A 114081-nucleotide genomic window follows, 5' to 3' on the forward strand; every position below is an offset into this window, starting at 1 on the left:
CGATGTCGGCCTCGGAGAGCCGACCCTTGGATCGAAGGGAGGAGAAGACCGATGTCAGCCGGTCGGAAAGCGTCTCGAACACGTGATTGGCCAGCCTCTGCGCTACAGGTCTGCGACTCGACCTCCCAGCCTATCCGCTGGGAGGTGCGACTGACGCCCTCCCGGGGTCAGCGGCCCCAGCCGGGAACGGCCATTCGCATGGTGAGCGCGTGCTCCACAAGCGTGATGAGCGTGGCCTTCACCGCGTCGCGCGAGCGGGCGTCGGTCCTGGAGATGGGGATGTGAGGCGCCAGCGTCAGCGCCTCGCGTACCTCCTCCTCGCCGTGCAGGTAGTTGCCGTCCCACCCGTTGACCGCGACGACGAAGGGGAGCTTCGCCTCCTCGAAGTAGTCGATCGCCGGGAAGCTGTCGGCCAGCCGCCGGGTGTCGACGAGCACGATCGCACCGATCGCGCCCTTCACGAGGTCGTCCCACATGAACCAGAACCGGTGCTGACCCGGCGTACCGAACAGGTACAGGATCAGGTCGCGGTCCAGCGAGACCCGGCCGAAGTCCATCGCGACCGTGGTGGTGGTCTTGTTCGGGGTGAGGCCGAGATCGTCGATCCCGGCGCTGGCGTCGGTCATCACCGCCTCCGTGGTCAGCGGCAGGATTTCCGACACCGCCCCCACGAACGTGGTCTTACCGACACCGAATCCCCCGGCGACGACGATTTTCGTCGATGACAGGCCGCCGCCGCGGCTAGAGCCTGCGAAGTCCACTGAGCACCCTTTCCAGCAGGTTGAGATCCGGCTTGCCCGCGTCCAGCTGAGGCTGATGCAGCTGGATCAGACCCTCGGCGGCCATGTCGGCGACCAGGATCCGGGTCACGCCGAGCGGGATGCGGAGCATCGCGGAGATCTCAGCGACCGAACGCACTTGCCGGCACAGGGCACTGATCGCCTGATACTCCGGAGTGCGGGTGGATAAATCGTGATGTATGGAGGTCGCCGAGGAGACCAGGGCCTCCAGGGCGAGTTGGGTCCGGGGGGCGGTACGCCCCCCGGTCACGGCATACGGACGGACGAGGGAGCTCTGCTCCGACGGCGCCGGCTGCATGAGATGCGAGGGCCCCACCTGTTGCCGGTGGGGGTCGTCCATCGAATGGTAGGGAAACCCGCCGTGCGGGTCGCCCTCACCGGTCCAGCCGCGGCCTGCCACGACAGCCTCCTAGCGTCATCGCCGTCACCGTGAGTGGGAAGACTGCAGTTCCGCGCGGACGGCCGGGGTCAGCACCTGGCCTGCCCGCTCGACGAGCATCGTCATCTGGTAGGCCACCAGTCCCATGTCACAGTCGGCGGCGGCCAGCACCGCCAGACAGGAACCGTCACTGATGGACATGATGAGGAGCAGCCCTCGTTGCATCTCCACCACGGTCTGGGTGACCGCACCGCCTTCGAAAACCCGCGAGGCGCCCTGGGTCAGGCTGATCAGGCCGGCCGCGACCGCGGCCAGCTGGTCCGCCCTGTCCCTGGGAAACCCGTCGGAATACGCCAACGGCAGACCGTCCGCCGACACGACGACTGTGTGCGCCACACCTGGGACGTTGTTCACAAAGTCAGTGATCAGCCAATTGACCCCCCGGGCGGCCTGGCTCATTTCGCGCACGTGTCATCCTCCTTGGCGACCATGATGAGCTCGCTCACCGGTCCTCCTTGTTTCCTTCAACGTCCCGTCCGAAGTCGGGATACGGCCGTCCGTCCGCGGCTCCGCCCCTGGCGGCCGCGCGGCCCTGCCGTACGCCCTGCTGGAAGCTGGCCAGCCTGTTGCGCACCGCCTCCGGGGAGACCGTCGGCCGGAGCGCGGGAGTTTGGGGAGCCGCGCCCAGGTCGGGCGCGGCCGTGCCGGGCACCAGGTTCGCCTTGGGCACCCGCTTGGGCAGCCCGGAACCGGTGATCCCGCCGAGTGAGGGCTCGCTGGCGGCCTTGGCCGCCTGCCAGCCCACGTCGGCGGGTGACGACCAACCGTTCCCCTGCGGGGGGGCGGCGGCCTGCTGTGAGAGCTGGACGGTCTCCTGAACGGCCTGGGACGGCTGGGCCGCCTCGACCTCCTCGCCCCGTTCCTCGGCGGCCTGGACCGGCTCGACCTTCTTGAACCAGTCGGACTCGACGGCCGCGAAGATCGGCAGGAACTCCTCCTTCGCCTCTTCCATGGGCGAGGAGGCGGGGATCACCGGCAGCGGGCCGGTGTTGTCCGCCGCGTCGAACGGGCGTCGCCCGAACGGGCCGGAGTTGCCGCTGGACGGCCAGCCTCCGGAGTCGCCGCCGCGGAACGAGGAGCTCGACCAGACGTCGGAGCCGCCGTCCCTGTTCTGTCCGCCGGGCCAGACGGGGGCGTCACCGCGCGCGGGCGCGCCCGATCCCCCCGACCACGTTCCGGCGTCGTTCCTGGACGGGGTGCCCTGACCCTGGTGCCACGCGACGGGGTCGGGCTGGGAGGCGTCCGGCCAGCCGTGACCGGGGGTGGCGCCGGGCGGCGGAAGCTGTCCCGGCCATGGGGTGTCGACGGGTGCCTGCCCGAACTGGCCACCGCCGAAGGGAGGCTGCGAGGCCTCGAAGGAGTTGAACTGCTGCCCCAGGTCGAAGGAGGCGAACGAGTTCTGGTGGGCGGCCTCGAACGAGGCGAAGGACGGCATCTGGGGAGCCGCGGGGCTGGCCAGCACGGGCGGGCGGTCCATGGAGGCCATGGACCCGGCCCAGTCTCCGCTCTGCGGCATGGCACCGGGACCGCCTCCCGGGCGGGCGGTGACGGCGAGCAGGTTCTCCGGGAGCAGGACCATGGCGGTCAGGCCGCCGCTGTCCTGCTGCCTGAGCTGGACTCGGATGCCGTGCCGCAGGGCAAGGCGGCCGACCACGAACAGGCCCATCCGGCGGGAGACCGAGACGTCCACCACCGGCGGGTTGGCCAGTCGCCAGTTGGCCTGGGCGAGTTCCTCGGCGGTCATGCCGATGCCGATGTCGGTCACCGAGACCATCACGCCGCCGCCGTCGATGCGGTTGCTGGAGACGATGACCTTGGTCTCCCTGGGGGAGAAGGAGATCGCGTTCTCCACCAGCTCCGCGATCAGGTGGACGACGTCGTTGACGGAGGTTCCGGCCACGGCCACGCCCGCGGACAGCTGCAGGTCGACCCGCTCGTAGTTCTCGACCTCCGACAGCGAGGCGCGGACCACGTCGATGAGCGGGACCGGCTGGCTCCACCGGCGGGCGGGCTCCTGACCGGCGAGGACCAGGAGGTTCTCCGAGTTGCGGCGCATGCGGGTGGCGAGGTGGTCGAGGCGGAAGAGGCTGCCGAGCCGGCCCTCGTCCTGCTCGCCCTGCTCCAGGCTCTCGATGAGGGAGAGCTGGCGCTCCACCAGGGTCTGGCTGCGCCGGGAGAGGTTGACGAACATCGAGTTGACGTTGCTCCGCAGCGTGGCCTCCTGGCCCGCCAGTCGCACGGCCTCGCGGTGGACCTCGTCGAAGGCCCGGGCCACCTCACCGATCTCGTCGTCGGAGGCGACACCGATCGGGGTGATGTCCGTGGTCGAGACCTCGCCGCTCTCACGCATACTCTGGACGGTCTCGGGGAGACGCTGACCGGCGATGGACAGCGCCTCGGTACGGAGCCTGCGCAGCGGCCTGACCAGCGACCGCGCCATGACCGCGGTGACGATCAGGACGAAGATGAGCAGCAGCACGCTCAACCCGGCGGCGATCAGCGCCCCGCGCTGCTCCGACTCCTGCAGGACCCGGCTCTGCGTGATGAGGGTGTCGGCGACCTGCTCCTCAACCGTGCGCATGCGCTCGATGATGTCGCTGGAGGCGTCGAACCACGTCGTCTGGTCACCGAGTCCGGTCCTGGAGACGTCGACGTTCCTCAGTGGCTGGCCGTTGAGGGCCAGGAAGATGGCGCGGGCGCGCAGGGCCGCCGCGCGGTCCTTCTTCTGGCTGCTGACCGTGTCGTCGTAGAGCTGGCGCTGGGCGACCGAGGCCTCGGAGCGGAAGGTCGCGAGCTCGCTGTCGAACTGCGCCCGGGCGGCCAGCATGGCGTTCAGGCCTTCCGCGCTGAACCCCCTGACGGCGAGGGCGATGGCGAGGTTCGCCCGCTCCCTGGAGGCCTGCTCCTTGGCCCTGGCCAGCGCGGCGAACGCGACCGCACTGGCGGTGATCTCCTGGTCCGCGACGCCCTGAATGATCTCGTCGTGCAGGGCGAGCAGGTCCGTGATGGTACGGGAGTACGCGGCGATCGTGGGCTGGGCCGGTAGCTGGGTGGCCGTCGCCGCGTCACGCAGGCTCTTGAGCTCGTCGATGCGGCTGCGGATCTGCGTGAGCTCATTCCTGCTCCGAGCCCCGAACGACTCGATGACGCCGCTGTCGTTGATGATGCCGTTGATGCGGGTGCGCACCTCGCCGGCGACGCCATCGACGCTTTCGTACTGCTTGCGCAGATTCGACTTGCCGGTGCTCAGCCGGCCCTGTGCCACGTACCGGGCCGACAGGTCACGCTCGATCTGCAGCTCGTCGACCAGGCGGCTCAGGCCCGCGGTGAGTTCGGCGGTGGTACGCACGCGCTCGTACTCGGCGGCGCTGCTGATCGAGGTGGTGACCCGCAGGCCGCCCAGCACGATCGCGGCGGCCGTGGGGATGACGATGAGCGCGATCAGTCGCGATCTCACCCGCCAGTTCTTGAGCGCGAGCTTGCCGCCGTTCCTCGCAGACCTCTCGGAGCCGGAATCGTCCCGGTCCTGGCCCGGGCCGCTCTGCGGCTGCCCCCCCTGGTTGTCGAATCCCAGGGCAGGTGCCAGCCCGGATTCGCGTTCGCTGGGGATTGACGCTGTCCTCACTGGCCTCCGCTGCCTCTCCTCGGATCGTCTGCTTGGAGGGGATCGCGTCACGCAATGATGTGCGAGTGACGCCGACGCATCCATGGGGTAGGGGTTATTGGAGCACAGCCGGATGAGTTCGGCCAACAGCACATAACTCACATTTCCCACCGAACGGGCACACCACGTCCGTAATCGGGCGATGACTCTCCGCCCCGTAACCACAAACTTCCACAAAGTTGCGAAACAGATTTATTGACATCTTTGCTTATGCCCGCTATGCGGATCTATCTGTTGATTGTTACGGGTGTGGCAACTGGGTGGCGTATGCCTGCTTTGTAGCTTCGGGGCGATAGGGGCGAAAGGGGTGATATTTGTAATTTGACTGATCTACTCCGCTACTCTGATCCGCGGTCGGCAAACCCCCCCTTGACCAACATGCCTCCCGGGACCCCCTTCATGTCGCCCGATGAGTCACCGCGAGTTCCGGCAGGGGCGGTCAAATGCAGCTAATGCAGCTAAGGAGACCCATGAGGTTCACACTTGCGAGCCGGGCCGTCATCGCAGGAGTCACCGCCGCCCTGGTGCTGAGCGCCTGCGGAGGTTCCGACAAGTCCACTGACACCACCGCCGCGAACGCGGATGGTCTGGAGAAGACTCAGATCAAGATCGGCGCGCTGCCGATCCCCGACTCGGCCGCGCTCTACATCGCCAAGGACAAGGGCTACTTCAAGGACGAGGGACTCACCGTCACCATCGAACCGGTGGTCGGCGGAGCCCAGGCCCAGCAGTCCCTCATCGGCGGGTCTCTGGACGCCACCCAGACCAACTACGTCTCGGCCTTCCTCGCCGTCGCGGCCGGCAACAAGATGAAGATCATCTCAGACCTCTACCAGGCCGCGCCGAACTCGTTCAACCTCATGGTGCCCAAGGACTCCTCGATCAAGACGCCCGCCGACCTCAAGGGCAAGAAGATCGCGGTCAACAGCAAGAAGAACATCGGCACCCTGGCGGTGACCTCGGTGCTCAAGACGCACGGCCTCACCGAGGCCGACGTGCAGTTCCTGGAGTTCCCCTTCCCCGAGATGGGCGCCCAGCTGGCCAACAAGGTCGTCGACGCGGCCTGGATGACCGAGCCGGCCCTGACCGCGGTGCAGAAGAACCTCGGCGCCCAGAAGCTCGCCGACACGATGGTCGACTCCACGGCGGACTTCCCCATCGCCGGTGTGGTCGTCATGGAGAGCTTCGCCACCGAGAACCCCAAGACCGTCGCCGCCTTCCAGCGGGCGATCGCCAAGGCCCAGCAGATCTCCGCCACCGACCGCAAGGCCGTCGAGCAGATCCTGCCGACCTACACCAAGATCGACGCTGCGACCGCCGCCGTGATCACCCTCGGATCCTTCCCGACCAGCCTTGACGAGACCCGCCTGCAGCGGGTCGCCGATCTGATGGTCGAGCAGGGTTACCTGAAGAGCCCGATCCAGGCCAAGACCCTCCTTCCCGGCAACCTCGGGTGACACGGCACAACCCGCTCGACAACAGACTGCTCTGTGGCGCCCTCGGCGTCGCAGGGCTGTTCTGCGTCATGGAGGTCGCGGGCCGGACCGGGTTGATCGATCCGCTCGTTTTCCCGCTGGCCTCCACAGTGCTGGGTCGAGCAACCGCACTCGTGACCGACGGCGAGTTCCTCTCCGACGTCGCCTCGACCCTCGGGGCCTGGGCTCTTGGACTGCTGCTCACGGTCGCGCTCGCCGTACCCGCCGGATTCCTGCTCGGCAGCCTGCCCCGGGTGGAGAGCGCGCTCCGGCCGATCCTCGAGTTCCTGCGCCCGATTCCGTCGATCGCGTTGATCCCGCTGGCGCTCGCCGTGTTCTCCGACAGGTTCGACATGAAGGTCACCCTGATCGTCTACGCGGCGACCTGGCCCGTGCTGATCAACACGATGTACGGCCTCAAGGACGTCGACCCGCTCGCCAAGGAGACGCTCCGCAGCTTCGGGTTCGGGAAGTCGGCCGTGCTGTGGCGCGTCTCCCTGCCGAGCACGGCGCCCTTCATCGCCACCGGTGTCCGGCTGGCGTCGGCGATCGCGCTCATCGTGGCGATCAGCGCGGAACTGCTCGGCGGCGGCGCCCAGGGCATCGGCAGTTACGTCCTGGAGAGCGGCGGCAGCGCGGACGCGGTGGAGTACATCATCGCCGCCGCCATCTGGGCCGGGATCATCGGCGTGATCACCAACGGCCTGTTCGTGCTCGCGGAACGGCGGATCTTCCGCTGGCACACCGCCCGTACGGAGGTGGTCTGATGAACGGCCTGCTGCGCGGCGTGGTCCGGCTGTGGCCGGTGCCCGTCGTGCTGTTGCTGTGGGAGCTGATCACCCGCGGCATCGAGATGCTGAGCTTCCCGCCGCCGTCGCAGATCGCGACCAGCATGTACACGATGTGGCTGACCGGCCCCGCGGAGCGGCTCTGGCTGACCGACGCGGCGCTGACGAACATCCCGGTGAGCATCGGCCGGCTGCTGGCCGGATGGGTGCTGGCCGGGGTCGTCGGGATCGTCCTCGGGGTCGCCCTGGGCCGCTCCCCGCTGCTCTTCCGTTTCATCGACCCCCTGGTGCAGTTCGCCCGCGCCATCCCGCCGCCCATGCTGCTCACCTTCTTCATGGCGCTGCTGGCCATCGGCCCCCGGATGCAGATCAGCTTCATCGCGTTCGGCATCGTCTGGCCGATCCTGATCAACGCCTCCGAGGGGGCGCGGCAGGTCGACCGCCAGCACCTGGACACCGCCAGGGTCTTCGGGCTGTCGAGCGGTGAGCGGCTGTTCCGGATCATCCTGCCCTCGGCCATGCCGAAGATCTTCGCCGGGCTCCGGGTCAGCCTGTCACTGGCGCTGATCCTCATGGTGCTCTCCGAACTGGTCGGCAGCACCGACGGGATCGGCTTCCAGCTTCTGGACGCCCAGAGGTCATACGACTTCTCCGGCGTGTGGGGAACCATCGTGGTGCTCGGCATCCTGGGATACGTGTTCAACTCGGCGTTCCTGGCGGCCGAGCGACGTGTCCTGTCCTGGCACCGCTCCGCCAAGCAGACGACCTGAGGACCTGCTGTGCTTGAGATCACGAATCTGTCCCACACCTACGGCAGCGGGCCGAGCGCCCACAACGCGCTGGGCGGCATCAACCTGAAGGTCGCCCAGGGTGAACTGGTGTGCATCGTCGGCCCCTCCGGATGCGGCAAGTCCACACTGCTGCGCTCCATCGCGGGACTGCTACGGCCCAGCGGCGGCCAGGTCACGCTCAACGGCGCCCAGGTCGAGCAGACCCCCGACAACCTGGCCGTGGTCTTCCAGGACTACAGCCGCTCCCTGTTCCCCTGGATGTCGGTGGTCGACAACGTCTCGCTCCCACTGCGCCGTAAGGGAATGGACAAGCGGCAACGCGGACAGGCGGCGATGGAGGCCCTGGAGGAGGTCGGCCTGGACGGCGCCGCGGCCAAGTACCCGTGGCAACTTTCCGGGGGCATGCAGCAGAGGGTGTCCATCGCCCGCGCCCTGGCCTACCGCCCGGCCCTGCTGCTGATGGACGAACCCTTCGGCTCCGTGGACGCCCAGACCCGTGAGGACCTAGAGGACCTGACCCTGCGGGTCCGCAACCTGCACAACATGACCATCGTGCTGATCACCCACGACATCGACGAGAGCGTCTACGTCGGTGACCGCGTCGTGGTCCTGTCCAAGGCCCCCGCCGGGATCGTCGGTGACCTGCGCGTGGACCTGCCGGGACCGCGCGACCAGATCACCACCCGCGAGCACCCCGACTTCGTGCACCTGCGCGCCGAGGTCGGCCGCCTGGTGCGCGGCATGCGGAGCCCGTCGCCCTCGACCTCCTGAAGCCCTCTTCAAAACGTCCGCCGAAGCGTGGTGGTCCTCCCTCGGGACCGCACATCGCAGAGAGGATTTCCATGAGCCACCCACAGGCACCGGTCTGGGATGCGATCGGTGGCGTCTCCCGTTTCGCCGCCCTGGCCACGATGGCCGAACTGGGCTGCGCCGACCACCTGCGAGACGGCGCCCTGAGCGTTGACGAGCTCGCACTGCGCTGCGGCGCCGACGCCTCCGCGCTCGGCAGGGTGCTCCGCCAGCTCGCCGCCATGGGCATGGTCGCGACCACGGCGCCCGGCACCTACGAGCTGACCGAGGCGGGTGCCACCCTCCGCGCCGACCTGCCCGGCTCGCTCCGCCCCGCCATACGGATGATCTCCGAGGAGGGCTTCTGGTACGGCATGGGCATGGTCCCGCAGACCGTGCGCACCGGCAGGTCGGGCTTCGTCGAACGGCACGGGCACCTCTACGGCTATCTGAGGGCCAACCCCGGGGCCGGCGCGCTGTTCAACGACTACATGACGGTCAGGGCCCAGCCGTTCGCGGACGCCGTGGCCTCCCGCTACGACTTCTCCGGGGTGCGGATCCTGGTGGACGTGGCCGGCGGCAAGGGGCACATCCTGGCCGCCGTCCTGAAGGCACACTCAGATCTGGACGGCGTGCTGTTCGACCAGGAACAGGTGGTCAGCACGGCCAGGGACTTCTTCGCCGAGGCCGGTCTTGAAGGCCGGTGCAAATTCGTGGACGGCGACTTCTTCGTCTCGGTGCCCGGCGGGGCGGACGCCTACCTGCTGAGCAGTGTGATCCACAACTGGTCCGACGAGGACTCGGTGCGGATTCTGGGCAATGTCAGGGAGGCCGTCTCCGACGACGGCCGAGTGCTCCTGGTCGAGGCCGTGGTGCCGGACGGCGACAGGCCGCACATCAGTAAGGACATCGACATGCGAATGCTCGCCCTTTTCGGCGAGGGCATGGAACGCAGCACCTCCGAGTACGCCGAACTCCTGGGCAAGTCCGGTTTCCGGCTCAGTCGGCAGGTGGAACTGCCCGGTGGCGCCTCGATTGTCGAGGCCCTGCCTATCTAGAGTTCTATTCAGGAGCCTATTCAGAGCCGGCGTAAAGGCCGGCATCGGGCTCGCGAAACAGCGGCGGCCGGCGACGTGAGGCTCACGTCACCGGCCGCCGCTGTTTCATCCGCTTTCCGCACAGAAAAGAAACGACCATCGTGAAATCGATGGTCGCGGGAAAAAAGACGCGGGTCTCGCCCCTTCGAAGGGGCGAGACCCGCGTCAGGAGATCAGACCCTGAGGGTGAGGACGTGCTCGACCAGGGTGATCAAGGTCGATTTCACCGCGTCCCTGGACCGGGCGTCGGTCCGGACGACGGGGATGTGCGGGGAGATCGTCAGAGCCTCCCGCACCTCCTCCTCTCCGTGGATGTGCGATCCGCCGAACCCGTTGAGGGCCACGACGAACGGTAGTCCGGCCTCCTCGAAGTAGTCGATCGCCGGGAAGCTGTCGGCCAGCCGCCGGGTGTCGACGAGCACGATCGCACCGATCGCGCCCTTCACGAGGTCGTCCCACATGAACCAGAACCGGTGCTGACCCGGCGTACCGAACAGGTACAGGATCAGGTCGCGGTCCAGCGAGACCCGGCCGAAGTCCATGGCGACCGTGGTGGTTCGCTTTGTCGGGATGTGCGAGAGGTCGTCGACGTCCGCGCTGGCCTCTGTCATCACCGCCTCCGTGGTCAGCGGCATGATCTCGGAGACCGCGCCGACAAAGGTCGTCTTGCCGACACCGAACCCGCCGGCGACGACGATCTTCGTCGACGTCATCCCGGCGTCAGAGCCTGCGAAGCCCACTGAGCACCCTTTCAAGCAAATTGAGATCCGGCTTACCCGCATCCAGCGACGGCTGATGGATCTGCACCAGGCCCTCGGCTGCCATGTCCGCGATCAGTACCCGGGTCACGCCGAGTGGCATGCGCAACAGGGCAGAGAGCTCGGCGACCGAGCGCACCTGCCGGGACAGCGAAATGATCGCCTGATATTCCGTGGAGAGCGTGGCGGGATCCACTCCCGCCAACGTCGCCGAGGAGACCAGTGCCTCAAGAGCTAGCTGCATCCGGGGGGCGGTCCTGCCCCCGGTCACAGCGTACGGGCGAATCAACCGGTCTCGCCCGCTCTTGGCCTGAGACGTGTTCTGGGGTTCCTCCCCCGGCCCACGCCAACCTGGTGCGTCCATATCACCCCCCTATCGCTGAACCGACTGCAGTTCGGCCCGTAGCGCAGGCGTAAGCGCCTGCCCGGCACGCTCTGCGAGCAGTGTCATCTGGTAGGCCACCAGGCCCATGTCACAGTCCGGCGAGGCCAGTACGGCCAGCGCGGAACCATCGCTGATCGACATGGTCAGCAGGAGGCCCCGCTGCATCTCGATCACTGTCTGTGCCACAGGACCGCCTTCGAAGACCCGTGAGGCACCCTGGGTGAGGCTGATCAGACCGGCCGTGATCGCGGCGAGCTGGTCCGCCCGGTCCTTGGGAAATCCCTGGGAGTAGGCCAGCGGGAGCCCATCCGCGGAGACGATCACCGCGTGCGCCACTCCGGGCATCTCTTTGACGAACTCGGTGATCAGCCAGTTGAAGCCGCGGGCGGCCTGGCTGAGTTGGTTGTTCACTGCTGGTTCTCTCCCTCGACGGCCTTGGCACGCTCGCTCATCTCAGCGCGTCCCTGCCGTACGCCTTGCTGGAAACTGGACAGGCGGCTGCGCACCCGATCCGCCGACATCGGCGGCATCGGGGGGGCCGGCGCAGCCGGTGCCGCCGAGGCGGCTCCGGGAACGAGGTTCGCCTTGGGCACCCGCTTGGGAAGGCCCGATCCGGTCACGCCGCCCTCCACCGGCTTCTTGGCGACCTCCGCGGCCGCCCAGCCCTGGTCCGAGGGGGTGCTCCACGGTTGCCTGTCGGCCGCGGGCGCAGCCGGTCTGGGCGGCTGTGCCTGCTGCTGCGGCGGCTGCCCCTGCTGCTGGGGTTGCGGCGTGGGGTGCGAGATCTGCGGGAAGTTCTGGGTCTCCAGTCCCTGCGGGCCCCGCCTGACCCGCTGCTCCAGCAGCCGGGGCCTGGCCTCGGCGACAGGCTCGGGATCGGGCTCCGCCTCCTGCTCCGGCTCGGGTGCGACGGACGTGCTGCTGCGGAACCAGTCGGACCCCACCGCCGCGAAGATCGGCAGGAACTCCTCCGGCTCCGGTTCCGTCGGCGAGACCTCGACCACGGGAAGGGCCTGGGTGTTCTCCACCGGCTCCAGCCGCTGCGGTGTCCACAGATCGGACGAGGGGGTCTCGGGCCAGGCCGAGGGGAACGACGGCGCCGGGGTCGACGCCAGCGGCGACGACCACAGGTCCTCCACCGCGGAGGCGGGCACCACCGGCCCCGACCAGAGATCTCCGGACATCGGTGCCGGCACCTGGGGAGGCGTCTGGGCGGGCTGCCCGAGGCCGACCGGCGATCGGCCACCGCGCCCGGCGCCGGTCCCGAACGGGTCCGCGTTCGGAGTGGAGCCGAACGGGTCGGGGTTCACCGAGGAGAACGAGTTCGCGGGACCGCCGAAGGAACCGGACGGCATGCCGCCCTGTCCGGCCATCGCCATCTCGGGCACCCCCGCGCCCTGGGCCACCACCTGCACCGGCAGGAGTACGACGGCGCTCAGGCCACCGGTCTCCGGGCGCCTGAGCTGGACCCTGATCCCGTGGCGCATGGCCAGGCGGCCGACCACGAACAGGCCCATCCGGCGGGAGACCGACAGGTCCACCGCGGGTGGCTCGGCCAGCCGGCGGTTGGCCTCGGCCAGTTCCTCGTCGCTCATGCCGATGCCCGCGTCGGTGACCGCCAGGATGACGGCGCCCATCTCGTTGCCGTTGCTGGTCACCGTGATCTTGGTGTCCTGCGGCGAGAAGAAGATCGCGTTCTCGACGAGCTCCGCGACCAGGTGGACGATGTCGTTGACGGCCTGGCCGATGATCGAGATGCCCGACTCGACCCGGAGGTTCACCCGCTCGTAGTTCTCCACCTCCGACAGCGAGGCGCGGACGACGTCGCTGAGCGGAACCGGCTCACTCCACCGGCGGCTCTGCTCCTGACCGGCGAGGACCAGGAGGTTCTCGGAGTTCCGGCGCATGCGGGTGGCCAGGTGGTCCAGCTTGAAGAGGCTGCCGAGGCGGCCCTCGTCCTGCTCACCCTGCTCCAGGTCGTCGATGAGGTCGATCTGGCGTTCCACCAGCGACTGGGTGCGCCGGGAGAGGTTGACGAACATCGCGTTGATGTTGCTTCGCAGGCGGGCCTCGTCACCCGCCAGCCGGATGGCCTCGCGGTGGACCTCGTCGAAGGCCCTGGCCACTTCCCCGATCTCGTCTCGGGAGGCCACCCCGATGGAGGGCACCTCGATGTTCGGAGCGTGGTCTCCGGACTCCCGCAGCACCCGGACGGTCTCGGGCAGCCGGGTGTCGGCCACCTCAAGCGCCTCGCTGCGCAGCTTGCGCAGCGGCCGGACCAGCGTGCCGGCCACCCAGGCGGTGATGAGCAGGATCAGGACCAGCAGGACCAGGATTGAGACACCGGAGATCGCGGCGCTGCGCTGCTCGGCGCTCTCCATCTCCTGGCTGCGGGCGACCACCGCGGCCGACAGGCCGCGCTCGACGGTCCGCATGTTGTCCACGATCGCGGAGGAGGCGGCGTACCAGGTGTCGGCGCTCCTGAGCCAGCCGCCGCCGATCCGCTCCAGCGGCTTGTTCTCCCGCATGAGGGACATGACGAGAGCCCGCATGGAGTCGGCCTGGTCGATCTTGGGGCCGTTGACCACGTCGCGGAAGCGCTTGATGTCGGCGGCCGAGGCGGTCGCCCGGAAGGCGTTCTCCTCGCTCTGCTGGCTCCGGTACGCGCCCAGCAGGTCGGCGGGGTCGTCGAAGTCGAACTTGCCGTCCAGGAAGCTGACCAGGAGGGTGCCCCGCTGCCTGGCGACCTGCTCCTTGGCCCGGGTCAGCGCGCCCAGCGCGAGCGCGTCACCGATGAGGCGCTCGTCGCCGCCGCTGCGGCCCAGGTCGTCGTGGAGGGTGATGAAGTCGGAGATCATCCGCGAGTACATGCCGAGGGCCGCCCGGGGCAGCACGCTGCCGTCGGTCATCAGCCTGCGCAGGCCGGGGAGACCGTCGAGCCAGCGGCGGATCTGGGCGACCTCGGTACGGACGCGGGCCGCCTGCGACTCGTCGAGGGCCTCCATGGCGGTCAGCGTTTGCTTGCTGCTCCGGTCGACCACCCCGCGCTGTTCCCTGACCTTGGTGAGCCGGGAACGCGTGGCGCCGGCGGCGTACCAGGCGGTGAGGTCGCGCTCCTCGGCCATCTCGTGGGCGAGCGTGCCGAGCGACTCGACCAGTGAGGCGACCTCGGTCATCCGGCGGTACTCGCCGGCCGTGGCGAGGGCGGTGGTCAGCTGAAGTCCGGTGAGCAGGACGGCCGCGGCGGTCGGGAGCAGGATCAGCGCGACCAGACGGGGACGCACGCGCCAGTTCGCCGGCAGGAGTCGACTGCCCACCCCTGACGCGCGGTGGCTCCGGCGGTCTTGTGTCATCACTGGCCTACGTAACCCCTCGCCGGATTTGGAAGCGGCGAAAGCAATTTGAGCACATCCTTTATGTCACTTCGAATGGAGTAAATGCCGACAAATCCCCGCAAAAAGGACATACGGCTACAAAGTTTTCAGGCCGGCCGGAAGGAATCCTTCACCTCCGGAGCCTGGTGCTTGATCATCAGGTGGCGGGTCACAGAGTATTCCCCAACCGCCTCCTGACTCATGTCCTTGCCGAAGCCGCTCCCCTTGACCCCGCCGTGCGGCGCCTCAGAGGCGATGGGCAGATGGTCGTTCACCCAGGTCACGCCCACGTCGAGCCGATGCGACACGCGCAGTGCCCTGGCCACGTCCCTGGACCAGACCGATGAGGCCAGCCCGTAGACGGTGTCGTTGGCCAGCCGGACCGCCTCGTCCTCTCCGTCGAAGGGCAGGGCGATCAGTACCGGACCGAAAAGTTCACCCTGAACGATCTCACTGTCCTGGGTCGCGCCGGAAACCAGGGTGGGCGGGTAGTAGAACCCGGGCCCTTCGAGCGGGGCACCGCCGCAGAGCACGGAGGCGCCCGCGGCGACGGAACGCTCCACGAAGCCGTGCACGCGGTCGCGGTGCCCCTCGGAGATCAGCGGGCCGATGTCGGTGGCCGGATCCCAGGGGTCGCCCACACTGATCCGCGCCAGCGTCGCGTGCAGCGCCTCGACCGCCTCGTCGTACACCTCCCGGGAGATGTAGACGCGAGTCGCGGCCGTGCAGTCCTGGCCGGTGTTGTAGGTGGCGCCCATCGCGACGCCCCTGGCCATCTCGGACAGGTCCGCGTCACCGAAGACCAGCGCCGGAGCCTTGCCGCCGAGCTCCAGGTGGACCCGCTTCAGGGAGCCCGTGGCGCCGCGCATGACCGCGCGGCCGGTCGCGGTGGAGCCCGTGACGCTCACCATGTCGACGCCGGGGTCGGTGACGAGGGCCTCGCCCACCTCGGCACCGCCCAGCACCACCTGGAGCAGCCCTTCGGGCGCGCCGGCACGGGCGAACAGCTCGGCCATCCGCAACGTGGTGCCCGGCGTCTGCGGTGCGGGCTTGATGACCACCGCGTTCCCCGCGGCGAGCGCGGGACCGATCTTCCACACCGCCATGACCAGGGGGAAGTTCCACGGGGCGATCGATCCGACGACACCGACCGGACGACGCACCAGCAGCGAGGTGTAGCCGGAGCTGAGCACCCCCGCACCGGTGCCGTCCAGCGAGCGGGCCGCCCCGGCGAAGAAGCGGAGGTTGTCCGCCGCGAACGGCAGCTCGCCGTCGCGGAAGACCGCCGCGGGCTTGCCCGTCTCGATGACCTCCAGCCGGGTGAGCTCCTCGGCGTCGGCCTCGACGAGATCGGCGAAGCGCAGCAGCACCCTGGCCCGCTCGGCCGGCGTCGCGGCGCTCCACTCCCGGAACGCCACGCGGGCCCGCCGCACGGCGGCGGCCACCTCCTCGACCGGGGTGTCGGCGACCTCCCCCAGGATCTCGCCGGTCGCCGGATTGATCAACTTGCCCATGGAACTTCCCTCATCGTGGTGGTGCGGAGAGCCGTCAGGCCCCGGCCTGCTCGATCAGGTCGGCCGCCCTGCGCAGGCCGTCCCGCCCGCGGATCTCCTCGCCCGCGGCTGCCAGGCGCTCACGGAGCGCGCCGTCGCCCAGAAGCCTGTCCAGCGCGCCGGTCAGCTCCTCGTCGGAGAAGGTGTAGGTGGACAGGCGCACACCGTAGCCGAGTTCGTGGACGCGCTGCGCGTTGTCGTACTGGTCCCAGAACAGGGGCAGCAGGATCATCGGCTTGCCGAAGTGCAGCGCCTCGGTGGTGGTGTTGTTGCCGCCGTGCGTGATGACCAGGTCGACCATAGGAATGATCTTGGTCTGCGGGACGAACTCGGCGCCCCACATGTTGTCGGCCAGCTTGATCTCCTCGTGCAGCGGACCCATCGAGACGATGAAGCGGTACGGGGTGGTGGCCAGCACGTCGATGGTCCGCTGCATGAGCGCGACGTCCGCCGAGCCGAGCGAGCCCAGCGAGAAGTAGACCAGCGAGCCGTCCCGGTCGGCCAGCGACGCGGGGAGCTCGAAGCCGCCGTCCGTCTCGCGCACCGAGGAGTCCAGGCGGTGCCAGGAGTCGCCCAGTGGCCGGGCGTCGACGTAGTCGGCGATCTCGGGGAAGACGTAGAGGTTGAGGTCACCCTCGTGGATGAAGTCCAGGTCCGGCAGCGGGTCGGCGCCCTGCTCGACGACCCACTCGTTGAAGGCGGTCCAGATCTCGCGGTGGGTGCGGTCGTACTCGGCGTTGAAGGCACCCCACTGCGACCGGTCGTCGGCGGGCAGCCCGGAGAAGACCGGGGCGACGCCCTCGCCGCGCACCTCCAGCGGGTTGCAGGAGACGATCCGGACGAACGGCTTGCCCGCCGTCAGCAGCGCCGGGAAGGTGATGACGTTGTCCTCGACGATGACGTCCGGCCGGACGCGCTCGATAATCTCCTTCAACTGCGGCTCGCAGTACTTGGCGCCGTCGATAAGCGCCTCCCAGATCGGCTTGGTGACCGTCTCCAGCTGCTCCAGAGTCGACTTCCGGTATTCCGGCGCGGTGTCCCTGATGAAGTCCTTCCAGAACTGCCCGGGGTCCTGTTCCTCTTCGGTCGGCGGCGCGAGATCGACCAGGTCCTCCTCGAATCCGAGGGCCTCCAATTTCCCCTTCCAGGAGGCCTCAGCTGCGAAAACGACTCTATGCCCACGCTTACGAAGAATGTCACCGATGCCGATGCAGTTGTTCGTCGGCCCGTAGGCGCTCTCCGGCATGAACAGGATCGTGAGGGACATCACGCCTCCTTACGTCTAGAGGTTGCGGCTTTTGAAGAATGGTGAAATTCTCGGCTAGCAAAAAACCTGGAAAACGGTCACTATGGACCCCGGCACAGAGCGTGGTTTTCAATGAGCGGGGGAATATGACGCGCAAGGGACGGGCGGACCGGCGCCTGGATCTCATCGCGGCCGCACATCGGGCGATCATCCGGCACGGCACCGAGGGAGTGCACCTCAACCATGTCGCGGAGGAGGCCGGGCTCACCTCCGGGGCCGTCCTGTATCACTACCCGCGTCTCAGCGAACTGCTGGTCGACGCCCACCACGCCGGGATGGAGCGCTTCTACGAGCAGCGGCTCAAGCGGATCAAAGGCATGCGTGACCCCGCGGAGAAGCTTGTCGTGACCGTCCGCTCGGGGCTGCCGCACGGTCCGGACGACCCGGACGTCCGGCTGCTCAACGAGCTCGGCGGAGCCGCGCCCCGCAACAGGATGTACGCCCTGCTGCTGACCACCCTCTACGATCGCCAGGTCTCGCTCTACCAGAGCATCCTGGACACCGGGGCCGCGTTGGAGACCTTCACGCTGTCGGGCGACTCCCTGCTCATCGCCCGCAACCTGGTCGCGCTCGAGGATGCGTACGGCTATCGCATAACGGCCCGCCACCCGGTGATCGGCCCGCAGGAGGCGGCGGAACTCATCCTCGACTACGCCAGGACCGCGACGAACCACCCGCTCAACTCGTCTCATTGAGGGATCAGCACTCCGTCCCCCTCCGCCCAGCCGAGCGCCACCTCAGACCCCGTCTGGACCTGGGTGGCCCCCTGGGTGGCCACCAGCACGGGCTGCCGGCGCCCGCTCACCTGTACCGACACGTGCGAGATGCCGCCGTAGAAGCTCACGTCGACCACCTCGCCGCTCAGCACGCCCTTGCCCTGGTCGTCCAGCCTGATCCGCTCCGGCCGTACGGCGAGCAACGCGGACGTGCCATCGGGCAGGCCCGAGTTCCCGGGAAGGATGCCGAGCTCCTCGGCGGCCAGGCCGACCGAGCAGGCCCTGCCCTCGAAGATGTTGTTGGCCCCCACGAAGCCGGCGACGAACGGCGTGCGCGGGTGCTCGTACAGCTCCACCGGGGCGTCCACCTGCTCGACCCCGCCGGCGTTGAAGACCGCGATCCTGTCGGCCAGCGACATGGCCTCCTCCTGGTCGTGGGTGACCACGACGAAGGTGATGCCGACCTCGTTCTGGAGTCGCTTGAGCTCCAGCTGCATCTCCGCGCGTACCTTCTTGTCCAGCGCGGACAGCGGCTCGTCCAGCAGCAGCAGGCGCGGCCGCTTGACGATCGCGCGGGCCAGCGCGACCCGCTGGCGCTGACCGCCGGAGAGCTGCTGCGGTTTGCGCCCGGCCATGGCCGCCAGCCCGACCTTCTCCAGGACCTCGTCGACCCGGCGGCGGATCTCCGCCCTGCCCAGCTTCTCCCGCTCCAGGCCGTACGCGACGTTCTTGGCCACGGTCATGTGCGGGAAGAGCGCGTACGACTGGAACATCAGGTTGACCGGGCGGCGGTGGGCCGCCCGGCCGAGCAGGTCGTCGCCGTCGAGCGTGACGGTGCCCTCGTCGGGCGACTCGAAGCCCGCCAGGATCCGCAGCAGTGTCGTCTTACCGCAGCCGCTGGGACCGAGCAACGCGAAGAACTCGCCCTGCCGGATCTCCAGGGAGACGTCCGACAGCGCCGTGACGTCACCGAACCGACGGCTGACACCGGTGATCTTCAGCATTAGGACAGCGACTCCGTCAGTCGGGTCATCCGCTGGGTCACGATCACCGCGGTGAAGCTCACGAGCAGCAGCAGCGTGGCCAGGGCGTTGATCTCGGGGGTGACCCCGAAGCGGACCATTGAGTAGATGACGATGGGCAGGGTCGGCGTGGTGGGCGCCGCCGTGAAGAACGCGATGACGAACTCGTCGATCGAGAGGGTGAACGCGAGCAGCGCGCCGGCCAGGATGCCCGGCGCCAGCTGCGGCAGGGTGATCCGGACGAACGTGGTGAACGGCGTCGCGCCCAGGTCCCTGGACGCCTCCTCCAGGGAGGTGTCGGCGTGGGTGAGCCGGGTGCGGACCACCGCGGTCACGAACGCCATGCCGAACACCGTGTGCGCCAGCAGCACCGAGTGCAGCCCGAGCGTCGACTTGATCATGGCGTAGAACACCAGCAGGCCGATGCCCAGCACCAGGTCGGGCAGCACGGCCGGCAGCACGCCGAGCGCGTCGAGCGCCCGCGATCTGGTGTGGCGGGCCAGGCCCACGGCCAGCAGGGTGCCGAGCACCGTGGCCAGCACCGTGGAGCCCACCGCGACGATCAGAGTGTTGACCAGGCCCTCACGGATCGCGGCGTTCTCGGCGAGCGCGCCGTACCACTTCAGGCCGAAGCCCTCGTAGACGTAGGGGGACTCACCGGAGTTGAAGGACATCACGACGAGCACGACGATCGGCGCGTAGAGGAAGACGTAGGTCGCCCAGAAGGGGACGTACAGCAGTCGGGGTCTACGCACGTCGGGCACTCCATGCCTGCGCCAGCAGCAGGACGATCAGCACGGCGATCAGCGCCAGTGCGAGGGTGGACCCGAACGGCCAGTCGCGTGCCTTGAGGAACTGGTCCCTGATCAGGTTGCCGACCATGATGGAACGGCCACCGCCGAGCAGCTCGGGGATGATGAAGTTGCCGAAGCTCGGTACGAACACGAACAGGCAACCGGTGAGCACGCCCGGCAGGGTCAGCGGCAGCGTCACCGAGGCGAACGTGCGGACGGGTCCGGCGCCGAGGTTGGCCGACGCCTCGCGGAGCTGCGGGTCCAGCTTCTCGATCGCCGCGTACAACGGCAGGACCATCAGCGGCAGGTAGGAGTACACCAGGCCGGTGACGATCGTGCCCTGGTTGTAGAGCAGTTCCAGCGGCTTGTCGATCAGTCCCAGGTCCATCAGGGTGGTGTTGACCAGCCCGGGACCGCTCAGCAGGACGATCCAGGCGTAGATGCGCACCAGGAAGTTGGTCCAGAACGGCAGCACGACCGCGACCAGCGCGATCGTCTTCCACTTCCGCGGCAGCTGGGCGATCAGGTAGGCCGTCGGGTAGCCGACCAGCAGGGCGATCAGCGTGGCGATCGCGGCCAGCTTCAGCGAGCCGACCAGCACGTCGAGATAGAGGGGGTCGAGCAGGCGGGTGAAGTTCTCGCCCGTCGGCTCGTAGACCACGCCGCCGAAGCGGCCCCTGCGGAACACCGTGAAGCTGATGAGCAACGCCAGCGGGATCAGCAGCAGGACGATCAGGTATGTCAGTCCGGGCCCCAGGAAGACGAGCCTTCCCAGGGCACGCGATCGGCGCGCCCGTGATCGCACGGACGCGCCGGAAGCGGTGGAGCGTGTCACTGCTGGGCCGCGACCTCGGTCGCGAGCCTGGTGAACTTCAGCGAGTCCTCACCCAGGTCGATGATCGACTCACCCTTGAGCAGGTCGGACGGGCTCATCTGCAGCGGCGCGTTGGCGGCCTTGAGCTCGGCGTTCATCGCGTCCATCGCGGCCTTGTTCGGGACCTTGTAGAGGATGTTCTCCGCGGCCCAGCCGTGCACCTTCGGGTCCAGGATGTAGTTGATGAAGGCGTGTGCCGCCTCCTTGTTCTTGGAGGACTTCAACACGACCATGGTGTCCACCCACAGATCGCTGCCCTCCTTGGGCACCACGAACTTGATGTTCTTCTCGGTGGTCGGGCACCAGCCGTCCCACGCCTCGACCATCACGGCCTCGCCGGTCTTGAGCCTCTCGCCGAAGGTGGTGTCGTCGTAGGCGAGCAGCTTCGGCTTGGCCTTCAGCAGCGCCTCCTTGACCTTGGCGATCTCCTCGTCGCTTTTGGTGTTGACCGAGTAGCCGAGCGCCTTGATGGCGGGCAGGGCCAGCCAGCGCTCGGTGGTCATCATGGTGACCTTCTTGACCGCTTCCTCCGGCGGGTTGAGGAGATCGTTCCAACTCGTCGGGGCGGTCTTCACCAGGTCGGTCCGGTAGCAGATACCGGTGGTGCCCCAGGTGTAGGGGACCGAGAAGACGTTGCCCTTGTCGTAGGAGAGTTCCTTGGCCTCGGGGTAGAGGTTCGCCAGGTTCGGGATGAGCTCGGGGTGGAGCGGCTCGAGCAGGCCGGCCTCGTTGAGGGCCTGGGCGTACTGACCGGAGACGAAGGCCACGTCGAGACCGGTGTCGGCGCCGCCGGTGAGCTTCGCCATGATCACTTCGTTGGTGTCGTGCAGGGTGACCTTGAGCTCGGTCTTGAGCTTCTCCTTGACCTCGGTGGCCAGTTCCTTGGGCGTGTAGCCGTCCCAGACGGAGATGGTGATGCTCTGCTTGGAGAGGTCGGCGTTCGGGTTGAGCTGCGCCGACGAGGCGCTGGCGGCGGGCGCGGCGGTGTCCGCGGCCTCCCCGCCACATGCCGAGACTGCGAGCGCGAGGCCGGCGGCCAGGGCGACAGCCGGAAGATTACGGGGGTACCGAGTGCGGGACACGGCCGCTACTCCTTCAGAATTCAGTGTAAGTGGGGTAGACCGGCCGTTGGGGACACGGCAGACCAAAGCAGGAGTGTTGCAGTCAACATTATCTTGAGCAAGACTTCCCACGACATCACCCCCGGAAAGTTGGGTCCGTTTGTTAAATCCAGCTTCAATCTGGAACCGGCTCGACACGGTTCCCCGAGCCGGCGACGGACGGAGCAGCGCGCTCCTCGATGCTCTGACCAGCGTGGATCCATCCCCCTTCAGGGTGCGCCGGTTCCATCCGCTTCCCTCCCCGGCCGCCACATTTATCTCAACCGACACTCAATTGTCATGGATCGACGGAGCCGTCGGGACGGGTGAGCGCGGCTTCGACGTCGACCAGACCAACCACTCCGTGGTCGTCGGCGAACGGGTCGTCGTCAAGTGGCTCACCCCGCCCGTACCACTCCCGGCGCCCGCGCCCGACATGTTCGCGCACCTGACCTCGGTCGGCTTCACCGCGACCGCCACGCCCTACGCGGCCCTCTCCCGGCGCGCGGACGACGGCTCCGAGACGCTGCTCGCCCTCGTCACCGCCTACCTTCCCGAGGCGAGGGACGGCTGGGAGTGGTGCGTGGACGAGGCCGTCTCCTTCGGCACCTCCTTCGCCGCCGACCTGGGCGCCCTCTCGGCCGACCTGCACGCGGCGATGGCGACCCCGTCGGCGACCTTCCCCGACCCGGTACGCACGGCGGAGGGCCCGTGGTCGCCGCGGGCCGGCGAGGCGCTGGAGGAGGCGCTGGCGCTGACCGACGGCGAGGACGGCGAGTGGCTCGCGGCCCACGCCGGCGCGCTCCGCGCCGACCTGGCTCCGCTGGCCGCCGCGGGCGCCACCCCGCTGATCCGCATCCACGGCGACCTGCACGTCGGCCAGCTGCTCCGCTGGCGGGACGGGTACGCCGTGATCGACTTCGACGGCAACCCGACCGTCGCGGACGCCGCCCCCCTCCAGCCCGCCGCCCGCGACCTCGCCCAGCTCACCACGAGCCTCGAACACGTCGGCCAGGTCGCGATCAGGCGCCGCGACGCCGATCCGGCGATGATCGCCGAGTGGGCCCTCGCGGCCCGCGCCACCCTGGAGTCGGCCTACTCGGACCGCCTGGCCGAACTGGGCCACGCCGAGCTTTTGGACCGTTCCCTGCTGCGCCCGTTCGAGATCGAACAGGAGTGCCGCGAGCTCGTCTACGCCGCCCGGCATCTCCCCCGCTGGCGCTACGCCCCGATGGGCGTACTGCGGTCCCGTTACCGGTGACCGGTGAACCCGATGAAGGAGAGCACGTGATTCCCGAGCTGTACCTCGCCGATCTGGAGGCCAAGCCCGCCGCGCTGACCGGCCTGGCGAGCGCCCTGGAGGCCGACGACCCGTTTTCCGGAATCCCCTCCCGGATCCGGCGGGTGGTCTTCCTCGGTATGGGCAGCTCCCGGTACGCCGCCCGGGTGGCCGCGCTGCGCCTGCGGGCCGCCGGAGTGGACGCGGTGGCCGAGTACGCCTCCGCCGCCCTGAGCTACCCGCCGAGCCCGGACACCCTGGTGGTCGCCATCTCCGCCACCGGCGGCAGCAGGGAGACCCTCGACGCGGTCGCCCGCGTACGCGGTCGCTCCTTCGTCCTCGCACTGACCAACGCGCCGGGCTCGCCGGTCACCGAGGGCGCCGACCTGGTGGTCCCGATGCTGGCCGGCGAGGAGCGCGGCGGCGTGGCCTGCCGGACCTTCCAGCACACCCTCGCCCTGCTCCTGGCGCTCGGAAACCGCCTCACCGCCTCCGGCGGGGACTCACCCGCGCTGCTCCGCCGTACGGCCGAGGCCACCGCCGACCTGCTGGAGCGCCGCGACGAGTGGCTGGAGCCGGCGGCGGCACTGCTCGACGGCCCGCACGGCGTCTACACGATCGCCCCCGCCGAACACCTGTCCTCCGCCGAGCAGTCGGCCCTGATGTTCCGGGAGGGACCGCGCAGGGCGGCCGACGCGTGCGAGACCGGCGACTGGGCCCACGTGGACGTCTACCTCACCAAGACCCTGGACTACCGCGCCATCCTGTTCCCCGGCTCTCGCTACGACGAGCAGGCCATGGACTGGATCCGGCAGCGCGGCTCCACGGTCCTGGCCGTCGGCGGCGACCTTCCCGGCGCCAAGGCCGCCGTCCGCTACCGCCACGACGACGACCCCGACGTGGCACTCCTGACCGAGACCCTGGTGGCCGAGCTGGTCGCCGCCAGGTGGTGGCTCGCCCAGAGCTGACCCCCGGCCGACCCCCGGCGGGCCTCAGATCTGGTCGAGGCCGCTGAGGACGCGTTCGAGGAGGTCGGGACCGGGACCCGCAGCGTCGACCTTGGGACGGTGGATCCGCACCAGGCCCTCGGACTCCATGTCGGAGACCAGGACGCGGGTCACCCCGAGAGGGACGCCGAGCAGGGCGGAGATCTCCGCGACCGAGCGGATCCGGCGGCACAGATCGCTGATGAGGCGGTACTCCCGGATGTAGGACAGGCCGAGCCGAGCCGGGGTCGAGGTCGAGACCATCGCCTCCATGGCGAGCTTGGCGCTCGGCACGATCCGCCCTCCGGTCACGGCGTACATCCGGACCAGCGAGCTCTCCTCCTCGACCGGTTCGCCGTACTCCGGCTCGTACCCGAAGCGCCCGTCCCGCCCACCGTCGGAGTCGTCGGCCCGCACGGCTATCGGTCCCGGTTCGGGAGCTCGTTGCGCGCCCTGAGCACGCCCTGCTGGAAGCTCGACATCCGGTCACGGAGCCGCTCGGCCGCGCCCGGTCCCGGGCGCGGCCCCGGCCCCGGCCCCGGTTCCGGGTTCGGCCGAGACCGGGCGGGCGGCGCCACCGAGCCGGGCACCAGGTTCGCCCTGGGGGTGCGTTTGGGCAGGCCGGCGTCGGTCGTGCCGCCGTGTGCGGGCGCGCTCGCCGCCTGGGCGGCCTGCCAGCCCCCGTCACCGGGAGAGGACCACGGCTCGGGCTCGTTGCGAGGGCTCTCCGGGACGGGGTCGCCCGTGGCCTCGCCGGGATCCCGGGAGGCGGCGATCCTGAACCAGGCGGACTCGACCGAGGCGAAGATCGGCAGGAAGTCGTCCTGCTTCGCCGGCGGCCCTGTCTCGTCCGCCCGGGCCGGACGGAGGAGGGGGCCGAGCGGGTCGGGGTGCGGCTCCGGGAACTCCCCACGCGGGCGGGACCGTTCCGGGGGCGGGCTCCACACGCTCGGCGCGCCCTCGTCCGCCCGCCCGTCCCACGCGGGTGCGGGCCACGTCTGCGCGGTGGGCGCCGCGAGCAGGGGAACCCTCGGGGGCAGGCCCTCGGCACCGGGAGCCTGCGGGAACGACGGGCCGGCGAGGGGCACGACGCCCTTGGGGAAGGCGGCGGGGAGCCGCGGGTAACCGGCCTGCTGGGGCGCCGGGGGCGGTGTGACGAGGAGTGTCTCCGGGAGGAGGACCATCGCGGTCAGGCCGGCCCCCTGGGGGCGGAGCTGGACGCGGATGCCGTGCTTGAGCGCGAGGCGGCCGACCACGAACAGACCCATGTGGCGGGCGACCGAGGCGTCGGCGGCCTGCGGGTTGGCCAGCCGCCAGTTGGCCTGGGAGAGCTCGTCGAGCGTCATGCCGATGCCCTGGTCGGTCACCGAGACCATCACGCCTCCCCCCTCGATCCGGCTGCTGGACACCGTGACCCTGGTGTTCGTCTGCGAGAACGAGACGGCGTTCTCCACCAACTCGGCCAGCAGGTGGACCACGTCGCTCACCGCGGGGCCCGCGACGGCGACCTCCGCCCGGACCCGGTTCGTCACCCGCTCGTAGTTCTCCACCTCCGACAGCGACGCCCTGACCACGTCCATCAGCTCGACAGGCTGCCTCCAGCGCCGCGCCACCTCCTGCCCGGCGAGGACGAGCAGGTTCTCGCTGTTGCGGCGCATGCGGGTGGCGAGGTGGTCGAGCTTGAACAGATCCGCCAGCCGCTGGTCGTCGCGCTCGCCGCGCTCCAGCCGCTCGACCAGGCTGAGCTGGCGTTCCACCAGGCTCTGACTCCGCCGGGAGAGGTTGACGAACATCGCGTTCACCGTGTTGCGCAGCTTGGCCTCGTCGCCGGCCAGCCGCACCGCCTCCCTGAGCACCTCGTCGAACGCCCTGGCGACCTCGCCGATCTCGTCCCGGGAGAGCACCCCGATCGGCGGCACGTCCGCGACGACCTCCCCCTCACGCGACTCGCGGACCCGCTGGACATAGGCGGGCAGCCGCTCCCCGGCGACCTCCAGTGCCTCCCCGCGCAACCGCCGCAGCGGGCTGACCAGCGAGCGCGCCACCCAGATGGTGATCACCAGCACGAGCGCCAGCAGGGTGACGACGGCCATGGCGACCATCAGGGCGTGGCTCTGCTCGGCGTCACCGAGCTGCTGGCTGCGTACCACGATGTCCCGGGCGTGCCGTTCCTCGACCCCGCGCATGTGGTCGACGACGACGGTGGCCGCGTCGTACCACTCCTTGGCGTCGTCCTTCTCCGCCAGGTCCAGCCCCTTCAGCGAGGTGCCGGAGGCCGCACGGAGCAGGACCAGCTCGCGGAGGAACTCCGCGCGGTCGGCGGTGCGGCCGTTGACCGTCTCGTCGAAGAGGCGGCGGTCCCGGCTTCCGGCCTCGGCGGCGAAGGTCCTCCTCTCGTTGCGCTCCGTGGAGAGCGCGCCGAGGAACCACTCCATCTGCTCCTGCTCGAACCGCCCCGCCACCAGCACCACGGTCAGCAGCGCCCGCTGGAACGAGACCGCCTCCTTGGCGCGGGCGAGCGCGTCCAGGGTCAGGGCCTGGCCGAACAGGACGTCGTCGGCGGTGCCCTTGCCGAGCTCGTCGTGGAGGGAGATCAGATCGGCGATGACCAGGCTGTAGGCGGCGATGACCGCGTCGGGCAGCAGCGTCGGCCCCAGGGCCTGGGTACGCAGCGGGGGGAGGTCGTCCAGGCGGGTGATCGCGGTCTCGACCTCGTCCCGGGTACGGCCGCTCACCTCCCCGCCGAGCAGGGCGCCGCTCTCGCGAACGCGTGTCACGGCACCGTCGACCAGGTCCATCTGGGCCCGCACGTTCTCCACCCCGCTCGCGGGGCGGCCGAGGGCGATGAACCAGGCGGTGTGGTCACGTTCCTCGGCCAGTTCGTGGGTGAGCGCGCCGACGTGGCCGGAGAGCCGGGCGAGGTCGTTGATCCGCCGGTAGTCGTCCGAGGCGCTCATCGAGGCGAACACCTGGACCCCGCCGAGCAGCACCGCGGCGATCGTGGGCACCAGGATGAGCGCGACAAGGCGCCGTCGCACCCGCCAGTTCCGCGGGCGTAGGCCGCTGCCCGCGTCTTGGATCCGCTGTGTGCTCACCGAACGCTGCCTCTCGGTGGATGAACCCCTGGTCGAATTTCCCGCGGTTCCCGGCAATTCGAGCACATCTCGACCTATGGGGCCAAGCGAACACAGCTCAATAAATGCGTATTCCTGGTGAAGCGGTGACCAGAACCTGGAGCTCCAGATATGACTGGAACATCGGTTTCAGTGGTCCGAATACCCCTGTCGCACATTTACCGGCCCGCACGGTCGTTTGCATCGTTCCATTCGGCGGCTCAGCAGCGCCGGACGGAATCACGCCGTCCCTGGAAGATCACAACATTGTGGGTCATCACAGTCACCCCATATCGTGACCTCCTACGTCCGCAGTCCACCACGTCCTCGGTTCACCGGATCCGAGCGACGGGCCCTGGAGGAGAACGTGGCCACACCCGGCGACGCCGCGAGCCAGGTTCGCGGGCCGCGCCCACCCACCCGCCCTCCGGCACTCGGCCGCCTCTCGGCGCTCACCCGCGTCGCGGTGCTCGGTGCGGTCACCGCGCTGGTCCTGCCGCTCACCTCGTGCACGGGCGAGCAGCCGTCCGCGCCGGCCGCCGACAACGGGCCGGTGCGGATCGCCGTCAACGGCTGGGCGGGCTACGAGGCCGGCGCCGCGGTCCTCGGGCGGCTGCTGACCACGGAGCTCGGCTACCCGGTGCAGACGGTCAAGCTCAACGAGGCCCAGTCCTGGGAGGGCCTCGAAAAGGGCACGGTGGACGTGATCGTGGAGAACTGGGGACGGGAGGCGGAGAAGCAGATCTACATCGAGGAGAAAAAGGTCGCGGTCTCCGCGGGAAGAAACGGCAGCAGGGGTGTCATCGGCTGGTACGTCCCGCAGTGGATGGTGGACGAGTATCCGGACATCACCGACTGGCGACAGCTCAACAAGTACGCCCATCTCTTCAAAACTGACAAGTCGGGCAATTTAGGCCAACTGCTCGACGGGGACGCCTCATATGTCACGCACGACGAGGCCCTGGTGCGCAATCTCGACCTCGACTACAAGGTCGTCTACGCGGGCAGCGAGAAGGCACTGATCGAGGCCGCCAGACGGGCGACCCGCGACCGCACCCCGCTGCTGATGTACTTCTACCAGCCGCAGTGGCTCTTCACCCAGGTCAAGCTGGCGAAGGTCAACCTTCCGCCGTACGCGATCGGCTGCGACGCCGACCCCGCCAAGGTGAGGTGCGACTACCCGCCCTACCTGCTCGACAAGATCGTGAGCAGGCGGTTCGCCGACACCGGCGGCGGGGCCTACGAGTTGGTGAGGAACTTCACCTGGACCAACGACCAGCAGAACGCGGTGGCGAACGACATGACGGAGAACGGCCTGGACGCCGACCGGGCGGCCCAGAAGTGGATCGACGCGAACAGGATCATCTGGAAGGAGTGGCTCCCCGACTGACGCCTCCATCCGGGTGGTCACCGGCCCACCCGGATGCGACGAGGGCTAAACGGAGGTGCCGTAGGCCGCGCGGACCCGCAGAACGTGCTCGACCAGAGTGATCAGCGTGCCCTTGACGGAGTCCCGGGAACGGGCGTCGGTCCGCACGACCGGAATGTGCGGGGCCAGGGTCAGGGCCTCGCGCACCTCGTCCTCGTTGTGCGGGAACTCTCCGTTCCAGCCGTTGATGCCGACCAGGAAGGGGAGCTTGGCCTCCTCGAAGTAGTCGATCGCCGGAAAGCCGTCGGCCAGCCGCCGGGTGTCGATCAGGACCACCGCGCCGATCGCGCCGCGGACCAGGTCGTCCCACATGAACCAGAACCGGTGCTGGCCCGGCGTGCCGAACAGGTACAGGATCAGGTCACGGTCCAGCGAAAGACGGCCGAAGTCCATCGCGACCGTGGTGGTGGTCTTGTTCGGAGTCAACCCCAGGTCGTCGATCCCGGCGCTGGCGTCGGTCATCACCGCCTCCGTGGTCAGCGGCAGGATTTCCGACACCGCCCCCACGAACGTGGTCTTGCCGACACCGAACCCGCCCGCGACAACGATTTTCGTTGACGTCAGGCCACCCTGGCTAGAGCCTGCGAAGTCCACTGAGAACCCTTTCGAGCATGTTGAGATCCGGTTGTCCCTCGTTAAGACGCGGCTGATGGATGCGGACGAAGCCCTCGTCGACCATATCCGCCACCAGAACGCGGGCCACGCCGAGCGGGACCTTCAGCAGAGCCGAGATCTCAGCCACAGAGCGGTACGAGCGACAGAGCCTGATGATCGCATCCTGCTCGGGGGTGAGCAGAGCCAGGTCCTCCTCCATGATGAAGGAAGAGGAGACCAACGTCTCCATGGCCAGCTGGAAACGGGGCTCCGACCTGCCACCGGTGACGGTGTACGGGCGGAACAGCGGCTCGTCGTCCTCGCTCCTGTCAATCCCCCGCACTGGCCCCTCCCCTGGAAAAACCCGACACGGCCCCGGTCACTACCGGCCCCGGAGGGACTGTAGCTCGGCGCGGAGCGCGGGGGTGAGCACCTGACCGGCCCGCTCGACGAGCATCGTCATCTGGTAGGCCACCAGGCCCATGTCGCAGTCGGAAGAGGCCAGCACGGCGAGCGCGGAACCGTCGCTGATCGCCATGACCAGCAACAGGCCGCGCTCCATCTCGACCACGGTCTGGGTGACCGGGCCTCCGTCGAACACCCGGGAGGCCCCCACGGTCAGGCTGAGCAGGCCCGCGGCGACCGCGGCGAGCTGGTCGGCCCTGTCGACCGGAAATCCCTCCGAACCGGCGATCCTCAGTCCGTCGGCGGAGACGCACACCGCATGTGCGACACCGGGCGTGCCGCGGACGAACTCGGTGATCAGCCAGTCGAACCTGCGCGCCTCATGACTCAGGGTCGTCACGAGCCATCCTCCTCCTTGTCGGTAAGGCTCCTGGTAGTGGCTTCGGCTACTTCGGCGCGACCTCGTCGCACCCCCTGCTGGAAACTCGTCAGACGGTTGCGCACCCTGTCCGGGGACACGGACGGCGTCGGACTGGACGGCATCGGGCTGGACGGCGTGGAAGCGGCCGTGCCCGGTACGAGATTCGCCCGGGGAGTGCGCTTGGGCAGACCCGCGGCGGTGATCCCGCCAAGACTGGGGTCGCTCACCGCCTGGGCGGCCCGCCAGCCGGCGTCGGACGGGGTGTTCCAGCCGTCCGGGTCGCCCGCCGTCGCGGATCGCTCCGCCTCCGCTTCCACCGACGGCTCGTGGGCCGCCTGGTGGACCGGTACGCCCCCCGGTGGGGGGGCCTGCTCGTCGGACGTGCTCTCCGGTGCGAAGGACGCGGGCCCCCCTCCTTCCGCCGGGCCGTCCACCCGGCGGAACCAGGCCGACTCGACCGAGGCGAAGATGGGCAGGTACTCCTCCTGCTCGGCTTCGAGCGGGGAGACGCCCACCGTGGGCATCGCCCCCGCCGCCGGGTTCCCGTACCCGTACTCGTACGAGGACTCACCCCATGAGGAGAGTCCCTGGGCGGGAACACCCCCGCCGCCTTTCAGCCCGCCGACCTGGCGCTTGGGCAGCGGCGCGCCACCTGCCGGAGCACCGGACGAATCCGTCTGACCGGTGGAGGCCCGCTGTTCCGCGGCGAGATGGTCACCGTGCGACGAGGCGGAGCCGAACGAGGACGCGTCCGGGATGGACACCTGCCCGAACGAGTCATGACCGAAAGAACTCTGCCCGAACGACCCTTGCCCGAACGAGGAATGCTCGAACGAGGACTGGCCCTGCCCGTACGAGGGTTGCCGGACGGGTGGGCGGCCGGTGGACGTCTGGGCGGAGAAGTCCCCCGAGGCGGCCTGCTCCGCTCCCCAGGAGGGAGTCCGCGCCGGCTGGTCCTCCTGAGTGACGAGCTCCGGCGGGAACAGCACCATGGCGACGAGGCCGCCGCCCTCCTGCGGGCGCAGCTGCACCCGGATGCCGTGGCGCAGGGCCAGGCGGCCGACCACGAACAGGCCCATGCGCCGCGACACCGAGACATCGACGACGGGCGGCTCCGCCAGCCTGCGGTTCGCCTCGACCAGCTCCTCGTGGGTCATGCCGATACCCGGGTCGCTGACCGCGAGCAGCGCGCCGCCGCCCTCGATCGCGCTGCTGGAGACCACGACCCGGCTGGCCCGGGGGGAGAACTGGATGGCGTTCTCCACCAGCTCGGCGACCAGGTGCACGACGTCGTTGGCGGCACTGCCCGCGACCGAGATCGTACGGTGCACCCTGACCTGGACCCGCTCGTAGTCCTCGACCTCCGACAGGGAGGCACGCACGACGTCGACGAGCTTGGCCGGCCTGCTGCGCCTGCGGGGCGGCTCGTGACCGGCGAGGACCAGGAGGTTCTCGGAGTTGCGCCGCATCCGGGTGGCCAGGTGGTCGAGCCTGAACAGGTCGGCCAGGCGGCCGCCGTCCTCCTCGCCCTTCTCCAGCCCGTCGATCAGCGAGATCTGCCGCTCGACCAGGGTCTGCGTGCGACGCGACAGGTTGACGAACATCGCGCTGACGTTGGAGCGGAGCTCGGACTCCTCGGCGGCCAGGCGCACGGCCTGCCGGTGGACCTCGTCGAAGGCCTTGGCCACCTCGCCGATCTCGTCGGTGCTCTCGACCGGGATGGGGGCGATCTCGGGCGTCCTGGTGTCGCCGGAGACCCGTAGCCGCTGCACCACCTCGGGAAGCCTGAAGCCCGCGACCTCCAGCGCCTCGGCGCGCAGGCGGCGCAGCGGCGTCACCATCGAGCGGGCGATCACCACCGTGAGGCCGAGTACCAGCAGGAGCAGAAGCAGGATCAGGACGGACGTGATGATCGCATTGCGCTGTTCGTCGTCCTCCAGCATCCGGGCCCTGGCGACCACGTCACCGGCGACCTTGATCTCGACCTTCCGCATCAGGTCGAGGACCGCGGTGTTGTCCGAGAACCACTGCTTGACGTCGTTGGAACCCGACAGCAGCCGTCCGGTGTACCGGGGGTCACTGGCGAGCACGATCGCCCTGGCCTTGGTCAGTTCGGCCCGGTGCACCCTCTCGTCGATCATGGCGCCGGCGAGGAGCCGGCTGTTGGCCGGGCTCGCCTCGACGCTGAAGTCCGCCTCGAACTCGCTCATACGGGAACGGGAGGCGATGAACTTCTCGATCTCCTGCGGGTTGATCAGCGAGGGCGCGTAGTACCCGGCCAGCAGGCGGGCGCGCTGCCTGGAGACCTCCTCCTTGGCGTACGCCAGGGCGCTGAGCGCGCGGGTGTTGCCGGCGATCTCCGAATCGTCGCCGGCCAGCGTGAGCTCCTCGTGGAGCTTGAGCAGCGGGGCGATCATGTAACTGTAACGTTCCACCCGGGTCGTACCCGGCAGGCGACGCAGCTCGGGAAGGCCTTCCAGCTGGTAGGCGACGCTCTTGGCCGCCTCGACGGCTCGGGGGCCGTAGGAGTCGTCGATCGCCCGGACCTCCAGCTGCACCTTCCTGACCAGTGCGTCGACCACCTTCCGCTGGGCTTCCTCGCTCTTCTTCAACCCCTTGTCCGAAGGCTGGAACGACCCCCAGGCGCCCCTGTCACGTTCCAATCCAAGCGCCTGCGCCAGATCCCGGAGACCGCCGGAGTACTCCGCCGCGGCGGCGGTCCGCTGGTGCCCGGCGACGCTGTCGACGGAGGCCACCACGCGCGTGCCCGCGAGCACGACACCCACCGTGGTCGGCACCAGGATCAGAGCCGTCAGACGCGAACGGACACGCCAGTTCTTCAGGCCGAACCGAGCGGCAAGCCGCTTGCCACGGTCGGGTGCCGGAGCACTCCCGCTATCGGATGTCGCCCTCGCCACAGCTCTCGCTACCCCTCAATCACGACACAGATGAACAACATCAGACCACAAGGTCACGTGAAAGAATCGACAAAAACGACATATCGCCTTTAATTGTTACTAAGGCGACAAGGGGTGATCATCCGCGGCTACCTCAGGGCAGCCAGCACCTGGTCTCGTATCTGAGCTCGCTGGACCTCGTCGGTCAGCGGACGGCCGGCTCTGTCGACCACGTAGAAGACGTCCACCGCCTCTGCGCCGAGAGTCTCCACACGGGCAGCCCGTACGTCAAGGCCACATTCCCCAAATGCTCTACCGATCCGCCACAAAAGTCCCGGACGGTCATGGGCCCGCACCTCGATGACCGTCGCGGTGTTCGACGCGTCATCCACCAGGTTCACCCTGGGCGGCGCCACCGGCACCCGTGCCGGGCGCATCGACCTGCTCCTCCTGGCGAGGCGCTGCTCGATGTCCAGGCGACCGGCCAGGACCAGCCGCAGATCGGCCTCCAGCGTCGCGGGATCGGGCGGCGAGCCGTACTCGGGAACGACCGAGAACTCGATCACGGCGGTCGTCCCCGCCGAGGCGGCCGACGCGGCGCGGACCACCATCCGGTGCGCGGCCAGCACCCCGGCCGCACGCCAGAGCAGCCCGGCCCGGTCCGGCGCGACCACGGTGACCGCTCCCCCGTTGATCCGCACGGCTCCTCCGCCGTGTCGGGCCAGGGACGCCTGCTCCACCGAGAGCGAGGGCGCGGGCCGCAGCGGGGTGCCGGAGAGCGCCGAACGGACCCGGCGCACCAGATCGGTGACCAGTGAGGCCTTCCACGAGTTCCAGGCGGCGGGCCCGGTGGCGTGGCCGTCGGCCACGGCGAGGGCCGCCAGCAGTTCGAGGACCTCGCGCGTACCGACGGCCTCGGCCACCCGGGAAATGGTCACCGGGTCGTCCAGGTCACGGCGGGTGGCCGTCTCGGGCAGCAGGAGGTGGTGGCGGACCACGGTCTCCAGGGTGTCGACGTCCGCCGGAGGCAGGCCCATCCGGGCCCCGATGTCGCGGGCGACGACGGCGCCGGTGGTGGAGTGGTCCCCGGGGTATCCCTTACCGATGTCGTGCAGGAGCGCCGATATCAGCAGCAGGTCGGGCCGGGAGACCTCGCGGGTGAACGAGGCGGCCCCGGCGGCGGCCTCGATCAGGTGCCGGTCGACCGTGTAGCGGTGCACCGGGTTGCGCTGCGGGCGGTGCCGCACCCGCTCCCAGTCGGGCAGCAGGCGGACCAGCATCCCCGCCTGGTCCAGTTCCTCCCAGACCGGCACGGCCGCACGCCCGGCGCCCAGCAGGGCCACCAGGGCATCACGTGCCTCATCCGGCCAGGGCACGGGGAGTGGCGGCGACTGGGCCGCCAGCGTGGTGACCGTGGCGGGCGCCAGTGGCAACCCCGCCTCGGCCGCCGCGGCGGCGGCGCGCAGCACGAGGATCGGGTCCTTGCGGGGGTTGACCCCGCGGGCCAGCACGACCTCTCCACCGTGCTCGACGACGCCGTCGGCGAGCGGGCGGCGGCCACGGGGGGTGGGGCCGGTCAGCAGCCGGTCGACGGTGCGCCAGGTGGCGTCGAAGGCGTGCCCGATGGTCCTGGCGGCCTCGGCGAGCCTGCGCATCAGCGCCTCGGCGTCGAGCAGGCCGAGGATCCCGGCGACCGCGTCCTGTTCCTGGAGCACCAGCCGGTCGGCGCCTCGGGCGGTCACCAGGTGCAGCCCGTGCCGGATGTCGAGCAGCAGCTCGTAGGCCTCGCGGACTCGCGGACCGGGAGCCGAGGCGACCCAGGCCGCCGCCACGGCCTGCATCGCCTGCACGTCACGGATGCCGCCGCGGGAGTCCTTGAGGTCGGGTTCGAGCAGGAACGCCAGCTCCCCGCTCGCCTCCGCCCGCTTGTCCGCCGCGTCGCGCAGCTCACCCAGCCGGCGCCGGGAGTCGGCCCGCCACTCGGCGAGCACGACCTCGCGCACCGACCTCGTCAGCTCCTGGTCTCCCGCCACGTGCCGGGCCTGGATCAACCCGAGGACCGCCTTGAGGTCCTCCCCGGCCACCCTCGCCGCCTCGTCCACGGTCCGCACCGAGTGGTCGAGGCCGATCCCGGAGTCCCAGATCGGATACCAGATGCGGTCGGCGATACGCGCCACATCATCTCGTCCGTCGTGGAGCAGGACCAGGTCGAGGTCACTGCCCGGCGCGAGCTCCGAGCGGCCCAGGCTCCCGACCGCGACGAGCGCGACTCCGCTGAGGGCGCCGCGCTCGTCGTTTCTCGTCGTTCCCCCGTTGTGCCCGTACGGCGTGCCGCAGGCGGTCCTGACCAGGTCCGTCAGCCAGCGGTCGATGTCCGCGGCCCGTTCCTTACGAGCCGCGGCGTACGAGCGAGTGTCGCCTCTCACCGGTTAGAGCGCCTCAGGTCCGCGTTCCCCGGTGCGGACGCGGATCACCGTGTCCACCGGAACGGACCAGACCTTGCCGTCGCCGATCTTGCCGGTCTGCGCGGCCTTGACGATGACGTCGATGACGTCCTCGGCGTCGTCCTCCTCGGTGAGCACTTCGAGGCGGACCTTGGGCACCAGGTCGACCTGGTACTCGGCGCCCCGGTAGACCTCGGTGTGGCCGCGCTGGCGGCCGTAGCCGCTGGCCTCGCTGACCGTCATGCCCTTGACCCCGAACTGCTCCAGGGCCGCCTTCACGTCGTCGAGTTTGAACGGTTTGATGATCGCGGTGATGAGTCTCATGCGTCCACCTTCTTAGACGCCGGGGTGGAAACCGGACCGTTGACGGCCGCGACACCCGAGGAGTGGATGGTGCCGAGGTCGTAACCGGTCTCGGCGTGGGTGGTGATGTCGACGCCGGCGATCTCCTGCTCCTGGGTGATGCGGAAGCCCATCGTCTTGTCGATGATCTTCGCGATGATCCAGGAGATGACGAAGGAGTAGGCGCCGACCGCGACGGGACCGAGCACCTGCACGCCGAGCTGGGAGATCGGACCGCCGTAGAAGAGGCCCTTCTCCTGACCGTCGGCGAACGGGTAGGCGGCGACGAAGCCCAGCGCCACCGCGCCCACGACACCGCCGACCATGTGAACGCCGACCACGTCGAGCGAGTCGTCGTAGCCGAGCTTGTACTTCAGGCCGACCGCGTAGGCACAGGCGACACCGGCCAGCGCGCCGATCACGAACGCCGCCCAGGGGTCGACGAAACCACAGGCCGGGGTGATGGCGACCAGACCGGAGACCGCACCGGAGGCGACACCGAGGGTGGTGGAGTGGCCGTCGCGGAGCTTCTCGACCAGGATCCAGGCGCCGGCCGCGACCGCGGTGGCGATCTGGGTGTTCATGAACGCCAGGCCGGTCGTGCCGTCGACGGCGAGCTCGGAGCCCGCGTTGAAGCCGAACCAGCCGAACCAGAGCAGGCCCGCGCCGAGGAGGACGAGCGTGAGGTTGTGCGGCCGCATCGGGTCCTTGCGCCAGCCGACACGCTTGCCGATCACGAGCGCGACCGCCAGGGCCGCGGCGCCGGCGTTGATGTGGACGACGGTGCCTCCGGCGAAGTCCTCGATGCCGAGGGTGCTCAGCCAGCCACCGCCCCACACCCAGTGGGCCACGGGGAAGTAGACGACCGTCGCCCAGACGAGGGCGAAGACCACCCAGGCGCCGAACTTGACCCGGTCGGCGAGCGCGCCGCTGATCAGCGCGACCGTAATGATGGCGAAAGTCATCTGGAACGTCGAGAAGACCAGACTCGGCATACCGGTGCCGTCATCCTTGGTCGCCGTCTCGACCAGGCCGCTCAACCCGATGTTGTCGAGCCCGCCAATGATCTTGTTGAGGAATCCGGAGCCGTCTCCGACGGCGTCGAAGGCCAGCGAGTGACCGTAGAGAACCCAGGCGATCGTCACGACGATGATGCTGACCCACGACATCATCATCATGTTGAGAACGCTCTTCGCCCTGGTCATGCCCCCGTAGAAGAAAGCGAGACCTGGCGTCATGAGCAGGACGAGTGCGGTGCTCGCGAGCATCCAGGCTGTGGAGCCGCTATCGATCTCCATGCGAAGCGACCCTCCTTCCAATTGGCGTTTTGCCGGTTTCACATGCAGTGGACGCTTCCAGGGCTCCGTCGACCGGCCGCGCACTGACGTTGCGCCACAGCGTGTTCTTCCGCCGTTTCAAGGCGCGACCCTGTGTGTTTCACATCTGTGAATCTCGGCCACACGATGTTTCCGCCGGGTTTCGGACTGGGCATGTCTCGACTTACCAATGACCCAAAAGATGCCCAGGTGAGCAACCACCCGACTCTTCCGAGGGCCGCCGATGACCGCGCGCATGACCCCCGCCACGCCCGTCATGTCCTCTCATCCGGGCGAATACGTTGGGCCGTACTCCCTACCCGGCGAAGGAACGAACTGATCGCCCCGGCCCCGTACCTCCTAGCCCGACCCTGCGCTCCTTCCCGCAGTGGCGCTTCAGCTACGGCGCCTCGCCGAACGGTCCCGTAAAGATCGCTTCAGCCACGCACAGCACACTGGACGGCCGGAAAGAAACCCACTACGGCCCGCACGCCGTACGGCGAGACCGCGTGCAGCGGAGGTGGGTGGGCGTTCCGGGCGGCTTAAAAAAAGCCCGCAACCATGGCGCCCGAGCAGGCCGGAGGCCTGAATCTCAAGACGGCAACTGAGACGGCCGCCCGGAACGCCCGCCCACCGCAGCGGGCACAGAGCCAAAGCACAGAGCCAAAGCACCCAAAAAAACGATCCGGCACGCCCCCCCGCGGGGAGCGTGCCGGATCGCAGACGGCTCAGGCCGCGGTGGCCATCTTCCGCAGCCGGGCCAGGGCGTCGCGCTCGATGCGTCGGGCGCGGTCCCTGCCGATGCCGTAGCGCTCGCCGACCTCGGTCAGCGTGTGCTCACGGCCGTCCATCAGGCCGTAACGCCAGCGGAGCATCTCGCGGGTCTGCCCCTCCAGCCCCGTCAGCCACTCCTCCAGCCGCTCGCGCTCAAGGACGTCCATCGCCTGCTGCTCGGGATCGGCCCAGGTGTCGTCGGCGATCATGTCGCCGAGTTCGGTCTCGTCCTCGTCGCCCACGCCCAACTGCAGGGAGACGGGGTCGGAGGCCCAGCGGCGGAGCTCACGGACCCGCTCGATGGGCAGTTCGAGCACCGCCGCCAGGTCGGCGTCGGTCGGCTCGGCGTCGAACTCGGCCAGCATGTCCCGGCGGACCCGCATCAGCCTGGTCATCTGCTCACCCGCGTGGGTGGGCAGGCGGACCGGCCGGGCCTGCTCGTGAATGGCACGCCCCACGGACTGCCGGATCCACCAGGTGGCATAGGTCGAGAACTTGTAACCGCGCCGGTAGTCGAACTTCTCGACCGCGCGGACCAACCCCAGGTTTCCCTCCTGAACCAGATCGATCAGCGGCATTCCCCGCCCTGAATATTTGCGCGCGACGGCCACCACAAGACGTAGATTGGCCTGGATGAATTCATCTTTGGCCCTCCGCCCGGAAACGGCCAAACGCTCAAGCTCCTCATCGGCGGCGTCCGCGATCCGCGGCTCCGTCAACCCGCCGTCCAGCAACTGCTCAGCGAAGAGACCCGCCTCGATCCGCTTGGCGAGTTCCACCTCTTCCTCCGCGGTGAGCAGGGGCACCCTGCCGATCTCTGCCAGGTAGGTTCCGAGCAGATCCCTGTCAGAGACGTGCTGATCCTGCGTCCGATTCCCCGTCGGCCTTGCCATCCGATGGCACCTCGCTCCGGCTGCTTATGACGTGTCCGCCCGCTCGCTCAACGCCCCATGCGCGCGGACACGTCGCTTGACTTTTCAACGGCTGGATCAGGGCAAAGATTCCCTCAAGAAGTACGCCTGGAGAATGGTTCCGAACTCCTCCTCAGGGAGGATGCCTCCCGGCGCCACGACAAGGCCCGCGGCTGCCCCCGGCGAAGAGGGCTAAACCAGACGGCGCCCCTCCTTCCACACCTGTGTCACCAGCGGCACCCCCGGCCGGTAGGCGAGATGGACGTACGTCGGGGCGTCCAGGATCACCAGATTCCCCCTGGTTCCCACCCGCAGCGTGCCGACGTCCCCGCGGCGCAACGCCCTGGCCCCGCCGTACGTGGCCGCCCTGATCGCCTCCAGCGGCGTCATCCGCATCTCGCGGACCGCCAGCGCCACGCAGAAGGGCATCGAGGAGGTGAAGGAGGAGCCCGGGTTGCAGTCGGTGGCCAGCGCGACCGTCACCCCGGCGTCCAGCAGGCGGCGGGCGTCCGGGTAGGGCGAGCGGGTGGAGAACTCCGCACCGGGCAGCAGGGTGGCCACCACTCCCGCCGACGACAGCGCCGAGACGTCGTCGTCACTCAGATGGGTGCAGTGGTCGGCGGAGGCCGCGCCCACCTCGGCGGCGATCCGCGCCCCCGGGCCCGCGCCCAGCTGGTTGGCGTGGATCCTCGGCAGCAGCCCCGCCTTCATCCCGGCGAGGAGGATCTCCCTGCTCTGGTCGGCGTCGAAGGCGCCGCGCTCGCAGAACACGTCGACCCACCGGGCGTGCGGCGCGCAGGCCTCCAGCATCTCCCCGGTGACCGTGCGGACGTACTCGTCGGCCGAGGAGGCGTCGGGGGGCACCACGTGCGCGCCCAGGTAGGTGGTCTCCTCGGTGAACCCCCGCGCGATCTCCAGGGACCTGCGCTCGTCCTCGACGGTGAGGCCGTAACCACTCTTGATCTCCACCGTGGTCGTCCCCTGGGCGAGCATCTCCGAGACCAGGGCGGCGGTGAGCGTCACGAGCTCGACGTCGGAGGCGGCGCGGGTGGCCGACACCGTGGTACGGATGCCACCGGCCGTGTAGGGCAGGCCCGCCATCCGGGCGGCGAACTCGGCCGTGCGGTCGCCCGCGAAGACGAGGTGGGCGTGGCTGTCGACGAACCCGGGGATCACGCAACGTCCGTCGACGTCAACCCGCTCGTCGGCGCAGGGAGCCGCACCGGCGGGCCCCGCCCACACCACCTCGCCGTCCTGCACCACCAGCGCCGCGTCCTCGATCTCCTCCCGCGCCGGATCACCCGTGTAGAGCAGTCCGATGCGATCGAAGAGGGTGCTCCTCACCTGCCGGCCCTCGCTCGTCATACCGACCTCCCCGCTCGTGCCTCGATGATCGCCTCGGTGAGCATGCCGCCCACGTCACCGAGTACGTGCCTGCCCTCGGTGACCACGCGGCGGCCCCCCGACACCACGGAGTGCACGTCGGCGGCCGTGGCGGCGAACACGACGGTCTCGGCCAGGTGCGCCGGGGAGGCGCCCGCCGTACGGACCGAGTCCAGGCGCACCGACACCAGGTCGGCCCACGCGCCGGGGACGAGCATGCCCGCGCAGGCGAAGCCGAGCGAGTCGTGTCCCGCCGCCGTGGCGGCGTGCAGGAGCTCGGCGGCCGACCAGTGACCGCGCCGCTCGGTGGCCAGCCGCTCGTCCAGTTCGACCGCGCGGGCCTCCTCGAACAGGTCGACGACCGCGTGACTGTCCGAGCCGAGCGTGACGGGCGACCCCGCGTCGAACAGCGCCCTGGCCGGTCCGATGCCGTCGGCGAGGTCGCGCTCGGTCGTGGGGCACATGCACACGCGCGTGCCGGAGCCGCCGAGCAGCGCGATGTCCACGTCCGACAGGTGCGTGGCGTGCACGGCGGTCGAGCGGGGGCCGAGCGCGCCGTGCGCCTCCAGCAGCTGGACCGGGCTCGCGCAGTACGCCTCCACGCAGGCGGTGTTCTCCGCCCGCTGCTCGGAGACATGGGCGTGCAGCGGGACCGCGTGGTGGCGGGAGAACTCGGCGACCACCGGGATCTGCTCGGGCCTGACCGCACGGACCGAGTGCACGGCCACACCGATCTCCACGTCCGGATCGTCCCGGTAGTGGGTGGTGAGCGCCTCCGCCCGTGCCGCCCACCCGTCGGCGTCGCCGTCACCGAACCGCAGCTGGACACCGCTCAGCGGGGTGCCGACGCCACCGGTCAGGTAACAGGCGTCCAGCAGCGCGATGCGCAGCCCCGCCTCGCGCGCCGCCTGGACGAGCGCGTGGCCCATGGCGTTCGGGTCGTCGTAGCGCCTGCCGCCCGGACTGTGGTGCAGGTAGTGGAACTCCCCGACGCAGGTGATGCCGGCCAGCGCCATCTCGGCGAACGCGGCCCTGGCGAGTCTGAGATAGGAGTCGGGGTCGAGGGTCTCCGCCACCTCGTACATCTGCTCGCGCCAGGTCCAGAAACTGCCCTTCTCCCGTTGCGTCGCCCCGCGCAGGGCACGGTGGAAGGCGTGGGAGTGCGCGTTGGCCAGGCCCGGGATGGTCAGCCCGGCCAGCCGGACGGCTCCGCCGGGCGGGGTCGCCACACCGGTGACGATCTCGGAGATCACCGTGTCGTGGACTTTGACGAGCACTCCCGCGACGGCCTCGCCCGGCGGCAGCCAGGCCAGCTCGCACCAGTAGTTCAGCTCGCGCACAGGTCCTCCAAAACCGCGGCGAGGACGGCGACCCCCGTGTGGCAGTCGGCCGTCTCCGCGTGTTCGTCCGGAGAGTGAGAGATGCCCGTCGGATTGCGGACGAACACCATCGCGCTGGGCACACCCGCGGACGCGAGAATGCCCGCGTCGTGTCCGGCCCCGGTCGGCAGGACGGGTGCGCCCCCGGCGGCGGCGGCGACCCGCTCGCGCAGGACCGCGTCGAAGTCGACGACCGGGGTCCACGACTCGACGGTGACCTCGGCACCGGAGAACTCGGTCAGCTCGGCGACCAGCGCCCTGACCGCGTCCTCGTCACCGCCCCTGGCATCCAGCCAGGCACTGACCAGTCCGGGGACGGCGTTGGCGTTGTTGGGCGACACGCGCGTCCTGCCGAAGGTGGCGACCACGCCGCCGCGCTCGGCGGCCTGGCGGGCGTGGAGCACGGTACGGGCGAAGGGCAGCATCGGGTCGTCGCGGTCGGCCAGCCTGGTGGTGCCGGCGTGGTTGGCCTGGCCGTGGAAGTCGAACCGCCAGCGGCCGTGCGGCCAGATGGCCGAGGCGACGCCGACCGGCGCGTCCCGGTGGACCAGGTCCTTGCCCTGCTCGACATGGAGCTCGACGAAGACCCCGACATGCCGCAGGGTCTCCTCGTCCCGGCCCAGGGCGCCCGGGTCGCGTCCTGCCCCGCGCAGTACCTCGGCCAGCGAGTCGCCCTCGTCGTCGGTCAGCGCGCGCGCCCTGTCCGGGTCCAGGATTCCGGTCAGCAGCCGGGAGCCGACGCACGGGACGCCGAACCTGGCGCCCTCCTCGTCGCTGAAGCAGGCGATCCCCAGGGGGCGCGCGGGCCGGAGGTCCCTGGCCCGCAGCAGGTCGAGGGCGGCGAAGGCCGACACGACTCCCAGGGGGCCGTCGAAGGCGCCGCCCTGCCGTACCGAGTCGAGGTGGCTGCCGGTGACCACGCCCGGCCGCACCGACGGGTCACCCCACCAGGCCCACAGGTTGCCGTTGCGGTCCTCCCTCAGGTCGAGGCCGCGCCTGGCCGCCTCCTGTCCGAACCAGCGCCGAAGCTCCAGATCCGCCGGCGACCACGCGTCTCGCAGGTAGCCCCGGGTCCGGCCATCACGTCCGAGGTGCTCGATGGCACCCCACATCTCGTCGAACACCCTCCCATTATGTGAATGATCCCATTCATTGGCGAGTCCGCCGCACCTTCGCCCGATTCCCCTGCCCCGCGGAGCCGCTCCGCCTCGCCGGGCGAGAAACCGTACGGCCCCTCAGTTCAGGCGGCCTGCGGCGGGACGGACGGTGATCTCGGTGACGTGGGCGTCGGGTGACGCGGTCAGGGCCGCCTGCACCACCCTGGCCACCGAGTCCACGTTCAGGTACTTCTCCGGCCGGTAGGAGTCGCCCTCCCGGACCCGCACCTCACGCTGCATGTCGGTGTCGACCCGTCCGGGGTAGATCGTCGTCACGCGGAGTTCCGGCTCTTCCAGGCGGAGCGCGTCGGCGAAGGCGCGCAGCGCGAACTTGCTCGCCGCGTAGGGGCCCCAGCCGGCACTGGCCCGCTGCCCGGAGCCGGAGTTGATCAGCACCACGTGACCGCGCCCCGCGCGCAGGGCGGGCAGCAGCAGCCGGGTCAGCTCGACCACCGCGATCACGTTGACCTCCATGGTGTGCCGCCACACCTCGGCCGGGGTCTCCTCCACCCGCCCCAGGTGCAGCACACCCGCACTGTGCACCAGCACGTCGAGCCGGTCGATGGCGGCGACGTCGGCCTCCGTGACGGTGGTGAGCTCCACCGGCCAGGGCCGCGCGCCGGGCAGGGCGGCGGCCGTCTCGGCCAGCGCCTCGGAGTCGCGGCCGCCGAGCAGCAGGTCGTGGGTGGGGGCCAGGGCGCGGGCGATCGCGGCGCCGACCCCTCGTGAGGCACCGGTGACCAGTGCGGTCGGACGTACAGACATGTCGATCACCCTATCCGGATCAGCAGAACCGTTCGGTGAAGACCCCCGCCTGGTCGGTCATCCGTTCGTACTCCTCCAGCCGGGCCTGCGTGCGCAGCGGCGCCGCGTCCGCCATGGCCTCCACCAGCACCATGGCCAGGGCCAGTGGCGCCGTGTGCGAGTCGAAGACCAGCCGTTCCCCGACGGGGGCGGCCAGGACCACGTCGGCCTCGAAGGGCACGTCCCGCCGGTCGGTGATCACCGCCGTACGCAGGCCCAGGTCCCGGGCGCCGCGCAGCGCCTGCACCGCCTCGGCCGGGTAGCGGGGCAGGATCACCGCGACCAGCCAGCTCGCCCCCGCGCGGCGCGCGGCGTACAGGCCGTCGGCCAGTTCGGAGCCGCCGTGGGTCAGCAGCCGGACGTCCGGGTGGATCCGGCGCGCGAAGTAGGCGAACGTGGTGGCCAGCCCGCTCGACACCCGCAGGCCCACCACCGGCAGAGGCTCGCATCCCGCCAGCTTGGCACCCAGCTCCGAGATGTCGGAGGGGTCGGCCAGCGCGTCGCGTACGCTCCGCAGGTTGTCGATCTCCACGTCGATGGCCGCCTGCAGGTCGTTGGCCCGCGACGGCCTCCGGCCGCCCACGACGAGGGGCCGCAGCGCCTGTCTGAGCTCGGGATACCCCGCGAAACCGAGCACCATCGCGAACCTCGTCACCGACGGCTGGCTGACCCCCGCCCGCTCGGCCAGCTCCACGCTGGACAGGAAGATGGCCTCGGACAGGTGGTCGCCCAGGTAGCGCGCGATCCGCCGCTGCACCGGCGACAGCCGCCGCCCCTCCAGAAGCTGATCGAGTCCGTCCCCCACGCCCCCTCCAACCGCTCGACACTCCACGAGCATTCCCCTCCCCACCCCGCCCCGCTGTAGTTCATACACCCGGACGGGGCGGGAGTGAGCGGTGCCGGCAGGATTCACCCCCCGGGGCCGGGACACGGTACGCGGATCGGTGCGCGCACCTCCCGATCAGGGCCGGCGCGCCCCGGCCGGAGCCCGATCACCCGGCCGGGACCCGCGCCTCCGGTCAGGATTCGCGCATCGGGATGCGGACGTCCCGCTCCTCGGCCACGGCGACGGCCTCGTCGTAGCCCGCGTCGACGTGACGGATGACCCCCGTGCCCGGGTCGTTGGTGAGTACCCGGTTGAGCTTCTCGGCACCGAGCCTGGTGCCGTCGGCGACGGTGACCTGGCCGGCGTGGATGGAACGGCCGATGCCGACGCCGCCGCCGTGGTGAATGGAGACCCACGCGGCACCGGAGGCGACGTTGAGCATGGCGTTCAGCAGCGGCCAGTCGGCGATCGCGTCGGAGCCGTCGGCCATGCCCTCGGTCTCCCGGTACGGGCTCGCCACGCTGCCGCAGTCGAGGTGGTCGCGGCCGATCACCAGCGGAGCCTCGATCTCCCCCGAGGCCACCATGTCGTTGAACCGCTCTCCGGCCAGGTGGCGCTCCCCGTATCCGAGCCAGCAGATACGGGCCGGCAGGCCCTGGAAGTGGACCTTCTCCCCGGCCATCCGGATCCACCTGGCGAGCGGCTCGTTGTCAGGGAAGAGCTCCAGGATCGCGCGGTCGGTCTTGGCGATGTCGGAGGGGGAACCGGAGAGCGCGGCCCACCGGAACGGGCCCTTGCCCTCGCAGAACAGCGGCCGGATATAGGCGGGCACGAAGCCGGGGAAGTCGAACGCGCGACCGTAACCCGCCAGCCGGGCCTCGCCCCGGATCGAGTTGCCGTAGTCGAAGACCTCGGCTCCGGCGTCCTGGAAGCCGACCATGGCCTCCACGTGCCTGGCCATGGCCTCGCGGGCCCTGCGGGTGAAGCCCGCCGGGTCCTTCTCCCGTTCGTCGGCCATGTCCTCGAAGGCCACGCCGATCGGCAGGTACATCAGCGGGTCGTGGGCGGAGGTCTGGTCGGTGACGACGTCGATCTCGGCGCCTCTGCGGAGCAGTTCGGGCACGATCTCGGCCGCGTTGCCCTCGACCCCGATGCTCAACGGCCTGCGCTGGTCGCGGGCCTCGTACGCCAGGCGCAGCGCCTCGTCGAGGTCGGCGGCGCGGACGTCCAGGTAGCGGTGCTCGATCCGCCGGTCGATCGACCTGGGGTCGCAGTCGACGCAGATCACCACGCCGCCGTTCATGGTCACGGCCAGCGGCTGCGCGCCGCCCATGCCACCGAGCCCGGCGGTCAGCGTGATCGTTCCCGCGAGGCTCCCGCCGAACCGCTTGGCGGCCACGGCGCCGAAGGTCTCGTAGGTGCCCTGCAGGATGCCCTGGGTGCCGATGTAGATCCAGGAGCCCGCCGTCATCTGCCCGTACATGGTCAGTCCGGCGGCCTCCAGGCGCCGGAACTCCTCCCAGTCGGCCCAGTCGGGCACCAGGTTGGAGTTGGCGATGAGCACCCGCGGGGCCCACTCGTGGGTGCGGAACACGCCGACGGGGCGGCCGGACTGCACCAGCAGTGTCTCGTCGCCCTCCAAGGTGGTCAGGGTGCGGGTGATCGCGTCGAAGGAGCGCCAGTCACGGGCGGCCTTGCCCGAGCCGCCGTAGACGACGAGCTGTTCCGGATGCTCGGCCACCTCGGGATCCAGATTGTTCTGGAGCATGCGAAGCGCCGCCTCTTGCGGCCATCCCTTGGCGGTGAGCGTGGTACCGCGCGGCGCGCGCACAACCCGGCTGCCGGTCATGCCCGGACCTCCCCATCAAGAATGAATGAATACATTCATATTTGTCACCTGGAGGCTACAGGTCAACCCGGGAAGGCGTATCACGGCAAGGGGTGCCGCGAGCGGCACGCCCGCGACACCCCCCGGTGGTGGCCGTAACGATCGTCGCGCCCCGATCTTCGTCCCGCACGGACGGGATCGGGAGATCGAATGCGGCGCGCGCCCGATGGGGCACCCCGGTGCGAAGGAGAGGCTTCGCACAGGCGGGGATGCCCGGTTCGCCGGACAGCGAACCAGACCATCGGCCCGGTGTCCGAATTATTCCTTTGTGAACGATATGAATTTACACAACCACGCCAGTACCACCGCGCGGCCTTCACCATGCCGGACAGCCGCCGGGCGGCGGGACTAGCCGGGCAGCAGGAGCTGGGTGGCGGCCAGCTCACGGTAGAGGGCGTCGTCGGCGAGCAGCTCGCCGTGGGTGCCCACGGCCCGCACCCGGCCCGCCTCCATCACCACGATCCGGTCGGCCCCGGTCACCGTGGAGAGGCGGTGTGCGATCACCAGCACCGTCGTCTCCGCCGCCACCTCCGCGATCACCTCGCGGAGCCGCAGCTCGTTGACCGCGTCGAGCTGGGAGGTGGCCTCGTCGAGCAGCAGGAGCCGGGGTCTGCGCAGCAGGGCGCGGGCGATGGCGACCCGCTGGCGCTCACCGCCGGAGAGCAGGATCCCCCGATGGCCGACCCTGGTGTCCAGCCCCTCGGGGAGCCTGGAGACCAGGTCCTCCAGGCGGGTGCGGGCGAGCACCCGCCTGATGTCGTCCTCCCGCACGCCCGGCGCGGCGAAGACGAGGTTCTCCCTGAGCGTGCCGTCCAGCACCGGCGCGTCCTGCTCGACGTAGCCGAGACAGGCGCGCAGCTCGGCCAGCGGCCAGTTCTCGATGTCGCGGCCGTCGACCCTGATCGTCCCCGACTGCTGCTCGTAGAACCGCTCAAGCAGGGCGAAGACCGTGGACTTGCCCGCACCGGACGGCCCCACCAGAGCGGTCAGCCCGCCCGCGGGCACCTCGAAGGAGACCTCGTCGTGAATGACCGGCCTGTCGTCTCCGTAGCGGAAGGACACCCTCTCGAAGGAGACCCCGACCGGGGTGCTGCCGGCCTCGTGGACCGTGCCGCCCGTCTTCTCCACGGGAAGCGCCTCGATCTCACGGATCCGCCACACCGCGGCCAGCCCGTTCTGCAACTGCGTGGCGCCCTGGACCAGCTGGCCGATGGGGGCGACCAGGTAGAACAGGTAGAGCAGAAAGGCGATCAGCGAGGAGACCTCCAGCGCACCCGAGGAGACGCGCGCGCCGCCCACCCCGAGCACGGCCACGAAGGCCAGCTGCGCGGCGACCCACGCCGAGATACCGGCGATCGAGGTCAGCCAGGCGACCGCGATCCCCCGGTCACGCGCCTCGCGGGCCGCCTCGCTCACCGCGGCGATCTCCCGTTCCTCGGCACCGCTGGCCTTGACCGTGCGGAACGCCTGGAGCACCCGGTCCAGGACCGCGCCCATCTCGCCGACCGCGACCTGGGCCTGCGCCGAGGCGCGCTGGATCCGGGGCAGGATCAGGCCGACGATCCCGCCGACCAGGACCAGTACCCCCAGCGTGATGAGCAGCAGCACCCAGTCCATGATCGCCATCATGACCACGGCGCCGACGAGCATGAACAGCGAGCTGACCATCTCGACCACGCTGTTGGCGAACACCGCGCGCAGCAGCGTGGTGTCGGAGGTCACCCGGGACATCAGGTCACCGGGCTTGAGCCGGTCGACCTCGGAGGCGCGCAGCCGCAGCATCCGGTCGACCAGGCCGCGGCGGGCGGAGAACACGATGCTCTCCCCCATCCGCTCCAGCACGTAGCTGCCCAGCGCGCCGAGGCCGGCGCCCACGAGCACGGCGGCGGTCAGCCCCAGCACGGGGCCGAGCAGGGAGCGCTGCTCGCCGAAGGCGTCGACGACCGTCTTGGCCAGGAGCGGCATCGCCAATCCGGCCAGCGAACCGACGAGGCTGAGCACCCCACCCAGCAGCAGGGTTTTTCGGTAGGGCCTTATATAGGCGACCAACAACCGCCAGGACGCGGTCTCGGACAATGCGACCCCCTTTGAAGCGACGCGATCGATCTACGGCCGCTCCTCTTGTCTACCTGGCATGCGTCCGCCCCGAGCGTCTTTGCCGTATTTCGCAACGAAAGTCGATTACGCCACTAATTTAGGCAACTAAAGTTGACATCAGGGAGTTGGCGAAGGCCCCGCCGGTTCGGCACCGTTTCACGGCGGACCGGCGGGGCCTTACGGAATGTCAGGAATCCGGGGAGGGGGTGAGGACCAGGCAGGCGTTGCTGCCCCCGAAGCCGAAGGAGTTGGACAGGACGGGGGCGGCGGCCACGGACCGGGGCTCACCACAGACGATGTCGATGAGGTCGGCCTCGGGACCGCCCGCGAAGTTGGCGATCGGGGGGATCAGGCCCTCCCGGGCCGACAGCAGGGCGATGACCGCCTCCAGCGCGCCCGCGCCGCCGACGAGGTGGCCGGTCACCCCCTTGGTCGAGGTCACCGGGGGCGTACGGCCGCCGAAGCACGCGTGCAGGGCGACGGCCTCGGCGCTGTCGTTGTGCGGGGTGGAGGTCCCGTGGGCGTTGACGTGCCCGATGTCGCCGGCGTCGAGTCCGGCGTCGAACAGGGCGGCGCGCATGCACTCGGCCGCCACCGAGCCGTCCCTGAGCGGTGCCACGATGTGGTTGGCGTCGCAGTTGGCCGCGTAGCCGCTGACCTCGCCGTAGACACGGGCCCCCCGCGCCTCGGCGAGGTCGGCGCGCTCCAGGACGAGAAAGGCCGCACCCTCCCCCATGACGAAGCCGTCACGGTCGGCGTCGAACGGGCGGGACGCCTCCGAGGGGGCGTGCGTCCGCTCCGACAGGGCGCCGACCCGGGCGAAGGCCTCCATCGCGAGCGGGGAGAGCAGCGCGTCCAGGCCCCCGGCGACGGCGGAACCGACCACGCCCGAGCGGATCGCGCGCAGCGCCTCACCGATCGCGGTGGCCCCGCTGGCGCAGGCCGTGTTGAAGGTGAGGCATGGCCCCCTGAAGCCGTACCTGATGGCGACGCGCGAGGCGGTCGAGCTGGACATCAGTGTCGGGACCGCGTGGACGGGCACCTTCTCCCTGCCGAGGGTATGCCCCACGATCAGGTTCTCCAGGGTGGCGAACCCGCCGCCGCCGGTGCCCACGTACACCCCGCAGCCCTCGGCGGGCAGGCCGTCCGCGTCGGCGACGGCGTCGATCGCCGCGGCGAGGCCGATCCGGGAGGTCCGGTCGAGGGTCCGGAGCTCGCGCCCGCCGAAGTAGTCATCCGGCTCGAACGGCGCCAGCGGGCACCCGATCGAGACCGGCACCCGGGCGTCGGCCAGTTCGGGGATGGCGGTCGCGAGCGACTTGCCCGCGAGCACCGTGGCGAAGACGTCCCGCGCCGTGTTGCCCGCCGGGCTCTTGACCCCCAGACCAGTGACGACGACGCGCGTCACCGGGCCGCCAGCGCGGCGTGCAGTACGCCCGCCATGTCGGCGACGGTCTGCGCCCCGGCGAAGTCGCTGGGATCGAGCTGGATGCCCAGCTTCTCCTCGATGATGACGGAGATCTCCACCCATTCCAGGCTGTCGATCTGGTGGTCGGCGATGGTGGCCCCCGGCTTCACCTGATCGCTCGGTACGCTCAGCACCTCGGCGATCGCCGACCGGACCACGGATGTCGCTGAATCGAGGCTTGTCATTCGCCCACCTTTAAAAGGATTGGTCCACTCGCGCCCCTGCAATGCCTTCGGACTATAGCGAAACAGACATATGTTCTGTCTATGTACGACCAGGCGGAATTCTCGAATTTTCTACTCATTAAGTGATGAGCCGCGCGGTGAAAACCACCCCTCCCGGAACCGGGCCGAGGATCGGCCACCGCGTACCGGCGCCCCGCCGATCCGGAGCCGGCTCGGCGAGGAGCCCATCGGCGGGACACCGGCGAGCGGGGTCAGCGGCGGCGGACGCCGTACTCCCTGCGCATCTCCGCGACGGTGTCCAGGATCTCGTCCTGGGTCTTCAGCAGCTTCGCCTCGGCCTCCTCGGTTCTGGCCTCGGCCACCAGCCGGCGGTCGCCCGTCCGGCCGGCCAGCCTCCGCTTGGCCCTGGCCTTCATCTCGCGCAGATTGAGCTTCTCCATCAGACCCATGATCAGCATCCCTTCGGCAGAGAGGGCCGTCATCTGCCCGGCGGGCGGCCGGATATGCACGGGTTCCAAAGCCCACCGCGACCGTGCCGCCGCTTTCCCGCGCCCCTCAGTCGGGATCGGGGACGTCGTCGTGGTCGATGTCGCCCTCCTCCGCACGGCGCAGCCCGATGTCCTCCACCCAGGCGCCGGCGAACCGGCGGATCTCCCGGAGCCGCTCGCCCGCCACGCCGTGGGCCTCGAAGTCCTCGTCGGCGATCAGTGCGACGAACTCCAGCCTCATCACCAGTTCGGCGAGTGAGAACCCCTCGTCGTGCAGGCGGGCGAGGTGTTCGAGCTCGCGGAAGCCGTACGGCTCGGAGACCGAGGCGACGTCGATGACGTCGCGGGCGAGACCGCGCTCGTGCAGTGCCCACACTCGCGGGCCGACCTCGGCTTCCGGCCCGGCCGGCGAGGGCGACGGCGGGAGCGACGGCGAGGACATCGGCGGCTCAGCGGCGGGAGCGGCGGCGGGTGGAGGGGAGGTCATGACGGCCGGAGACGAACTCCTGGAAGGCGATCTTGCCGCGGATCACCGGGCGGCGCCAGCGCTCCTCGCGGCGCTCGGCCCTGGCCATCTTGCGGAGCCGCGGGTGCCGGGAGCCCGGGGCGAAGAACCAGTGCGCCCAGGGCGATCCCGGGCGGGCCAGCCGCACGGCCCCCGGCACCAGGAGGACCGGCACGAACAGTCCGACCAGGCCCGTCCAGATCTTGCCCTTGAGCAGCGTGACCACGGCGAGCCCGAGGTTGGTCACGATGAGGCCGCCGGTTATCCAGGTCCCCTTGGGGGTGCCGTCGGAGTTCTCCCAGCCGAGGGGGCGCAGGCCGAGCAGGAGCAGGCCGGTGATCGCGACGGCGATGAACACCGCGTCGACGGAGGCCCGGCCCTCCTCCTCCCAGTAGACGTCGCGCAGGTGCAGGATCAGCGCGAACTCGTCGAGGACGAGGGCGGCGCCGATACCGAAGATCGCCGCCGTCACCGCGTACCAGCCCTCGGAGACCCCGGAGACGAGCAGGCCGGAGACCCCGCCGAGCAGGGTCAGCACCACGCCGAACACCACGTGGTGTATGTGCATCTCGCCGACGTTGACGTCACGGAACCAGCCGATCTTGGCTCGGATGAGCCGGACGTTGATCCTGGTGAACACGAAGGCGACGATCAGCGCGACAAAGAAACAGAACAGCGGCAGCCGTCCTGTTTCCATGATCCGATCTCGGAACAAATCTCCCACCGTTTCCTCAGGCTATGCGAGGAAGCCCCGCAGCAGCGCGGCGGTGCCCTCGAGGTGCTCGGCCACGGCCCGGCGCGCACCCTCGGGGTCGCCGGCCAGGATCGCCGTCACGATCGCCTCGTGCTGGATCGCGGCGTGCTCGATGTTGCGCCGGAGCACCGGGATGGCGTTGAGCAGGTCGGTGACCCGCAGCCGGGCGTCGGCGCAGGCCGCGGCGAGCAGCGGGGAGCCGGTCAGCTCGGCGATGGCCAGGTGGAAGGCCGTGTCGAGACGGCGGTAGTCGTCGGGCCCCGACGAGTTGACCTCGCGCAGCCGCTCCCGCAGGGTGTCGCGCCGCTCCTCGGTGAGCGCGGTGGTGGCGAGCACCTGGGCGGCGCCGCACTCCACGGCCATCCTGAAGGTGAGCGCGTCGCCCAGGTCGTCGGTGCCCATGTCGACGACCGCCCTGCGCAGGTCGTCACGGTGCGGGCGCGGCGGGGTGTAGGTGAGAAAGGCGCCGCCGTACCTGCCACGGCGCACGGTGAGGTAGCCCGCCTCCGCCAGGGCGCGGATGGCCTCGCGCAGGGTGACCCTGCTGATCCCGAGCTGGGCGGCGAGTTCCCGCTCGGGCGGCAGCTTCTCGGTCACCAGCCCCAGCTTGATGACCTGGAGCAGGCGTTCCACGGTCTCCTCGAACGCGTTGCCCGCGCGCACCGGCCGCAGCACGGTCGCCAGTCGTGACACCTCGTCCAATTGATCTCCTCCGACCCTTGACAATGCTCCCCCCGCTACACGTCAATGGTCTGACACTAGCCCAATAAGACTCCGGCGAGGAGGGCGTGTGGACGTCCGCGAACTTCACGACGAGGTGCGGGCAGGACGGATCGACACCGTGCTGCTGGCGATCGTCGACATGCAGGGCCGCCTGCAGGGGAAACGCCTGTCGGCACGTTACTTCCTGCAGGAGGTGCTGGGACACGCCGCCGAGGGATGCAACTACCTGCTCGCGGTCGACGTCGACATGAACACGGTCGACGGCTACGCGATGTCCTCCTGGGAGCGGGGATACGGCGACTTCGTCATGAAACCCGACCTGTCCACCCTGCGCCGGGTGCCGTGGCAGGAGGGGACGGCCCTGGTGATGGCCGACCTGCTCTGGGAGGACGGCTCCGACGTGACCGCCTCGCCGCGGCAGATCCTGCGCCGGCAACTCGCCCGGCTGGCCGAACGGGGCTGGGGGGCGTTCGTCGGGACCGAGCTGGAGTTCGTGATCTTCAACGACAGCTACGAGGACGCCTGGCGCGGCGGTTACCGCGACCTGACGCCCGCCAACCTCTACAACGTCGACTACTCCCTCCTCGGCACCGCCAGGGTCGAGCCGCTGCTGCGCAGGATCAGGCTCGGCATGGAGGGCGCGGGCATGTACGTCGAGTCGGCCAAGGGCGAGTGCAACCTCGGCCAGCACGAGATCGCCTTCCGCTTCGGCGAGGCCCTGTCCAGCTGCGACGACCACGCCGTCTACAAGAACGGCGCCAAGGAGATCGCCGCCCAGGAGGGCATGTCGATCACCTTCATGGCCAAGCCGAACCAGCGCGAGGGCAACTCCTGCCACATCCACATCTCGCTCAGGGACGCCGCCGGAGAGCCGGTCATGGCGGGTTCCGAGGCGCACGGGCTGTCCGCGACGGGACGGCACTTCATCGCCGGTCAGCTCGCCCTCATGCGCGAGCTGACCCTGCTGTACGCGCCGAACGTCAACTCCTACAAGCGGTACGTGCCGGGCAGCTTCGCGCCCACCGCCGTCAAGTGGGGCGTGGACAACAGGACGTGCGCGCTGCGCCTGGTCGGCCACGGCCCCTCGCTGCGGATCGAGAACCGGGTGCCCGGTGGCGACGTCAACCCCTACCTGGCGGTCTCGGCACTGGTCGCGGCCGGACTGCACGGCATCGAGAACGAGCTGCCGCTTGAGGAGGCGGTCACGGGGAACGCCTACACCTCGGGCGCGGAGACCGTCCCGCACACCCTGCGGGACGCGCTGGAGCTCTGGGAGGGCTCCGCGTTCGCGGCCGCCGTCTTCGGCGAGGACGTCGTGGCGCACTACGCGAACAACGCCCGGACCGAGCTGGCCGCCTTCGACGCGGCGGTGACCGACTGGGAGCTGTTCCGAGGATTCGAACGGATGTGACGGTGAAGATCATAAATCCGGCGACAGAAGAGGTGATCGCCGAGGTCGAGATGGCGGACACCGCCGAGGTCGACAGGGCGGTGGAGCGCGCCAGAAGGGCCTTCGCCGGCTGGCGGAGGGTCGGTCCTTCGGACCGGGCCCGGCTGCTGCGCCGGTTCGCCTCGCTGGTGCGCGAGCACGCCGAGGAACTGGCCCTGCTGGAGGTCGCGGGCGCCGGGCACACGATCGGCAACGCCCGCTGGGAGGCGGGCAACGTCGCCGACGTGCTCGACTTCTACGCCGGGGCGCCCGAGCGCGACCACGGCCTGCAGATCCCGGTGCCCGGCGGCCTGGACGTCACCTTCAGGGAACCGCTGGGCGTCGTCGGAGTGATCGTGCCGTGGAACTTCCCGATGGTCATCATGACCTGGGGGATGGCCCCGGCGCTGGCCGCGGGCAACACCGTGATCGTCAAGCCCGCCGAGTGGACACCGCTGACCGCCCTGCGGGTGGCCGAGCTGGCCCTGGCCGCCGGGCTGCCCGAGGGGGTGTTCCAGGTCCTGCCCGGTGCCGGAGAGGTCGCGGGCGCCCGGCTGGTCGAGCACCCCGGCGTGGCGAAGATCGTGTTCACCGGTTCCACCGAGGTGGGCAAGGAGATCGCCGCCGTCTGCGCCGGGCAGGTCAAGCGGCTCACCCTGGAGCTGGGCGGCAAGAGCGCCAACGTGGTCTTCGCCGACGCCGACCTGGCACGGGCGGCGGCGACCGCGCCGTACGCGGTCTTCGACAACGCGGGCCAGGACTGCTGCGCGCGCTCCCGGATCCTGGTCGAGCGCTCGGTGTACGACGAGTTCCTGGCCCGGTTCGGCGAGGCCGTGCTGAACGTCCGAGTCGGCGACCCGCGCGACGAGAGCACCGAGATGGGCCCGCTGATCAGCGCCGAACACCGGGAGCGGGTGGCCTCCTACGTCACCGAACCGCCCCACCTGCGGGGCACGTGCCCGCCGGGGCCGGGGTTCTGGTTCCCGGCGACGGTCCTGACCCCGGGCTCCGCCGACGACCGGGCGTTCACCGAGGAGATCTTCGGACCGGTGGTGTCGGTGCTGCCGTTCGACGACGAGGCGGACGCCGTACGGATCGCCAACGACACCCCGTACGGCCTGAGCGGGTCCATCTGGACCCGTGACGTCGGCCGGGCGCTCCGGATGGCCAGGGCCGTCGAGGCAGGCAACCTGAGCGTCAACTCGCATTCGAGCGTCCGCTACTGGACCCCGTTCGGCGGTTTCAAGCAGTCGGGTCTCGGCCGTGAGCTGGGACCGGACGCCCTGTCCGCGTTCACCGAGACCAAGAACGTCTTCATTTCCGAGGAGTAGAAGCGATGCTGCGTTTGCAGGACCGGGTGGCCGTCATCACCGGCGCCGGCAGCGGGATCGGCCTGGCCACCGCGCGCCGGTTCGCCGAGGAGGGCGCCCGCGTCGTGTGCGTGGACCTGGACGAGACGACCGGCGCCGCGGCCGCGGCCGAGGTCGGCGGCCTGTTCGTGAAGGCCGACGTGACCAGCGAGGACGACGTCGCCCGGATGTTCCAGACCGCGTTCGACAGCTACGGCGGCGTGGACATCGCGTTCAACAACGCGGGCATCTCACCGCCGGAGGACGACTCGATCCTGGAGACCGGCCTCGACGCCTGGCGCCGGGTCCAGGAGGTCAACCTCACCTCCGTCTACCTGTGCTGCAAGCACGCCATCCCGTACATGCGGCGGCAGGGCAAGGGGTCGATCATCAACACCGCGTCGTTCGTGGCCGTGATGGGCTCGGCGACCAGCCAGATCTCCTACACCGCCTCCAAGGGCGGGGTGCTGGCGATGTCGCGCGAGCTGGGCGTGCAGTTCGCCCGCGAGGGCATCCGGGTCAACGCGCTCTGCCCCGGCCCGGTCAACACCCCGCTGCTGCAGGAGCTGTTCGCCAAGGACCCCGAGCGGGCACAGCGCCGCCTGGTGCACATCCCGATCGGCCGCTTCGCCGAGGCGACCGAGATCGCCGCCGCGGTGGCGTTCCTCGCCTCGGACGACGCGAGCTTCATCACCGGCTCGGAGTTCCTGGTGGACGGCGGCATCTCGGGCGCCTACGTCACGCCACTCTGACCGCTCCCCGCCGGCTCCGCTCCCGCCGCCTTCGCGACCCGCGGCGGCGGGATTTGCCCAGGCCATACCCTGGCCCCGATAACGTGCGAGGACGTGGGCGGATGTCCCATGTCCCCGGCGTCCGTGTGAGAAAGAGATCATGTCCCGTCCCGTCATCGGCATCACCTGCTACGTCGAGCCCGCGAGGTTCACCGTCTGGGAGACGACCACCGCGCTGCTGCCGTACGACTACGTCGACCACGTGGCCCGCGCGGGCGGGCAGCCGGTGATCCTGCCACCCGCGGGCGACCCCGCGACGCTGGTGGATCGCCTGGACGGGCTGATCCTGGCCGGCGGCGGGGACGTCGGCCCGGAACGGTACGGGCAGGAGCCGCACGAGCGGACCGGCTACGTCCGGCCGTTCCGCGACGACGCCGAGCTGGGGCTGGTCCGGGCGGCGCTGGAGCGGGACCTGCCCTTCCTCGGCGTCTGCAGGGGCATGCAGATCCTGAACGTCGCCCTCGGCGGCGGCCTCCACCAGCACCTGCCCGACGTGGTGGGCCACCAGGGGCACGCCCCGGCCCCCGGCGACTACGGCAGGATGCCGGTGCGGCTCGCCCCCGGCAGCCTGACCTCGAAGGTCTTCGGAACCGAGACCGTGGACGTGGCCCACTACCACCACCAGGCCGTCGACCTGCTCGCCGAGGGCCTGACCGTGACCGCCCACGCCGAGGACGGCACGGTGGAGGCCGTGGAGGTGGAGGATCATCCGTTCGCCCTCGCCGTCCAGTGGCATCCCGAGACCGACGACGAGCCGGCCCTGTTCGAGGCGCTGGTCCGGCACGCCCGCCGCTGAACGGCCCGCTCGACCCAGGCCCGCTCGACACAAGGCCGCTCACCGTGGAGCGGAGCACCGGAGCCGGGCTCATTCCCGCGTGAGGATCAGGGCCAGCGGGAGCCGCTGCACCAGCAGGGCGGGAACGGCGGAGGCCAGGGCCGCGAGCGTGACGGCCACCACCGCCGCGACCGCCGCTCCCACGACCACCGCACTCGGCAGGTCGCCCGCCAGCGCGAACGCGGCCGTCACCCCGCCCAGGACCCCGGCGAGGGCGCCGAGCAGACCGATGCCGGCCCCCTCCAGGACGATCAGCCGGGCCAGCGAGCCCCCCGACCAGCCCGAGGCGCGCAGCGCGGCCAGTTCGGTGTCGCGCTCCCGTACCCCCAGGTAGAGCACGTCGGCCACGGCCAGCACCGCCAGCCCGAACATCACCGCGACAGCCGCGTAGTCGGCCGGGCGGGCCTGCACCACTATGGCGTCGCCGAGCAGCGAGCCCACCACCCGGCCGCGGAAGCCGTAGGTGACGCCGAGCAGCACCGTCAGCCCGAAGACCGCGGCCGCGAGCGTCGCCGCGCCCAGCAGGGTCCGCCCGGGGGACCTGGTCAACCCGCTCACCGCCAGCCCGGCCACCCCGCGCGGTGAGCGCGCCCTGCGCGGCAACCGCACGGCCGGCCGCACCGCCTCCGCGGGCGGCACCCGCGAGGCCCGCCAGGCCGGGGTCAGTCCCGCCAGCAGCGCCAGCGTCACCGCCGCCGGGACCGCCAGCCACGCCCGCTGCCCCGGCGGCGCCACCCCCGACCACAGGGCGACAGGCCAGGCCAGCGCGACGGACAGCAGGCCCGCCAGCAGGCCGATGGCGCCGACCTCGCAGAGCACGGTCCCGAACAGTTTCGGCCGCGACCAGCCCAGGCAGGCCAGCACGCCGAGCTCGGACCTCCTGGCCCGCACGGCCGCCGCCGCACCGTTGAGCACGAACAACCCGCAGACGGCCAGGACCAGTACGAACAACACGAGCGACTTGCGGTCGGCGGCGTTCAGGATCCGGTAGGCGACGTTCTTGTTCACCCAGTCCTCCCGGAGGGTCAGCGCGGGACGCCCGAAGGACCCGGCGGGCAGGTCCACCGTCATCGGCGACGGCGACGAGCCGACCGTGATGTCCACCTTCAGTCCGGTGGCCGCCACGATGTCCCTGGCCACCTGACTGATCCGCTCTCGGCTGACCGGGTCGGGCCCGGTGACACCGTCGACCCGCACCCGTATGACGCTCAGCGGCGCCCGCGCCGCGGGCCGCCCCTCGGTCCTCTCCGCGATCTCCTCCAGCCACTGCAGGCTGGTGAGGAGCAGGGGCGGCGTCTGGAGGTATCCGGCGACGTTGTCGTTGGGCAGCAGGTCCCGTCCGCCGAGGAGCGCGGCGGTCCGGCCGTCGCCCGGCGTGGCGGCCGGTGGGTTGTAGGTCTCCATGGGAAGCCGGGTCAGCTCGCTGAAACCGGGCAGCCTGGCCGGGTCGAACCGTCCGACGACGCGGGACTTGAGGTCCCCGGTGTGGCGTCTGGAGACCGCCCTGCGGTTCAGCGTGCGGAACTGGGTGTCGGATGCCCCGACCGTCGCGCCCGGAGAGTCCTTGGCCACACCCGCCACCCCCGAGAACCACGGATCCTTCCAGACACCGGACCCGTTCCGCACCGGGAGCGCGGCGAGCTCACGAGCTCCCCGTTGCCGGTACTCGACGGGCCCGGATGCCCAGTACCTCGTCAACGGCACGTAGTGCCCGTCCGACAGATCCGACCACCGGTCGAGCATCGACTCGTAGACCTGTCCGGCGTCGAGGGTGAGACGTCTGACCTCCTCGCCCCGGTTCGCGGCGAGATAGGGCAGGAGCCTCTTGGCCGGCACGCCCTCGGTGACCTTCTCGGCCGCCTCGGCGGGCAGCCGCCGGATCACGACCTCGTCCCGCTGGTCCGCGTAGGGCACCGAGGCCGCGATCAGCGGGATCTCGTTGGGATCGTCTTTGGCCGCCTTCGCCGTGAGGTAACGTCCCTCGACCATCGCCCCCGCCAACCCGGCCAGCCGGGCCTCGGCATCCGGGTCGACGGCCGCGAGCACGAACGGGAACTCCTGGTAGAGCGGCACGCCCGCCTGGCCGGGCTTCAATCCGTCCCAGAAGTATCCGCCGATGTCGCCCAGACCGGTCCGCGTGGACCAGTAGCCGCGGTCGGGCAGCGTCCGCTCGGAGGGGAACGGGCTGGTCCTCGCCGGGTCCTGCGACCAGCCGAGCGAGGTCGCCAACCGGACCCGCCGGCCGCCGGGCAGTTCCTCCTCGGCCGCCTCGACGTACTCGCCCCCGTCCGCGACCTCTGTGAAGTCGAGCGTGACGGGGCGGCGGGTGACGTACTCGTACCGGGGCTGCAGGAACGGGATCCGGGTGAGGCCCCGGTCGGTGACCCGGGTGCGCTCCACGCGCAGCAGCGTGCGGTCGCCCTCGTGCAGCAGGTCCGTCACGTCGACCCGGACAGCTGCCGTGTGCACGACATGACCGATCATGCCGATCGGGGCGGCGACCTCGACGCCGTTGACCCGCTTGATCCGCTCGTACTGGTCGAAGGTGATCCCTCCGAAGATGCCCGACAGGTAGTTGGCGCGGACCAGCCCCTGCGACCGCTCGATGGTGGTGGCCGAGTTCTTCGGACGGACCAGGATGTCGTACTGCGCGCGGAAGTTCTCCCCGACGGTGCCGATGATCTCCAGACGCTGGGTCTCGGCGGTGCCGGTCAGCACGGTGAACCCGGTGGCCGCGACCACGATGCCGAGCAGGAGCACCAGTGCCCGGGCAAGCCGGTGGCGAAGCTGGGCCCAGACCAGGCGGGTCATCCGAGCCGCCCGATCCGGCCGAGCACGTCCTGGGCGGGCGTCACCCGGTCGTCACCGGTGATCCGGCCGTCCCGCATCCGGACCACCCGGTCGCACGCCGCCGCCACCTCGGGGTTGTGGGTGGCGACCAGCATGGTCATGCCGTACTCCTCCCGCAGGGAGAACAGCAGGTCCACGATCTCCTGGCCGGTGACGCTGTCGAGGTTGCCGGTGGGCTCGTCCGCCAGGAGCAGAGGCGGGTGGGCGATCAGCGCCCGGGCGATCGCCACCCGCTGCTGCTGCCCGCCGGAGAGCTCGCCGGGCAGCGCCCGTTCCCGGTCGGCCAGCCCGACCGCGGCCAGCAGTTCCCTGGCGCGGGCCCGGCGGTCGAAGCCCACCCTGAGCGGCAGCACGGGGGCGAGCACATTGTCCAGCAGGCTCAGCGCCGGGAGCAGGTGGAAGCGCTGGAAGACGAAGCCCACCGCGCGCCGGTGCCGGTCGAGACCCCGGCGCCCGAGATCGTCGACGCGCCTCCCTCCGACGTGGATCTCACCCCCGTCGGGGAGATCCATCGCACCGACGAGATGGAGGAGCGTGGACTTGCCCGCTCCCGAGGGCCCGGTGAACGCGACCGCCTGACCGGCCTCGACCTCCAGGCCGACCTCGTCGAGTGCCCGGGTGGAGCCGTGTACCCGGCTGACGCCTCGCAGGCTGACTTCAACGCTCATGGCCGATACATTGTCACAATGCAGGGGGGTCCGTGAAGTTCCTAACTTGTGACAATGTAGGAATCATGCCACTCAGCCATGCCGTGCTCACCCTGCTGGCCGACGGGCCCAGCCACGGCTACGAACTCAAGGCCCGGTTCGAGGCGGCGGTCGGCCCCCAGTGGGGCGGCCTCAACATCGGGCACCTGTACCAGATCCTGGACCGGCTGGTCAGGGACGGCCACGTGACCCGCAGCCACGTGCCCCAGAGCGACCGCCCGGACAAGACGCTGTACCGGCTGACCGAGAGCGGCGCCGGTGAGCTGCGGGAGTGGGCGGGCGCTCCCTGGGTCCGCTCGTCGGGGTTCCGGGACGAACTGTTCCTCAAGCTGCTCGCGGCCACCCGGCTGGGCACGGACGCGCTCGGCTCGTTCGTGTCCGCGCAGCGCCAGGCCTACCTCTCTGACCTGGCGGCGCTGACCCGCCTGCGCCGCGAGCAGGGCGACCCTCTGGTGTCCCTGCTCGTCGACGCGGCCATCGCGCACACCAGAGCCGACCTGCAGATCGTCGACGGCGCCGAGGAGCGCCTGGCGGCGATGGCCGCCGCCGGCGCGGACGTGCACACCGTAGGGCCCGAGGGCGATGGTCTCCGGGCACTGGGCGAGGGTGCCTGATCCCGGCCGGCGGGCCCGAGGGGATTTCGCTCGGCCGGTGCGGGCGGTTAGGCTGGCCGACGACACCGATGAACCCCGCGCGGGAGAGTGTCCTGACATCCAGGCCAGGACCCCTGAAGGAGCAAGCCCTCCCCGCGAACCTCTCAAGGCAAAGGACCGTGCGGGTAGGTGCCTCTGGAAAGCAGGTCCCACGACCTCGCCGAAGGTGAAAGTCCGGCAAAACCCGGATGAAACTCTCAGGCACCAATGACAGAGGGGGAGGATGATCTCATCTGTCCCTTGTCTGAGGTGCGAACATGTCCCGACCTACGCCGCTGCGCGGCGTGCACGAGTCCCTCGGCGCGACGCTGACCGACTTCGCGGGCTGGCTGATGCCGCTCCGCTACGGCAGCGAGTCCGCCGAGCACAACGCGGTCCGCCAGGCGGCCGGCCTGTTCGACCTCTCCCACATGGGGGAGATCTTCGTGACCGGCCCGCAGGCCGCCGAGGCCCTCGACTACGCGCTGGTCGGCCACCTCTCCGCGCTGGCACCCGGCCGCGCCCGCTACACGATGATCGTCGACGCCGGAGGCGGCGTGCTGGACGACCTGATCGTCTACCGGCTGGCCCCCGAGGAGTTCATGGTCGTCGCCAACGCCTCCAACTACCCCCGGGTGGCCGCCGAGCTGACCGAGCGCGCCAAGGACTTCGACGCCGCGGTGCGGGACCGCTCCGAGGAGTACGCGCTGGTCGCGATCCAGGGGCCGCGCTCGGTGGAGATCCTGAGCACTCTCACCGACGCCGACCTGGACGGGCTCGGGTACTACGCGGGCCTGCCCGCCGTGGTGGCCGGCCACGAGGCCCTCGTCGCCCGCACCGGATACACCGGCGAGGACGGCTTCGAGCTGTTCGTCGCGGCCTCGGCGGCGGAACCCCTCTGGGCCGCCCTCACCGAGGCGGGCGCACCGCACGGGCTGGTCCCCGCCGGACTGTCCGCGCGCGACACCCTCCGTCTGGAGGCCGGTATGCCGCTCTACGGCAACGAACTCTCCGCGGACCGCACTCCGTTCGACGCCGGGCTCGGCCGTGTGGTGAGGTTTGACAAGCCGGGCGACTTCGTCGGCCGGGCCGCCCTCGAACCGCTCAGGGACGTCCCGCCGGCCCGTCGTCTGGTCGGCCTGGTCGGAGGCGGCCGCAGGGTGCCCCGGCACGGGTATCCGGTGGTGGTCGCCGACGACGGCACGGTCGCCGGGGAGGTCACCAGCGGGGCGCCCTCCCAGACACTGGGCAGGCCCATCGCCATGGCCTACGTGGACAGCGGCCTGTCGTCGGGGCTGGCCGTCGACATCCGGGGCAGCCGCGAGCCGGTCGAGGTCGTCGAACTGCCTTTCTACAGGAGGAAAAAATGAGCAGCATTCCCGAGGACCTGCACTACACCAAGGAACACGAGTGGATCGGCGGCGTCGACGACGGCCTGACCCTCACCGTGGGCATCACCGCCTACGCCGCCGAGGCGCTCGGCGACGTGGTCTACGTGCAGGTACCCGAGGTCGGCGCGTCGATCGCCACCGGTGACGCCGTCGGCGAGGTCGAGTCGACCAAGTCGGTGAGCGACATCTTCGCACCGGTCACCGGCGAGGTCGTGGAGGTCAACCAGGCGGTCGTGGACGACCCCTCGCTGGTCAACAGCGACTCCTACGGTGACGGCTGGCTGTTCCGCGTACGTCTTGAGGGCTCCGCCGACGACCTGCTGTCGCCGGAGGAGTACACCGCGCTCACCTCGGGTGAGTCATAAGTTCGACGCCCCGCGTCACGGTCACGCGCGTCCTCGGGCACGCGTGACCGTCCGCGCTGGAAGGATTCAGATGACGATCAGTGTCTTCGATCTCTTCAAGATCGGAATCGGCCCGTCCAGCTCGCACACCGGCGGCCCGATGGCCGCCGCCCACAAGTTCGCCCGGGGCCTGCACCGGGACGGGCTGCTGGAGAAGACCGCGCGGGTGAGCGCCGTCCTGTACGGCTCGCTCGGGCTGACCGGCAAGGGCCACGGCAGTGACAAGGCGGTGCTGCTCGGCCTGTCGGGCGAGAAACCCGAGCTGGTCGACGTCGACACGGTCGACGAGCGGCTGGCCGCCATGCGCGCCTCGGGCACCGTCCGCCTGTACGGCTCCCACGAGGTCCCCTTCGTCATCGGCGAGGACCTCGTCTTCGAACGCAAGATCTCGCTCCCCCACCACCCCAACGGCATGCGCTTCACCGCCCTGTCGGAGTCCGGCGAGACGCTGCGCGAGAAGGTCTACTACTCGGTGGGCGGCGGTTTCGTCGTCGACGAGAACGCCACCGGCGCCGACCGGATCAAACCCGACGACACGGTCCTGCCGCACCCCTTCACCACGGCCGCGGAACTGCTCGCCCAGTGCGCGGAGACCGGGCTGTCGATCTCCGGGCTGATGCTGGAGAACGAGCGGGCGTTCGGCCGCACCGAGGCCGAGATCCGCGCCCAGCTGCTCGTCCTGTGGCAGGTGATGAGCGAGTGCGTGCGACGGGGCATCGACAAGGAGGGCGTGCTGCCCGGCGGCCTGAAGGTCCGCCGCCGCGCCCACCAGCTCCACCGGCAGCTGCGGAGCGAGCCTGGAGAGAAGGACTCGCTGCAGACGATGGACTGGGTCTCGCTGTTCGCCCTCGCGGTCAACGAGGAGAACGCCGCCGGCGGCCGGATCGTCACCGCGCCCACCAACGGCGCCGCGGGCATCATCCCCGCCGTGCTCACCTACTACGACCGCTTCGTCCGCGAATCCGATGACGAGGGAGTGATCCGCTTCCTGCTGACCGCGGGGGCGATCGGCGTGCTGTTCAAGGAGAACGCCTCCATCTCCGGGGCCGAGGTGGGCTGCCAGGGCGAGGTCGGCTCCGCCTGCTCGATGGCCGCAGCCGGACTCACCGAGGTGATGGGCGGCACCCCCGAGCAGGTCGAGAACGCCGCCGAGATCGGCATCGAGCACAACCTGGGGCTGACCTGCGACCCGATCGGCGGCCTGGTGCAGATCCCGTGCATCGAGCGCAACGCCGTCGCCTCGATCAAGGCCATCGCCGCGGCCAGGATCGCGCTGCGCGGCGACGGCCGGCACTTCGTCTCGCTGGACAAGGCCATCAAGACGATGCGCGACACCGGCCGCGACATGCTCGACAAGTACAAGGAGACCAGCCGCGGCGGGCTCGCGGTGAACGTCATCGAGTGCTGAACGCCTGGAACGCCACAAAGAACTCGATCACCACCAAATTTCGCATCACGTATGGGCCCCTCCCATCTCGCGCCTATGCTGGGTGGCCATGTCCGCGGGACTCGGGAGGTCGTGGTGGTAACGGGAACGCACCCGGCGAACCGCGCCTCGCGGGTGCTCCGTTTCCTCGGGGCACACTGGCTCTTCATCGCCGCCCTGCTGGCCGGCGGCGGCCTGCGCGCCCTGGCGGTGCTCGGCTACCGGCCCGCCCTGTGGTTCTGGGCCGACTCCTTCGTCTACCTGAGCGCCGGGCTCGACCCCCGTCCCCTGGAGTCCCGTCCCGCGGGCTACTCGCTGTTCCTGTGGATCCTCAAGCCGCTGGCCAGCGTCCAGGCCGTGGTCGTCGTCCAGCACCTGCTCGGGCTGGCCGTGGCGCTCTGCGTCTACCTGCTGCTGCGCAGGCTGGGCCGCCTGCCGGGATGGGGCGCGACGCTCGCCGCGCTGCCGGTGTTGCTGGACGCCCACCAGATCCAGCTCGAACACCTCGTCATGGCGGACCTGCTCTTCCAGTTCCTGGCGGTGCTGGCGGTCACCCTGCTGCTGTGGCGGCGACGCCCGGCCGCCTGGGTCGCCGCGCTGGCCGGCCTGCTGCTGGCCGCCGCGACGGTCACCCGGACCATCGGGCTGCCGCTGATCGCCGTGGCGCTGGTCTGCCTGGTGATCCGCCGGGCCGGGTGGCGGGCGGTCGTCTCCGCGACCCTGGCCGCCGCCATCGGCCTGGGCTCCTACGCCGCCTGGTTCGAATCCGAGCACGGCGGCTACGCGCTGACCCGGGGCAACACCTTCCTGTGGGCGCGGACGATGACCTTCGCCGACTGCGCCAGGATCCAGCCGACCGGCCCCGAGGCGGCCCTGTGCCCCACGGAACCGGTGGGGCGGCGCGCGGCGCCGCCGGTCTACATCTGGGACGGCGCCTCACCGCTGAACAAGGTCAAGGGCAGCTGGGCCGAGCGCGACGCGCTCGCCGGCGCCTTCGCCACCCAGGCCATCAAGGCCCAGCCCCTGGACTTCCTGCGGGCGGGCCTGGACGACGCGGTCCACATCTTCGACTGGACCCGGCGCGTCTACCCGACCCCCGGGCCGCAGAGCGCCTACGTCTTCCCCGACACGCCGCGCCCCTTTTCCACCGGGGCCGCCTCACAGGGGAAGACCGCCGAGCAGTTGACCGTGGCCTACCAGGGCTCCTCGGGCGCGCCGACGATGGCCGAGCCGTACGCGGGCTGGCTGCGCGGCTACCAGGAGCACGGCTTCGTGCGCGGCCCGTTCCTCGCGGTGATCTGCCTGGTCGGCCTGGTCGGCGTGCTGATGCGGTTGCGGCGGCTCGGCGGCGCGGTGCTGCTGCCCTGGGCCGCGGGGACCATGCTGCTGATCCTGCCGCCCTTCATCGCGGCCTTCGACCACCGCTACGTGGTGCCCGCGCTCCCGCTGCTCTGCCTGGCCGCCGGACTGGCCTTCGGCGTCCGGCACCGGGAGAGCGCCCCCGAGGAGGCGGAGGACGCGGAACCGGACGAGGAACCGGCCTACGGCAGGACCGCCGAGCGGCCGGTGTACGCGAGCCCCGTCGAGGAGCCGGTGTACGGCAGGTCAGCGCCGACGGACGTGCAGCCGAACCATCGTGCCGAGTTCTACCTCCCCGAGAGCCCGTCTGACCTTCCCCACCGCGTCCTTGTTCAGCCGCGCCACGAGCCTGCCGACGTCGGTCCCCGGCGCGCAGCCCACACTGATCCGCAGCCGCTCGTGCCTTACGTACCTGACCCGAATCCGGACGAGCCCTTCGACTTCTTTAAGGGCAACAGCGAGCATGGCGGTCCCCGTTCCGGTCCGCCTGCCCCACCGTCTCCAGCCCAGGGCGTGTAGCAGCCACCGCACCGCCAGCAGCGCGAGCACCACCAGCAGCAGCGCGACCAGCCAGCCCAGCCACGGATGCGCGGCCAGCCACCCGGGAAACCCCCCGCGCACGAGCCTGGCCCCCGGCGGCCGGCCGGGCAGGTCACCACGTCCCCGCAGGAAGGCGTAGAGACCGGTGCAGGCCAGCACCGCGCCGGTGACGGCCAGGCCGATCCGGTTGCCGAGGTACGGTCTCATCTGACCCTCCGCCTGCGCAGCCGCACCACGACGTCGCCCGCGCACATCGCGCCCAGGCCCGCCATCCGGTCACCCACCGCCGCGCCCACCCCGCGCAGCACCGGCCCGGTCCGCTCGGCCTCGGTGAACACGGTGACCTCGACGATCCTTGAGGCGAGCCGGACCCGTGCCCCGTTCACCTCCTCCACCGACGCCGCCGCCTCCCCCAGCGTGCGGCAGAGTCCGGACCTGGTGATCCCGATCACCAGGTGCGGATCCCCCGACTCCAGCGGCACCAGTCTGGGCCGTCCCGGCAGGGCCGCGAGCCCGAGCATCAGCAGGCCCGCCGCCATGGCGAGCACCGCCATGGCGAACACGACGGGGTCCGACCAGCTCCACGAGCCGACCCCGTTGACGAGCCGCCGGTAGGGCATGCGCGCGACGGGCGACTCCATCAGCAGGCCCACGGTCACCGCGGCCGAGACCGACAGCACGACGGACGCCACCAGCGCCGCCGACACGCCCGCCGGGGTCCTCCCCGGCCGAAGCAGCCGCACCGACCTGCGGCGGACGTCCTGAAACTGCTCGGCCGCCCTGCCTCCCGCGCTCCCGGTGCCCGCCGAGCCCGCCAGGACGTCCTGGAGAGTAGTCGTCATTCGGTCAGGTGTACGCGTTCCGGCGGGGGCGAGGCCGGGATCAACCACCCTCTTGCGCGATCTTGGGGCCCTCCTTGCGGGAGCATTGAGCACCCTCCATCAACATGAACACTGCTCATATTCTCCCGAGCCGAGTTATCCTGCGGACATGGACGACCTCCAGCGCTACAACCGGGCCACCGCACACCTGGACCCCCCCTTCGCCGTCCTCGACCTGCCCGCCCTGCGCGCCAACGCCGAGGGAATGCTCCATCGGGCTCACGGCAAGCCGATCAGGGTCGCCAGCAAGTCCGTCAGGTCCCGGGCCGTACTCGAACGGATCCTCGCCATGGACGGTTTCACCGGGATCATGGCCTTCACCCTCCCCGAGGCCCTCTGGCTGGTCTCCACCGGAATGCGGAACGTGCTCGTCGCCTACCCCACGGTGGACCGCGCCGCGCTCGCCGAGCTGGCCGCCGAACCGCTCGCCGCGCGGGAGATCACCGTCATGGTGGACCAGATCGACCACCTCGACCTCGTCGACTCCGCCGTCGCCGGCGTCCGCGACCGCCAGGAGATCCGGGTCTGCCTCGACATCGACGCGGGCTACCTCGCCTTCGGCGGCCGGTTCCGGGCGGGCGTCCGCCGCTCCCCCGTCCGCGAGAGCGACCAGGCCGCCGACCTGGCCACCCGGATCGCCAAACGCCCCGGATTCCGCCTCGTGGGCGTGATGGCGTACGAGGCGCAGATCGCCGGGGTCGGCGACGACCCTCCCGGCAAGCCCGCCCTCACCCGGGCCATCCGCCTGATGCAGACCCGCTCCCAGCGCGAGCTGATCACACGCAGGGGCCGGATCGTCCAGGCCGTCCGCCAGATCACCGACCTGGAGTTCGTCAACGGCGGCGGCACCGGCAGCATCGAGAAGACCACCAGGGAGAGGGCCGTCACCGAGATCGCCGCCGGCTCCGGCTTCTTCCACCCCCGCCTGTTCGACTTCTACCGGGGCTTCGGCGGCCACCCCGCCGCCCTCTTCGCCCTGCCCGTCGTGCGCCGCCCCGCACCCGGCGTCGTCACGGTCCTCGGCGGCGGCTACCCGGCCTCCGGCGCCCCCGGCGCCGACCGCCTGCCCCAGCCCTACCTGCCGTGCGGGCTGCGGTACGACCCCGACGAGGGAGCCGGCGAGGTCCAGACCCCCCTGGTCGGACAGGCCGCCGAGGACCTGCGCACCGGCGACCGGGTCTGGTTCAGGCACGCCAAGGCCGGCGAGCTCTGCGAGCGCTTCGCCAGTCTGCACCTGATCGACGGGGACAGGGTGGTGGACGAGGTCCCCACCTACCGGGGCGAGGGCCGCACCTTCCTCTGACCCACCACCCGTGCACGCGGAGCGGACACCTCGCCCACCGGCGGGTGCCCGCTCGTGTCCCATCCCCCACCCTCCGGCCCCGGAGGCCCGCGCCGCCCCCGCGCCCGGAGAGGCCCCGTGTCAGGGCTCGGCGGAAACCTCTAGAAGCCCAGGTCGAGCTCGTACCACCTGCTGCACTTGTAGGTGGACCAACCCCGGTAGCTGATCTGGCAGGTCCTCACCCGCACCTCGCTGACGTCGTGCGCCTTGACGCGGAAGTACTTGGTGTCGTCATAACCGCACTGCTTCACGCGCTTGACGGCATTCCAGTCCTCGTCATCGGACGAGGCGGCCTGCACCTCGAAGTAGGCACACCGCCCGCCCCGGGCCAGCGAACGCCTGTCACCGTCGTACAGCCCGCCCCGCAGCGCGAACGTGTTCTCGTCCTCGTCGTCGCCCTCGACCGAGTACTCGGCCTCGACCGTGGCCAGACCGTTCCTGGACTCCTGGTCGAAGCTGTCGTCGAAGTCGCGCGCGGCCGACGCCGGCGCCGCCGCCGCGAAGGCGGCCGGAGCCACCGTCAGCATGAGACCGGTGGTCGCCGCCACCGCGACCGCAGCGCGAATGATGCTTTTCACGGATTTACCCTCCTTTTTCCCTGCTCGCAATGTTCCGCGAGCAAGGAAAAAGGCGCATGAGTAAACCCCTACTCAACTCGGGACCTCCGACCACCGGTGCCCCCACAGTGGTCAGGATCGGCGCCGAATCCGTACGGCCGGAGGCATCGAAGCACACCCACCGCCGCGCGACGGCGCCGTCCACCGGTCACGGCCGGCGGCGCCGCCACAACATGATCACCGCACTGACCGCCAGCAACGCGCCCACACCGATCAGAATCGGTGCCAGATCCGGCCGGTCGTCCGCCCACAGATCCTCGGGCTCCCCATTCAGCCTGACCGGCTTCGGCCCCGCCGCACCGGTCACCAGGTCACCGACCTGGGCGACGAAATGCTCGGCGTTCGCCCTGACCTTCGCCACACCACGCTCCGCGACCCGCTTGGGGCTCACCCGGTCCGCGATGGCGTCCACCGTCTGAGCCAACTCCGCGCGCGTGCGCTCGATCTGCCGCTCCAACTCCGCGGGATCGGTGTCCGCCATGGCTCTCCTCCCCTACTCCTTGACATCGATCAGTCTGTCAGGTCCGGACCACCCACGGCACTTCGGACAGGCCGGTAAGTTGACCGGGGAACCATTCCTCGGAGGGACATCATGAAACTCGAGCCGGGCGACGCCGCCCCGGACTTCACGCTTCCGGCCGCCGACGGCACCACCGTGTCGCTTGAGCAGTACCGCGGCAGGCGCGTCATCCTCTACTTCTACCCCGCCGCGATGACCCCCGGCTGCACCAAACAGGCCTGCGACTTCCGCGACAGCCTGGCCTCGCTCACCTCGGCCGGCCTCGCCGTGCTCGGCGTCTCGAAGGACACCCCCGCCAAGCTCGCCAAGTTCGTCGAGCGCGACGCGCTGACCTTCCCGCTGCTGTCGGACCCGGAGTTGGAGGTCCACAAGGCCTACGACGCCTACGGGGAGAAGACGATGTACGGCAAGACGACGGTCGGGGTCATCCGCTCCACCTTCGTCATCGACGCCGACGGCAAGGTCGAGAAAGCTCTCTACAACGTGAAGGCGACCGGCCACGTGGCCCGGCTCCGCCGCGAACTCGGCGTCGATTAAATCCCTTTTTTAGCCATTTATCATGACGTGGGCACGCGTCGAGAATTGTCGTATCCGTTGCCTAGGCTTGACGCGTGCCCGTCAAATACAAATACACCCCCGAAATGCTGGCGGAGGCCGCGGCCGACTCCCTCAGCGTCACCGACGTCCTCCGCCGCCTCGGCATCACCGTCGCGGGCGGCAACCACGCCCACATCAGCCGCCAACTGAAGCGCCTCGGAATCGACACATCGCACTTCCTCGGCCAAGCACATCATCGAGGACACTCCTCACCACGACGCCGTCTCCCGGAACAGGTTCTCGTCATGCGGCCGGAGGGCAGCCCGCGCTCGAACCCCGGGCGGCTCAGGCGCAGCTTGATCGAGACCGGGATGCCATACCGCTGCGCGGGCTGTAGGATCGAGGACACCTGGCAGGGCCGGGCATTGACACTGCACGTTGACCACATCAATGGCAACTGGCTGGACAACAGAAAAGAAAATCTGCGCTTCCTCTGCCCGAACTGCCATTCACAGACAGAGAATTTCGCAGGAAAATCGAGGGGCCGTAGTCCAAAGGCAGAGACACACGGTTTAGGTCCGTGCCAGTCCGGGTTCGAATCCCGGCGGCCCTACAAAACAATTCAAAGCCAACCGGTCGACATGAAGTCGATAGACACCAACGTAACAATATCGGCCCAGGATTCATTCTTCATAGAATATTGCCGGGCCGAAAGACGCTTCGCGTCGAGATCCGCGGTCATACGCAGAGCAATTCAATTACTGCGCGAATCCGTCCTCGCGGAAGACCGTGCCGCCGCGTCCGGTGTGGCGGGTGCGGCCGGGGACGCAGGTTCGGGTCGCTTCGCCGTGGGGGACGGCTTCGGTGAGTCACCCTCGTGAGCTCCGGTCGACCACTCGTGGGACCGGCGTCGCCCGGAACGGCACGATGTCCACCGCCGGACGGGAAAAATCCTGTGGATCCGCGCGGGTAGGCGGGTGATTCGGAGGAGATCACCGAAGCATCCGAGCGGTATCCGGTGTGGCAGGGGGAACGGGAAAACGTCAGGTCGCGCGGCGTGGTCTAGATGCCGCGCGACCCGGCGTCGTTGTGATTGATCATCACAAACTGTCTCCCTTTACTCACCCCGGAGGGTGCTCCCGTAAACCATGGTGCCGCAGGGTCCGTAAAGGCTCTGTAAGTCGTGCCGGATGTGCGACCTGGGTCGTACGTCCGACTCCGTCTTCAGGGGGAAGGGCGGTGATCCGCGCATACGTATCGTGGTGGTGTGTTCGGCAGATTACGCGCCTGGAGCAGGCGCCACCCCGGGATTACGGACGCGCTGTGGCTGAGCCCGTTCCTGCTGGTCTCGGTGCTCAATGTCTGGGCCGTCGGGACGGGTGACCTGGCGGCGTTGGGGGCGGCGAGGCTGGGGTTGTGGGGGTTCGCGGGGCTGGGGTTGTTGCTGTTCGTGCCGCTGCTCTGGCTGCGGCGGCGTCCCGTCGCGGTCTTCGCGATCATCTCGCTGACCTGTTTCCTGCAGTGGCTTCTCGGTGTGCAGCCGTTGTTCTTCAATGTCTCGGTGCTCGTCGCCATGTACGGTGTGGCGTCGCGGCGCCCGCTGCGCTGGGCGGTCGGCGCGGGTCTGGTGGTGGAGCTGGGGCTGGCTCTGGCGTTCGCGCGGTTGGTGCCGGAACTTGACGTGAGTGCCTTCGCCACGGTCTCGGCGTTCACGGTGGCGATCTGGATCGCGGGGATCTACGCGAACACCCGTCGCCGCTATCTGGAGGGGTTGGAGGAGCGGGCCGAGCGGGCGGAGCGGGAGCGTGATCAGCAGGCCCGGTTGGCGGCGGCGGCAGAGCGGGCTCGGATCGCTCGTGAGCTGCACGATGTGGTCGCGCACAATGTGAGCGTGATGATCGTTCAGGCGGACGGGGCGGGTTACGCGATCGAGCATGATCCGGAGCAGGCGCGTCAGGCGATGCGGGCGGTCTCGGCGACGGGGCGCGGGGCGCTGGCGGAGATGCGGCGGATGGTGGGTGTGTTGCGGGCCGATGGCGTGCAGGAGGAGTACGCTCCGCAGCCGAGTCTGTCGCAGCTGGACGATCTGGTGGCGCGGGTGCGTGCGTCCGGGCTGCCGGTGGAGTTCCGGGTGCTCGGGGCGCCGCGGAGGCTTCCTGAGGGGGAGCAGTTGACCGTCTATCGGATCGTGCAGGAGGCGCTCACCAATACTCTCAAGCACGGCGGTCCGGAGAGCAGGGCCGTGGTGGAGATGGAGTACGGCGTGCGGGAGTTGCTGTTGCGGGTGACCGATGACGGTCGTGGTGCCGCGGCGCCGCGGCGGGAGGGCGGGCACGGCCTGGTCGGCATGCGGGAGCGGGTCGCGCTGTTCGGTGGGAGTGTGGAGGCGAGGCCGGGTTCCGGTGGTGGTTTCCGGGTGGTGGCGCGGCTGCCGATCGGCGAGGCCGGGGCGGGTCGGGCGGCTTGAGAGTGGGTGTCCGGGTCGGGCGTGGTGGCGATCGGGTGCGTTCCGTGGAGAGCAGGACGGGTGTGGAGCGGTGAGCGACCGGGTGATTCGGGTGATGCTGGTCGACGATCAGGAGTTGTTGCGTACCGGGTTCCGGATGGTGCTCGGCGCCCATCCGGGTATCGAGGTCGTCGCGGAGGCGGGTAACGGGGCCGCCGCGGTGGAGGCGGTGCGGGCGGTCGAGGTCGATGTGGTGCTGATGGATGTGCGGATGCCGGTGATGGACGGGGTGGAGGCGACGCGTTTGATCCGTTCGGTGGCCGGGGGGCCTCGGGTGCTGATCCTGACCACGTTCGATCTGGACGAGTACGCGTTCGCGGCGTTGAAGGCGGGTGCGTCGGGGTTCCTGCTGAAGGATGTGCCGCCCGCCGATCTGGTGAGTGCGATCCATTCGGTGCACAGTGGCGACGCGGTGGTGGCACCGAGTACGACGCGGCGGTTGCTGGAGCGGTTCGCGGTGCATCTTCCCTCGGCGGGGGTGGCCGAGCCGGCCGCGCTGTCGGGGTTGACGGCGCGGGAGCGTGAGGTGCTGGTGCTGGTGGCGAGGGGGTTGTCGAACACGGAGATCGCCGGTCGGCTGGAGTTGGCGGAGGCGACGGTCAAGACGCATCTGGGCCGGGTGCTGGCCAAGCTGGGCCTGCGGGATCGGGCGCAGGTGGTCGTGTACGCCTACGAGTCCGGCCTGGTCACCCCGCATTCGGCGGGCTAGCCCGGCATCGGGGACGGTCGTCGCGGGTCGGCGTCGGCCTGTTCGAGCCGTGTCCGCCGTTCTCTCTCTTCCGTCCCGGCCGGTCGTCGTGGACGCCATCGGCCGAATGGCCGAGGTGGTGCTGCGACGTAGGTGCTGTCTCGCCTTCCGGGTACGCCCTGCGTAGGGCCGCAGGTCAGCCCTAATTCATGATGGATCCCACTTTTCTCGCCAATAGCGTTTTGTACGTCATAACGCCATACGTTGTTGAGGAGAACTGCCGTGACCATCACCGGAGAGGTCGGCGCGTGGGGCGCACGCGGAGGCGCGGAGCCGGCCGTGACGGCCAGGGGTCTCACGAAGGTGTACGGCCGGGGCGACGCCGCCGTGCACGCGCTGCGCGGCGTGGACGTCTCGTTCTCGTCCGGCGCCTTCACCGCGATCATGGGGCCCTCGGGGTCGGGCAAGTCCACGCTGATGCACTGCCTGGCCGGGCTGGACACGGTGAGCGGCGGGCAGGTGCGCATCGGGGACGTGGAGCTCACCGGTCTCAACGACAGGCAGCTCACCCTGCTCCGCCGCGAGCGGATCGGTTTCGTCTTCCAGGCGTTCAACCTGCTGCCGACACTGACCGCCGAGCAGAACATCCGGCTCCCGCTGGAGATCGCCGGGCGGCTGGCCGACCCGGAGCTGTTCGACCTGGTCGTGGGGACCGTGGGGCTGCGCGACCGGCTGGGGCACAAGCCCTCCGAGCTGTCCGGTGGCCAGCAGCAGCGGGTCGCGGTCGCCCGTGCCCTGATCAGCGGGCCGCAGGTCATCTTCGCCGACGAGCCCACCGGCAACCTGGACTCGCGGAGCGGTGCCGAGGTGCTGTCGTTCCTGCGTACGTCGGTGCGCGAGCTGAACCAGACGATCGTGATGGTCACCCATGACCCGGTGGCGGCCTCCTACGCCGACCGGGTGGTCTTCCTCCGTGACGGCCTGCTGGTCAGCGAGTTGGTGGGGCCGACGCCGCAGTCGGTGCTGGACACGCTGATGAAGCTGGAGGCGTGAGGTGCTGAGGACGACGCTGGCCGGGTTGCGCGCGCACCGGTTGCGCCTGCTGCTGACGTCGCTGGCGATCGCGCTGGGTGTGGGCTTCATCGCGGGGACGTTCGTACTGACCGACACCATCGAGGCGGGTTTCACCCAGAAGTTCGCGGCGGCGGCCGACCGGATCGACGTCGCGGTGCTCCCGCTGCCGGACAGCGGCGGCGGGGCTCCGGTCCTCTCCGACGCGACCCTGGAGAAGATCCGCGCCGTGGAAGGCGTCGCCGACGCCCAGGGGCTGGTGCGGGGCACGTCCGCCCTGATCGGCAAGGACGGCAAGGCGGCCGGTGACCATCCCACGGTGGGGATCTCGCTGCCCGAGGGCGCGCTGAACCGTACCTCGATCGTCAGCGGTACGGCGCCGAGGACCGCGAAGGAGGCGGTGCTCGACGAGGGTACGGCCAGGACTCGCGGTTTCAGGGTCGGTGACACCATCGCGGTGCTCGACTCGGAGAACGTCAGGCACGAGTTCACCCTGGTGGGCCTGTTCGACGTCGGCCTGGACCAGGAGATCGGGTACAGCGGCGCGGTCGGCTACACCACCGGCACGGCCAGAGAGATGACCGGGCAGCGGGGGTTCCGGGAGGTCGACGTCACCGCCGCCGAGGGGGTCTCCCAGGAGACGCTGCGCGCCTCGGTCGCGGCGGCCGTGGGGGCGGGTCACCAGGTCAAGACCGGTGAGCGGTACGCGGCGGACCTGGCCAAGGCCAACGGCGCCAGCAGCGAGTTCCTCACCCTGGGCCTGCTGCTGTTCGGCGTGGTGGCGATGTTCGTGGCCGCGCTGGTCATCTACAACACCTTCAACATCCTGGTGGCCCAGCGGACCCGTGAGATGGCGCTGCTGCGCTGCATCGGGGCGACGCGCGGGCAGGTCTTCGGCTCGATCGTGCTGGAGTCGGCGGTGGTCGGCCTGCTGTCGTCGGTGCTGGGCCTGCTGCTCGGCTACGGGATGGGGGCGGGAGCGCTGGCCGTGCTGACCGCGGTCGGCGCGCCGCTGCCGTCGGTCGCGGCCTCCCTGACGCCTCGTACGATCGTCCTGGGCCTGGTCATCGGCCTGACCGTCACGGTCGGCGCGGCGCTGCCGCCCGCCAGGTCGGCGACGCGGGTGGCGCCGATCGCGGCGCTGCGCTCGCAGGCCGAGGAGCAGACCTTCAGGGCCGGCCTGGTACGGATGATCTTCGCGGCGCTCTTCCTGGTCTCGGGCGCGGGGATCACCGTGGCGGGAATGTTCATGGAGCCCGGGGAGTCCGCGCTCGTCGTGGTCATGGCCGGTTGCTCGCTCATCTTCCTGGCGGTGCTGACCTTCGGCCCGGTGATCGTGAAGCCGCTGTCCGCCTTCGCGGGCTGGGTTCCGGCCAGGCTCTTCGGGGTGCCGGGCAGGCTGGCCGTGGACAACTCCCGGCGTAACCCGAAGCGGTCGGCGACCACCACGGTGGCGCTCACCGTGGGCGTGACGCTGATGACCGTCATCTCCGTCCTCACCGGCACCATCCGGGTGACGTACGCCCATCAGCTCGACGAGCAGTTCCCGATCGACTACCTGGTGCAGAGCCAGGATCGCAGTTCGGAGCTGCCCCGGGCGATCGCCGAGGACCTGCGGACCAGGCCCGAGCTGACCGCGGTCGTCGCGTTCCGGTCAAGCACCGCCAGGCTCGCGACCGGGGACGAGAAATACGAGGTGGGGACGTTCACCCCGGCTCCGGGTTTCGCCCCGAAGCTGGACGCGGGCTCGGTCGACCGGCTCGTGCCGGGCACGGCGCTGGTCGCGGACCATGTCGCCGAGCGGCTCAAGGCCGGGGTCGGTGACCGGATCACCGTGCGGACGCCGAAGGCGGGTGCGGTCGAGCTGTCGATCGTGGGCGTCTCCGACCAGGAGTCGGGCCTTTCCGGTGTGACGGTTCCGGAGCGGGAGTTCGACCGCTACTTCGGCGAGGTGGGTGACAGCCGAGTGATCGTCAACCACTCCGACGGCGTGGATCCCGACCGGGCGCTGATGGCCGTCGAGGCGGCGACGCGGCCGTACCCGACGGCGAAGGTCGCCAGCTCGACGGAGGTGCGGGGCGAGTTCGACGAGGCGCTCGACATGATGCTGATGATCATCACCGGGCTGCTCGGCCTGGCGGTGCTCATCTCCCTGCTGGGCATCGCCAACACGCTCTCGCTGTCGGTCCACGAGCGCACCCGCGAGTCGGCGCTGCTGCGGGCGCTCGGCCTGACCAGGCCCCAGCTGCGGCGGATGCTCTCGGTCGAGGCGCTGGTCCTGGGGCTCATCGGCGCGCTGGTCGGCGTGGTGCTGGGCATCGGGTTCGGCTGGGCCGCCGCGCGGACGATGACCGAGAACGTCATCCTCCAGTTGCCGGTGCCGCAGATCCTGTCGTTCGTGGCGCTGTCCGGCCTGGCCGGGGTGCTCGCCGCGGTCCTGCCCGCCCGGCGCGCGGCCCGCGCCTCGGTGGTGGGCTCGCTCGCGAGCGGCTGAGCACCGCCGGGCCGTGAGTTCGCGAGCGGGCCCGAGCGTGAGGTGAGGCCCGGCGGAACCGGGCAGGTTGAGCATGGTGGCCGGGACGTCTCCGTTATCGGGGGCGGCGTCCCGGCCACTGCTCCGCCACCGTCTCGGGGTTGAGCAGCGGCCGGATGACGATCTCGCCGGTGGCCCTGTCGATGACCACGCACCCGGAGCCGACGGTGTCGGGCAGCACGCTGGGATCGTCGGAGTCGGGCTCATTCGACCAGGCGACATAGCCCTCTTGAAAGGCATAAATCCTGATTTCGACGGCGGCGCCCGCGCCGCGGACACCATTGAAGTACTCCTCCGCCACCGCCCTGGCCTGGTCCGGGTTCACAGCCGCCGCCCCTCCCTGTCGATCACGACGCAGAACACGCCGGTCACCGACTCGTACGGCGGCTCCACCGCCATGTGTCCCCGTTGCCCGTCGATCCAGATCACCTCGCCGTCGAAGTTCACCGCGTTCCACGCGTGGCTGCCCCCGGCCGGCCAGCGATTGACGACCACGGCCGAGGAGCCGTGCCCCCCGGCCAGCAGCGCCTGCGCGATCGGCAGGTAGGCGTGGCGCCCCTGCCCCACGTACTGGAAGCGCTGTCCCAGCCACCGCTCCGCCCTGGCCACTCCCCCGGCCTCGCCGCTGAGCAGCGGCCTGCCGACCCGGTCGTACTCGGGCCGCCGGGGCGCGGCCACCGCCGGGGCCCCGTACCAGGTGGAGAGCACCGACAGCGCGCAGTCGATCGCGTTGGTGGCCCGGAACGGGTCGTCGGCCGGCCCGGTCCCGTTGATCAGCCTGATCCACATGCCGCGCGGGTCGGGGAAGCGGCGCGGAGTGCCCTGCTCGGTGACCGGGACGGCCCGCAGCATGTCCTCCTCGGTCTGCGGATCGGGCCTGGCCAACCCGCCCGCCACCCCGTACGGCCGGCACTGGTCCAACCGGGCCGGCCCCCAGCGCATCCGCTCCCGCTCCCGGGGCACCGCCGCCGCCGGCGCCTGAAACTCCAGCTCGAAGTCCCGCCACCGCTGCCCGTCCATGGTCACCACGGGGTTGTAGACCCCCGAGGCCAAACTCCACCCACTCACCGCTCCCCCGTCCCCCGACCCCTGGGAGCCAGATAGTAGAGCGGCTCCCGGCGCGGCACGGAGGAGTTGACCATTTGCAGAGGTGGTGACCGGGGATTTTCCGCTCTCCGGGGGATTTGGCACGCCGACGGCGCGCAAAGCCCCCAGATCATGGAAACCGCTGCTTCTCGCCCTCACCTCGCACAGCGCGACACCACGAACGGCGCCGCGTTCCGCGAACGGCCCGGCTCACAGGGCCGGCCGGGTAGATCGATAGGTTGGTCTGCCCGATGTCGCCCTGATACGGACCGAAAAGCAGGAATGGGAGACGATGACCCCCGGTGACCAGATCAGCACCCTCGTCCTCCAGGCGGCTCGCCGGCTGAGCGACGCCTGCGACTCGGGCGAGGTGCCCGGAGCCGCGCTCGCCGTCGCGGCCGGGGGGACGACGGTGCTCGAAGCCGCGTTCGGACTGGCCTCGGTCGGGGACGGCGTCGCCGCCACGGTCGACACGCCCTTCAGCCTGGCCTCCGTCACCAAGCCCATGGTCGGCACGGCACTGGCCGTCCTGGCCGAACGTGGCGCGCTCGATCTGGACGCCCCGGTGTCGCGTTACCGGCCGCTGCCCGGCCACGAGGCGGTCCCCACCCTCCGGCAGGTCGCCAACCACACCGGTGGTTTCCCCACGTTCCTCAGATTCTTCTACGGCGACGAGATCGATCGGGCGCCGAGCAGGAACGACCTGCTACGGACCTATGCCCGTGTCGTGTTCCCGCCGGGGGGCCGGCAGACCTACTCCAACGTCGGCTACGAGCTGCTCGGCGCGGTCATCGAGGAGGTCACCGGCTCCCCGTTGGCGGACGCGCTGTCCAAGCTGATCTTCGAACCGCTGGGGATGCGGTCGGCCCGGTTCGGTGAGCCGGACGGCGGCCTCGGCGCCGCCCGGCGCCACACCTCGTCGGGCTCGGCGTACCCGCCCTACGTCACCGGGCACGGCGCGGCGGCGGAGGCCTGGTGCAGCGTCCGGGACCTGCTCCGTTTCGGGCTCGCGCACGCGGGCGGCACGAGCGCCCTGCCCGCCGAGGCGCTCGCCGCGAGCCGCCGTCCCACCGCGCCGTGGCCCGGGGCCGACGGCTACGGGATCGGCTGGGGCGTGCGGCACCACGGCGACCTGCCCGTCGCCTTCCACGGCGGCAGCATGGGCGGCGTGGCCGCCTACCTGGTCGCGGTCCCCACGGCGGGGATCGTGATCGCGGCCCTGGCCAACGTGCAGAGCGGCAGGGATCTGCTGATCTCGGTGGCCAACGACATCCTGTCCGCTCTGCTGCCGGGTTTCACGCCGCTGGTACGCGCAGGCGGTTCACCCGACGACGACCTGTCCTCCGTACCGGCCACCGAGGTCGGCGGCGCGTGGTCGGGAAGCCTCGACCTGCCCTCGGGGGCGGTGCCGCTCTCCCTGTCGATCGCCCCGGACGCCTCCGGCACCGCCAGGTGGAACTCCGCCGAACATGCGATCACCGGGCTGCACGTCACCGGGTCCTCCGTCACCGTGGAGCTCGACGGCCTGGTCGACGCCCCGGACCTGGCCGCGCGGCCGCACGCCCCGGCCCTCTGGCTGCACCGTACGGCGGCGGGGCTCACGGGCGGTCTCGCCGCCGTCGGCGTCCAGAACGCCGACCATCCCCTGCAACCCGACATCGTCGTCTGGCCCGCCTCGATCCGGCGGACCTGACCCGACCGGCGTCCCCTCCGGCAACGGATGGTCGACGAGCGTCCGCTGTCCGCCCACGCACCGGACGCCAAAGGGGCCGTACCGGATTGCGGGCCTCTGACCAGGCAGGTCACCGGGAAGCGACCGAAAGGTGACCGGCCTGAAGCACTCTCGGTGCCGCAGCGAGGTGAGCGCCGCAGCAGGCGATCCGGCCGAGGCCGGAAGACCCGCGTGAACGCTCCGGCTGCCGCGGCTCGTGACGGCGGTGATCGGAACCGGCGGCCACGAGCAGGGCCGACGTACCGACCAGTGAGGGAGACACATGCGCGACCCGGTCAAGAAGGGCGTCCTCGCCCTGATCACGACCCTGGCCCTGGCCACCGGCGGTCCGGCGGCCGCCTCGGCCGAGATCTCTTCGGCGGGAGTGTACGAGGACGCCCGCCACATCATGGGGCTGAACTATCCGGACTTCGAACGGCACCCGCGCGTCGCGCCGTTCGACTGGAGCACCGACGGCTGCACCGGAATCGGACAGTTCTTCCGTCGCGCGTGCGTCATCCACGATTTCGGCTACCGCAATTTCGGTAACCACGGAGCTCTGAAACTGAGCCCGTTCCCCGCCACCAAGGAGTGGATCGACGAGCGCTTCTGGCATGAGATGCGCCGTATCTGCTTCGACACCTACGGCCCCAGCGGTGGCGCGACCCAGGGGTGCCTGGGCGGCGCCTACACGGCCTACAAGTACGTCCGCGACCACGGCGGCGAACACTTCTTCTAATCTCCGGCGCGCTTCCATCCACGGAGGACACCGGTGACCACGACAAAGGGAAACGACCATGTATCGCGGGAAAACCCTGATCTCCCTTCTCGGACTCGCCCTGCTGGGCGGTGGCGGCCCGGCGTTCGCCCAGGCCGCCCCCGCGGGCTACGAACGCTGCCCGCGTCAGCACTTCTGCCTTTTCGACGGGGCCGGCGGGACCGGGCTGATGGCCTCGTTCCGGCACGGCTCGCCGGACCTGCGACGGCAGAGCATGGACGACCGGGCATCGAGCTACGCCGACCGCACCACCGACACCTGGTGGTGCCTGTACGAGAACCCGAACTACGACGAGTCGTCCTGGCCGATTTACCCCGGGGGCTCCGGAAACCTGTCCCCGGAGTGGGACAACCGGGCAAGCTCCGTGAAACCGTGCTACCGGTGACTCACCAGAGGGCGTGACCCCGCCCCGCAGGCGGGGTGTCCTCTCGCCACACCGCAGGGTGTTGCAGAATCATGAGGATGCCCTGTCGGCCCCGCACACGCGGGGGTGGTCCACGAAGCTCTCGCCGTCGCTCCGGAAGATCAGGCCCGCCCCGCACGCGCGGGGGTGATCCTGACAACCGCTGTTTCGCGTTCGGGTCCCATAAGTCCGCCCCGCATACGCGGGAGTGTGATTCCACCTGTGGCAGTCAAAGGCCATCAACAGGACCCGCCGCCCAAGTCAGCCGACCCGTACCTGGATGGTGTGCCAGCCGGTGGCGCCGTCCGGGGCCACCGGGACCCGGTCGGCGGTCTGGGTGTAGCCGGTGGCGTCGGTGGCGCGGACCTCGATGGTGTGGCTGCCGGGAGTGGCGTCCCAGTCGTCGAGGACCCACTGGCGCCAGGTGTCGGCGGTGGGGGCCTCGGCGAGGCGGGCCTGACGCCACGGGCCCCGGTCGACGCGGACCTCGACCGCGTCCACGCCCTTGTGCTGGGCCCAGGCGACGCCCGCGATGACGGTGCGGCCTGCGGAGATGCTCGCGCCGTCCCTGGGCAGGTCGATGCGGGACTCGGTCTTGATCGGCCCCTTGGCGGACCAGCCCCTGGGCGTCCAGTAGGCCTCGTCCTCGTCGAAGCGGGTGACCCTGATGTCGGTGACCCACTTGGTGGCCGAGACGTAGCCGTAGAGGCCGGGGACGACCTGGCGGACCGGGAAGCCGTGGTCGACGGGGAGCGCCTCGCCGTTCATGCCGAAGGCCAGCAGGGCGTCGCGGCCGTCGAGGACGACGTCGACCGGCGTTCCGGCGGTCCAGCCGTCGGCGGAGGTGCTGAGCAGCATGTCGGCGCCTCTGCGGACGCCCGCGTCGCGCAGCACGTCGGCCAGGCTGACGCCCAGCCAGCGGGCGTTGCCGATGTAGGGGCCGCCGACCTCGTTGGAGACGCAGCAGAGCGTGACGTCCGCCTCGACCACGGTGCGCTTCATCAGGTCGGCGAAGGTGAGCTCGACCGGGCGGTCCACCATGCCGTGGATCTTGAGGGTCCAGCTGCCCGGGTCCACCTGGGGGACGACCAGGGCGGTGTCGACCCGGTAGAAGTCGCTGTTCGGGGTGACGAACGGCGACAGGCCCTTGAGCCTGAGGTCGACCCCGGCGGGCAGCGGGGCGAGGGGTTTCGCGGGACGGGGCAGCGTGATGCCGCTACGGGCCACGCTCACCTCGGCCCGCCCCGACAGCATCCGCCCGGCGATCCCGGCCACTCCGGCGGCGGCGACGCCGCCGAGCACGCCGGTCAGCAGGCCCCGGCGGTCGAACGCGCGCAGGTCGTTCCCGGCCCGCATGACCGGCGGCACGGACGCCTCGGGCCGCTCCTCGGATTCCGGCGATGAATCCGGCGCGGTCTCCCACGGTCCGGTGCCGTGCGCGGCCCCCGCCGCGCCCACGGCGCCGCCGGGCGTCGGGTGCCCTCGGTCGCCGTACGGACCGAGCTCTTCGACGGGCACGAGGGAGCGGCGAATGATCCTGCTCAGCGCGAACATGCCCGCGCCGACGCCCACCACGGTCGGCAGGACGTCCGCGAGCCCGGAGTCCGGGCGGGTCAGCACGGCGACGACGCCGACGACGCCGAAGGCGGCCAGGCCCGCCAGGCCGTACCGGACGTCGCGGGCGGCGGCGATTCCCAGGAGCGCGGCGATGACCGCCATGACCACGAGGATCCCGCCGAGCAGTACGACCTTGTCGTTCTCGCCGAAGGAGCGGATCGCCCATTCCTTGAGCGCGGCCGGGGTGAGGTCGACCGCGGAGTCGCCCACCGCGACGACCGGGAAGGCGGACGGGTTCACCAGGCCCGCGACGAGCAGGGAGACCCCGACCGCCACCGCGCCGGACACCAGGCCGATCAGCGCCGCGGCCCACGAGGGCATGCGCCTGTTGCTCTGCATACCTCCGACGCTACGCCCATTCGCGAACGGAGGATCTTACGCCCCGATTACAGGCCGGCTCGAACAGTCGCCCCTGGTCATCACTTGCTCCCCGGACAGGCTCCGCCGAGGAGCACGAGAGCCTCGCCGTGACCACGGCGGCTCTCCACCGGCCCTCGCGGCCGGACGGTGCAAGAGCGTCAGACGAGCACTTCGGCGAGGATGGGGGCCAGGGCGCGGAAGGCGCGGCCCCGGTGGCTGATGGCGTCCTTCTCCTCGGCGGACAGCTCGGCGGTGGTCCGGCTCTCGCCCTCGGGGACGAGGATCGGGTCGTAGCCGAAGCCGTTGACACCGCGCGGGGTGTCGATGATCACGCCGTGCAGCGCGCCCTCGGTCACCCGCTCCTCTCCGGAGGGGAGCGCCAGCGCGGCGGCGCAGGCGAAGTGCGCGCCCCGGTGCTCGGCGGGCACGTCGGAGACCTGGGCGAGCAGCAGGTCGAGGTTGGCCGGATCGTCGCCGTGCCTGCCGGACCAGCGGGCGGAGAAGATGCCCGGCATGCCGTTCAGCGCGTCGACGCAGAGGCCGGAGTCGTCGGCGATCGCCGGCAGGCCGGACTGCCGGGCCACCGCGTGCGCCTTGAGCAGGGCGTTCTCCGCGAAGGTCAGGCCGGTCTCGGCGACGTCGCCGATCTCGGGGAACTCCTCAAGCCCGACGATCTCCACCGGGACCTCGGCGTCGGCCAGGATCCGGCGCAGCTCGGCGATCTTCCCCGCGTTCCGGGTGGCGAGGACCACTCTGGGGCTGCCGCTCTCGTGCACCTCGGACTCGCTCACACTGGCTCCTTCGCTCCAAACCCAGTCATATCCCGCTCGAACAGGCCAGGTCATGTCGCACCTGACCTGACAACGCCGAAGCGGGCCACACCCTACCCGCCCGGGTGGAGAACCCTTATGCCAGGGCCTCTCGCTGCAGGCGGGTGAGCTCCGCGCAGCCGGCCGCGCCGAGGTCGAGCAGCTCGTCGAGGGCGGCGCGGTTGAACGGCTTGCCCTCCGCGGTGCCCTGGACCTCGACGAACTCGCCGGAGCCGGTCATCACCACGTTCATGTCCGTCTCGGCGGCGACGTCCTCGGTGTAGCAGAGGTCGAGCAGCGGCGTCGAGCCGACGACGCCGACGGAGACCGCCGCGACCGAGTCGACCAGCGGGTCTCCGGCGCACATCTTCCGCTTGCGCATCCAGGCGATCGCGTCGACCAGCGCCACGTACGCGCCGGTGATGGCGGCGGTGCGGGTGCCGCCGTCCGCCTGGAGCACGTCGCAGTCGATGACGATCGAGTTCTCGCCGAGGACCTTGTAGTCGACGCAGGCGCGCAGCGAACGGCCGATCAGGCGGGAGATCTCGTGCGTACGGCCGCCGATCTTGCCGCGTACCGACTCGCGGTCGTTGCGGGTGTTCGTGGCACGCGGCAGCATGGCGTACTCGGCGGTGATCCAGCCCTGACCACTGCCTCGGCGCCAGCGCGGCACGCTGTCCTGCACGGAGGCGGCGCAGAGCACCCTGGTGCCGCCGAACTCGACGAGCACCGAACCCTCGGCGTGGGTGATCCAGTCGCGGGTGATGGTGACGGGGCGGAGCTGATCGGGAGAACGTCCATCTGCACGAGCCATGCAGCTCACCCTAGGTCATACCGGACCCCGCTTCGTGCGAGTTCCATCCGCCCGCCGAACCCGCCGCCGTGGGCCTCCCCCAGGACGCGGTCGCTGTCGTTCCAGGGCACCAGGTGGGTCAGCACCAGGGTCTCCACGTCCGCCCTGGCCGCGTGCTCGGCCGCCTGGCGGCCGCTCAGGTGCAGGCCGGTGGGGAGTCCCGGCCGATCGAGGTGTGACGCCTCGCACAGGAAGACGTCGGCTCCCGAGGCGAGCTTGACCAGCTCGGCGCTCTCGCCGGTGTCGCCGGAGTAGGCCACCGAGCGCCCGCCGCAGGAGACCCTGAACCCGTAGGTCTCCACCGGGTGGTTCATCAGCGCGGCCGTCACCTCGAACGGGCCGACCTCGAGCGTTCCCGGTGTCAGCCCCACGAAGTCGAAGGCCGACTCCAGCAGCGGCTCGTCCGGCATCGCGTAGGCCGAGTTCAGGCGCCGGCGCGCGTCCGCGGGTGCGTACACCGGCACCCTGGGCAGCGGCCCCTCGGGCGAGTAGGTGCGCACCACGTGGTACGGGCATATGTCGAGACAGTGGTCGGCGTGCAGGTGCGACAGGCAGATCGCGTCCACGTCGTACAGGCCGATGTGCCTCTGGAGTGCGCCGAGCGCGCCGTTCCCGAAGTCCAGCAGCATGCGAAACCCCTCCGCCTCCAGCAGGTAGCAGGACGAAGGGCTGTCAGGGCCGGGAAAACTCCCCGAGCACCCGATGATCGTCAATTTCACGGCGGCCTCCACTGTTTTTGCGGCGCTGCGCGTCGCGGACGCCGGTGACCGGTGTCCGCCGCTCCCGGGCGCTCCCCTACGGAGCGCCGGAGCACTGTTACGCGCGATGTCCGTTGTTCGAAACATCACCCACCACCGCCACCTCGACCGCCTCGATCTCCGGTCCGAGGAACCGTCGCCCGAGGTCGGCGAAGAGGCCCGCGTCACCGGTGGCGCGGAAACGGTGTCCGGGCGCGCCCCCTACGGCGGCCAGACCCCGGTCGTGCAGGATGCGGTACACGTCCTTGGCCGTCTCGTCGGCGCTGGACACCAGCGTGACGCCGTCTCCCACCACGTAGGAGATCGGCCCGACGAGGAGCGGGTAGTGCGTGCATCCCAGGATCAACGTGTCGCACCGGTCGGCGAGCACCGGCTCCAGGTACTCACGGATGACGGCGATGAGCTCCTCGCTCATGGTCTCCCCGCGCTCGACGAACTCCACCAGGCGCGGCGCCGCCACCGTGGTCAGCCGGACGTCGGGGGCCGCGGCGAACGCGTCGTGGTACGCCATCGACTCGATGGTGGCCCTGGTCCCGATCACCCCGACCCTGCCGTTGCGGGTGGCGCGTACGGCACGGCGGGTGGCCGGCTGGATCACCTCGACGACCGGCACGTCGTAGCGCTCGCGGGCGTCGCGGAGCACCGCGGCGCTGGCGCTGTTGCACGCGATCACCAGCATCTTCACGTCGTGCTCGACGAGGTGGTCCATCACCTCCAGCGCGTAGGCGCGGACCTGCGCGATGCTCTTGGGGCCGTACGGCTGCCTCGCCGTGTCCGCCACGTAGAGGATCGACTCGTTGGGCAACTGATCGATGATCGCCCGAGCCACCGTGAGGCCGCCCACACCACTGTCAAAGATTCCAACGCTTGCTTGCGACACAGTTCCCAAGGCTAGGCGACCTGGGTCGATCGAACACGGTAAGAATCCTCACACCGCCGGCCTCACCCGAGCGGCCCCGTGGACGTCAGCCTCGCCCGACGCGGGCCAGCTGGCGGGACTGGGCGACCAGGCGGCCGGCGGAGTCCCAGACCTCGACGTCCTCGTCGAACCAGCCGTCGCTGATCAGCCTGCCGCCGGCGATGACGGTCAGCCAGCCGGGGGCGGGCAGGGCGCGCAGGTGCCAGGTGAGGTCGACGGTGGGGGCCCAGCCGCGCTCTCCGGCGGAGAAGACCACCGGCGGCAGCGCGTCCACCGCCAGCGCCAGCACGTAGGGGTCGGGATCCTGTGGCTCGGCCATCCGGAAGTAGGCGCGGGCCTCGGGGCGGCCGCTGGGCCTGCCGTCGAGCCAGCCGATGGTGGGAGGGTCGAACGCCAGCTCCATCTGGGCGTTGAGCGTCATGTTCGACTCGGTCTTGGGGGCGGGCAGCCGGAGGCACTGCTCCATCGGCGGCATCGCCACCGAGGGTCCGTCCGTCCAGTCGGGGGCGGCGCCGCCGAGGGTCGCGGTCGTGACCAGGGACTCGATGATGGAGTCGCCGTCCCTGACCAGGCTGGCCCGGGTCATTGTGGCGGTGCGGCCGGTCTTGATCTGCTCCAGGCGCACCTGCGCGGGGCCGGGGACGGCGGCGCGCAGGAACTGGGCGCTGGTGGTCACCGGGTGCTCATGGGGGGAGGCGTCCACGACCGCGCGCAGCAGCACGGCCATCAGGTAGCCGCCGTTGAGGGGGCCGCCGATCGAGTATCCGGGGTCGAGACACACGTCGTAGGTGGTCTCGTCCACCCGGATGGCCCCTGTCGCCTCGTCGAACTTCGTCATCCACGCTCCCGAACCTTGTTCTAGACGGCTCACTTTACCCACTCCTCGCCGCCTTCGCCTCTCCGGCCCCCGGACGCTCCACCACCTGGGCCGGACCTGAGCCCGATCCGATTCCAAACCGAGCCCGAAATGAGGCTGGGGGCACCCGAATCGCAGGATTCTCCGCGGTTTCCCGGACCGCCCGGGGCTGCGGAAAGGTCGAAGCCCGCAGGAAGAAGGACATGACGACCACCTGCGAAAATGGCGCGTCAAGTCTTGACGAACCCCAAGGGAGCAGGCCCAACCCCCCTTAGATGCACCAATCACATGGTTAGTTCAATGCAAGCGGGTTGCTAGCAAAGTGCACTAACTTCTCCATATCCACGAAGTCCACATTGTGAGTGATCATGCCTGCCAACAATCCCCCAGACCAGTCGCCCACGCCGGATCAGCAACCCGACAGGACGATCGCCTACCGTTGGAACGAGGGCGCGCAGCGAAGCGACCAACCGCACACGCAGGTCTACCCGCAGAACACCCAGCCCGGATACCCCCAACCCCAGCAGGGCTACCAGCAGGGGCAGCCCTACCCGCAGCAGGGCCAGCCTCAGCAGAACCCCCAGCAGGCGTACGGCCAGCAGAACTACGGGCAGCCCGCCGGGCAGCAGAACTATGGTCAGCAGAGCTACGGCCAGCAGGGCTACGGGCAGCCGGCCGGCCAGCCCTACGGCCAGCAGCAGGGCTACGGGCAGCAGCCCTATCCGCAGCAGGCGGGGAACTGGCAGCAGGGCCCCGACTTCCTGGGCGCGGGACAGCCGACCGGAACTCCGCCCCGCAAGGGCGGTAAGGGCTGGCTGTTCGCGGCGATCGCCGCGCTGGTCGTGGTCCTCGTGGGCGGCGGCGGCGTCTTCGCGGTCAACCTGCTCAGCGGCGGCGGCACGCAGCCGCACGACGTGCTGCCCGCCAACGCCATCGGCTACGTACGCCTTGACCTCGACCCGGCCGCGAACCAGAAGCTGGCGCTGTTCGGCATCGCCAGGAAGTTCACCGCCACCAAGGACTCCTTCACCGGCGACGACCCGCGCCAGGCCATCTTCGACCTGCTGAAGAAGGAGTCCGACAGCCTCGGCAAGGTGAACTACGCCACCGACATCGAGCCGTGGCTCGGCGTCCGCGTCGGCGTGGCCGCGGTGCCGCCCGCCAGGGGCGCCAAGGAGCCCGGCGCCGTGGTGGCCGTCCAGGTCACCGACCAGGACAAGGCCAAGGCCGGCATCGCCAAGCTGATGGGCAAGGAGAAGTACGGCATCGCGTTCCGCGACGACTACGCGCTGCTCAGCCCCACCCAGGCGGAGGCCGACCGGGCCGCGGCCGCCGCGCCGCTGTCGGAGAACGCCAACTTCTCCGACGACCTGAGCGCGCTCGGCGAGACCGGCGTCCTCTCCTTCTGGGCGGACGCCGGCAAGCTCGCCCAGCTGGCTCCCGAAGTGGCGTCCCAGGACCCCGCCACCCTCGCCCAGATCAAGAACGTCCGGGTGGCCGGCGCCCTCCGCTTCGACAGCGGGTACATCGAGCTCGCGGGCGTCAGCCGCGGCGCCCAGAATCTGGACATGGGCACCCCCGAGGCCTCCCGGATCAGCACGCTTCCGGCCTCCACCGCCGGCGCGGTCTCGATCTCCGGTCTCGGCGAGGTGATCGGCAAGCAGTGGACGCAGCTCATGAAGTCGGCCGACGCGGCCGGTGGCGGCGGCGTGCAGCAGTTCGTCGACCAGGCCAAGCAGCAGTCCGGGCTGTCGCTCCCCGACGACCTGGTGACGCTGCTCGGCAAGAACATCACCCTCGCGCTGGACGCAGGTGGCCTCGACGGCGACCAGCCGAAGTTCGGCGCGAAGGTCGTCACCGACCCGGCCAAGGCGCAGGAGGTGGTCGGCAAGATCGAGAAGTATCTCGCCGCCACCGGGACGGCCGTCCCGCAGCTCGCCAAGGTTCCCGGTGACGGCACCTTCGTGCTGGCCAGCTCGCAGGAGTACGCCGCCGAGCTCGACAAGGACGGCGCCCTGGGCGACAGCGAGACCTTCCAGCTCGCGATCCCCAACGCCGACGAGGCGACCTTCGCCGTCTTCGTCGACCTGGACAAGATCGAGAAGCTCTATCTCGAAGGCCTGCAGGGCGACGAGAAGGCCAACCTCCAGGTGCTGCGCGGCGTGGGCGTGAGCGGCACCCAGTCGGGCAGCGAGGCGACCTTCTCGATGCGGCTCCTGCTCAACGACTAGCTCCCCCTCGGTCCCCGGCGGGCTCCCGCCGGGGACCGGACGACGAAGGGCGGGCGTCCCGGTGGGACGCCCGCCCTTCGTCGTCCGCCCGTCATCCGGCGCCCGTACCCGTACCCGCCGGCCCGATTCCCTCGACGGACCGCGAGCCGGCCTCGCCGTTCACCGCTCGGCCGGTACCCACCGACCTCGGATCAGGCCCAGAGCTGGCCTTCGAGCCGCTCCTCGGCCTCGTCCAGCGTCCCCTCGTAGGCACCGGTGGACAGGTACTTCCAGCCGCCGTCCGCGACCACGAAGACGATGTCGGCCCGTTCCCCCGCCTTGACGGCCTTGGCCGCCATGCCGAGCGCGGCGTGCAACGCGGCCCCGGTGGAGACCCCGGCGAAGATGCCCTCCGCGGCCAGCAGCTCCCGGGTGCGCCGCAGCGCGTCGGCCGAGGAGACGGAGAAACGCGTGGTCAGGACCTCGGCGTCGTACAGCTCGGGGATGAAGCCCTCGTCGACGTTGCGCAGGCCGTACACCAGCTCGCCGTAACGCGGCTCGGCGGCGACGATCTTCACATCGGGGACGTGCTCGCGCAGGAACCGGCCGACGCCCATCAGGGTGCCCGTGGTGCCCAGACCGGCCACGAAGTGGGTGACGGAGGGCAGGTCCTCCAGGATCTCCGGCCCGGTCGACTCGTAGTGCGAGCGCCAGTTGGCCGGGTTGCCGTACTGGTAGAGCATCACCCAGTCGGGGTTCTCGGCGGCCAGCCCCTTGGCGACCCTGACCGCCTCGTTGGAGCCGCCCGCCGCGGGCGAGGAGATGATCTGCGCCCCCCACATGCGCAGCAGCTGGCGGCGCTCCTCGGAGGTGTTCTCCGGCATCACGCAGATCAGCTGGTAACCCTTGAGCCGGGCGGACATCGCCAGCGAGATGCCGGTGTTGCCGCTCGTGGGTTCGAGGATGGTGCAGCCCGGTGAGAGGAGCCCGTCCTTCTCCGCCTGCTCGATCATCCACAGCGCCGGACGGTCCTTGATCGAACCTGTCGGGTTGCGGTCTTCGAGCTTGGCCCAGATCCGCACGTCCTCCGAGGGCGAGAGCCTGGGCAGGCCGACCATCGGGGTCCGGCCTACCGAGTCGATCAGTGAGTCAAAGCGCATGGTGTACGGCTTCCGCCTCTGTAGTCCTACCAACGACAGCGAGGTGCGCCGCCCACCCCGAGAGATCTCGCGAGGCGGGCGGCGCCGCGCACTAGCGGGAGCCGCCGGCCACGGCGGGCAGGACGGTGACCGTGTCGCCGTCGGCGACCGGGGTCTCCAGCCCGCCCAGGAACCGGACGTCCTCGTCGTTCAGGTAGACGTTCACGAAGCGGCGCAGCGCGCCCTTGTCGACCAGGCGCTCCTTCAGCCCGGGGTGCCGGGCCTCCAGGTCGCCGATCAGCTCCTCAAGCGTGGCGCCCTTGGCGTCGACGGCCTTGGCACCGTCGGTGTAGGTGCGCAGGATGGTCGGGATGCGAACCTCAATGGCCATCGCGGGTCAATCTCCTTGTGTCGTCATGGGAGTAATAGCCCACCGGTTCGAAACACCGGCGAGCGCCGGGGGATTCCAGAAAAGCCGGTCAGCGACAGTCGTAGACGACAACGAAAGGCGTGTGCGCGAACAGGAAGTTCTGCACGGGCGCGACGCCCGCGTGCCGTGCCCGTGGGCCGGGACGCGAGCACACGACGTCCTCCTGGCTCGGGGCGGCGGTCAGCATGCCCACCAGCTTACCCAAAGGGACAATCCACCACACGGCCGTACACCCGGGACGGTCACCCGGAGGTGATCGTCACCTTCTCCTCGCTCACGACGCCGTCGACGATCCGGTACGAGCGGAACTCGGCCTCCGCACCCAGCTCCTCCCGGGTGGAGACCAGCACGTAGTGGGCTCCTGGTTCGGCGGCGTAGGAGATGTCGGTGCGGGAGGGGTACGCCTCGGTGGCGGTGTGGGAGTGGTAGATCACCACCGGCTCCTCGTCGCGGTCGTCCATCTCCCGCCAGACGCGCAACTGCTCCAGCGAGTCGAACCGGTAGAACGTCGGCGACCGCTCGGCGTTCTCCATGGCGATGAACCGTTCGGGGGAGTCGGAACCGACGGGCCCGGCGATCACACCGCAGGCCTCGTCGGGGTGGTCCGCCCGAGCGTGCGCGATGATCTTGTCAACCAGTTCCCGGGAGATCGTGAGCATGTCTGAAAGCTACCAAAGGGCGCGGACCAGGGTGTCCTGGAGGTAGGTCAGCCAGTCGTAGATGACGTACACCGGATAACGAGGGTCGTGCTCCGGCATGTCGGCGATCTCGTCGTGCACCTCCTCGGTCACCTCCAGCCGGGTGCCGAGGGTGAGCCGCACGTCGTTCAGCGCGCGCATCCACGCCTCCGCCTGCTCCCTGGTCAGCTCGACCCGGCCGGGCTCGGCGCTGTCGAGCATCGCCTTGGCGTCGGCCCGCTTGCCCTCGCGCAGCGTCGCCTCGGTGTACCGGCGAAACTCCGCGGCCGCCTCGCCGTCCTCGTACGCCGAGGGAAACAGCCTGGCCAGCACCGGATCGTTGGACTGTTCGGACGCGCCGATGCCGAGCGCCCTCTCCAGTGGATCGTCTCCGGTCTCCCCCGGCTCTATCAGGCCCAGGGTCTGGGTGACCAGCGAGCGCAGGATCGACACCTCGGCGGCGTCGAAACCCGTGACCACACCGCCCTCACGCCCCGGCTTGAATCCCGAACTCATCTCTCGCCCACCATTCCTCGCGGGCCCTCCACCCGGGACCCGCCCGTCGTCTGGGATCGACCCGTCATCCGCCCGGCGACGGACGGCACCGGCCGCCCGCTCACGAATCCCGCTGGACCGTGGCCCACAGCCCGTAGGAGTGCATGATCTGCGCGTCGCGCTCCATCTCCTCACGGGTGCCGCTGGAGACCACCGCCTTGCCCTTGTGATGCACGTCGAGCATCAACTTCTCCGCCTTCTCCTTGGAGTATCCGAAGACGGTCCGGAAGACGTACGTCACATAGGACATCAGGTTCACGGGGTCATTCCAGACGATCGTCAACCATGGCAGATCGGGTCTTACGTCGATTGACGGACGCTCGACCTCTGTTGGAGCGGTGCTACCCACATTCACCAGTCTGCCCTACCCCGGGATTAGTCTTCGACTCGTGACAGAGAGCATGAGCACCGCGTTGCTTACCGATCACTATGAGCTGACGATGCTGGAGGCGGCGCTGAGAAGCGGCGCCGCCTCCAGGCGGGCGGTCTTCGAGGTGTTCGCGCGGCAGTTGCCCGGTGGACGGCGCTACGGGGTCGTCGCGGGTACCGGCCGGGTGCTGGAGGCGCTGGAGTCCTTCCGCTTCGACGAGGAGTCGCTGGCGTTCCTCGAAGACAACCGGATCGTCGACGAGCCGACACTGGCCTTCCTCGCCGGATACCGGTTCTCGGGTGACGTGGACGGCTACGCCGAGGGCGAGTGCTACTTCCCCGGTTCCCCGATCATGACGGTGGAGGGCACGTTCGCCGAGGCGGTGCTGCTGGAGACCGTGATCCTGTCGGTGCTCAACCACGACTGCGCGATCGCCGCCGCCGCCGCTCGCATGGTCGGCGCCGCCGGGACCAGGCCGATCATCGAGATGGGCTCGCGACGCACCCACGAGGCCGCGGCCGTGGCCGCCGCGCGAGCCGCCTACCTCTGCGGGTTCTCCTCCACCTCCAACCTCATGGCGGGCCGCGCGTACGGGGTGCCGACGGCCGGCACCGCGGCCCACGCGTTCACCCTGCTCCACGACTCCGAGGAGCAGGCCTTCCAGGCCCAGATCACCTCCCTCGGCGCCGGCACCACGCTGCTGGTCGACACCTACGACGTGGCCCAGGCCGTACGGACCGCGGTGGAGCTGGCCGGCCCCTCCCTCGGCGCCGTCCGCCTCGATTCCGGCGACCTCGTCCAGGTGGCCCACGAGGTCCGCGAGCAGCTCGACGCGCTCGGCGCGCACCAGACCCGGATCATCGTCACCAGCGACCTCGACGAGTACGCCATCGCGGCACTGTCGGCCGCCCCCGTGGACGGCTACGGCGTCGGCACGTCGCTGGTCACCGGCTCGGGCTCGCCCACCGCCGCCCTGGTCTACAAGCTCGTCGCCCGCGCCGACGCCGACGGGACCATGCGGCCGGTGGCCAAGAGGTCGGTGGGCAAGCCCAGCAGGGGCGGCCGCAAGAACGCCTTCCGCAGGCTCGACCCGGCGGGCACGGCGGTCACCGAGCTGGTCACCACCTCCGGCGACCTTCCCGCGGACGCCCGCCCGCTGCAGGTCCCGCTGGTCAGGAAGGGCGAGATCGTCGGCCGCGAGAAGCTGGACGCGGCCCGCACGCGACACCGGGAGGCCCTCGCCGAGCTGCCGGTCAACGCCCACCAGCTCTCCCGGGGCTACGCCGCGCTGCCCACCGTGTTTGACTGACCGCATGCCAACCGCACTGATCATCGTCGACGTCCAGAACGACTTCTGCGAGGGCGGCAGCCTTCCGGTCGGTGGCGGCGCCGAGGTGGCCGCCGCCATCTCCCGGTACACCGCCTCCCACGGCTACGACCACGTCGTGGCCACCCGCGACCACCACGTGGACCCCGGCTCCCACTTCGCCGCCGAACCCGACTACGTGAACTCCTGGCCTGTCCACTGCGTCGCCGGGACGACCGGCTCGGACTTCCATCCCGCCTTCGACACCGGACGGGTGGAGGAGGTGTTCAGCAAGGGGGCGCACGCCGCCGCCTACAGCGGCTTCGAGGGCGTCACCCCCGACGGTACGGGCCTGGCCGACTGGCTCGGCGAGCGCGGCGTGGACACGGTGGACGTCGTCGGCATCGCCACCGACCACTGTGTGCGGGCCACCGCCCTGGACGCGCTCGCGCACGGCCTCTCCGTCCGGGTGCTGCTGGATCTCACCGCGGGGGTGGCCGCCCCGACCACCGAGGCCGCCCTCGCCGAGCTCGGCTCCGCCGGAGCCCGTCTCACCGGCACCCCGGTGGTCCGCCCGGCCTGACGGCCGCCCCCTTCGGCACGGTTTCCCGCCCTGTCCGTCAGCCCGGCGAGGGAAGGCCATCAGGATCGCCCACTCCGGGCATTCGAACGACTACCGGATCGGCATGGGTGGGTAAACACAACCACCACCCGCCGCGACAGGAGTATCACGGAGAGCTGAGACCTCTTACTACCGGTGGTGACCTCATATGTTCGTGCTCGGTGTCTCCTGGCTGGTCCTGACCCCGCTGTGCCTGTGGAACCTTTTTCGCGGCGGGACGCTGGTGCGGCTGACGAGCGTGCTGGCGCTGGTCTCACTGGAGATGGCCACAATCTGGACCACCAGCACGGTCCGGATCCCCCCGCGGACCCTCATCGCCGCGCCCTCGCCCTCGGCGGCCCGGATACCGGCTCCGGGGCCGCCTGCGGGGCCGGCCTCGGAGCCGGCCCCGGCCCCGCAGGCGGCTCAGCAGGGCGCTCGGGACGTGCGGAGCGCCTCCTGCCCCGGCAGGATGCCCGCCCCCGAGCGGGTGCGGCTGGCCCGCCGCCAGGGCGCGCTGCGGGGTGTGACGCTCTTCTGGACGGCCAGGGCCGACGAGTGCGACACCGCGACCGTGGTCCTGCGTCACCGGAACCGCACGATCAGGGTCTGGGTGCGCGACGGCGAGACGGATGGTCGGGAGAGTCGCGCCTCGGACGCCACGACGCGGCCGGTGAGCGTCACCGGCGGCGTGGCCTCCCTGCAGGTGCCGCTCGCGCAACCGGTGCGCGGCGAGGGAGGGTTCCGGGCGGTCGACGGCCGGACCGGCAGGCCGATCGCCCTCGGCTGACCGGGTCGCGCCCGGCGCGAACGCCGGTGCGACCCGGTGGCCGGGTCAGTGGGAGCGCTGGGTGGCCCAGTGGCGGATCTTGTCGATCCGCTCCTGGATCTGCTCCGCGGAGGCCTGCGCGATGGCGGGGCCGCCGCAGGACCTGCGGAGCTCGGCGTGGATGACGCCGTGCGGCTGGCCGGTGCGGTGGTTCCAGGCGCCGACGAGGCCGTTGAGCTCCTTGCGAAGGTTGGCGATCAGCTCGTGCGGGGCGAGTTGCGGCTCCTTGGGCTCGGGCCTGTTCCGCCTGGCCTTCAGCTGATCGGACTGGCGCTTGCTCAGCAGGGTGCGGACCTGGTCGGGCTCCAGCAGACCCGGCAGGCCGAGAAAGTCCTCCTCCTCGGGGGAACCGGTCTCCGCGGCGCTGCCGAACTCGCCGCCGTCGAAGAGCACCCGGTCGAAGGTGGCGACCGCCTCCAGGGTCTCGAACGGCAGCTCATCACCAAGGACGTCGGGGTTGTCCTTCTTACGCTGGGCGTCCTCCATCAGGAAGTCGTCCAGCCCCTCCTCCGGGGGCTTGCGGTCGAGCACGTGGTCGCGCTCGGCCTCCAGCTCCGCGGCCAGTCCCATCAGGGTCGGCACCGAGGGCACGAAGACGGACGCGGTCTCGCCTCTCTTGCGGGCACGGACGAAGCGGCCGACCGCCTGCGCGAAGAAGAGCGGGGTCGAGATGCTCGTGGCGTAGACGCCGACGGCCAGACGCGGGATGTCGACACCCTCGGAGACCATCCGGACCGCGACCAGCCAGCGCTGCTCGGACGCGGAGAAGTCCTTGATCTTCTTGGAGGCCGCCGGGTCGTCGGAGAGCACGACCGTGGCGCCCTCGCCGGTGATCGTCCTGATGTGGCGGGCGTAGGCGCGGGCGGTCTCGTGGTCGGTGGCGATGACCAGGGCCCCGGCGTCGGGCACGCCCCTGCGCACCTCGGTCAGCCGCCGGTCGGCCGCCCGGAGGACCTGGCGAATCCACTCGCCCTTCGGGTCGAGCGCGGCCCGCCACGCCTGGCCGAGCTGGTCCTTGGTGAGCGGGGTGCCGAGGGTCGCCGCGATCTCGTCGCCGGCGCGGGTCCGCCAGCGCATCTCACCGGCGTAGGCCAGGAAGATGACCGGGCGGACGACACCGTCGGCGAGCGCGGGACCGTAACCGTAGGAGTAGTCGGAGACACTGCGCCTGACCCCGTCGCCGTCTTCGGCGTAGGTGACGAAGGGGATCGGGTTGATGTCGGACCTGAAGGGGGTGCCGGTCAGGGCGAGGCGCCGGGCAGCGGGCTCGAACGCCTCCCGCACGCCGTCGCCCCAGGACTTCGCGTCGCCCGCGTGGTGGATCTCATCGAAGATCACGAGCGTCTTGCGCGCCTCGGTGCGTGCGCGGTGCAGTGCCGGATGCATCGACACCTGGGCGTAGGTGATGGCCACCCCGACGTAGTCACGGGAGGTCGCGCCCTGGCTGTTCTTGAACTCGGGGTCGATCGCGATGCCGACCCTGCCCGCGGCGTCCGCCCACTGCTGCTTGAGATGCTCCGTCGGTGTGACGATGGTCACAGCCCGGATCACCCCCCTGGACAGCAGGTCGCTGGCGATGCGGAGCGCGAAGGTCGTCTTGCCCGCACCCGGCGTGGCGACCGCGAGGAAGTCGCGCGGCTCACGGCTGGAGTACAGGTCAAAGGCCTCCTGCTGCCACGCGCGAAGCTTCGGCGCGGTGCCCCAGGCGGCACGGTCCGGATATGAAGGCGAGAGGTGGGATGCGGCGAAAGTGCTCACAGTGTCACCAGGGTAATCTGCGTCGCCGACAAGACGTGCCGATCGGCCGAGATCCTCGCCAAGGTCGCCTCCACGTGCTAGGTGTTCCGTCCCCCGGATCCTTCGCCCGCCGCGTCGCCGCCGATCGACGGGCACGGCGCGGCTCACGGAGGCCGAGCGTCAGCTCAGACCCGCGATCACCGTATCGATCTCGGCCCGCGACACGGGATCGTCCGGCTGGGCCATCCCGACCACGACCACCGGGCGCCTGCCGCCACCTGTGAGGAAGACCACGCGAAGGTAGGCCGGCCGGTTCACGATGTCCAGGTACTCGGCGCGCAGCGAGCGGGCGTGCCCGGTGCGCGCGCCCACCGCGATCTCCGTGTCGTCCACGACCTTCACCTTGTCGCCGTGGAGCAGAAGCCGCCCGTACAGGTCGCCGAGTTCGGCCGCGGTGGCGCGCACGTCGGCCGCGGGCTCCGCCGGCATGACCATCACCGTCGTGTTGACACCGTCGCCCGCGATCGAGGTGAACCCCGTGACAGGCGGCACCGCGCCCGCGAGCCAGCCCTCCGGCAGCCGGTAGCTGACCCCCGCGACCGGATCGGTCACCCGCCCCGGCGGCGGGTCCGGCACCGACCGCAGCACCAGCACGACCGCGCCGGCGATGACGCCGCCGCCGACGACCAGGGTGAGCAGTACGAGCAGCAGGCCGCGCAGGCGCCCGGGACGGGGCTGGGGCGGGGCGATGGGCGTGCCGTACCAGCGGGCCGAGGGTGGCAGGTCGTCGCCGGGCTCGGGTATCCGGGGGGGCCAGGTGAGATGGGAGCGGCTGTCGGACGGCTCGGACTCCGGCGGCGGCCAGGGACGGCGCTCGTCGCCGAGGTCCGGGTCACCGGACGGCCATTCCCGCTCTTCCGCCTTCCGCGCCGCCTTCCGCGCGGCCTTCTGGGCGGCTTTTCCGGCCCGCCGGGACCGGCGCCCCCCGTCACGACCGGGCTCGCCCAACGGGTCCGACCGGCGAGGTCGTTCGTGCACGGGGCCTCCTCCCGGCGGTCACGGTCCTACCGTCCTACCATGCATCCCGCGGCGTGGTCCGGCTATGGGTGATCGTTGTTACGGGAGTGACCAATGAGTCATGAGATGTCCCGCATACGCCGGGCCACGATCACCCCGAAGAGCCCCAGGGAGGCCATCAGGGCGACGATCACGGTGTAGCCGGTGGCGATGTCGTCGTGGCCGATCAGGTTGATCAGGACACCGGCCAGACCGATGGTGAGAGCACCGCCCAGGGTGTCGACGACCTGGAGCGCGGCGGAGTTGGCGCCCTGCTCCGCGTCGGGTGACTGGCGCATCGCGGTGATGTTGACACTGGTGGTGCCGATGCCCATGCCGAACCCGGCGACGACCCAGGCGGGCACGGTGACCCAGCCGGTGATACCGGGTACGAGCGCGAGCAGGGTCAGCAGGATGCCCGCGGTGATCGCCGCGGAACCGATCCCGACCAGCAGGGGCCGATCGTACGAGCGGCGGCTCTGCAGGTAGGAGCCGGTGGTCCAGCCCAGGGCACCGGTGGTGAGCGCGACCCCCGCCTCGGCGACGGAGAAGCCCCGCACCTCGGTCAGGAGCAGCGGGATGAAGGAGTTGACCGCGAAGAAGGCCGAGGCGAGCACCCCGCGCATCATGATCGTGGTGGGCAGGCCGCGCCCGAACCTGAGCGCCCCGGGTGGCAGCAGCCTGGGCAGCCCCACGGCGAGGAACAGCAGCCCGGCCACGACGGCCACCCCGCCGGGCACCGGGGTGCTCTGCAGGCGGTCCACGCCGTACAGCAGCACTCCGCCACCGGCCGCCGTGGCGATGGCGGCCAGGGTCATCGCCAGCGGCCTGGACCGGGGCCCGGTGGAGGGCTCGGGCGCCTGGTCCCGCTGGGCGCGCAGCGCGGGCAGGAGCATCACGAGGGCGGGGACGACGAGCGGCGCGATGCCGTAGAAGACCCAGCGCCAGCCGACCGTCTCGGCGATGATCCCGCTGAGGGCCGGCCCGAGCAGCGCGGGAAGCACCCAGGCGGCCGACAGCGCGGCGAACACCCGGGGCCTGGTCTCGGGGACGTAGACCCGCGCGATCATCACGTAGATCGCCACGATGACGGCGCCGCCGCCGAGGCCCTGCACCGCCCGCGCCACGATGAACAGTTCCTTGGTCCCGGCGGCACCGGCCAGGACCATACCGGCGGTGAACAGCCCCACACCGAGCAGGAACGGCCAGGCGTGTCCCCGCCGGTCGGACCAGAGGCCGGCGACCACGTTGGCGAGCAGACCGGAGATGAGAAAGGCCGAGAAGCTCATCCCGTACAGGTCCAGGGCGTCGAGATCCGCCGAGACCGCGGGCATGACCGTGCCCACGGACATGCCCTCGAAACCGATCAGCGTGACGACGAGCAGGATGCCGAGGGAGGCGGTGCGGTACTCGGGGCCGAAGAGCCGGGGGGATTCGTACGGAGCGTCAAGTGTCTTCGGTACTGTCACCTGTCAAGGGTAGTGTCCGCCCCGGCTCCCGATGGGCGACCCACATCTCCTGCATCCTGAGGGCCTGGCCGGAGGTGAACCCGGACATGCAGCGGTCGTCGGAGTAGTCCATGAAGTTGTGGATCGGGTCGGGCCCGCCTCCCGCGCAGGTGTCCTTGACCTGCGGGCAGCCCTCGGTGGGCTGCCCCTCGGGCGCGGTGTCCGCGACGCCGTCGCCCACGGCCTCGCAGCCCTTCTCGAAGGTGTGCAGCAGCCCGAGCCAGTGACCGATCTCATGGACCCCGGTGTACCCCCGGTCGAAGCTGCGCATCGCCCCGCCGGGCAGGCTGCGCCAGTCGACGACCACGCCGTCGAGGGCCGGCTCCTTCCGGTATCCGTACGGGTAGGTGGAGTAGCCGAGCACCAGTTCGCTGAGCTGGGCGATGTAGAGGTTGAGCGTCTCGGGGCCGCCCCTGCGCATCTGCTTGATCGCCCGCTCGTGGGTGACGGGGTCGCGGAACCATGCCGGGTTGACGGTGCGGGTGATGCCCTCCAGCCTGAACCGGATCCCGGTGTCCGCCCCGCCGAGTTGCCCGGAGTAGGCGATGTTGAGCGTGGTGATCTGGTCGCGTACGGCGAAGTCGGGGGCGCCGAGGCGGCCGTCGGTGATGACGTGCACCCAGGTGGGCACGGTGACGGGAAGCACGAGCGGAAGCCGTCTCGACCGGGACCGTCCGTCGACGGACGGCGCGGGGGACGACACCGGGGACGGCACGGGCGGCACGGGGCGGACCGCCCCCCGCACCATGACGTGAGCCGCTCCGGGGGCGAGGACGCATCCGGGCGCGGCGGGTTCCCGGCCGGGGGTGGGCATCGTCAACAGGCATGCGGAGACAACGGCGATCGCACGCCGAAACATGGACTCCCCCGACGAATACCGGCCACTGGTCGCTCGCCGCCCCCCGGCGACATCCCGACCGTAGCCTCATCGGTGGCGATCACCCATGAGCAACACTCACTCCTTGTCGCCGTCCTCACCCTTCGGCAGGCCCGAGTAGATCTCCTTGCACTCCGGGCAGACCGGGAACTTCTGGGGGTCGCGGTTGGGCACCCAGACCTTCCCGCAGAGCGCGCGGACCGGTGTCCCGCTCAGCGCGCTCTCCATGATCTTGTTCTTCTCGACGTAGTGGGCGAAGCGCTCGTGGTCGCCGTCGCCGTGCGACAGGTCCGGCCGGACGTCGCTCTCAGGGAGAATCTTCGTACTCACCCTGATGATTTTATGCCCGCAGCGTCGCGCCCCGGTCACCGGCGCGACGTCCCAGGCCCGGCGATCGATCGCCGGGCCTGGGGATGAGGCGTGTTCGAGGGCCTTCAGCCCATGTGGATCACGGCGCCCTCGCTCTTGCGGCCCGCCCTGACGAAGAGTGCGAGCAGCGCCGCGAGGATGGCCACCCCGGTGCTGACCGTGAAACCGAGGTGCATGCCGTCCAGGAAGGAGGAGTGCACGACACCGGTGATGGCCTGCACGATCGGCTCGGGCGTGCCGGGGGCCGCGCCGGCCTGGGCGTAGGAGGCGCCCTGCTTGACCAGCTCCAGCTGCTCGGCGGGGAGTTCCGGAAGCTTGGCGGCCGCCCAGTAGCCGGGAAGCACGTCGGCCACCTTGGCCGCGACGATCGCGCCGAGCACCGCGGTGCCCATCGAGCCGCCGACCTGCATCGCCGACTGCTGCACGCCGCCGGCCACCCCGCTGAGCTCCTCCGGGGCGTTGCCCACGATGATCTCGGTGGCGCCGACCATCACCGGGGAGAGGCCGAAGGCGAGCAGCACGAACGGGATCGCGCTGTCGAGGTAACCCGCGTCCATGCCCAGGCGGGAGAGGAGGAACATGGCCACGGCCGTGATCAGCATGCCCGCCGAGATCGTGATCTTCGGGCCGAGTTTGCCGATCGCCAGACCCGCCAGCGGTGAGGCGACGATCATGCCCGCGCTCATCGGGAGCATCCGCATACCCGAGTCGAGCGGTGACAGGCCGTGCACGCCCTGGAAGTAGAAGGTGAGGAAGAACATCGCGCCGAACATCGAGAACGCCACCAGCACCATCAGCACGGTGCCGATCGCGACCGAGGCGTTGCCGAACAGGCTGAGCGGAATGAGCGGCTCGGCGGCCTTGGTCTGCCAGTAGACGAACGCGGCGCCGAGCACCACGGCACCGGCCAGGAAGCCGAGCGTCCTGGTGTCGCCCCAGCCGTACTCGGGAGCCTTGATGATCGCCCAGACCATGCAGAACATGGCGCCGGAGAGCAGGACCACGCCGAGCCAGTCGATCCTGGACAGCGAGGCCGCCTTGCTCTCCCTGATCACCAGGAATCCGACGGCCAGGGCGACGATGCCGACCGGGACGTTGATGAAGAAGACCGACTGCCAGTTGACGTGCTCCACCAGCAGGCCGCCGACGATGGGACCGGCGGCGCTGGACAGGCCGATCACCGCGCCCCAGACGCCGATCGCCATGTTCAGCTTCTCGGCGGGGAAGGCCGCGCGGAGCAGGGCCAGGGCCGCGGGCTGCAGCAGGGCGCCGAAGAGCCCCTGCAGGACGCGGAAGGCGATCAGCCAGGCGATGGAGTCGGACAGGCCGATGGCCAGGGAGGTGAGCGCGAAGCCCGCGATGCCGATCACGAAGATCCGCTTGTGCCCGAACAGGTCACCGAGCTTGCCCGCGGTGATCAGGAACACGGCGAGCGCGAGCAGGTAACCGCTGGTCACCCACTGCAGGTCGGCGAGGGAGGCGTTGAGCTCCTTGCCGATCACCGGGTTGGCGATGGCGACGACGGTGCCGTCGAGCATCACCATCATCACACCGAGGGAGACCGCCAGCAGCGTCAGCCACGGGTGCCCCTGCCTGGACGATCTGCCCGGATCCGGCGGTGGTGGTGCCGTGGCCACCGTCTTGGCCTGTGCCATGGAAGGGTCCCCCTTGTGATCTTTCTCCTGCCCCCGCGTGGGGCGTCAACCGGAGGGTAATTTATGACAGTCACTGACAAGTTACAAATTCTTTTAAGAGGCAGCGGATGACTTATGGCAGACTGTGAACTATACGTTTCGAGGTGGTGACGAGTATGCGTCGGCCCGGCCTACGCGAGCGCAAGAAGCAGAAGACCCGGCTGGCGCTGATCGACGCCGCCCTCTCCCTCTTCCTTGAGCAGGGGTACGAGGCGACGACCGTCGACCAGATCGCCGCGGCCGTGGACGTCTCCCCGCGCACGTTCTTCCGCTACTTCGCCACCAAGGAGGACGTCGCCCTGTCCCTGGCCGCCGACGGACAGGAGGCCATGCTCGCCGAGCTGGCCACCCGCCCGGCCGACGAGGCGCCGTTCACCGCGCTCTCACACGCCGTGCGGGCGATGGTCACCATGCTCCAGGAAGGGGATCTCGACGACACCGCCAGGTTCCTCAGAGCCCGCGAAGTGATCGACGCCACCCCCGCTCTCTTCGCGGGGAGCGTGCGCCGGCTGATGGAGAACGAACGGCGGCTGATCGCCGAGATCAGCAGGCGCCAGGGCACCGGCCCCGGCGACCTCCTGCCCCACTTCGTGGTGGCGCTCTTCACCGCCGTCGCCCGGGTCGGCTTCGAACTCTGCGAGCCCGCCGACCTCGACGACGTCAACGCCCTCGCCGCCCGCCTGGAGTCGACCCTCGCCCTGGCCGAACGCTCCCTGCGCCCCGGCTGGGACCGCCCCGGGCACCCGGTCTAGTTCATCGACGGGTCGTCGGGGCAGGTGGCCACATAGGCCAGCTCGCCCCGCTGGCGGCGGAGCACGGCCCGCCAGAGCGACTCGGGATCGTGGTGGAAGGTGTCGCCGGGCTCCGAGTCCACGACGTACCAGGCGCCCTCGCCGATCTCGCTCTCCAGCTGCCCGGCCGACCATCCGGCGTACCCCGCGAAGATGCGCATCTGGGCGATCTCCCCGGCGAGGATCTCCGGCGGCGCGTCGAGGTCGACGGTGCCGAGCCTGGAGACCGCCGCGGTGCCCGCGTGCAGCCGCCGCCAGCCGAGCGGCTCCTGCCCGCTCGGCACCGCGGCCAGCGCCAGGGCGCTGTCTGTCTGCACGGGGCCTCCCTGGAACAGCACGGACGGGCCGGTGACCATGGTGTCCCAGGTCGGGAGCACCTGGGTCACCGAGATGTCACTCGGCCTGTTGAGCACCACGCCCAGGGTGCCGCCGTCGAGGTCGTGCTCCAGCACCAGGACCACGCTGCGCCGGAAGTTGGGATCCTCCAGCTGCGGGGTGGCCACCAGAAGCCCACCGACGTAGATCGCCTCCGCCATACCTCCATCATGAGGGGTGAACGCCCCTTCGCGCTGCTCCCCCCGCCCTTCTGATGACCCGGACCTCATGTGCTCGTCACGCGACGCGCACATGAGGGAACTCCATGCAGCGAAGACCGCGGAACGGAACGGCGCCGACGGCCTGGCGGGCGGCCCGACGGGGCCTCAGGCCTCCGTCATGCCCGTACGCGCGCGGCCGCCGGCCGACTCGCGCACGGCCGCCGCGACGGCGCCCGACACGTCCGGGTGGAACACGCTGGGGACGATGTAGTTGGGACCGAGCTCCTCGGTGGTCACCACGTCGGCCAGCGCCTTGGCCGCGGCCAGCAGCATCTCCTGGCTGACCACGGTGGCCTGCGCGTCGAGCAGGCCGCGGAAGACGCCGGGGAAGGCCAGCACGTTGTTGATCTGGTTCGGATAGTCGGAGCGGCCGGTGGCGACCACGGCGGCGTGCTCGCGGGCGATGTCGGGCGAGACCTCGGGCTCGGGGTTGGCGAGCGCGAAGACCACGGCGTCCTTGGCCATCGTGGCGATGTCGTCGCCGTTGAGGATGCCGGGCGCGGACACGCCGATGAACACGTCGGCGCCCTTGACCGCGCCGCGCAGGTCGCCCGCGTAGCCGTCGGCGTTGGTGTGGTCGGCGATCCACCGCAGCGAGTCGTCCAGGTCCTGGCGCCCGCGGTGCACCGCGCCCAGGTAGTCGCAGACGACCACGTTGCGGGCGCCCGCCGCGAGCAGCAGTCGCAGCACCGCCGTACCGGCCGCGCCCGCGCCCGCGAGGGTGATGCGGACCTCGCCCAGGTCCTTGCCGACCACGCGCAGCGCGTTGGTGAGCGCGGCCAGCACGCAGATCGCGGTGCCGTGCTGGTCGTCGTGGAAGACCGGGATGTCCAGCAGCTCGCGCAGCCGCCGCTCCACCTCGAAGCAGCGCGGCGCCGAGATGTCCTCCAGGTTGATGCCGCCGAAACCGGGAGCGATGATCTGCACGGTCCGCACGATCTCGTCGACGTCCTGGGTGTCCAGGCAGATCGGCCAGGCGTCGATGTCGGCGAACCGCTTGAACAGCGCGGCCTTGCCCTCCATGACGGGGAGTCCGGCGGCCGGGCCGATGTTGCCCAGGCCGAGCACCGCCGAGCCGTCGGTGACGACGGCCACGGTGTTGCGCTTGATGGTCAGGCGGCGGGCGTCCTCGGGATTGCGGGCGATGGCCATCGAGACCCGGGCCACGCCGGGCGTGTACGCCATGGAGAGCTCGTCACGGTTGCGCAGCGGCACCTTCGACCGCATCTCGATCTTTCCACCGAGGTGCATGAGGAAGGTCCGGTCTGAGACCTTGTGGATGACGACGCCCTCGACGCCCTCCAGCTTGTCGACGATCGCCTGCGCGTGATCGGTGTCACGCGCGGCGCAGGTGACGTCGATGCGCAGCGTCTCATGCCCGGCCGTGGTCACGTCGAGCGCGGTGACCACACCTCCGGCGGACTCTACCGCGTGGGTGAGCTGGCTGACGGCCTTGCCGCCGGCGGGCACCTCCAGGCGCACGGTGATGGAGTACGACACACTCGGCACGGTGGCCACAGCCGATCCGCTCCTTTGCGACTAACTTAAGTTGGGATGCCTCCATCGTGCCATCACCAGGGGCGTGTACGCACCGGAGGTGGCGGACCCGCACGTGTAGATGCGGTCACGGAACACCTCGCCCCGGCCCATGTGACGCTTGTCACCGAGGACGGCCCGGAGGGCGGGCCGCCGGGCCGGGGTGCTCGGAGGCGGGATGCTCAGAACAGGGCGCTGGCCAGGTTCCTGCGTGCCCTGGCGATGGACGGGTCGTCTCCGGGGAGCGTGTCGAACAGGCCGAGCAGGTGCACCCTGGCCCTGTCCCGCTCGGCCCCCGAGGTGCGGCGCACCACGTCGACGAGCCGGTCGAAGGCCCTGTCCACCTCGCCGGAGAGCATCTCGAAGTCGGCCGCCAGAAGCTGGGCCTCGATGTCGGCGGGGTCGGCCAGCCTGCTCTGCAGGTCGGCCGGGTCGACGTCCTGCGTCCTGCGGATCAGGCCGAGCCCGGCCAGGCCCAGCTTCGCGTCCTGGTTGTTCGGCGAACGGGCCAGCAGCCGCTCGTAGGCGGCCACCGCGCCGTCGAGGTCGCCGGCGTCGACGGCCTGCTCGGCGGCGAGCACGTCCGGGTCGACCGAGGGCTCCTGCGGCTGCTCCTGCTTGCCCTGGTCCTCCTCGGTGGGGGGCGGGAGATACTGCGCCAGCGCCTCCATGAGCTGCGACAGCCAGTCACGGAGCTGCGGCTCGGTGGCGATGCCCGGAACCACGGCCACCGGCTGTCCCTGGAAGATGGCGTACAGGGCGGGCACGTTCTGCACCCGGAGCGCCTGCGCGATCTGCTGGTTGATCTCAACGTCGACCCTGGCCAGGATCCACCGGCCGGCGTTCTCGGCGGCCAGTTTCTCCAGCAGCAGGCTGTACTGTTTGGCCTGCTCGGCGCGGGTGACGGTGAGCTCCAGCAGCACGAGGCCGTTCATGGAGCGTTCTACGACCTCGGTCGCGAAGTTGGCGTCGTCGACGTCGACGACCGGTGCCGGAACACCGCCGCTTTCCTGCGCGGCGCTCTCCCGCCGCGCCTGTGCCTCCAGTGCCTGCTTGCGAGCGCCGAGATCGACGGCGCCGTAGAGCGATCCGGGTCGAGTGAAGTCCGCTGGGCTCATGGTTCCAATCCTGCCGTATCCCGGCCGGTGCCCCGACGCGGCCTCGCTAGAAACGCGCCGGTTCGGTGTGGACGCCCCACTCACCGCGCAACACGTCGCAGATCTCACCCAGCGTGGCCTCGGCCCTGGCCGCGTCGAGCATGGCGGGGATCATGTTGCCCTTCCCCCCGGCCACCCGCCTCATCGCGGCCAGCGCGTCGTCCACGGCCGCCTGGTCACGGGCGGCGCGGCGCGCGGCGAGGACGCGGTTCTGCTCGCGCTCGACCTCGTGACCCACCCGGAGGGTCTCCAGCGGCTCGTCGACGGACGCCGTGTGGCAGTTCACCCCGACGATCCTCTTCTCGCCCTTCTCCAGCTTGCGCTGGTAGTCGAAGGCGGCCTCGGCGATCTCGGACACGAACCAGCCGTCCTCGATGCCGCGCAGGATGCCCGAGGTCATCGTGCCGTCGACGCCCATCTCCCGGATCCTCGTGAAGATCGCCTCGGCCTCGGCCTCCAGCCGGTCGGTCAACGCCTCCACATACCAGGATCCGCCGAGCGGGTCGGCGACGTTGACGACCTCGGTCTCCTCCATGAGCACCTGCTGGGTGCGGAGCGCGATCTCCGCCGCCCTCGTGGAGGGCAGCGCGAGGACCTCGTCCAGCGCGTTGGTGTGCAGCGAGTTGGTGCCGCCGAGCACCGCCGCCAGCGCCTCGACCGCGGTACGCACCACGTTGTTGTACGGCTGCTGCGCGGTCAGTGACACGCCCGCCGTCTGGGTGTGGAAGCGCAGCCACTGGGCCTTCTCGGTGCCGGCCCCGTAGACGTCGCGCAGCCACCGCGCCCAGATCCGCCGGGCGGCCCTGAACTTGGCGATCTCCTCGAAGAAGTCGATGTGCGCGTCGAAGAAGAAGGACAGGCCGGGGGCGAAGACGTCGACGTCCAGGCCGCGCGACAGGCCGAGCTCCACATAGCCGAACCCGTCGGCCAGGGTGAAGGCCAGTTCCTGGGCGGCCGTGGCCCCGGCCTCGCGGATGTGGTAGCCCGAGACGCTGAGCGGCTTGTACGCGGGGACCTCCGCCGCGCAGAACTCCATCAGGTCGCCGATCAGCCGCAGATGCGGCTCGGGGGCGAACAGCCACTCCTTCTGGGCCATGTACTCCTTGAAGATGTCGGTCTGCAGGGTGCCGTTGAGCCCGGTGACCGGCACCCCCTGCCGCTCGGCGGCGACGGCGTACATGCAGAAGATCGGGACGGCCGGACCACTGATCGTCATCGAGGTGGTGATGTCGCCGAGCGGGATGCCCTCGAAGAGCAGGTCCATGTCCAGCACGGAGTCGATCGCCACGCCGCAGTGACCCACCTCGCCGAGCGATCGCGGGTCGTCGGAGTCGCGGCCCATCAGCGTCGGCATGTCGAAGGCCACGCTCAACCCGTCACCGCCCGCGGCGAGGATCATCTTGTAGCGCTCGTTGGTCTGCCGCGCGTTGCCGAACCCGGCGAACTGCCGGATGGTCCATGGCTTGCCCCGGTAACCGGTGGGATGCAGACCGCGGGTGAAGGGGAACTCCCCCGGCCAGCCGATGCGCTCCATCCGCGGATCACCGCCGTCCGGACCGTAGACCGGCTCGACGTCGAGCCCGGACAGGGTGCGGAACTCGGCCGCACGCCTGCGAGCCCCGTCGAACCGCGCCTGCCAGCGCGCACGCCCCGCCTCGACCCGCTCAGCGTCCATGGCCAACCCCCTGTACGGCAGCGGCTTACCCCCGGCTTGCGGCCTCACACAAATACTAGGACGTCCTACTAATCCTTGCCCAGAATCCCAGGCAGCCCCAGAAACGCACAGTTTCCCTCTAGGAAACCACCCGCAAGGCCACACCGACGTCGCCAAAGCCACAGGGACGTGCTTCGACTCATGCCCCAAGGGACCACCCGTGAGGCCGCGCCGGGGACTGGACTGAGGAGGGTGGGGTCGTGAGGAACGAACGCCCCCACCCGACGAGGGAAGGAGCCGGATAAGAGCGGCCTCACCGCGACGCGTTAGCGTCGCCACAGACACGTGGCCTCACCGCGACGCGTCAGCGTCGCCGGCAAAAAAGTCCCCGGCGGCGACGCGGAGGGTTCTGAGGAGGTCGAACATCTGGTCCAGCTCGTCCTCGCCGTACATGGGCATGGCGAAGTCCGCCCCCATCAGGTCGGCGGTCGCCGCGCGGGCGACCTCCCGCCCCCGGTCGGTGATCTCGGCGAGCACCCCCCGGCCGTCGCGGGGGTTGGGCGTGCGACGTACCAGACCGGCGCCTTCCAGACGGCTCACGGTGTTGGTCACGCTCGTGGGATGGACCATCAGCCGCTCACCGAGCCTGGAGAGCGGCAGCGCCCCGGTCCTGCTGAAGGTCAGCAGCACCAGGGCCTCGTACCTGGCGAAGGTCAAGTCATGCGGTTTGAGCAGCGTGTCCAGTTGCGACAGCAGGATCTGCTGCGCTCTCATGATCGATGTGACGGCGGCCATGGCCGAGGAGGGCCCGAAGTGAACGCGCCACGTCTCCGCTGCACGTTCGATGGGGTCAAACGGGAGATTCAGCTGACCGGTAACCACAGGGCTACGGTAGCGCGGCCTCATCCCGATTCGCCCATATACGTAGAGTCACCGGCCTGATGGCTTCACCAAGAACCCGGACGCCAAACGTCACGCTCCGTTATGGTTCCCACATCGAATGGTGAGGCCGTGGCCAAGTGGCCGCGCTGACTCAGTCCGGCCTGCGGGGGAAGCGAGCCGGACCGGTGCCGAGGGGACCGGCATCCGCACATTCACGGCACGGGGGGTGCTTGATGAACGACAACTTGACGGCGTTCGAACGCCGGACGCACTTCGGCTACACCGGCTCGGCGTGGGTTCTCACCACGCCCGCCGGTGCGTGAGCACAGGGGCGTTTCACGCGAGGAACTCCAGCAGAGCGGGTTGATGGCGGTCGCTATCCTGCTCGTGCTCGGGGTGGTCGCGGCGTGGAGCGTCCTGGTTCCCGGTGTCAGCGCGTGGGAGAACATCGTCGTCGCGGTGATCGGCTCGCTCCGGCTGACCGGTCCGGTGGCGGCCGCGTTCGCCGCGTGGGTGGCGGTGCGCAGGCGGCGCGGGACGGGTGGCCGATCGCTGACCCCGTGGCAGGCGGTGCGGGCGCCGCTGGCGATCCTGGTGGTGACGGGTGGCGCGTTCACCGCCACCGTCATGGTCCTGGCGGTCAGGACCATGATCACCGAGCAGGCCGGGCGACTGCTGCCCAGCGGCCTGGTGATGGGCGTGGCCGGGCTGGCGCTGTACGTCGTCATCGGCTGGGTCGTCGGCTGGCTGCTGCCATGGACGATCACGCCGGTCCTGGCCGGACTCGGTTGCTACAGCCTGTTCACCTGGCTGTGTCACGGGCCGACCTGGGCCGACCGGCTGGCCCCCGCCACGCGGGAGCCGTACGACCCGTTCCAGGGGTTGAACGCGGCGGCGTTCACCGACCAGACGCTCTGGCTGGTGGGGGTCAGCGCGGCGCTCCTGCTCGGCTGGGCCGCGGTCGTGACACGCCAGGCCCTGGTGCTGGCCGCCGCGCTGATCGCGGTGCTGGCGGCGGGGACCGGCATGGCCCGCCTGTTCACCGAGGAGCAGCCGGTCTCGGCCCAGCAGATCGTCTACAGCTGCCAGGAGTGGCCGATCATGGTCTGCGTGCACCCGGGGATGCGCGCCGGACTGCCCGAACTGGGCTCGGAGTTCATCAAGATCGCCTCCCGGCTGGCCGGGACGCCCGGGGAGTTCTCCCGGGTGGAGCAGCACCCCAGGCGTGACGGTTCCGCCCTCTCGGCGGGCGTGATCGCGATCCACGTGGACGATCTGGCCGCGGGGTTCGCCGAGAAGGCGGCCGACGAGTTCGTCGACGGTCTGGCCGCGCGGTGTGACGCCACTCCCGCGGCGGGCTACCGCGACATCGTGGCCGCGTGGCTGCGGGGTGAGCCGCTTCCCGGCGGGCCGCTCGCGGAACACCGGTACGCGGCGGCGTGGTTCTCGGGGCTCACGGACGTCCAGCGGCGCGACTGGCTCCGGCTCTACTACACGGACTTCACCGGCTGCCGGTTACAAAGCACTCACTTTGGCGGCCAGTCCGGGCAGACCGCCCAGACAGGACAGTACGGCCAGCTCGGGCAGGGCGCGGGAGGCACCTCGACCGGGCCTGAGCCCAGGTCAGGCCCCGGCCACCAGGCACCCGGCGGGCCACCGCCGCCCGGGACGGGCGTCCCGGGCGCCCCGTGGCGTGCCCCCTTCGCCGAAGGCGGCACGCCGCCGTCGCCACGAGGTTGACAAGATCGGCATAGGCTCGGCGTGAGAAGGTCGGTCCCAGGGGAAGAAGAGCTTCGTGAAAGCCTCCCAAGAAGCTCCGCCCGAGCCCCCCCAGGCGGCGCCTCGCAGGCGCCGCTGGCGTTTCCTCGCCGGGCTGCTCGTCGTCATGGTTCTTCTCGTCGTGGGTGCTCGCCTGACCTGGTCGTGGCTGAACCCGTTCGGCGAGACCGCGATCGACCGCAGCCAGCCCGTGCTGCTGGAGTCCATTCACAACCTCAGCCGTTTCGAGGCCGCCACCGGAAACTTCCAGGTCGTGGTCGACCTGGAGAAGGACGCCGCCTTCCTGCCCGACGCGGTCAAGGGCAGCCGGACGCTCTTCGTCGGCGCCGGGGGGGTCGACGCCTACGTCGACTTCGGCGGCATCGGCAGCGGCGGGCTGACGGTCTCCCCCGACCGCACCGAGGTCACGGTCAGGCTGCCCCGCGCCCAGCTGGAGAAGCCGAACCTCGACAACAAGCGCTCCTATGTCTACGCCCAGCAGCGCGGCCTGCTGGACCGGGTCGAGGACTTCCTGTCCTCCTCCCCCTCGGACCAGCAGGAACTCTACGTGCTGGCCGAGAAGAAGATCGCCGAAGCCGCTCTGGCCAGCGACCTGCGCAACCGCGCCGACCAGAACACCAAGATCATGCTTGAGGGCATGCTGAAGGGTCTCGGCTTCGAGAAGGTCGTCGTCAAGTTCGCCGACGAGACCTGACGCCCCCCCCGCGTCCCGGCCCTCGGCGGCCGGGACGCCTGCCGGCTCCGGCCGGTACGGGGCCCGCCCACGCTCACCGGGTTCGGCGGCGCGCCGCCCTCTCGGGACACCTCGGAGATCCGGGAAGCGCGGTGCGGGGAATCACCCCGGCCGCCCAGCCGCCGCCAGAAGCTCGTCGGCCGCGGTGTAGGGGTCGAGCTCCGCGTCCAGGACACGGGCGGCGAGGACGTCGAGGCGCCGGTCTCCGTGCAGGTCGGCGAAGCGGGAGCGCAGGGTGGTGAGGGCGATCGCCTCGATCTCGTTCCGGGCCCTGGCCTGGCGGCGGCGGACGAGCTCGCCCGACCCCTCCAGATAGGCCAGGTGGCCGTCGAGGGCCGCGACCACCTCCTCGGCGCCCTCCCCCCGCAGGGCCACGGTCGGCACGACCGGCGGTCTCCAGGGCCGGTCGGCCAGGGCGATCATGTTGCGGAGCTCGCGGATCGCGGCCTGGGTGCCCTCTCGGTCGGCCTTGTTCACCACGAACACGTCGGCGACCTCCAGGATGCCCGCCTTGGCCACCTGGACGCCGTCGCCCATCCCCGGGGCGAGCAGCACGACCGTGGTGTCGGCCAGCGAGGCGACGTCGACCTCCGCCTGGCCGACACCGACGGTCTCGACGAGGACGACCTCGCAGCCGGCCGCCTCCAGGACGCGCAGCGCCTGGGGCGTGGCCCACGCCAGCCCGCCCAGGTGGCCCCTGCTCGCCATCGACCTGATGAACACGTCCGGATCGGTGGCGTGGTCCTGCATCCGGACCCGGTCGCCCAGCAGCGCCCCGCCGGTGAACGGCGAGGAAGGGTCGACGGCGAGCACGCCGACCCTCATGCCACGCCTGCGGAACGCGTGGACCAGCATCCCTGTGGAGGTCGACTTGCCGACACCGGGCGGGCCGGTCAGGCCGATGATCCGGGCCCGGTGTGGCCGGTCGGCGCAGAGCAGCGCGGTGATCTCCCTGAGTCCGGGGGAACCGTTCTCGACCATGGAGATCAACCGGGCCACGGCCCGGGGTCGGCCCTCCCTGGCCGTCGCGACCAGGTCGGAGACCTCCGAGGTCATGCCTGGGGAACGCGGATGATCAGAGCGTCACCCTGCCCGCCGCCACCGCAGAGGCCGGCCGCGCCGAGGCCGCCGCCCCTGCGCTTGAGCTCGTAGGCGAGGGCGAGGACGATGCGGGCGCCGGAGGCGCCGATCGGGTGGCCGACCGCGATGCCGCCGCCGTTGACGTTGACCTTGTCGAGGGGGACGTCGAGCTCCTTGACCGACTGGAGGACCACCTGGGCGAAGGCCTCGTTGATCTCCAGCAGGTCGAGGTCACCGGCGACGAGCCCCTGCTTGCCGAGGGCGTGCTTGATCGCGTTGGCCGGCTGGGACTGGAGCGAGTTGTCGGGCCCTGCGACGTTGCCGTGGGCGCCGATCTCGGCCAGCCAGTCAAGGCCGAGCTCCTCGGCCTTGGCCTTGGACATCACGACGACGGCGCAGGCGCCGTCGGAGATCTGCGAGGCGGACCCCGCGGTGATCGTGCCGTCCTTGGCGAACGCCGGTCGCAGCCGCGACAGGACCTCGACCGTGGTGTCCCCGCGTACGCCCTCGTCGGCGGAGAAGACCGTCGGCTCGCCCTTGCGCTGCGGGATCGTCACCGGCACGATCTCGTCGTCGAAGGCCCCGTTCTTGATCGCGGCGGCGGCGAGCGCGTGGGAGCGGGCGGAGAACTCGTCCTGCTCCTGGCGGGTCACACCGAAGCGCGCGTTGTGCCGCTCGGTGGACTCGCCCATCGCCACCTGGTCGTAGACGTCGGTGAGGCCGTCGAAGGCCATCGAGTCGATGATGCCGGCGGCGCCGTACTTCACGCCTTTGCGCAGGCCTGGCAGCAGGTGCGGGGCGTTCGACATGGACTCCATGCCGCCCGCGACCACGATGTCGAACTCACCGGCCCGGATGAGCTGGTCGGCCAGGGCGATGGAGTCCAGGCCGGAGAGGCAGACCTTGTTGATCGTCAGGGACGGCACGGACATCGGGATGCCCGCGGCGACGGCGGCCTGGCGGGAGGGCATCTGACCCGCACCCGCCTGGAGCACCTGCCCCATGATCACGTACTGCACTGCCTCTGGAGCGACGCCGGAACGCTCCAGTGCGGCTTTGATCGCGATACCGCCGAGTTCGACGGCCGACAGGCCGGACAGCGAGCCGAGCAGTCGGCCGATGGGGGTTCGAGCCCCGGAGACGATGACGGAAACGGACATAACAGGGGGCCTCCCTGACAGGGCTTGGAGCGACTTTGCCACCATACCCATGGGCACATCGGCGACCTTGAAGGAGGATGGCTCTATGTTCATGCGCATCGACCACGTGGGGATCGCCTGCCACGACCTTGAGGAGAAGATCGCTTTTTTCGAGCGGACCTTCGAGCTCACGGTGGTGGCCCGCGAGGTGAACACCGAGCAGGGGGTGAAGGAGGCGATGCTGCACATCGCCGACGGCGAGGGCGGTGGATCCTATATCCAGCTCCTCGAACCGCTCAGCCCCGACACGCCGGTCGGTAAATTTCTCACGAAGCGCGGGGAGGGTGTGCATCATGTCGCCTTCGGCGTTCCGGATGTCGTGCAGGCCCTGGACACGATCGGCGGCAGAGGCGTCCGGCTGCTCGACGAACGGCCGCGCCACGGCTCCATGGGTTCGTCCATCGCCTTTCTTCACCCCAAAGACGTGGGGGGAATGCTTACCGAACTCGTACAGGCTCCGGAAAG

The 114081-nt window shown here is 70.3% G+C and carries 105 protein-coding genes, 1 tRNA gene, 1 pseudogene and 2 riboswitches (2 of these 109 running past the window's edge); of the genes and pseudogenes, 37 read left to right on the plus strand and 70 right to left on the minus strand.

Going from position 1 to position 114081, the window contains the following annotated elements; all coding sequences use genetic code 11:
* The 5 genes from ffh to AB0K21_RS20215 form a co-directional block, all read right to left on the minus strand.
* Positions 1–82 carry the beginning of a signal recognition particle protein gene (gene ffh, locus AB0K21_RS20195; RefSeq protein ID WP_343971929.1) on the minus strand. Its footprint begins 1478 nt before the window's first position, so the window shows 82 of its 1560 coding nt (coding positions 1–82); its start codon is at positions 80–82; the stop codon falls past the left edge of the window.
* An 85-nt stretch (positions 83–167) separates the two neighbouring features.
* On the minus strand, positions 168–728 hold the full coding sequence (locus AB0K21_RS20200) for an ATP/GTP-binding protein (protein ID WP_343972073.1): 561 nt from the start codon (positions 726–728) through the stop codon (positions 168–170).
* Positions 729–741: 13 nt separating this feature from the next.
* Positions 742–1098, minus strand: coding sequence for a DUF742 domain-containing protein (locus AB0K21_RS20205; RefSeq protein ID WP_343972076.1), 357 nt, complete (start codon positions 1096–1098; stop codon positions 742–744).
* A gap of 126 nt (positions 1099–1224) precedes the next feature.
* Positions 1225–1638, minus strand: coding sequence for a roadblock/LC7 domain-containing protein (locus AB0K21_RS20210; protein ID WP_326646986.1), 414 nt, complete (start codon positions 1636–1638; stop codon positions 1225–1227).
* A gap of 43 nt (positions 1639–1681) precedes the next feature.
* Positions 1682–4864 (minus strand): nitrate- and nitrite sensing domain-containing protein, encoded by a 3183-nt coding sequence (locus tag AB0K21_RS20215; protein WP_343971932.1) that lies wholly within the window; start codon positions 4862–4864, stop codon positions 1682–1684.
* 509 nt (positions 4865–5373) lie between these two features.
* Here AB0K21_RS20215 and AB0K21_RS20220 point away from each other — a divergent pair.
* From AB0K21_RS20220 to AB0K21_RS20240, 5 genes are all read left to right on the plus strand, one after another.
* On the plus strand, positions 5374–6360 hold the full coding sequence (locus AB0K21_RS20220) for an ABC transporter substrate-binding protein (RefSeq protein ID WP_343971935.1): 987 nt from the start codon (positions 5374–5376) through the stop codon (positions 6358–6360).
* The gene (locus tag AB0K21_RS20225) at positions 6357–7145 is read left to right on the plus strand and encodes an ABC transporter permease subunit (RefSeq protein ID WP_343971938.1); all 789 of its coding nucleotides are present in this window, start codon (positions 6357–6359) and stop codon (positions 7143–7145) included. Before AB0K21_RS20220 ends, AB0K21_RS20225 begins: the two co-directional genes overlap by 4 nt.
* On the plus strand, positions 7145–7936 hold the full coding sequence (locus AB0K21_RS20230; RefSeq protein WP_343971941.1) for an ABC transporter permease: 792 nt from the start codon (positions 7145–7147) through the stop codon (positions 7934–7936). The genes AB0K21_RS20225 and AB0K21_RS20230 overlap by 1 nt, the downstream gene beginning before the upstream one ends.
* A 9-nt stretch (positions 7937–7945) precedes the next feature.
* Positions 7946–8728 (plus strand): ABC transporter ATP-binding protein, encoded by a 783-nt coding sequence (locus tag AB0K21_RS20235; protein ID WP_343971944.1) that lies wholly within the window; start codon positions 7946–7948, stop codon positions 8726–8728.
* A 71-nt stretch (positions 8729–8799) separates the two neighbouring features.
* Positions 8800–9804: a methyltransferase gene (locus AB0K21_RS20240; protein WP_364151849.1), complete on the plus strand. Its 1005-nt coding sequence runs from the start codon at positions 8800–8802 to the stop codon at positions 9802–9804.
* Positions 9805–10016: 212 nt separating this feature from the next.
* Here the strand turns inward: AB0K21_RS20240 and AB0K21_RS20245 are convergent, their stop codons facing one another.
* The 6 genes from AB0K21_RS20245 to AB0K21_RS20270 form a co-directional block, all read right to left on the minus strand.
* On the minus strand, positions 10017–10556 hold the full coding sequence (locus tag AB0K21_RS20245) for an ATP/GTP-binding protein (protein WP_343971950.1): 540 nt from the start codon (positions 10554–10556) through the stop codon (positions 10017–10019).
* A gap of 7 nt (positions 10557–10563) precedes the next feature.
* Positions 10564–10965: a DUF742 domain-containing protein gene (locus tag AB0K21_RS20250; RefSeq protein ID WP_084195143.1), complete on the minus strand. Its 402-nt coding sequence runs from the start codon at positions 10963–10965 to the stop codon at positions 10564–10566.
* Positions 10966–10974: 9 nt separating this feature from the next.
* On the minus strand, positions 10975–11397 hold the full coding sequence (locus tag AB0K21_RS20255) for a roadblock/LC7 domain-containing protein (protein WP_030906232.1): 423 nt from the start codon (positions 11395–11397) through the stop codon (positions 10975–10977).
* On the minus strand, positions 11394–14270 hold the full coding sequence (locus AB0K21_RS20260) for a nitrate- and nitrite sensing domain-containing protein (protein ID WP_364151854.1): 2877 nt from the start codon (positions 14268–14270) through the stop codon (positions 11394–11396). Before AB0K21_RS20260 ends, AB0K21_RS20255 begins: the two co-directional genes overlap by 4 nt.
* A 197-nt stretch (positions 14271–14467) precedes the next feature.
* On the minus strand, positions 14468–15874 hold the full coding sequence (locus AB0K21_RS20265) for an aminobutyraldehyde dehydrogenase (protein ID WP_343971965.1): 1407 nt from the start codon (positions 15872–15874) through the stop codon (positions 14468–14470).
* A gap of 34 nt (positions 15875–15908) precedes the next feature.
* Positions 15909–17180, minus strand: a complete 1272-nt coding sequence (locus AB0K21_RS20270; protein ID WP_343971968.1) for a glycosyltransferase — start codon at positions 17178–17180, stop codon at positions 15909–15911.
* A gap of 125 nt (positions 17181–17305) precedes the next feature.
* Here AB0K21_RS20270 and AB0K21_RS20275 point away from each other — a divergent pair, with 125 nt between their 5' ends.
* Positions 17306–17914 carry a TetR family transcriptional regulator gene (locus AB0K21_RS20275; RefSeq protein WP_343971971.1) on the plus strand — a complete coding sequence of 203 codons (609 nt, stop codon included), beginning with the start codon at positions 17306–17308 and terminating at the stop codon, positions 17912–17914.
* On the opposite strand, the gene AB0K21_RS20280 is transcribed toward AB0K21_RS20275, so the two are convergent.
* Genes AB0K21_RS20280 through AB0K21_RS20295 form a run of 4 tightly spaced genes read right to left on the minus strand, consistent with a single transcriptional unit; the run spans position 17908 to position 21707 of the window.
* Positions 17908–18939: an ABC transporter ATP-binding protein gene (locus tag AB0K21_RS20280; RefSeq protein WP_343971974.1), complete on the minus strand. Its 1032-nt coding sequence runs from the start codon at positions 18937–18939 to the stop codon at positions 17908–17910. The genes AB0K21_RS20275 and AB0K21_RS20280 overlap by 7 nt on opposite strands.
* Positions 18939–19712, minus strand: a complete 774-nt coding sequence (locus AB0K21_RS20285) for an ABC transporter permease (RefSeq protein ID WP_364151859.1) — start codon at positions 19710–19712, stop codon at positions 18939–18941. Before AB0K21_RS20285 ends, AB0K21_RS20280 begins: the two co-directional genes overlap by 1 nt.
* Entirely contained in the window at positions 19705–20556 is an 852-nt protein-coding gene (locus AB0K21_RS20290; RefSeq protein WP_343971980.1) for an ABC transporter permease, read from the minus strand. The genes AB0K21_RS20285 and AB0K21_RS20290 overlap by 8 nt, the downstream gene beginning before the upstream one ends.
* Before the next feature lie 26 nt (positions 20557–20582).
* The gene (locus tag AB0K21_RS20295; protein WP_343971983.1) at positions 20583–21707 is read right to left on the minus strand and encodes a spermidine/putrescine ABC transporter substrate-binding protein; all 1125 of its coding nucleotides are present in this window, start codon (positions 21705–21707) and stop codon (positions 20583–20585) included.
* Positions 21708–22020: 313 nt separating this feature from the next.
* On the opposite strand from AB0K21_RS20295, the gene AB0K21_RS20300 reads away from it, so the two are divergent.
* Both AB0K21_RS20300 and AB0K21_RS20305 read left to right on the plus strand, forming a co-directional pair.
* The gene (locus AB0K21_RS20300; RefSeq protein ID WP_343971986.1) at positions 22021–22986 is read left to right on the plus strand and encodes a hypothetical protein; all 966 of its coding nucleotides are present in this window, start codon (positions 22021–22023) and stop codon (positions 22984–22986) included.
* A 26-nt stretch (positions 22987–23012) separates the two neighbouring features.
* Positions 23013–23972 carry an SIS domain-containing protein gene (locus tag AB0K21_RS20305; RefSeq protein ID WP_343971989.1) on the plus strand — a complete coding sequence of 320 codons (960 nt, stop codon included), beginning with the start codon at positions 23013–23015 and terminating at the stop codon, positions 23970–23972.
* Between the two features lie 24 nt (positions 23973–23996).
* Here the strand turns inward: AB0K21_RS20305 and AB0K21_RS20310 are convergent, their stop codons facing one another.
* Together AB0K21_RS20310 and AB0K21_RS20315 are read right to left on the minus strand one after the other, a co-directional pair.
* A complete protein-coding gene (locus tag AB0K21_RS20310) occupies positions 23997–24407 on the minus strand; it encodes a DUF742 domain-containing protein (protein WP_343971992.1) in 411 nt (136 codons plus the stop codon).
* 2 nt (positions 24408–24409) lie between these two features.
* The gene (locus tag AB0K21_RS20315) at positions 24410–27028 is read right to left on the minus strand and encodes a nitrate- and nitrite sensing domain-containing protein (protein ID WP_364151866.1); all 2619 of its coding nucleotides are present in this window, start codon (positions 27026–27028) and stop codon (positions 24410–24412) included.
* Between the two features lie 442 nt (positions 27029–27470).
* Between AB0K21_RS20315 and AB0K21_RS20320 the strand changes: the two genes are divergently transcribed.
* Positions 27471–28493: an ABC transporter substrate-binding protein gene (locus AB0K21_RS20320; RefSeq protein WP_364151869.1), complete on the plus strand. Its 1023-nt coding sequence runs from the start codon at positions 27471–27473 to the stop codon at positions 28491–28493.
* A 45-nt stretch (positions 28494–28538) separates the two neighbouring features.
* Here the strand turns inward: AB0K21_RS20320 and AB0K21_RS20325 are convergent, their stop codons facing one another.
* The 21 genes from AB0K21_RS20325 to AB0K21_RS20425 form a co-directional block, all read right to left on the minus strand.
* Entirely contained in the window at positions 28539–29096 is a 558-nt protein-coding gene (locus AB0K21_RS20325) for an ATP/GTP-binding protein (protein ID WP_343972082.1), read from the minus strand.
* A gap of 10 nt (positions 29097–29106) precedes the next feature.
* Entirely contained in the window at positions 29107–29469 is a 363-nt protein-coding gene (locus tag AB0K21_RS20330; protein WP_343972001.1) for a DUF742 domain-containing protein, read from the minus strand.
* Between the two features lie 39 nt (positions 29470–29508).
* Positions 29509–29922 (minus strand): roadblock/LC7 domain-containing protein, encoded by a 414-nt coding sequence (locus tag AB0K21_RS20335; RefSeq protein ID WP_343972085.1) that lies wholly within the window; start codon positions 29920–29922, stop codon positions 29509–29511.
* Positions 29923–29927: 5 nt separating this feature from the next.
* Complete coding sequence (locus tag AB0K21_RS20340) at positions 29928–32750, minus strand: nitrate- and nitrite sensing domain-containing protein (protein WP_364151872.1); 2823 nt, start codon at positions 32748–32750, stop codon at positions 29928–29930.
* A 248-nt stretch (positions 32751–32998) separates the two neighbouring features.
* The gene (locus AB0K21_RS20345; protein WP_343972007.1) at positions 32999–35275 is read right to left on the minus strand and encodes a [protein-PII] uridylyltransferase; all 2277 of its coding nucleotides are present in this window, start codon (positions 35273–35275) and stop codon (positions 32999–33001) included.
* Positions 35276–35278: 3 nt separating this feature from the next.
* Complete coding sequence (locus AB0K21_RS20350) at positions 35279–35617, minus strand: P-II family nitrogen regulator (protein WP_030906290.1); 339 nt, start codon at positions 35615–35617, stop codon at positions 35279–35281.
* Positions 35614–36933: an ammonium transporter gene (locus AB0K21_RS20355; RefSeq protein ID WP_343972011.1), complete on the minus strand. Its 1320-nt coding sequence runs from the start codon at positions 36931–36933 to the stop codon at positions 35614–35616. Before AB0K21_RS20355 ends, AB0K21_RS20350 begins: the two co-directional genes overlap by 4 nt.
* 746 nt (positions 36934–37679) lie before the next feature.
* On the minus strand, positions 37680–38618 hold the full coding sequence (locus AB0K21_RS20360) for a sigma-70 family RNA polymerase sigma factor (RefSeq protein WP_343972014.1): 939 nt from the start codon (positions 38616–38618) through the stop codon (positions 37680–37682).
* A 210-nt stretch (positions 38619–38828) separates the two neighbouring features.
* The gene (hutI, locus tag AB0K21_RS20365; RefSeq protein ID WP_343972017.1) at positions 38829–40001 is read right to left on the minus strand and encodes an imidazolonepropionase; all 1173 of its coding nucleotides are present in this window, start codon (positions 39999–40001) and stop codon (positions 38829–38831) included.
* Positions 39998–41359 (minus strand): formimidoylglutamate deiminase, encoded by a 1362-nt coding sequence (locus AB0K21_RS20370; RefSeq protein WP_343972020.1) that lies wholly within the window; start codon positions 41357–41359, stop codon positions 39998–40000. The genes hutI and AB0K21_RS20370 overlap by 4 nt, the downstream gene beginning before the upstream one ends.
* On the minus strand, positions 41347–42510 hold the full coding sequence (locus AB0K21_RS20375; RefSeq protein ID WP_364152006.1) for an allantoate amidohydrolase: 1164 nt from the start codon (positions 42508–42510) through the stop codon (positions 41347–41349). Before AB0K21_RS20375 ends, AB0K21_RS20370 begins: the two co-directional genes overlap by 13 nt.
* 123 nt (positions 42511–42633) lie before the next feature.
* Positions 42634–43320 carry an SDR family oxidoreductase gene (locus tag AB0K21_RS20380; RefSeq protein ID WP_343972023.1) on the minus strand — a complete coding sequence of 229 codons (687 nt, stop codon included), beginning with the start codon at positions 43318–43320 and terminating at the stop codon, positions 42634–42636.
* Between the two features lie 19 nt (positions 43321–43339).
* Positions 43340–44164, minus strand: coding sequence for a MurR/RpiR family transcriptional regulator (locus AB0K21_RS20385; protein WP_343972026.1), 825 nt, complete (start codon positions 44162–44164; stop codon positions 43340–43342).
* A gap of 214 nt (positions 44165–44378) precedes the next feature.
* Positions 44379–46034, minus strand: a complete 1656-nt coding sequence (hutU, locus tag AB0K21_RS20390; protein ID WP_343972029.1) for a urocanate hydratase — start codon at positions 46032–46034, stop codon at positions 44379–44381.
* Positions 46035–46421: 387 nt separating this feature from the next.
* The gene (locus tag AB0K21_RS20395) at positions 46422–48149 is read right to left on the minus strand and encodes an ABC transporter ATP-binding protein (RefSeq protein ID WP_343972032.1); all 1728 of its coding nucleotides are present in this window, start codon (positions 48147–48149) and stop codon (positions 46422–46424) included.
* A 208-nt stretch (positions 48150–48357) separates the two neighbouring features.
* A complete protein-coding gene (locus tag AB0K21_RS20400) occupies positions 48358–49578 on the minus strand; it encodes a beta-ketoacyl-[acyl-carrier-protein] synthase family protein (RefSeq protein WP_364151881.1) in 1221 nt (406 codons plus the stop codon).
* Entirely contained in the window at positions 49575–49823 is a 249-nt protein-coding gene (locus AB0K21_RS20405; protein WP_084195145.1) for an acyl carrier protein, read from the minus strand. Before AB0K21_RS20405 ends, AB0K21_RS20400 begins: the two co-directional genes overlap by 4 nt.
* Positions 49824–50074: 251 nt before the next feature.
* Positions 50075–50263: a hypothetical protein gene (locus AB0K21_RS20410; RefSeq protein WP_364151884.1), complete on the minus strand. Its 189-nt coding sequence runs from the start codon at positions 50261–50263 to the stop codon at positions 50075–50077.
* Between the two features lie 115 nt (positions 50264–50378).
* Complete coding sequence (locus AB0K21_RS20415; RefSeq protein WP_343972091.1) at positions 50379–50798, minus strand: hypothetical protein; 420 nt, start codon at positions 50796–50798, stop codon at positions 50379–50381.
* Positions 50761–51513 (minus strand): hypothetical protein, encoded by a 753-nt coding sequence (locus AB0K21_RS20420; protein WP_364151887.1) that lies wholly within the window; start codon positions 51511–51513, stop codon positions 50761–50763. The genes AB0K21_RS20415 and AB0K21_RS20420 overlap by 38 nt, the downstream gene beginning before the upstream one ends.
* A gap of 39 nt (positions 51514–51552) precedes the next feature.
* Complete coding sequence (locus AB0K21_RS20425; RefSeq protein ID WP_343972048.1) at positions 51553–52272, minus strand: FCD domain-containing protein; 720 nt, start codon at positions 52270–52272, stop codon at positions 51553–51555.
* A gap of 88 nt (positions 52273–52360) precedes the next feature.
* On the opposite strand from AB0K21_RS20425, the gene AB0K21_RS20430 reads away from it, so the two are divergent.
* The 4 genes from AB0K21_RS20430 to AB0K21_RS20445 all read left to right on the plus strand — a co-directional run bounded on the left by AB0K21_RS20430 (position 52361) and on the right by AB0K21_RS20445 (position 56658).
* Positions 52361–53704, plus strand: a complete 1344-nt coding sequence (locus tag AB0K21_RS20430) for a glutamine synthetase family protein (RefSeq protein WP_364151891.1) — start codon at positions 52361–52363, stop codon at positions 53702–53704.
* 2 nt (positions 53705–53706) lie between these two features.
* Positions 53707–55053: an aldehyde dehydrogenase family protein gene (locus tag AB0K21_RS20435; protein ID WP_364151894.1), complete on the plus strand. Its 1347-nt coding sequence runs from the start codon at positions 53707–53709 to the stop codon at positions 55051–55053.
* A gap of 5 nt (positions 55054–55058) precedes the next feature.
* Positions 55059–55823, plus strand: coding sequence for a 3-oxoacyl-ACP reductase (locus AB0K21_RS20440; protein WP_343972058.1), 765 nt, complete (start codon positions 55059–55061; stop codon positions 55821–55823).
* A gap of 139 nt (positions 55824–55962) precedes the next feature.
* Positions 55963–56658 carry a gamma-glutamyl-gamma-aminobutyrate hydrolase family protein gene (locus tag AB0K21_RS20445; RefSeq protein WP_343972061.1) on the plus strand — a complete coding sequence of 232 codons (696 nt, stop codon included), beginning with the start codon at positions 55963–55965 and terminating at the stop codon, positions 56656–56658.
* A gap of 69 nt (positions 56659–56727) precedes the next feature.
* Here AB0K21_RS20445 and AB0K21_RS20450 read toward each other — a convergent pair whose 3' ends face one another.
* Together AB0K21_RS20450 and AB0K21_RS20455 are read right to left on the minus strand one after the other, a co-directional pair.
* Positions 56728–59508: an FtsX-like permease family protein gene (locus AB0K21_RS20450; protein ID WP_364151897.1), complete on the minus strand. Its 2781-nt coding sequence runs from the start codon at positions 59506–59508 to the stop codon at positions 56728–56730.
* Positions 59505–60215, minus strand: a complete 711-nt coding sequence (locus AB0K21_RS20455; protein WP_343975417.1) for an ABC transporter ATP-binding protein — start codon at positions 60213–60215, stop codon at positions 59505–59507. The genes AB0K21_RS20450 and AB0K21_RS20455 overlap by 4 nt, the downstream gene beginning before the upstream one ends.
* Before the next feature lie 65 nt (positions 60216–60280).
* Between AB0K21_RS20455 and AB0K21_RS20460 the strand changes: the two genes are divergently transcribed.
* The 5 genes from AB0K21_RS20460 (at position 60281) to AB0K21_RS20480 (ending at position 65985) form a co-directional block, all read left to right on the plus strand.
* Complete coding sequence (locus AB0K21_RS20460; protein WP_364151900.1) at positions 60281–60868, plus strand: PadR family transcriptional regulator; 588 nt, start codon at positions 60281–60283, stop codon at positions 60866–60868.
* A 70-nt stretch (positions 60869–60938) separates the two neighbouring features.
* Positions 60939–61037, plus strand: a riboswitch (glycine riboswitch).
* Between the two features lie 2 nt (positions 61038–61039).
* A riboswitch (glycine riboswitch) is annotated at positions 61040–61124 on the plus strand.
* A gap of 40 nt (positions 61125–61164) precedes the next feature.
* Positions 61165–62256, plus strand: a complete 1092-nt coding sequence (gene gcvT / locus AB0K21_RS20465; protein ID WP_343975424.1) for a glycine cleavage system aminomethyltransferase GcvT — start codon at positions 61165–61167, stop codon at positions 62254–62256.
* Positions 62253–62642 carry a glycine cleavage system protein GcvH gene (gcvH, locus tag AB0K21_RS20470; RefSeq protein ID WP_030906360.1) on the plus strand — a complete coding sequence of 130 codons (390 nt, stop codon included), beginning with the start codon at positions 62253–62255 and terminating at the stop codon, positions 62640–62642. The genes gcvT and gcvH overlap by 4 nt, the downstream gene beginning before the upstream one ends.
* 70 nt (positions 62643–62712) lie before the next feature.
* Positions 62713–64089, plus strand: coding sequence for an L-serine ammonia-lyase (locus AB0K21_RS20475; protein WP_343975431.1), 1377 nt, complete (start codon positions 62713–62715; stop codon positions 64087–64089).
* 114 nt (positions 64090–64203) lie between these two features.
* Positions 64204–65985 (plus strand): hypothetical protein, encoded by a 1782-nt coding sequence (locus tag AB0K21_RS20480; RefSeq protein WP_343975434.1) that lies wholly within the window; start codon positions 64204–64206, stop codon positions 65983–65985.
* A gap of 224 nt (positions 65986–66209) precedes the next feature.
* Here the strand turns inward: AB0K21_RS20480 and AB0K21_RS20485 are convergent, their stop codons facing one another.
* A complete protein-coding gene (locus tag AB0K21_RS20485) occupies positions 66210–66848 on the minus strand; it encodes a DUF6286 domain-containing protein (protein ID WP_343975437.1) in 639 nt (212 codons plus the stop codon).
* A gap of 148 nt (positions 66849–66996) precedes the next feature.
* Here AB0K21_RS20485 and AB0K21_RS20490 point away from each other — a divergent pair, with 148 nt between their 5' ends.
* Positions 66997–68190: an amino acid deaminase/aldolase gene (locus AB0K21_RS20490; protein ID WP_343975440.1), complete on the plus strand. Its 1194-nt coding sequence runs from the start codon at positions 66997–66999 to the stop codon at positions 68188–68190.
* 140 nt (positions 68191–68330) lie between these two features.
* On the opposite strand, the gene AB0K21_RS20495 is transcribed toward AB0K21_RS20490, so the two are convergent.
* Both AB0K21_RS20495 and AB0K21_RS20500 read right to left on the minus strand, forming a co-directional pair.
* Positions 68331–68807 carry a hypothetical protein gene (locus AB0K21_RS20495; protein ID WP_343975443.1) on the minus strand — a complete coding sequence of 159 codons (477 nt, stop codon included), beginning with the start codon at positions 68805–68807 and terminating at the stop codon, positions 68331–68333.
* Between the two features lie 187 nt (positions 68808–68994).
* Positions 68995–69327: a DUF3618 domain-containing protein gene (locus tag AB0K21_RS20500; RefSeq protein ID WP_364151907.1), complete on the minus strand. Its 333-nt coding sequence runs from the start codon at positions 69325–69327 to the stop codon at positions 68995–68997.
* Positions 69328–69438: 111 nt separating this feature from the next.
* Between AB0K21_RS20500 and bcp the strand changes: the two genes are divergently transcribed.
* The 7 genes and pseudogenes from bcp (at position 69439) to AB0K21_RS20535 (ending at position 76662) form a co-directional block, all read left to right on the plus strand.
* A complete protein-coding gene (bcp, locus tag AB0K21_RS20505) occupies positions 69439–69903 on the plus strand; it encodes a thioredoxin-dependent thiol peroxidase (RefSeq protein WP_343975449.1) in 465 nt (154 codons plus the stop codon).
* A gap of 371 nt (positions 69904–70274) precedes the next feature.
* Positions 70275–70415, plus strand: a pseudogene (locus AB0K21_RS20510) (HNH endonuclease); the annotation flags it as partial.
* A gap of 28 nt (positions 70416–70443) precedes the next feature.
* Positions 70444–70516 (plus strand) — tRNA-Leu (locus tag AB0K21_RS20515).
* Between the two features lie 654 nt (positions 70517–71170).
* A complete protein-coding gene (locus AB0K21_RS20520) occupies positions 71171–72370 on the plus strand; it encodes a histidine kinase (RefSeq protein WP_343975452.1) in 1200 nt (399 codons plus the stop codon).
* 82 nt (positions 72371–72452) lie between these two features.
* On the plus strand, positions 72453–73118 hold the full coding sequence (locus AB0K21_RS20525) for a response regulator transcription factor (protein WP_343975993.1): 666 nt from the start codon (positions 72453–72455) through the stop codon (positions 73116–73118).
* A 261-nt stretch (positions 73119–73379) separates the two neighbouring features.
* Positions 73380–74150 (plus strand): ABC transporter ATP-binding protein, encoded by a 771-nt coding sequence (locus AB0K21_RS20530; RefSeq protein WP_364151911.1) that lies wholly within the window; start codon positions 73380–73382, stop codon positions 74148–74150.
* 1 nt (position 74151) lies between these two features.
* Positions 74152–76662, plus strand: coding sequence for an FtsX-like permease family protein (locus tag AB0K21_RS20535; protein WP_364151914.1), 2511 nt, complete (start codon positions 74152–74154; stop codon positions 76660–76662).
* A 94-nt stretch (positions 76663–76756) separates the two neighbouring features.
* Here AB0K21_RS20535 and AB0K21_RS20540 read toward each other — a convergent pair whose 3' ends face one another.
* Positions 76757–77026: a hypothetical protein gene (locus tag AB0K21_RS20540; RefSeq protein WP_343975462.1), complete on the minus strand. Its 270-nt coding sequence runs from the start codon at positions 77024–77026 to the stop codon at positions 76757–76759.
* Positions 77023–77769 carry a toxin glutamine deamidase domain-containing protein gene (locus AB0K21_RS20545; RefSeq protein ID WP_364151918.1) on the minus strand — a complete coding sequence of 249 codons (747 nt, stop codon included), beginning with the start codon at positions 77767–77769 and terminating at the stop codon, positions 77023–77025. Before AB0K21_RS20545 ends, AB0K21_RS20540 begins: the two co-directional genes overlap by 4 nt.
* Before the next feature lie 310 nt (positions 77770–78079).
* Here AB0K21_RS20545 and AB0K21_RS20550 point away from each other — a divergent pair, with 310 nt between their 5' ends.
* The 3 genes from AB0K21_RS20550 to AB0K21_RS20560 all read left to right on the plus strand — a co-directional run bounded on the left by AB0K21_RS20550 (position 78080) and on the right by AB0K21_RS20560 (position 80661).
* Positions 78080–79480 carry a serine hydrolase domain-containing protein gene (locus AB0K21_RS20550; RefSeq protein ID WP_343975468.1) on the plus strand — a complete coding sequence of 467 codons (1401 nt, stop codon included), beginning with the start codon at positions 78080–78082 and terminating at the stop codon, positions 79478–79480.
* A gap of 301 nt (positions 79481–79781) precedes the next feature.
* The gene (locus tag AB0K21_RS20555; protein ID WP_343975471.1) at positions 79782–80237 is read left to right on the plus strand and encodes a phospholipase A2; all 456 of its coding nucleotides are present in this window, start codon (positions 79782–79784) and stop codon (positions 80235–80237) included.
* 58 nt (positions 80238–80295) lie between these two features.
* Positions 80296–80661, plus strand: coding sequence for a peptidase inhibitor family I36 protein (locus tag AB0K21_RS20560; RefSeq protein ID WP_364151922.1), 366 nt, complete (start codon positions 80296–80298; stop codon positions 80659–80661).
* A gap of 279 nt (positions 80662–80940) precedes the next feature.
* Here AB0K21_RS20560 and AB0K21_RS20565 read toward each other — a convergent pair whose 3' ends face one another.
* From AB0K21_RS20565 to AB0K21_RS20590, 6 genes are all read right to left on the minus strand, one after another.
* A complete protein-coding gene (locus tag AB0K21_RS20565; protein WP_364151925.1) occupies positions 80941–82635 on the minus strand; it encodes a molybdopterin-dependent oxidoreductase in 1695 nt (564 codons plus the stop codon).
* A 179-nt stretch (positions 82636–82814) separates the two neighbouring features.
* Complete coding sequence (locus AB0K21_RS20570; protein ID WP_343975480.1) at positions 82815–83447, minus strand: XTP/dITP diphosphatase; 633 nt, start codon at positions 83445–83447, stop codon at positions 82815–82817.
* A 115-nt stretch (positions 83448–83562) separates the two neighbouring features.
* A complete protein-coding gene (rph, locus tag AB0K21_RS20575) occupies positions 83563–84279 on the minus strand; it encodes a ribonuclease PH (protein ID WP_343975483.1) in 717 nt (238 codons plus the stop codon).
* A gap of 5 nt (positions 84280–84284) precedes the next feature.
* Positions 84285–85037, minus strand: coding sequence for an MBL fold metallo-hydrolase (locus AB0K21_RS20580; RefSeq protein ID WP_343975486.1), 753 nt, complete (start codon positions 85035–85037; stop codon positions 84285–84287).
* A gap of 97 nt (positions 85038–85134) precedes the next feature.
* Positions 85135–85956 carry a glutamate racemase gene (gene murI, locus AB0K21_RS20585; protein ID WP_343975489.1) on the minus strand — a complete coding sequence of 274 codons (822 nt, stop codon included), beginning with the start codon at positions 85954–85956 and terminating at the stop codon, positions 85135–85137.
* Between the two features lie 85 nt (positions 85957–86041).
* Positions 86042–86833 carry a thioesterase family protein gene (locus AB0K21_RS20590; RefSeq protein WP_343975493.1) on the minus strand — a complete coding sequence of 264 codons (792 nt, stop codon included), beginning with the start codon at positions 86831–86833 and terminating at the stop codon, positions 86042–86044.
* 386 nt (positions 86834–87219) lie between these two features.
* Here AB0K21_RS20590 and AB0K21_RS20595 point away from each other — a divergent pair, with 386 nt between their 5' ends.
* Entirely contained in the window at positions 87220–89082 is a 1863-nt protein-coding gene (locus AB0K21_RS20595) for a DUF3352 domain-containing protein (RefSeq protein ID WP_343975496.1), read from the plus strand.
* A 191-nt stretch (positions 89083–89273) separates the two neighbouring features.
* On the opposite strand, the gene AB0K21_RS20600 is transcribed toward AB0K21_RS20595, so the two are convergent.
* The 6 genes from AB0K21_RS20600 to clpS all read right to left on the minus strand — a co-directional run bounded on the left by AB0K21_RS20600 (position 89274) and on the right by clpS (position 92211).
* A complete protein-coding gene (locus AB0K21_RS20600; protein WP_343975498.1) occupies positions 89274–90221 on the minus strand; it encodes a cysteine synthase in 948 nt (315 codons plus the stop codon).
* Positions 90222–90312: 91 nt separating this feature from the next.
* Positions 90313–90591, minus strand: a complete 279-nt coding sequence (locus AB0K21_RS20605) for a MoaD/ThiS family protein (protein ID WP_030906436.1) — start codon at positions 90589–90591, stop codon at positions 90313–90315.
* Positions 90592–90679: 88 nt separating this feature from the next.
* Positions 90680–90835, minus strand: coding sequence for a hypothetical protein (locus AB0K21_RS20610; protein WP_343975503.1), 156 nt, complete (start codon positions 90833–90835; stop codon positions 90680–90682).
* A 37-nt stretch (positions 90836–90872) separates the two neighbouring features.
* A complete protein-coding gene (locus AB0K21_RS20615; protein ID WP_343975506.1) occupies positions 90873–91289 on the minus strand; it encodes a M67 family metallopeptidase in 417 nt (138 codons plus the stop codon).
* 9 nt (positions 91290–91298) lie between these two features.
* Complete coding sequence (locus tag AB0K21_RS20620) at positions 91299–91823, minus strand: DUF2017 domain-containing protein (RefSeq protein WP_343975509.1); 525 nt, start codon at positions 91821–91823, stop codon at positions 91299–91301.
* Between the two features lie 100 nt (positions 91824–91923).
* The gene (clpS, locus tag AB0K21_RS20625) at positions 91924–92211 is read right to left on the minus strand and encodes an ATP-dependent Clp protease adapter ClpS (RefSeq protein WP_030906445.1); all 288 of its coding nucleotides are present in this window, start codon (positions 92209–92211) and stop codon (positions 91924–91926) included.
* A gap of 40 nt (positions 92212–92251) precedes the next feature.
* Here clpS and AB0K21_RS20630 point away from each other — a divergent pair, with 40 nt between their 5' ends.
* From AB0K21_RS20630 to AB0K21_RS20640, 3 genes are all read left to right on the plus strand, one after another.
* A complete protein-coding gene (locus AB0K21_RS20630; RefSeq protein WP_364151936.1) occupies positions 92252–93541 on the plus strand; it encodes a nicotinate phosphoribosyltransferase in 1290 nt (429 codons plus the stop codon).
* Positions 93542–93545: 4 nt separating this feature from the next.
* Positions 93546–94121, plus strand: coding sequence for a nicotinamidase (locus AB0K21_RS20635; protein ID WP_343975514.1), 576 nt, complete (start codon positions 93546–93548; stop codon positions 94119–94121).
* A 187-nt stretch (positions 94122–94308) separates the two neighbouring features.
* Complete coding sequence (locus AB0K21_RS20640; protein WP_364151939.1) at positions 94309–94929, plus strand: hypothetical protein; 621 nt, start codon at positions 94309–94311, stop codon at positions 94927–94929.
* A 45-nt stretch (positions 94930–94974) separates the two neighbouring features.
* Here AB0K21_RS20640 and AB0K21_RS20645 read toward each other — a convergent pair whose 3' ends face one another.
* The 6 genes from AB0K21_RS20645 to AB0K21_RS20670 all read right to left on the minus strand — a co-directional run bounded on the left by AB0K21_RS20645 (position 94975) and on the right by AB0K21_RS20670 (position 102170).
* The gene (locus tag AB0K21_RS20645) at positions 94975–96726 is read right to left on the minus strand and encodes a DEAD/DEAH box helicase (RefSeq protein WP_343975520.1); all 1752 of its coding nucleotides are present in this window, start codon (positions 96724–96726) and stop codon (positions 94975–94977) included.
* 159 nt (positions 96727–96885) lie between these two features.
* Positions 96886–97743, minus strand: a complete 858-nt coding sequence (locus AB0K21_RS20650; RefSeq protein ID WP_343975523.1) for a hypothetical protein — start codon at positions 97741–97743, stop codon at positions 96886–96888.
* Positions 97744–97841: 98 nt separating this feature from the next.
* Positions 97842–99230 carry an MFS transporter gene (locus AB0K21_RS20655; RefSeq protein WP_343975526.1) on the minus strand — a complete coding sequence of 463 codons (1389 nt, stop codon included), beginning with the start codon at positions 99228–99230 and terminating at the stop codon, positions 97842–97844.
* Positions 99208–99915: a zinc metalloprotease gene (locus tag AB0K21_RS20660; RefSeq protein WP_364151944.1), complete on the minus strand. Its 708-nt coding sequence runs from the start codon at positions 99913–99915 to the stop codon at positions 99208–99210. Before AB0K21_RS20660 ends, AB0K21_RS20655 begins: the two co-directional genes overlap by 23 nt.
* A gap of 309 nt (positions 99916–100224) precedes the next feature.
* Complete coding sequence (locus tag AB0K21_RS20665; RefSeq protein ID WP_343975532.1) at positions 100225–100476, minus strand: DUF3039 domain-containing protein; 252 nt, start codon at positions 100474–100476, stop codon at positions 100225–100227.
* Between the two features lie 104 nt (positions 100477–100580).
* On the minus strand, positions 100581–102170 hold the full coding sequence (locus AB0K21_RS20670; RefSeq protein WP_343975535.1) for a DHA2 family efflux MFS transporter permease subunit: 1590 nt from the start codon (positions 102168–102170) through the stop codon (positions 100581–100583).
* A gap of 155 nt (positions 102171–102325) precedes the next feature.
* Between AB0K21_RS20670 and AB0K21_RS20675 the strand changes: the two genes are divergently transcribed.
* A complete protein-coding gene (locus AB0K21_RS20675; protein WP_343975997.1) occupies positions 102326–102961 on the plus strand; it encodes a TetR family transcriptional regulator in 636 nt (211 codons plus the stop codon).
* On the opposite strand, the gene AB0K21_RS20680 is transcribed toward AB0K21_RS20675, so the two are convergent.
* From AB0K21_RS20680 to AB0K21_RS20700, 5 genes are all read right to left on the minus strand, one after another.
* A complete protein-coding gene (locus AB0K21_RS20680; protein ID WP_343975538.1) occupies positions 102958–103536 on the minus strand; it encodes a YqgE/AlgH family protein in 579 nt (192 codons plus the stop codon). The genes AB0K21_RS20675 and AB0K21_RS20680 overlap by 4 nt on opposite strands.
* A gap of 165 nt (positions 103537–103701) precedes the next feature.
* Positions 103702–105114, minus strand: coding sequence for an NAD-dependent malic enzyme (locus tag AB0K21_RS20685; RefSeq protein WP_343975541.1), 1413 nt, complete (start codon positions 105112–105114; stop codon positions 103702–103704).
* Positions 105115–105314: 200 nt separating this feature from the next.
* Complete coding sequence (locus tag AB0K21_RS20690; protein WP_364151950.1) at positions 105315–106250, minus strand: tetratricopeptide repeat protein; 936 nt, start codon at positions 106248–106250, stop codon at positions 105315–105317.
* A gap of 46 nt (positions 106251–106296) precedes the next feature.
* On the minus strand, positions 106297–107964 hold the full coding sequence (locus AB0K21_RS20695; RefSeq protein WP_343975547.1) for a methylmalonyl-CoA mutase family protein: 1668 nt from the start codon (positions 107962–107964) through the stop codon (positions 106297–106299).
* A gap of 330 nt (positions 107965–108294) precedes the next feature.
* Positions 108295–108849 carry a MarR family transcriptional regulator gene (locus AB0K21_RS20700; RefSeq protein ID WP_343975550.1) on the minus strand — a complete coding sequence of 185 codons (555 nt, stop codon included), beginning with the start codon at positions 108847–108849 and terminating at the stop codon, positions 108295–108297.
* A gap of 342 nt (positions 108850–109191) precedes the next feature.
* Here AB0K21_RS20700 and AB0K21_RS20705 point away from each other — a divergent pair, with 342 nt between their 5' ends.
* On the plus strand, positions 109192–110565 hold the full coding sequence (locus AB0K21_RS20705) for a hypothetical protein (RefSeq protein ID WP_364151954.1): 1374 nt from the start codon (positions 109192–109194) through the stop codon (positions 110563–110565).
* A gap of 55 nt (positions 110566–110620) precedes the next feature.
* Positions 110621–111298 carry a DUF4230 domain-containing protein gene (locus AB0K21_RS20710; protein WP_343975556.1) on the plus strand — a complete coding sequence of 226 codons (678 nt, stop codon included), beginning with the start codon at positions 110621–110623 and terminating at the stop codon, positions 111296–111298.
* A gap of 141 nt (positions 111299–111439) precedes the next feature.
* Here the strand turns inward: AB0K21_RS20710 and meaB are convergent, their stop codons facing one another.
* Both meaB and AB0K21_RS20720 read right to left on the minus strand, forming a co-directional pair.
* Positions 111440–112393, minus strand: coding sequence for a methylmalonyl Co-A mutase-associated GTPase MeaB (meaB, locus tag AB0K21_RS20715; RefSeq protein WP_343975559.1), 954 nt, complete (start codon positions 112391–112393; stop codon positions 111440–111442).
* A complete protein-coding gene (locus AB0K21_RS20720) occupies positions 112390–113577 on the minus strand; it encodes an acetyl-CoA C-acetyltransferase (protein WP_343975561.1) in 1188 nt (395 codons plus the stop codon). Before AB0K21_RS20720 ends, meaB begins: the two co-directional genes overlap by 4 nt.
* An 85-nt stretch (positions 113578–113662) precedes the next feature.
* Between AB0K21_RS20720 and mce the strand changes: the two genes are divergently transcribed.
* Positions 113663–114081, plus strand: partial view of a methylmalonyl-CoA epimerase gene (gene mce, locus AB0K21_RS20725; RefSeq protein WP_364151959.1) — the 5' portion only. 43 nt of this gene lie beyond the right edge of the window; the window shows 419 of its 462 coding nt (coding positions 1–419); its start codon is at positions 113663–113665; its stop codon lies off the right edge, out of view.

Source organism: Streptosporangium sp. NPDC049248, assembly GCF_040678965.1.
Lineage (GTDB): Bacteria > Actinomycetota > Actinomycetes > Streptosporangiales > Streptosporangiaceae > Streptosporangium > Streptosporangium fukuiense.

Excerpts from the sequence above, each read along its gene's own strand:
- AB0K21_RS20205 (WP_343972076.1), bottom strand. The coding sequence starts at position 1,098 with ATGCAGCCGGCGCCGTCGGAGCAGAGCTCCCTCGTCCGTCCGTATGCC.
- AB0K21_RS20210 (WP_326646986.1), bottom strand. The coding sequence starts at position 1,638 with ATGAGCCAGGCCGCCCGGGGGGTCAATTGGCTGATCACTGACTTTGTG.
- AB0K21_RS20220 (WP_343971935.1), top strand. The coding sequence starts at position 5,374 with ATGAGGTTCACACTTGCGAGCCGGGCCGTCATCGCAGGAGTCACCGCC.
- AB0K21_RS20230 (WP_343971941.1), top strand. The coding sequence starts at position 7,145 with ATGAACGGCCTGCTGCGCGGCGTGGTCCGGCTGTGGCCGGTGCCCGTC.
- AB0K21_RS20240 (WP_364151849.1), top strand. The coding sequence starts at position 8,800 with ATGAGCCACCCACAGGCACCGGTCTGGGATGCGATCGGTGGCGTCTCC.
- AB0K21_RS20245 (WP_343971950.1), bottom strand. The coding sequence starts at position 10,556 with ATGACGTCGACGAAGATCGTCGTCGCCGGCGGGTTCGGTGTCGGCAAG.
- AB0K21_RS20250 (WP_084195143.1), bottom strand. The coding sequence starts at position 10,965 with ATGGACGCACCAGGTTGGCGTGGGCCGGGGGAGGAACCCCAGAACACG.
- AB0K21_RS20265 (WP_343971965.1), bottom strand. The coding sequence starts at position 15,874 with ATGGGCAAGTTGATCAATCCGGCGACCGGCGAGATCCTGGGGGAGGTC.
- AB0K21_RS20270 (WP_343971968.1), bottom strand. The coding sequence starts at position 17,180 with ATGTCCCTCACGATCCTGTTCATGCCGGAGAGCGCCTACGGGCCGACG.
- AB0K21_RS20275 (WP_343971971.1), top strand. The coding sequence starts at position 17,306 with ATGACGCGCAAGGGACGGGCGGACCGGCGCCTGGATCTCATCGCGGCC.
- AB0K21_RS20280 (WP_343971974.1), bottom strand. The coding sequence starts at position 18,939 with ATGCTGAAGATCACCGGTGTCAGCCGTCGGTTCGGTGACGTCACGGCG.
- AB0K21_RS20350 (WP_030906290.1), bottom strand. The coding sequence starts at position 35,617 with ATGAGACTCATCACCGCGATCATCAAACCGTTCAAACTCGACGACGTG.
- AB0K21_RS20355 (WP_343972011.1), bottom strand. The coding sequence starts at position 36,933 with ATGGAGATCGATAGCGGCTCCACAGCCTGGATGCTCGCGAGCACCGCA.
- AB0K21_RS20360 (WP_343972014.1), bottom strand. The coding sequence starts at position 38,618 with ATGGCAAGGCCGACGGGGAATCGGACGCAGGATCAGCACGTCTCTGAC.
- hutI (WP_343972017.1), bottom strand. The coding sequence starts at position 40,001 with ATGACGAGCGAGGGCCGGCAGGTGAGGAGCACCCTCTTCGATCGCATC.
- AB0K21_RS20375 (WP_364152006.1), bottom strand. The coding sequence starts at position 42,510 with ATGTGGGGTGCCATCGAGCACCTCGGACGTGATGGCCGGACCCGGGGC.
- AB0K21_RS20380 (WP_343972023.1), bottom strand. The coding sequence starts at position 43,320 with ATGTCTGTACGTCCGACCGCACTGGTCACCGGTGCCTCACGAGGGGTC.
- hutU (WP_343972029.1), bottom strand. The coding sequence starts at position 46,034 with ATGACCGGCAGCCGGGTTGTGCGCGCGCCGCGCGGTACCACGCTCACC.
- AB0K21_RS20405 (WP_084195145.1), bottom strand. The coding sequence starts at position 49,823 with ATGACAAGCCTCGATTCAGCGACATCCGTGGTCCGGTCGGCGATCGCC.
- AB0K21_RS20410 (WP_364151884.1), bottom strand. The coding sequence starts at position 50,263 with ATGGAGAAGCTCAATCTGCGCGAGATGAAGGCCAGGGCCAAGCGGAGG.
- AB0K21_RS20415 (WP_343972091.1), bottom strand. The coding sequence starts at position 50,798 with ATGACCTCCCCTCCACCCGCCGCCGCTCCCGCCGCTGAGCCGCCGATG.
- AB0K21_RS20420 (WP_364151887.1), bottom strand. The coding sequence starts at position 51,513 with ATGGAAACAGGACGGCTGCCGCTGTTCTGTTTCTTTGTCGCGCTGATC.
- AB0K21_RS20440 (WP_343972058.1), top strand. The coding sequence starts at position 55,059 with ATGCTGCGTTTGCAGGACCGGGTGGCCGTCATCACCGGCGCCGGCAGC.
- AB0K21_RS20445 (WP_343972061.1), top strand. The coding sequence starts at position 55,963 with ATGTCCCGTCCCGTCATCGGCATCACCTGCTACGTCGAGCCCGCGAGG.
- AB0K21_RS20450 (WP_364151897.1), bottom strand. The coding sequence starts at position 59,508 with ATGACCCGCCTGGTCTGGGCCCAGCTTCGCCACCGGCTTGCCCGGGCA.
- AB0K21_RS20455 (WP_343975417.1), bottom strand. The coding sequence starts at position 60,215 with ATGAGCGTTGAAGTCAGCCTGCGAGGCGTCAGCCGGGTACACGGCTCC.
- AB0K21_RS20460 (WP_364151900.1), top strand. The coding sequence starts at position 60,281 with ATGCCACTCAGCCATGCCGTGCTCACCCTGCTGGCCGACGGGCCCAGC.
- gcvT (WP_343975424.1), top strand. The coding sequence starts at position 61,165 with ATGTCCCGACCTACGCCGCTGCGCGGCGTGCACGAGTCCCTCGGCGCG.
- gcvH (WP_030906360.1), top strand. The coding sequence starts at position 62,253 with ATGAGCAGCATTCCCGAGGACCTGCACTACACCAAGGAACACGAGTGG.
- AB0K21_RS20475 (WP_343975431.1), top strand. The coding sequence starts at position 62,713 with ATGACGATCAGTGTCTTCGATCTCTTCAAGATCGGAATCGGCCCGTCC.
- AB0K21_RS20485 (WP_343975437.1), bottom strand. The coding sequence starts at position 66,848 with ATGACGACTACTCTCCAGGACGTCCTGGCGGGCTCGGCGGGCACCGGG.
- AB0K21_RS20490 (WP_343975440.1), top strand. The coding sequence starts at position 66,997 with ATGGACGACCTCCAGCGCTACAACCGGGCCACCGCACACCTGGACCCC.
- AB0K21_RS20500 (WP_364151907.1), bottom strand. The coding sequence starts at position 69,327 with ATGGCGGACACCGATCCCGCGGAGTTGGAGCGGCAGATCGAGCGCACG.
- bcp (WP_343975449.1), top strand. The coding sequence starts at position 69,439 with ATGAAACTCGAGCCGGGCGACGCCGCCCCGGACTTCACGCTTCCGGCC.
- AB0K21_RS20550 (WP_343975468.1), top strand. The coding sequence starts at position 78,080 with ATGACCCCCGGTGACCAGATCAGCACCCTCGTCCTCCAGGCGGCTCGC.
- AB0K21_RS20555 (WP_343975471.1), top strand. The coding sequence starts at position 79,782 with ATGCGCGACCCGGTCAAGAAGGGCGTCCTCGCCCTGATCACGACCCTG.
- AB0K21_RS20560 (WP_364151922.1), top strand. The coding sequence starts at position 80,296 with ATGTATCGCGGGAAAACCCTGATCTCCCTTCTCGGACTCGCCCTGCTG.
- AB0K21_RS20565 (WP_364151925.1), bottom strand. The coding sequence starts at position 82,635 with ATGCAGAGCAACAGGCGCATGCCCTCGTGGGCCGCGGCGCTGATCGGC.
- rph (WP_343975483.1), bottom strand. The coding sequence starts at position 84,279 with ATGGCTCGTGCAGATGGACGTTCTCCCGATCAGCTCCGCCCCGTCACC.
- AB0K21_RS20590 (WP_343975493.1), bottom strand. The coding sequence starts at position 86,833 with ATGACGAAGTTCGACGAGGCGACAGGGGCCATCCGGGTGGACGAGACC.
- AB0K21_RS20595 (WP_343975496.1), top strand. The coding sequence starts at position 87,220 with ATGCCTGCCAACAATCCCCCAGACCAGTCGCCCACGCCGGATCAGCAA.
- AB0K21_RS20600 (WP_343975498.1), bottom strand. The coding sequence starts at position 90,221 with ATGCGCTTTGACTCACTGATCGACTCGGTAGGCCGGACCCCGATGGTC.
- AB0K21_RS20605 (WP_030906436.1), bottom strand. The coding sequence starts at position 90,591 with ATGGCCATTGAGGTTCGCATCCCGACCATCCTGCGCACCTACACCGAC.
- AB0K21_RS20615 (WP_343975506.1), bottom strand. The coding sequence starts at position 91,289 with ATGCTCACGATCTCCCGGGAACTGGTTGACAAGATCATCGCGCACGCT.
- AB0K21_RS20620 (WP_343975509.1), bottom strand. The coding sequence starts at position 91,823 with ATGAGTTCGGGATTCAAGCCGGGGCGTGAGGGCGGTGTGGTCACGGGT.
- AB0K21_RS20635 (WP_343975514.1), top strand. The coding sequence starts at position 93,546 with ATGCCAACCGCACTGATCATCGTCGACGTCCAGAACGACTTCTGCGAG.
- AB0K21_RS20640 (WP_364151939.1), top strand. The coding sequence starts at position 94,309 with ATGTTCGTGCTCGGTGTCTCCTGGCTGGTCCTGACCCCGCTGTGCCTG.
- AB0K21_RS20670 (WP_343975535.1), bottom strand. The coding sequence starts at position 102,170 with ATGGCACAGGCCAAGACGGTGGCCACGGCACCACCACCGCCGGATCCG.
- AB0K21_RS20675 (WP_343975997.1), top strand. The coding sequence starts at position 102,326 with ATGCGTCGGCCCGGCCTACGCGAGCGCAAGAAGCAGAAGACCCGGCTG.
- AB0K21_RS20680 (WP_343975538.1), bottom strand. The coding sequence starts at position 103,536 with ATGGCGGAGGCGATCTACGTCGGTGGGCTTCTGGTGGCCACCCCGCAG.
- AB0K21_RS20690 (WP_364151950.1), bottom strand. The coding sequence starts at position 106,250 with ATGAGCCCAGCGGACTTCACTCGACCCGGATCGCTCTACGGCGCCGTC.
- AB0K21_RS20695 (WP_343975547.1), bottom strand. The coding sequence starts at position 107,964 with ATGGACGCTGAGCGGGTCGAGGCGGGGCGTGCGCGCTGGCAGGCGCGG.
- AB0K21_RS20700 (WP_343975550.1), bottom strand. The coding sequence starts at position 108,849 with ATGAGGCCGCGCTACCGTAGCCCTGTGGTTACCGGTCAGCTGAATCTC.
- AB0K21_RS20705 (WP_364151954.1), top strand. The coding sequence starts at position 109,192 with ATGGCGGTCGCTATCCTGCTCGTGCTCGGGGTGGTCGCGGCGTGGAGC.
- meaB (WP_343975559.1), bottom strand. The coding sequence starts at position 112,393 with ATGACCTCGGAGGTCTCCGACCTGGTCGCGACGGCCAGGGAGGGCCGA.
- AB0K21_RS20720 (WP_343975561.1), bottom strand. The coding sequence starts at position 113,577 with ATGTCCGTTTCCGTCATCGTCTCCGGGGCTCGAACCCCCATCGGCCGA.